Annotated in this window: 94 protein-coding genes and 4 tRNA genes (1 of these 98 running past the window's edge); 53 read left to right on the top strand and 45 right to left on the bottom strand. The window is 57.7% G+C overall.

Going from position 1 to position 115,343, the window contains the following annotated elements:
- Positions 1–507: the 3' portion of an arginyltransferase gene (locus J122_RS02610; protein ID WP_061330995.1), read on the top strand. 207 nt of this gene lie to the left of the window's left edge; 507 of the gene's 714 nt are visible here — the last part of the coding sequence; its start codon lies off the left edge, out of view; it ends in the stop codon at positions 505–507.
- Between the two features lie 81 nt (positions 508–588).
- The gene (gene infA, locus J122_RS02605; RefSeq protein ID WP_058089554.1) at positions 589–807 is read left to right on the top strand and encodes a translation initiation factor IF-1; all 219 of its coding nucleotides are present in this window, start codon (positions 589–591) and stop codon (positions 805–807) included.
- A 78-nt stretch (positions 808–885) separates the two neighbouring features.
- Here infA and J122_RS02600 read toward each other — a convergent pair whose 3' ends face one another.
- The 3 genes from J122_RS02600 to clpS form a co-directional block, all read right to left on the bottom strand.
- Positions 886–1,935: a putative solute-binding protein gene (locus J122_RS02600; RefSeq protein WP_227510066.1), complete on the bottom strand. Its 1,050-nt coding sequence runs from the start codon at positions 1,933–1,935 to the stop codon at positions 886–888.
- A 240-nt stretch (positions 1,936–2,175) separates the two neighbouring features.
- Positions 2,176–4,446, bottom strand: coding sequence for an ATP-dependent Clp protease ATP-binding subunit ClpA (gene clpA, locus J122_RS02595; protein WP_058089552.1), 2,271 nt, complete (start codon positions 4,444–4,446; stop codon positions 2,176–2,178).
- 18 nt (positions 4,447–4,464) lie between these two features.
- A complete protein-coding gene (gene clpS, locus J122_RS02590; RefSeq protein ID WP_061330994.1) occupies positions 4,465–4,824 on the bottom strand; it encodes an ATP-dependent Clp protease adapter ClpS in 360 nt (119 codons plus the stop codon).
- Positions 4,825–5,168: 344 nt separating this feature from the next.
- Between clpS and J122_RS25990 the strand changes: the two genes are divergently transcribed.
- From J122_RS25990 to J122_RS24920, 8 genes are all read left to right on the top strand, one after another.
- The gene (locus J122_RS25990) at positions 5,169–5,480 is read left to right on the top strand and encodes a cold shock domain-containing protein (protein ID WP_058089870.1); all 312 of its coding nucleotides are present in this window, start codon (positions 5,169–5,171) and stop codon (positions 5,478–5,480) included.
- 132 nt (positions 5,481–5,612) lie between these two features.
- Complete coding sequence (locus J122_RS02580) at positions 5,613–6,242, top strand: pseudouridine synthase (RefSeq protein WP_061330993.1); 630 nt, start codon at positions 5,613–5,615, stop codon at positions 6,240–6,242.
- A gap of 2 nt (positions 6,243–6,244) precedes the next feature.
- Positions 6,245–6,694, top strand: coding sequence for an NUDIX hydrolase (locus J122_RS02575; protein ID WP_061330992.1), 450 nt, complete (start codon positions 6,245–6,247; stop codon positions 6,692–6,694).
- 50 nt (positions 6,695–6,744) lie between these two features.
- Entirely contained in the window at positions 6,745–7,923 is a 1,179-nt protein-coding gene (mnmA, locus tag J122_RS02570) for a tRNA 2-thiouridine(34) synthase MnmA (RefSeq protein WP_061330991.1), read from the top strand.
- Complete coding sequence (gene hflD, locus J122_RS02565) at positions 7,920–8,540, top strand: high frequency lysogenization protein HflD (RefSeq protein ID WP_058089547.1); 621 nt, start codon at positions 7,920–7,922, stop codon at positions 8,538–8,540. The genes mnmA and hflD overlap by 4 nt, the downstream gene beginning before the upstream one ends.
- A gap of 81 nt (positions 8,541–8,621) precedes the next feature.
- Positions 8,622–9,989, top strand: coding sequence for an adenylosuccinate lyase (gene purB, locus J122_RS02560; RefSeq protein ID WP_061330990.1), 1,368 nt, complete (start codon positions 8,622–8,624; stop codon positions 9,987–9,989).
- Positions 9,990–10,003: 14 nt separating this feature from the next.
- Positions 10,004–11,155, top strand: coding sequence for a cupin domain-containing protein (locus J122_RS02555; protein ID WP_058089545.1), 1,152 nt, complete (start codon positions 10,004–10,006; stop codon positions 11,153–11,155).
- Positions 11,156–11,158: 3 nt separating this feature from the next.
- The gene (locus J122_RS24920) at positions 11,159–12,124 is read left to right on the top strand and encodes a GNAT family N-acetyltransferase (RefSeq protein WP_061330989.1); all 966 of its coding nucleotides are present in this window, start codon (positions 11,159–11,161) and stop codon (positions 12,122–12,124) included.
- Here J122_RS24920 and J122_RS02545 read toward each other — a convergent pair.
- Complete coding sequence (locus J122_RS02545; protein WP_058089869.1) at positions 12,113–13,123, bottom strand: LysR family transcriptional regulator; 1,011 nt, start codon at positions 13,121–13,123, stop codon at positions 12,113–12,115. The genes J122_RS24920 and J122_RS02545 overlap by 12 nt on opposite strands.
- Positions 13,124–13,367: 244 nt before the next feature.
- Here J122_RS02545 and J122_RS02540 point away from each other — a divergent pair, with 244 nt between their 5' ends.
- The gene (locus tag J122_RS02540; protein WP_061330988.1) at positions 13,368–14,138 is read left to right on the top strand and encodes a hypothetical protein; all 771 of its coding nucleotides are present in this window, start codon (positions 13,368–13,370) and stop codon (positions 14,136–14,138) included.
- 110 nt (positions 14,139–14,248) lie between these two features.
- Entirely contained in the window at positions 14,249–16,531 is a 2,283-nt protein-coding gene (locus J122_RS02535) for an ATP-binding protein (protein ID WP_082780501.1), read from the top strand.
- Here J122_RS02535 and J122_RS02530 read toward each other — a convergent pair.
- Both J122_RS02530 and J122_RS02525 read right to left on the bottom strand, forming a co-directional pair.
- Positions 16,485–16,949: a MarR family winged helix-turn-helix transcriptional regulator gene (locus J122_RS02530; RefSeq protein WP_061330986.1), complete on the bottom strand. Its 465-nt coding sequence runs from the start codon at positions 16,947–16,949 to the stop codon at positions 16,485–16,487. The two genes, J122_RS02535 and J122_RS02530, sit on opposite strands and share 47 nt — an antisense overlap.
- Before the next feature lies 1 nt (position 16,950).
- A complete protein-coding gene (locus J122_RS02525) occupies positions 16,951–17,436 on the bottom strand; it encodes a glutathione peroxidase (RefSeq protein WP_061330985.1) in 486 nt (161 codons plus the stop codon).
- A 250-nt stretch (positions 17,437–17,686) separates the two neighbouring features.
- On the opposite strand from J122_RS02525, the gene J122_RS02520 reads away from it, so the two are divergent.
- The 3 genes from J122_RS02520 (at position 17,687) to htpX (ending at position 20,361) form a co-directional block, all read left to right on the top strand.
- A complete protein-coding gene (locus J122_RS02520; protein WP_061330984.1) occupies positions 17,687–18,901 on the top strand; it encodes a pyridoxal phosphate-dependent aminotransferase in 1,215 nt (404 codons plus the stop codon).
- An 11-nt stretch (positions 18,902–18,912) separates the two neighbouring features.
- Positions 18,913–19,386 (top strand): hypothetical protein, encoded by a 474-nt coding sequence (locus J122_RS02515; protein ID WP_061330983.1) that lies wholly within the window; start codon positions 18,913–18,915, stop codon positions 19,384–19,386.
- Positions 19,387–19,479: 93 nt separating this feature from the next.
- Positions 19,480–20,361, top strand: a complete 882-nt coding sequence (gene htpX / locus J122_RS02510) for a protease HtpX (RefSeq protein WP_061330982.1) — start codon at positions 19,480–19,482, stop codon at positions 20,359–20,361.
- Positions 20,362–20,424: 63 nt separating this feature from the next.
- Here the strand turns inward: htpX and pdxB are convergent, their stop codons facing one another.
- The 3 genes from pdxB to J122_RS02495 are packed head-to-tail and all read right to left on the bottom strand — an operon-like array spanning position 20,425 to position 23,628.
- Positions 20,425–21,579, bottom strand: coding sequence for a 4-phosphoerythronate dehydrogenase PdxB (pdxB, locus tag J122_RS02505; RefSeq protein WP_061330981.1), 1,155 nt, complete (start codon positions 21,577–21,579; stop codon positions 20,425–20,427).
- Between the two features lie 43 nt (positions 21,580–21,622).
- Positions 21,623–22,906 carry an ATP-dependent RNA helicase RhlB gene (gene rhlB, locus J122_RS02500; protein WP_061330980.1) on the bottom strand — a complete coding sequence of 428 codons (1,284 nt, stop codon included), beginning with the start codon at positions 22,904–22,906 and terminating at the stop codon, positions 21,623–21,625.
- Positions 22,903–23,628, bottom strand: coding sequence for an elongation factor P hydroxylase (locus J122_RS02495; RefSeq protein ID WP_374787047.1), 726 nt, complete (start codon positions 23,626–23,628; stop codon positions 22,903–22,905). The genes rhlB and J122_RS02495 overlap by 4 nt, the downstream gene beginning before the upstream one ends.
- Between J122_RS02495 and dsbD the strand changes: the two genes are divergently transcribed.
- Positions 23,627–25,522: a protein-disulfide reductase DsbD gene (gene dsbD / locus J122_RS02490; RefSeq protein ID WP_058089534.1), complete on the top strand. Its 1,896-nt coding sequence runs from the start codon at positions 23,627–23,629 to the stop codon at positions 25,520–25,522. The two genes, J122_RS02495 and dsbD, sit on opposite strands and share 2 nt — an antisense overlap.
- Positions 25,523–25,531: 9 nt before the next feature.
- Here dsbD and tusA read toward each other — a convergent pair whose 3' ends face one another.
- Positions 25,532–25,774 (bottom strand): sulfurtransferase TusA, encoded by a 243-nt coding sequence (gene tusA, locus J122_RS02485; protein ID WP_058089533.1) that lies wholly within the window; start codon positions 25,772–25,774, stop codon positions 25,532–25,534.
- An 82-nt stretch (positions 25,775–25,856) separates the two neighbouring features.
- Between tusA and J122_RS02480 the strand changes: the two genes are divergently transcribed.
- A complete protein-coding gene (locus J122_RS02480; RefSeq protein ID WP_058089532.1) occupies positions 25,857–26,150 on the top strand; it encodes an antibiotic biosynthesis monooxygenase family protein in 294 nt (97 codons plus the stop codon).
- Positions 26,151–26,161: 11 nt separating this feature from the next.
- Here J122_RS02480 and rlmM read toward each other — a convergent pair whose 3' ends face one another.
- Positions 26,162–27,238: a 23S rRNA (cytidine(2498)-2'-O)-methyltransferase RlmM gene (gene rlmM, locus J122_RS02475; RefSeq protein ID WP_058089531.1), complete on the bottom strand. Its 1,077-nt coding sequence runs from the start codon at positions 27,236–27,238 to the stop codon at positions 26,162–26,164.
- A gap of 129 nt (positions 27,239–27,367) precedes the next feature.
- Here rlmM and J122_RS02470 point away from each other — a divergent pair, with 129 nt between their 5' ends.
- Positions 27,368–29,245, top strand: a complete 1,878-nt coding sequence (locus J122_RS02470) for a diguanylate cyclase (protein WP_138436421.1) — start codon at positions 27,368–27,370, stop codon at positions 29,243–29,245.
- Here the strand turns inward: J122_RS02470 and J122_RS02465 are convergent.
- On the bottom strand, positions 29,212–29,874 hold the full coding sequence (locus J122_RS02465; RefSeq protein WP_227510065.1) for an alpha/beta family hydrolase: 663 nt from the start codon (positions 29,872–29,874) through the stop codon (positions 29,212–29,214). The genes J122_RS02470 and J122_RS02465 overlap by 34 nt on opposite strands.
- Before the next feature lie 221 nt (positions 29,875–30,095).
- Between J122_RS02465 and ccoN the strand changes: the two genes are divergently transcribed.
- The 9 genes from ccoN to J122_RS02420 all read left to right on the top strand — a co-directional run bounded on the left by ccoN (position 30,096) and on the right by J122_RS02420 (position 38,763).
- On the top strand, positions 30,096–31,526 hold the full coding sequence (gene ccoN, locus J122_RS02460; protein ID WP_058089530.1) for a cytochrome-c oxidase, cbb3-type subunit I: 1,431 nt from the start codon (positions 30,096–30,098) through the stop codon (positions 31,524–31,526).
- A 13-nt stretch (positions 31,527–31,539) separates the two neighbouring features.
- The gene (gene ccoO, locus J122_RS02455; RefSeq protein ID WP_058089529.1) at positions 31,540–32,148 is read left to right on the top strand and encodes a cytochrome-c oxidase, cbb3-type subunit II; all 609 of its coding nucleotides are present in this window, start codon (positions 31,540–31,542) and stop codon (positions 32,146–32,148) included.
- 4 nt (positions 32,149–32,152) lie between these two features.
- Positions 32,153–32,344, top strand: coding sequence for a CcoQ/FixQ family Cbb3-type cytochrome c oxidase assembly chaperone (locus tag J122_RS02450; protein ID WP_058089528.1), 192 nt, complete (start codon positions 32,153–32,155; stop codon positions 32,342–32,344).
- A complete protein-coding gene (gene ccoP, locus J122_RS02445; RefSeq protein WP_058089527.1) occupies positions 32,341–33,231 on the top strand; it encodes a cytochrome-c oxidase, cbb3-type subunit III in 891 nt (296 codons plus the stop codon). Before J122_RS02450 ends, ccoP begins: the two co-directional genes overlap by 4 nt.
- Positions 33,232–33,358: 127 nt before the next feature.
- On the top strand, positions 33,359–34,792 hold the full coding sequence (ccoG, locus tag J122_RS02440; protein ID WP_058089526.1) for a cytochrome c oxidase accessory protein CcoG: 1,434 nt from the start codon (positions 33,359–33,361) through the stop codon (positions 34,790–34,792).
- Positions 34,793–34,840: 48 nt separating this feature from the next.
- Positions 34,841–35,356: a FixH family protein gene (locus J122_RS02435; RefSeq protein ID WP_058089525.1), complete on the top strand. Its 516-nt coding sequence runs from the start codon at positions 34,841–34,843 to the stop codon at positions 35,354–35,356.
- Positions 35,353–37,800, top strand: coding sequence for a heavy metal translocating P-type ATPase (locus tag J122_RS02430; protein WP_058089524.1), 2,448 nt, complete (start codon positions 35,353–35,355; stop codon positions 37,798–37,800). Before J122_RS02435 ends, J122_RS02430 begins: the two co-directional genes overlap by 4 nt.
- 48 nt (positions 37,801–37,848) lie before the next feature.
- Positions 37,849–38,076 (top strand): cbb3-type cytochrome oxidase assembly protein CcoS, encoded by a 228-nt coding sequence (ccoS, locus tag J122_RS02425; protein ID WP_227510076.1) that lies wholly within the window; start codon positions 37,849–37,851, stop codon positions 38,074–38,076.
- Entirely contained in the window at positions 38,077–38,763 is a 687-nt protein-coding gene (locus tag J122_RS02420) for a sulfite exporter TauE/SafE family protein (RefSeq protein WP_058089522.1), read from the top strand. It abuts the gene before it with no gap.
- A gap of 8 nt (positions 38,764–38,771) precedes the next feature.
- Here J122_RS02420 and ttcA read toward each other — a convergent pair whose 3' ends face one another.
- A complete protein-coding gene (ttcA, locus tag J122_RS02415; RefSeq protein WP_058089521.1) occupies positions 38,772–39,680 on the bottom strand; it encodes a tRNA 2-thiocytidine(32) synthetase TtcA in 909 nt (302 codons plus the stop codon).
- A 73-nt stretch (positions 39,681–39,753) separates the two neighbouring features.
- Between ttcA and J122_RS02410 the strand changes: the two genes are divergently transcribed.
- The 3 genes from J122_RS02410 to J122_RS02400 are packed head-to-tail and all read left to right on the top strand — an operon-like array spanning position 39,754 to position 42,154.
- A complete protein-coding gene (locus J122_RS02410; protein WP_058089520.1) occupies positions 39,754–40,407 on the top strand; it encodes a TetR/AcrR family transcriptional regulator in 654 nt (217 codons plus the stop codon).
- 21 nt (positions 40,408–40,428) lie between these two features.
- The gene (locus J122_RS02405) at positions 40,429–41,091 is read left to right on the top strand and encodes a DNA-J related domain-containing protein (RefSeq protein WP_058089519.1); all 663 of its coding nucleotides are present in this window, start codon (positions 40,429–40,431) and stop codon (positions 41,089–41,091) included.
- 34 nt (positions 41,092–41,125) lie between these two features.
- On the top strand, positions 41,126–42,154 hold the full coding sequence (locus J122_RS02400) for a polysaccharide deacetylase family protein (protein ID WP_058089518.1): 1,029 nt from the start codon (positions 41,126–41,128) through the stop codon (positions 42,152–42,154).
- A gap of 4 nt (positions 42,155–42,158) precedes the next feature.
- Here the strand turns inward: J122_RS02400 and J122_RS02395 are convergent, their stop codons facing one another.
- From J122_RS02395 to J122_RS02370, 6 genes are all read right to left on the bottom strand, one after another.
- Entirely contained in the window at positions 42,159–43,178 is a 1,020-nt protein-coding gene (locus tag J122_RS02395; RefSeq protein ID WP_058089517.1) for a MalM family protein, read from the bottom strand.
- Positions 43,179–43,200: 22 nt separating this feature from the next.
- On the bottom strand, positions 43,201–44,826 hold the full coding sequence (locus J122_RS02390; protein WP_058089516.1) for an OmpP1/FadL family transporter: 1,626 nt from the start codon (positions 44,824–44,826) through the stop codon (positions 43,201–43,203).
- Between the two features lie 38 nt (positions 44,827–44,864).
- On the bottom strand, positions 44,865–45,875 hold the full coding sequence (locus tag J122_RS02385; RefSeq protein WP_058089515.1) for a hypothetical protein: 1,011 nt from the start codon (positions 45,873–45,875) through the stop codon (positions 44,865–44,867).
- A 56-nt stretch (positions 45,876–45,931) separates the two neighbouring features.
- Positions 45,932–46,732, bottom strand: coding sequence for a C39 family peptidase (locus J122_RS02380; protein WP_058089514.1), 801 nt, complete (start codon positions 46,730–46,732; stop codon positions 45,932–45,934).
- Positions 46,733–46,974: 242 nt separating this feature from the next.
- Positions 46,975–48,438, bottom strand: a complete 1,464-nt coding sequence (locus J122_RS02375) for an SLC13 family permease (protein ID WP_061330979.1) — start codon at positions 48,436–48,438, stop codon at positions 46,975–46,977.
- A 38-nt stretch (positions 48,439–48,476) separates the two neighbouring features.
- On the bottom strand, positions 48,477–48,797 hold the full coding sequence (locus J122_RS02370; RefSeq protein ID WP_061330978.1) for a TraR/DksA family transcriptional regulator: 321 nt from the start codon (positions 48,795–48,797) through the stop codon (positions 48,477–48,479).
- Positions 48,798–48,937: 140 nt separating this feature from the next.
- On the opposite strand from J122_RS02370, the gene J122_RS02365 reads away from it, so the two are divergent.
- Both J122_RS02365 and J122_RS02360 read left to right on the top strand, forming a co-directional pair.
- Positions 48,938–49,111 (top strand): phasin family protein, encoded by a 174-nt coding sequence (locus J122_RS02365; RefSeq protein ID WP_082780492.1) that lies wholly within the window; start codon positions 48,938–48,940, stop codon positions 49,109–49,111.
- 132 nt (positions 49,112–49,243) lie between these two features.
- A complete protein-coding gene (locus J122_RS02360) occupies positions 49,244–50,968 on the top strand; it encodes a diguanylate cyclase domain-containing protein (RefSeq protein WP_058089511.1) in 1,725 nt (574 codons plus the stop codon).
- Positions 50,969–50,991: 23 nt separating this feature from the next.
- On the opposite strand, the gene J122_RS02355 is transcribed toward J122_RS02360, so the two are convergent.
- Complete coding sequence (locus J122_RS02355; RefSeq protein WP_058089510.1) at positions 50,992–53,139, bottom strand: methyl-accepting chemotaxis protein; 2,148 nt, start codon at positions 53,137–53,139, stop codon at positions 50,992–50,994.
- A 362-nt stretch (positions 53,140–53,501) separates the two neighbouring features.
- Here J122_RS02355 and J122_RS02350 point away from each other — a divergent pair, with 362 nt between their 5' ends.
- From J122_RS02350 to malK, 5 genes are all read left to right on the top strand, one after another.
- Positions 53,502–54,752 carry an ABC transporter substrate-binding protein gene (locus tag J122_RS02350; RefSeq protein WP_058089509.1) on the top strand — a complete coding sequence of 417 codons (1,251 nt, stop codon included), beginning with the start codon at positions 53,502–53,504 and terminating at the stop codon, positions 54,750–54,752.
- Positions 54,753–54,901: 149 nt separating this feature from the next.
- Positions 54,902–56,434, top strand: a complete 1,533-nt coding sequence (gene glpD, locus J122_RS02345) for a glycerol-3-phosphate dehydrogenase (RefSeq protein WP_058089508.1) — start codon at positions 54,902–54,904, stop codon at positions 56,432–56,434.
- A gap of 55 nt (positions 56,435–56,489) precedes the next feature.
- Positions 56,490–59,264: an HTH-type transcriptional regulator MalT gene (gene malT / locus J122_RS02340; protein WP_227510064.1), complete on the top strand. Its 2,775-nt coding sequence runs from the start codon at positions 56,490–56,492 to the stop codon at positions 59,262–59,264.
- A 211-nt stretch (positions 59,265–59,475) separates the two neighbouring features.
- Positions 59,476–61,089 (top strand): alpha-glucosidase family protein, encoded by a 1,614-nt coding sequence (locus J122_RS02335; RefSeq protein ID WP_058089507.1) that lies wholly within the window; start codon positions 59,476–59,478, stop codon positions 61,087–61,089.
- 31 nt (positions 61,090–61,120) lie between these two features.
- On the top strand, positions 61,121–62,236 hold the full coding sequence (gene malK / locus J122_RS02330) for a maltose/maltodextrin ABC transporter ATP-binding protein MalK (RefSeq protein WP_058089506.1): 1,116 nt from the start codon (positions 61,121–61,123) through the stop codon (positions 62,234–62,236).
- A 428-nt stretch (positions 62,237–62,664) separates the two neighbouring features.
- Here malK and malG read toward each other — a convergent pair whose 3' ends face one another.
- The 3 genes from malG to malE form a co-directional block, all read right to left on the bottom strand.
- Positions 62,665–63,555: a maltose ABC transporter permease MalG gene (gene malG / locus J122_RS02325; RefSeq protein WP_058089505.1), complete on the bottom strand. Its 891-nt coding sequence runs from the start codon at positions 63,553–63,555 to the stop codon at positions 62,665–62,667.
- Between the two features lie 10 nt (positions 63,556–63,565).
- Positions 63,566–65,107, bottom strand: a complete 1,542-nt coding sequence (malF, locus tag J122_RS02320; RefSeq protein ID WP_058089504.1) for a maltose ABC transporter permease MalF — start codon at positions 65,105–65,107, stop codon at positions 63,566–63,568.
- Positions 65,108–65,216: 109 nt separating this feature from the next.
- Positions 65,217–66,416, bottom strand: coding sequence for a maltose/maltodextrin ABC transporter substrate-binding protein MalE (malE, locus tag J122_RS02315; protein ID WP_061330977.1), 1,200 nt, complete (start codon positions 66,414–66,416; stop codon positions 65,217–65,219).
- 263 nt (positions 66,417–66,679) lie between these two features.
- On the opposite strand from malE, the gene J122_RS02310 reads away from it, so the two are divergent.
- Together J122_RS02310 and J122_RS02305 are read left to right on the top strand one after the other, a co-directional pair.
- Positions 66,680–68,509, top strand: coding sequence for an alpha-amylase (locus J122_RS02310; protein WP_082780491.1), 1,830 nt, complete (start codon positions 66,680–66,682; stop codon positions 68,507–68,509).
- Complete coding sequence (locus J122_RS02305; protein ID WP_058089502.1) at positions 68,509–69,393, top strand: aldo/keto reductase; 885 nt, start codon at positions 68,509–68,511, stop codon at positions 69,391–69,393. The genes J122_RS02310 and J122_RS02305 overlap by 1 nt, the downstream gene beginning before the upstream one ends.
- A 2-nt stretch (positions 69,394–69,395) precedes the next feature.
- Here the strand turns inward: J122_RS02305 and J122_RS02300 are convergent, their stop codons facing one another.
- Genes J122_RS02300 through edd form a run of 3 tightly spaced genes read right to left on the bottom strand, consistent with a single transcriptional unit; the run spans position 69,396 to position 72,823 of the window.
- Positions 69,396–69,998, bottom strand: a complete 603-nt coding sequence (locus tag J122_RS02300) for a uracil-DNA glycosylase family protein (protein WP_058089501.1) — start codon at positions 69,996–69,998, stop codon at positions 69,396–69,398.
- Between the two features lie 42 nt (positions 69,999–70,040).
- Complete coding sequence (locus J122_RS02295) at positions 70,041–71,006, bottom strand: glucokinase (protein ID WP_061330976.1); 966 nt, start codon at positions 71,004–71,006, stop codon at positions 70,041–70,043.
- On the bottom strand, positions 71,003–72,823 hold the full coding sequence (gene edd / locus J122_RS02290) for a phosphogluconate dehydratase (RefSeq protein ID WP_061330975.1): 1,821 nt from the start codon (positions 72,821–72,823) through the stop codon (positions 71,003–71,005). The genes J122_RS02295 and edd overlap by 4 nt, the downstream gene beginning before the upstream one ends.
- A gap of 163 nt (positions 72,824–72,986) precedes the next feature.
- Here edd and gap point away from each other — a divergent pair, with 163 nt between their 5' ends.
- Both gap and pyk read left to right on the top strand, forming a co-directional pair.
- Entirely contained in the window at positions 72,987–73,991 is a 1,005-nt protein-coding gene (gap, locus tag J122_RS02285) for a type I glyceraldehyde-3-phosphate dehydrogenase (RefSeq protein WP_061330974.1), read from the top strand.
- A gap of 22 nt (positions 73,992–74,013) precedes the next feature.
- Positions 74,014–75,462, top strand: coding sequence for a pyruvate kinase (gene pyk / locus J122_RS02280; protein ID WP_061330973.1), 1,449 nt, complete (start codon positions 74,014–74,016; stop codon positions 75,460–75,462).
- Between the two features lie 81 nt (positions 75,463–75,543).
- Here the strand turns inward: pyk and J122_RS02275 are convergent, their stop codons facing one another.
- The 3 genes from J122_RS02275 to zwf are packed head-to-tail and all read right to left on the bottom strand — an operon-like array spanning position 75,544 to position 78,428.
- A complete protein-coding gene (locus J122_RS02275; RefSeq protein ID WP_061330972.1) occupies positions 75,544–76,194 on the bottom strand; it encodes a bifunctional 4-hydroxy-2-oxoglutarate aldolase/2-dehydro-3-deoxy-phosphogluconate aldolase in 651 nt (216 codons plus the stop codon).
- Between the two features lie 52 nt (positions 76,195–76,246).
- The gene (gene pgl, locus J122_RS02270; RefSeq protein ID WP_082780500.1) at positions 76,247–76,960 is read right to left on the bottom strand and encodes a 6-phosphogluconolactonase; all 714 of its coding nucleotides are present in this window, start codon (positions 76,958–76,960) and stop codon (positions 76,247–76,249) included.
- Positions 76,953–78,428, bottom strand: coding sequence for a glucose-6-phosphate dehydrogenase (gene zwf, locus J122_RS02265; RefSeq protein WP_061330970.1), 1,476 nt, complete (start codon positions 78,426–78,428; stop codon positions 76,953–76,955). Before zwf ends, pgl begins: the two co-directional genes overlap by 8 nt.
- 204 nt (positions 78,429–78,632) lie before the next feature.
- Here zwf and J122_RS02260 point away from each other — a divergent pair, with 204 nt between their 5' ends.
- The 4 genes from J122_RS02260 (at position 78,633) to J122_RS02245 (ending at position 84,973) form a co-directional block, all read left to right on the top strand.
- A complete protein-coding gene (locus tag J122_RS02260; protein ID WP_061330969.1) occupies positions 78,633–79,505 on the top strand; it encodes a MurR/RpiR family transcriptional regulator in 873 nt (290 codons plus the stop codon).
- 269 nt (positions 79,506–79,774) lie between these two features.
- The gene (gene lamB, locus J122_RS02255; RefSeq protein WP_061330968.1) at positions 79,775–81,100 is read left to right on the top strand and encodes a maltoporin LamB; all 1,326 of its coding nucleotides are present in this window, start codon (positions 79,775–79,777) and stop codon (positions 81,098–81,100) included.
- 224 nt (positions 81,101–81,324) lie between these two features.
- Positions 81,325–84,483 (top strand): pullulanase-type alpha-1,6-glucosidase, encoded by a 3,159-nt coding sequence (gene pulA / locus J122_RS02250; RefSeq protein ID WP_082780490.1) that lies wholly within the window; start codon positions 81,325–81,327, stop codon positions 84,481–84,483.
- Between the two features lie 61 nt (positions 84,484–84,544).
- Complete coding sequence (locus tag J122_RS02245; RefSeq protein ID WP_061331164.1) at positions 84,545–84,973, top strand: hypothetical protein; 429 nt, start codon at positions 84,545–84,547, stop codon at positions 84,971–84,973.
- Between the two features lie 71 nt (positions 84,974–85,044).
- Here the strand turns inward: J122_RS02245 and J122_RS02240 are convergent, their stop codons facing one another.
- From J122_RS02240 to J122_RS02195, 10 genes are all read right to left on the bottom strand, one after another.
- Entirely contained in the window at positions 85,045–86,898 is a 1,854-nt protein-coding gene (locus tag J122_RS02240) for a SurA N-terminal domain-containing protein (RefSeq protein ID WP_061330966.1), read from the bottom strand.
- A gap of 145 nt (positions 86,899–87,043) precedes the next feature.
- Positions 87,044–87,316 carry an HU family DNA-binding protein gene (locus J122_RS02235; RefSeq protein ID WP_008174603.1) on the bottom strand — a complete coding sequence of 91 codons (273 nt, stop codon included), beginning with the start codon at positions 87,314–87,316 and terminating at the stop codon, positions 87,044–87,046.
- A gap of 237 nt (positions 87,317–87,553) precedes the next feature.
- A complete protein-coding gene (gene lon, locus J122_RS02230) occupies positions 87,554–89,971 on the bottom strand; it encodes an endopeptidase La (RefSeq protein WP_061330965.1) in 2,418 nt (805 codons plus the stop codon).
- A gap of 172 nt (positions 89,972–90,143) precedes the next feature.
- Positions 90,144–91,427 (bottom strand): ATP-dependent Clp protease ATP-binding subunit ClpX, encoded by a 1,284-nt coding sequence (gene clpX / locus J122_RS02225; protein WP_058090436.1) that lies wholly within the window; start codon positions 91,425–91,427, stop codon positions 90,144–90,146.
- A 76-nt stretch (positions 91,428–91,503) separates the two neighbouring features.
- Positions 91,504–92,139 carry an ATP-dependent Clp endopeptidase proteolytic subunit ClpP gene (gene clpP / locus J122_RS02220; protein WP_058090435.1) on the bottom strand — a complete coding sequence of 212 codons (636 nt, stop codon included), beginning with the start codon at positions 92,137–92,139 and terminating at the stop codon, positions 91,504–91,506.
- A 164-nt stretch (positions 92,140–92,303) separates the two neighbouring features.
- Positions 92,304–93,608 carry a trigger factor gene (gene tig / locus J122_RS02215; protein ID WP_061330964.1) on the bottom strand — a complete coding sequence of 435 codons (1,305 nt, stop codon included), beginning with the start codon at positions 93,606–93,608 and terminating at the stop codon, positions 92,304–92,306.
- Between the two features lie 216 nt (positions 93,609–93,824).
- A tRNA-Leu gene (locus J122_RS02210) sits at positions 93,825–93,909 on the bottom strand.
- Positions 93,910–93,977: 68 nt separating this feature from the next.
- Positions 93,978–94,053: transfer RNA gene (locus J122_RS02205), tRNA-His, on the bottom strand.
- Positions 94,054–94,137: 84 nt separating this feature from the next.
- Positions 94,138–94,214 (bottom strand) — tRNA-Arg (locus J122_RS02200).
- A gap of 32 nt (positions 94,215–94,246) precedes the next feature.
- Positions 94,247–94,323, bottom strand: a tRNA-Pro gene (locus J122_RS02195).
- Positions 94,324–94,570: 247 nt separating this feature from the next.
- On the opposite strand from J122_RS02195, the gene folD reads away from it, so the two are divergent.
- Positions 94,571–95,446: a bifunctional methylenetetrahydrofolate dehydrogenase/methenyltetrahydrofolate cyclohydrolase FolD gene (gene folD, locus J122_RS02190; RefSeq protein ID WP_061330963.1), complete on the top strand. Its 876-nt coding sequence runs from the start codon at positions 94,571–94,573 to the stop codon at positions 95,444–95,446.
- Positions 95,447–95,730: 284 nt separating this feature from the next.
- Here the strand turns inward: folD and J122_RS02185 are convergent, their stop codons facing one another.
- The 3 genes from J122_RS02185 to J122_RS02175 form a co-directional block, all read right to left on the bottom strand.
- Positions 95,731–97,911, bottom strand: coding sequence for a malate synthase G (locus J122_RS02185; RefSeq protein WP_061330962.1), 2,181 nt, complete (start codon positions 97,909–97,911; stop codon positions 95,731–95,733).
- Positions 97,912–98,062: 151 nt separating this feature from the next.
- The gene (gene cysS / locus J122_RS02180; RefSeq protein WP_061330961.1) at positions 98,063–99,448 is read right to left on the bottom strand and encodes a cysteine--tRNA ligase; all 1,386 of its coding nucleotides are present in this window, start codon (positions 99,446–99,448) and stop codon (positions 98,063–98,065) included.
- On the bottom strand, positions 99,448–101,127 hold the full coding sequence (locus J122_RS02175; protein WP_061330960.1) for a glutamine--tRNA ligase/YqeY domain fusion protein: 1,680 nt from the start codon (positions 101,125–101,127) through the stop codon (positions 99,448–99,450). The genes cysS and J122_RS02175 overlap by 1 nt, the downstream gene beginning before the upstream one ends.
- A 160-nt stretch (positions 101,128–101,287) precedes the next feature.
- Between J122_RS02175 and J122_RS02170 the strand changes: the two genes are divergently transcribed.
- Positions 101,288–101,788, top strand: coding sequence for a peptidylprolyl isomerase (locus J122_RS02170; protein ID WP_061330959.1), 501 nt, complete (start codon positions 101,288–101,290; stop codon positions 101,786–101,788).
- A complete protein-coding gene (lpxH, locus tag J122_RS02165) occupies positions 101,785–102,516 on the top strand; it encodes a UDP-2,3-diacylglucosamine diphosphatase (RefSeq protein WP_061330958.1) in 732 nt (243 codons plus the stop codon). The genes J122_RS02170 and lpxH overlap by 4 nt, the downstream gene beginning before the upstream one ends.
- Before the next feature lie 29 nt (positions 102,517–102,545).
- Here the strand turns inward: lpxH and J122_RS20085 are convergent, their stop codons facing one another.
- Positions 102,546–104,879: a PQQ-dependent sugar dehydrogenase gene (locus J122_RS20085; protein WP_082780489.1), complete on the bottom strand. Its 2,334-nt coding sequence runs from the start codon at positions 104,877–104,879 to the stop codon at positions 102,546–102,548.
- Positions 104,880–105,048: 169 nt separating this feature from the next.
- Between J122_RS20085 and J122_RS02155 the strand changes: the two genes are divergently transcribed.
- Together J122_RS02155 and J122_RS02150 are read left to right on the top strand one after the other, a co-directional pair.
- Complete coding sequence (locus tag J122_RS02155) at positions 105,049–106,908, top strand: LTA synthase family protein (RefSeq protein WP_061330957.1); 1,860 nt, start codon at positions 105,049–105,051, stop codon at positions 106,906–106,908.
- A gap of 1 nt (position 106,909) precedes the next feature.
- Positions 106,910–108,715, top strand: a complete 1,806-nt coding sequence (locus tag J122_RS02150) for a glycerophosphodiester phosphodiesterase family protein (RefSeq protein WP_082780488.1) — start codon at positions 106,910–106,912, stop codon at positions 108,713–108,715.
- Positions 108,716–108,738: 23 nt separating this feature from the next.
- Here J122_RS02150 and J122_RS02145 read toward each other — a convergent pair whose 3' ends face one another.
- Positions 108,739–109,509 carry a ferredoxin--NADP reductase gene (locus J122_RS02145; RefSeq protein WP_061330955.1) on the bottom strand — a complete coding sequence of 257 codons (771 nt, stop codon included), beginning with the start codon at positions 109,507–109,509 and terminating at the stop codon, positions 108,739–108,741.
- Positions 109,510–109,730: 221 nt separating this feature from the next.
- Between J122_RS02145 and J122_RS02140 the strand changes: the two genes are divergently transcribed.
- Together J122_RS02140 and J122_RS02135 are read left to right on the top strand one after the other, a co-directional pair.
- Positions 109,731–110,519: a universal stress protein gene (locus J122_RS02140; RefSeq protein ID WP_061330954.1), complete on the top strand. Its 789-nt coding sequence runs from the start codon at positions 109,731–109,733 to the stop codon at positions 110,517–110,519.
- 90 nt (positions 110,520–110,609) lie between these two features.
- Positions 110,610–111,488 (top strand): LysR family transcriptional regulator, encoded by an 879-nt coding sequence (locus J122_RS02135; protein ID WP_061330953.1) that lies wholly within the window; start codon positions 110,610–110,612, stop codon positions 111,486–111,488.
- A 52-nt stretch (positions 111,489–111,540) separates the two neighbouring features.
- Here the strand turns inward: J122_RS02135 and J122_RS02130 are convergent, their stop codons facing one another.
- Positions 111,541–112,149 (bottom strand): tRNA-(ms[2]io[6]A)-hydroxylase, encoded by a 609-nt coding sequence (locus J122_RS02130; RefSeq protein WP_061331163.1) that lies wholly within the window; start codon positions 112,147–112,149, stop codon positions 111,541–111,543.
- 260 nt (positions 112,150–112,409) lie between these two features.
- Between J122_RS02130 and J122_RS02125 the strand changes: the two genes are divergently transcribed.
- Positions 112,410–115,004: a bifunctional aconitate hydratase 2/2-methylisocitrate dehydratase gene (locus J122_RS02125; RefSeq protein ID WP_061331162.1), complete on the top strand. Its 2,595-nt coding sequence runs from the start codon at positions 112,410–112,412 to the stop codon at positions 115,002–115,004.
- The last annotated feature ends 339 nt before the right edge of the window (positions 115,005–115,343 follow it).

Raw genomic sequence — 115,343 nt, 5'->3', positions numbered from 1 at the left:
GTTCGCCTGAAAGTTGATGAGTTCAAGCCTGATCGCAATCAACGGCGGGTGCTGCGCAAAAACCAGGACCTCAGTTGCAGACTGGTGCCAGCCGCCTTCAGCGAGCGCTACTATCGCCTCTATGCCCACTATATAGAAGAACGCCATGAGGACGGAGACATGTACCCACCCTCCCGGGAGCAGTTCATGTCGTTTCTGGTAGAGGGGGCAACAGACTCCTGGTTCCTGGAGATTTCCCTGGACAGTGAACTGGTGGGGCTGGCCGCCGTGGATCTGCTGGACGATGGCCTGTCGGCCATCTACACCATATTCGCCCCGGAACTGGAACACCGAAGCCTGGGAACCTTTGCCGTGCTCTGGCAAATTGAAGAAGCCCGCCGGCGGGAATTGCCCCATCTTTATCTGGGGTACTGGATCAAAGAATGCCGGAAAATGAACTACAAAACCCGCTTTACCCCGATCGAAGCCCTGCGCGACGGCCACTGGCGAGAGATGCAATTGGACTGATTTTTGCCAAACGTTAAGAAATCAGGCAGAATTGCGCAATTTAAAATCACCGAAAGCATTCCCGAACGAGGTTTTTACTGAATGGCGAAATCAGATGTCATTGAAATGGAAGGGGTTATTATCGACACCCTTCCCAACACCATGTTCCGCGTTGAGCTGGCCAACGGTCACGTTGTAACCGCTCACATCTCAGGAAAAATGCGCAAGAACTACATCCGCATCCTGACAGGCGACAAGGTCAAGGTTGAGCTGACTCCCTATGACCTGAGCAAGGGCCGCATTGTGTACCGCGCCCGTTAATGCTCCAGTGACATCTGAAAAGCCCCGCTTCTGCGGGGCTTTTTTGTTAGATCTGGTAAGTCGGGCGTTCGCTGACCATCATTCGCGGTTCTGATCCGAGCATTCCATGGCACCCGGGTTTGTATAACAACGTATCTTGCGCAGAATCGTCATCATATCTTCGTGATAAACAGCGGCGGCCAACTGGGCCTCTTGCCCTTTATTCGACAGTAGATCTATGCGTACCTGCCTGAGCATTTCCTGATACTCCCGCATGTCCTCCGGACCAATATCCACCCACCGATCACTTGGTATACGGTCCTCGAATTGCCGAATAACCCTGATGGCATCCGGATAGAGCCGGGCCATCAGTTTCCGGGACTCCCGAACAAACTCGGGACTGAATGCACCTTCCCGCGCCACCAGCTGTATTGTCACCTGACCGACCGGGTAGCGAATGATGCCACCCCGATCGCCTGCCCCACGGAACATTTCAAGCACTTCCCAGGCCGCTGCCGGCGCATAGCTCATGTCAGCCTGACCTGAGTTGAAAACCCGGGCAAAGTTCGAGATCTTCGCCGGCACCGGCTCGGCACCCACAAACTCCACCATATGTCGGGCATCATGGTGGCCTTCAAAAACCGTGATGCGTTTACCCTTGAGCGCTTCAACGTGGTTAATGGCCCGGTCATTGACGAACAGGTAAGCCGCGCCCATGGGCGCGACACCAAGCACCTCATAGCCATCCTGGCTCAGGTGTCTCGCGATACGCGGGCTGGCAAGACCATGCAGCAAGACCCGCAAGTCTTCATAATAAGGTACGGCACCGATGGCGCTGATCGAACCGGTAAAATCGTTGAAATGCCGCACCCCCATATCGGTGAGTGCCACCAGGTCACACTGGCCCTCGCGAAAGTCCCTGATGGCCAGGTCTTCATCTGTGTAGGGCTGCATCACCAGAGACGTACCTGCGGAGACTGCGCCGCGCTGGTAATCACGAAGCAACTGATAGACAAAGCCGTTAGCGCCGGCCACATCAAACACGCAGAACTGCTTTCTTTCGGTAGCCGCCAGTGCCGGGCGAACCAGGAGCACCAACAGACCAAAAATCACTGCCAGGGTAAGGGGAAATTCACGGAACGTCCTCATTGGGCTGCTTCCTTATCGTTGTTATTGGCAAGCCGTGGCAAATCGCCACGCATTCTTTGCCTTAAACTGACAGAAGTTGCCCTGAAATGGATTGACAGCACGGCCAGGCGCTGGGGCCTGCTTCGGTCAACCGGTTAACAGCCAGCCCACCTGCACCAAGACAGCGCCCGTCAAGGCGCACCACAAAAAAACCGCTGCCGGGCATAGCCCGGCAGCGGCTTCCATTACCAACGATTGCGGTCAAACCGCTTCGGCTGGCTCGTCCTCATAGTCAAAGACCAGCTCATCATCCTTCAATTGAATGAACACGTCTCCGCCCTTCTCCGACAACCGGCCAAACAGGATCTGCTCAGCCAGCGGCCGCTTGATCTTGTCCTGAATCAGGCGAGCCATCGGTCTGGCACCCATGGTGACATCGTAGCCCTTCTCTGCCAGCCAGGATTTAGCCGCATGGTCCACGTGCAGCACCACGTGCTTCTCATCCAGCTGGGCCTGAAGTTCGGTCAGGAACTTGTCGACCACGTGGGTGATGGTTTCCTTCTGCAGGTCGGCAAACTGGATAATGCCGTCCAGGCGGTTACGGAACTCCGGCGTGAAGGTCTTGGTGATCACTTCCATGCCATCGGTGCTGTGGTCCTGCTCGCTGAAGCCAATGGAACGACGAGCCATACTCTCGGCACCGGCGTTGGTGGTCATCACAAGAATCACATGGCGGAAATCGGCCTTCCGACCGTTGTTGTCGGTCAGGGTACCGTGGTCCATCACCTGCAGCAGCAGGTTGAACACTTCCGGGTGCGCCTTTTCAATTTCATCCAGTAACAACACGCAGTGCGGGTGCTTGTTAACCGCCTCGGTCAGCAGGCCACCCTGGTCATAGCCGACATAACCGGGAGGCGCACCAATCAGCCGAGACACGGTATGCCGCTCCATGTACTCAGACATGTCGAACCGCACCAGCTCTATGCCAAGCACCTTCGCCAGCTGTTTGGTCACTTCTGTTTTACCAACCCCGGTTGGGCCCGCAAACAGGAAGGCGCCTTCCGGTTTCTCCGGCGCTTTCAAGCCGGCACGGGCCAGCTTGATCGCCGTGGCCAGAGATTCGATGGCCGGGTCTTGTCCGAATACCACCATTTTCAGATCGCGCTCAAGGTTACGCAGCAGATCCTTGTCGCTGGTGGACACGTTCTTCGGCGGAATCCGGGCGATGTTCGCGACCACGTCTTCGATGTCGGTAACATCAATGGTCTTCTTGCGCTTGTCTTCCGGCTGCAGGCGCTGCCTTGCGCCGGCTTCGTCGATCACATCGATGGCCTTGTCTGGCAGATGCCTGTCGGTGATGTAGCGGTCCGCCAGCTCAGCAGCCACCCGAAGCGCCTTGTCGGTGTACTTCAGGTCGTGGTGCTTCTCGAAGCTCGGCTTCAGCCCTTTGAGAATCTGGTAGGTATCCTCGACACTTGGCTCGTTCACATCGATCTTCTGGAAGCGACGTGCCAGAGCACTGTCTTTCTCAAAGATGCCGCGGAACTCCTGGAAGGTGGTGGAGCCGATGCAACGCAACTCCCCGGAGCTCAGCATGGGCTTGAGCAGGTTGGACGCATCCATCACCCCGCCCGAGGCCGAACCTGCCCCAATAATGGTGTGGATCTCGTCAATAAACAGAATGGCGTGATTCTGCTTCTTCAGATCACTCAGCAAGCCCTTCAGGCGCTTCTCAAAATCGCCCCGGTACTTGGTGCCCGCCAGCAGGGCGCCCATATCCAGGGAATACACCACCGCATCGGAAATGATCTCCGGTACCTGGCCATCCACAATTCGCTTGGCCAGTCCTTCGGCAATAGCGGTCTTGCCAACACCGGCCTCGCCCACCAACAACGGATTGTTCTTGCGACGACGCACCAGTATCTGGACCACACGCTCTACTTCGTGCTCGCGACCAATCAACGGGTCGATGCGGCCCTGACGGGCCTGCTCGTTCAGATTGGTGGCATAGCTTTCCAGCGGCCTGGACTGGGAGCCTTCCTCGCCGGCCTCTTCATGGGCAGCATGGTCCGCGCCTTCCTGGTCTTCCGCGCCCTGAACCCGGGAGATACCGTGGGAAACGAAATTGACCACATCAATCCGGGCGATGCTCTGCTTCTTCAGGACATATACCGCCTGGCTCTCCTGCTCGCTGAAGATAGCCACCAGTACATTGGCACCGGTCACCTCTTTTTTGCCAGAGGACTGGACGTGGAATACCGCTCGCTGCAGCACGCGCTGGAATCCCAGCGTTGGCTGGGTTTCACGCTCGCTGTCTGTGCTTGGAATTAATGGTGTAGTGGAGTCGACAAATTCGACCAGTTCATCTTCAAGGCGCTTGAGATCTGCACCACAGGCTTTGAGGACACCCACCGCCGATTCGTTATCGAGGAGAGCCAGCAACAAATGCTCGACCGTCATGAATTCATGGCGCTTATCACGGGCATTTTTGAAGGCCGTATTCAGCGTAATTTCCAGATCTTTGCTCAGCATGGGCCACCCCGCCGTCTATCAGTCCGCACGTTCAATCTCGCAAAGGAGCGGATGCTCGCATTCCGAAGAATACTGGTTCACCTGTGCCGCCTTTGTTTCCGCGATGTCACGGGTATATACCCCACATACGGCTTTTCCCTGCGTATGGACGAGCAGCATCACCTGCGTCGCCTTTTCTTCGTTCATTCCGAAGAACTTCATCAGTACATCCACCACGAAATCCATGGGTGTGTAGTCATCGTTCAGGAGCACAACCCGATACCGGGCCGGGCGCTTCAGAGCTGGCTTCTCGGGCGCAACACTAACACCTTCATGACGCCCGGGCTGTTCGTCCTCCCCCTGATTAAATACTAGTAGAGAATTCTCAATTGTCCGCATGGTTCTGTTTACCGGTTATTCGGTTTCCTGACTAAATGTGGTTGCCCGCAACCCGGTTTTCAAGCGAAAGCCCGGTTCAAGCGTGAGTTATTTATCAATACGGACATGATACCGCTTCCGGACCTTGTTGAACCACTCATTCGGCGACTACTGCCCCTTGACTCGAGCCCGGGTTTGGCCGACAGTTAAGGTGCATTGTAAAATAATGTAAACCTGTGCAACCGGCATGTAACAGCAAGCGACACCTGCCATGCCGAATCGCACCATTTATGACCCGGCCCGTCCGGGTCTCAGGCAGCAATTCCAATAATAAGAGTGACAGCAAAGGAACAGGGGAGTTCATCATGCCTAGAGGCAAGGTCAAATGGTTCAACAACGCCAAGGGATACGGCTTTATCATCGAAGACGGCTGCAGCGATGACCTGTTCGCCCACTTCTCTTCGGTGCAAATGGACGGCTACAAAACGCTGAAAGCTGGCCAGGCGGTCACCTTTGAGAAAAAGCCCAGTGACAAAGGGGTGCACGCCGTCAATATCGTTCCTGACGAAACTCAGGCGAAGCAGCCCTCTGAAATTGGGGGCAAACAGTCTGAGCCGTCCTCCCGGGACCAATCGTCAGGCCGGGACGGATATCCGCCCAGAGCCGTTAACGCCTGAGAAGGCGCCTTGGCCAATCACTCTCACCTGCCAGTTCAGCTGGCAGGTACGTTTTTTTATGCTTTTTTCACAGGGTTTTATCCTTTACGCTTGCCGCTTTCGAGCACCCGTTAGCGAGACAGGACCCCGTGCATGGCGGAGCTGATTCTTTTCAACAAGCCATTTCAGGTATTAAGTCAGTTCACCGACGAACGCCAGAACAACCCCCGCGCAACACTTGCCGACTGGATCAAGAAACCCGGCTTCTACCCCGCTGGCCGGTTGGACTACGACTCTGAAGGCTTGCTTCTGCTGACCAATCACGGCCCCCTGCAACATCGAATTGCCGCACCTGACAACAAAATGCCAAAAACCTACTGGGTTCAGGTGGATGGTGAGATTTCCCAGCAGGCCATTGAGCAGCTTTGTCAGGGTGTCAAGCTGAAAGATGGGTTAACCCGGCCCGCTACAGCCCGCCGAATGAACGAACCGACCGTCTGGCCCAGGGTTCCGCCAGTCCGGCACCGGGAAACCATTCCGACCAGCTGGCTTGAGCTCACCATCACCGAAGGCCGTAACCGCCAGGTACGGCGCATGACAGCAGCCGTTGGCTACCCTACCCTTAGACTTATTCGGTACCGGATTGGTGACTGGACACTCGACAATCTCGAGCCCGGGCAGTATCGGCTTGAGACCGTGCACCTGCCTGACAGCCCGGCAACCGGCAAACCGAAACCCGGCCGCCCGAAATCCCGGCCGGTCAGACACAGGAGACCTCGTTAACCATGACCTGGAAACCCCATGCCACCGTCGCCGTTGTGGTCGAAAACGAACAGGGTCAGTTCCTGCTGGTTGAGGAAATCAGCAACGGCAAAGTGGTGTTCAATCAACCAGCGGGCCACATTGAAGAAAACGAAGCCGTGCTGGATGCGGTGTGCCGTGAAACCCTGGAAGAGACCGGCTGGGAAGTGGAGCCTCAGTTCTTTTTGGGCGTATACACTTATAAAGCACCGGCCAACGGCGTTACCTATCACCGCTTTTGCTACGCCGCCCGCGCGACAAAGCAGGTCACCACGGAGCTGGACACCGGCATTATTCAGCCGCACTGGCTCAGCATTGAAGAAATTCGGGGACTCGGCGACAAGCTCCGCAGCCCTTTGGTGCTGCGCTGTATCGAGGATTACCGAAATGGCCGGCAATTCCCCCTCGATGTAGTGGTGGATGACCAGACGTAATCACCACAAGATGATAAAATCGCCGTTTTCAACCGGCTACCGAAAGGCTCATGATCCAGAATCCTGACTCCAGTACTCCCAAGAACACCCGCGTGATTGTCGGCATGTCCGGCGGCGTGGACTCCTCTGTTGCCGCCTGGCTGTTGAAAGACCAGGGCTACCAGGTGGAAGGCCTGTTCATGAAAAACTGGGATGAAGACGACGGTACTGAGTACTGCACCGCCATGACCGACCTCGCCGATGCCCAGGCAGTGGCGGATGCCATTGGTATCAAGCTGCACACCGCCAGTTTTGCGGCTGAATACTGGGACCGGGTGTTTGAGCACTTTCTGTCAGAATACAGCGCAGGGCGCACCCCCAACCCGGACATCCTGTGCAATAAGGAAGTGAAATTCCGGGCGTTTCTGGATTATGCCGTCACCCTGGGTGCCGACTACATCGCTACCGGCCACTACACCCGCCAGCGCCCTCTTAATGATGGCACTGGAAAGGCTCAACTGCTGAAGGGTCTGGACCCCAACAAGGATCAGAGCTACTTCCTGCACGCGGTGTCTGGTGACCGTATTGCGCGCACCCTGTTCCCGGTAGGAGAGCTGGAAAAACCGGAAGTTCGCCGTATTGCCGAGGAACAAGGCTTTGTTACCCACGACAAAAAAGATTCTACCGGTATCTGCTTCATCGGCGAGCGCAAGTTCACCGACTTCCTGAAACAGTACCTGCCGGCCCAGCCCGGCGACATCGAAACACCGGATGGCAAAGTGATCGGCAAACATCAGGGCCTGATGTATCACACCATCGGCCAGCGCCAGGGGCTGGGTATCGGCGGCCTCGCGGAATTTGGTGACGAGCCCTGGTATGTGGCTGAAAAAAACCTGTCCCGCAATGTACTGATTGCCGTTCAGGGCAAGAACCACCCACTGTTGTTTTCCCGCGGCCTTGTGTCTGGCGCCATTGACTGGGTGGCCGGTGAGCCGCCCGCCCAGAGCTTCCGCTGCAAAGCAAAAACCCGCTATCGCCAGCCAGATCAGGACTGCGAAGTGACCGTTATCGAAGGCGGCGTCAAAGTGGTCTTTGACGATGCCCAGCGGGCCGTCACCCCCGGCCAGTCAGTGGTGTTCTATCAGGGCGATGTCTGCCTGGGCGGCGGCGTGATCGAACAAACCTGGCGGGATGGCGAAGCGCTGCCATCACGGCTGGAGCTAACTGTCGATGCAGGGGCCCGCGCATGAGCAAATCCCTGCACGACCAGACCCTGGCGTTGGCTGGCCTGTTCCAGGCAGCAGCACTGGTGCGGCAGATTGCCCATAATGGCAGCTGTAGCGACGAGTCCCTGGAAACCTGCATACGCTCTCTGTTCGCCACCGATCCCGCGTCCACCCTGGATGTTTACGGGGGCGAATTGTCCGACATCCGTGAAGGCCTGGAGGCCCTGTCTACCTCACTGGCGCAACAGAGCCGCCCACAGGACGTCGAGATATTGCGATACGTGCTGAACCTCGTTCATCTCGAGTCCAAACTCAAACGCGACGGCGACATGCTCGATGTGATTGGCAGCCGGATTGAACAGGCACGGCATACCGCCAGCCACTTCGGATACACCCACAGCAACCTGATCGGCAATCTGGCGTCCATTTACACAGACACCATCAGCACGTTCCGCCTACGCATTCAGGTCAGCGGCAACCCCCAGGTGCTGCAACGGGAAGAAAATGCAGCGAAGGTCCGCGCCCTGTTGCTGGCTGGTATCCGCTCGGCAGTGCTCTGGCGTCAGAGCGGCGGCCACCGCTGGCAGCTGATCTTCAAACGCAAAAAGGTCATCATGCACGCCCGGGAGTTGCTGCGCTGATTCGCGGCGCCCTCTGGTGTATCATTAGCGCCTTCATATATTTCCGATCCGATTTTTCTTTGATGAACTGAGAGGTTTTCGATGGAACTCACCGCCCTGACCGCCATTTCCCCGGTCGATGGTCGCTACGGCAGTAAAGTCAGCGTATTTCGCAGCATCTTCAGTGAATACGGCCTGATCCGTAACCGGGTAACTGTCGAAATCCGCTGGTTGCAGAAACTGGCCGCTCACCCGGCCATTACCGAAGTGCCGGCATTCTCCGACGAAGCCAACGCCTTCCTGGACAAAATGGTCAGCGAATTCAGCCTGGCTGACGCCGAGCGCATCAAGGACATCGAACGCACCACCAACCACGATGTCAAAGCGGTCGAGTACCTGATCAAAGAAAAGATCGCCGATGTGCCCGAGCTGCACGCGGTGACCGAATTCGTCCACTTTGCCTGCACTTCCGAAGACATCAACAACCTGTCTCACGGGCTGATGCTGCGCGAAGGCCTGGACCACGGCCTGTTGCCGGCCATGGACAAAGTCGTCGACAAACTGGCCGAACTGGCCAAGGAACATGCCGAACAGCCCATGCTGTCCCGCACCCACGGACAAACCGCGTCTCCCACCACCGTCGGCAAGGAACTGGCCAACGTGGTGTATCGCCTGCGCCGCCAGTTGATGCAAATCCGCGAAGTGGAAATCATGGGCAAGATCAACGGTGCGGTCGGCAACTACAACGCCCATCTGTCCGCCTATCCGGATGTGGACTGGGCAGCCAACGCCGAAGAGTTCATTGAGAGCCTGGGCCTGGACTGGAACCCGTACACCACTCAGATCGAGCCCCACGACTACATCGCCGAACTGTATGACGCCATTGCCCGCTTCAATACCATCCTGATCGATCTGGACCGGGACATCTGGGGTTACATCTCCCTGGGCTACTTCAAACAGAAGACAGTGGCCGGCGAGATTGGCTCCTCCACCATGCCCCACAAGGTAAACCCCATCGACTTCGAGAACTCCGAGGGCAACCTGGGCATCGCCAACGCGCTCTTCAGCCACCTGTCTGCCAAGCTGCCAATCTCCCGCTGGCAGCGTGACCTGACCGACTCCACAGTGCTGCGTAATCTGGGCGTGGGCTTTGCTCACAGCCTGATTGCCTATGAGGCTACCCTGAAGGGCCTGAGCAAACTGGAAATCAACCCGGCCCGCCTCAACGAAGACCTGAACAACGCCTGGGAAGTGCTGGCCGAGCCGATCCAGACCGTGATGCGCCGTTACAACATCGAAAAACCCTACGAAAAGCTCAAAGACTTGACCCGTGGCAAAGCCATGAGCCCGGAAGTCATCAAGAATTTCGTCGAAACACTGGATATTCCGGAGCACGCCAAGGCCGAACTGCGCGCCCTGACACCGGATACCTACATTGGTAATGCCGTCGAACAGGCCGGCAATATTTAACCTGGAGCAACACCATGGACATGCTTGGCGGACTGACAGCTTCTGAATTTCTGCGGGACTACTGGCAGAAGAAGCCGCTGGTTATCCGTCAGGCATTTCCCGGCTTCCGGTGTCCGGTCAGTCCGGACGAACTGGCCGGGCTAGCCTGTGAGGAAGCAGTGGAATCTCGCATCGTGATCGAGAACGATGCCGGTAAACCCTGGCAACTGCACAACGGTCCTTTCAACCCGGACCGCTTCAGTGACTTGCCGGAACAGGACTGGACCTTACTGGTTCAGGGCCTGGACCACTGGGTACCGGAGATTGCCGACCTGCTCGACAACTTCCGCTTCATTCCCAACTGGCGTCTGGATGACATCATGGCCAGCTACGCCCCGAAAGGTGGCAGCGTTGGCCCTCACTACGACATGTATGATGTTTTCCTGCTGCAGGCCCAGGGCCACCGGCGCTGGACGTTCGGCGGCCACTGTGACCATACCTCGCCGAGAGTAGAAGGCACCCCACTGCGCATCCTGAGCAGCTGGGATGGCGAGGAAACCGTCACCCTGGCCCCGGGCGACATGCTGTACCTGCCCCCGGGTATAGGCCACCACGGCGTGGCTGAAGACGACTGTATTACTCTGTCCGTGGGTTTTCGTGCCCCGACCATCGATGACTTGCTCACCAGTTTTACCGATTTTCTCAGTCAGAAAGAAAAAGCCGCCGAGCATCTGGATGACCCGGACCTTCGAGTACAGGACAACCCCGGTACCATCGGCCCGGAGGTCATCAACCGCCTGGACACCATCATCCGTGAACAACTGGGTGATCGCCGCAACCTGGCCCTGTGGTTTGGCCAGTTCGCCACCGCTCCCAAGAGCCTGGAAATTGTGGTGCCGGCGGATGAACCTGCAGAAGCAGAAGATCTGGCTGAAGCCATCCGCGCCGGCGAGCAACTGCGCTGGAACGAGGGTTCCCGCTTCGCCTATCATGAACTGGACAGTGAAACTGCCCTGTTTGTGGATGGCGAACAATACCTTCTGAAAGGCGATGCCCGGCCACTGGCGCCACTACTCTGCGCCAGCGCCAGGATGAATATGGCCGCGCTGGCAGAGTTTGCCGGCGACGAGGCCTTGCTTGGCCTGCTAACCAATCTGTACAACCAGGGCTCGGTGTATTTCGAGTAAGCCATGAACCTGAGATTCCGAAAATACAGCTGGCAACTGGCGCCATCATCCATCAGGGACATCCGCCAACGGGTGTTCGTTGAGGAACAGCAGGTGCCACCGGAGCTGGAGTGGGACGACACCGACGAGATTGCTGACCATTACCTGGCGGTGGATGACAGCAACACACCGGTGGCTACCGCTCGCCTTTTCTCCACAATGGAGGAAACCGGTTACATCGGTCGTATGGCGGTGTTACCGGAGTATCGTGGCCTGGGGGCTGGTGATGCCCTGCTCAGACACCTGCTGGCCGAATCCGCTGGTCGCTTCCAGGAACTGAAACTCTCCGCCCAGCAGCACGCCACCGGGTTCTACCAACGCTTCGGCTTTCACATCTGCTCGGATATCTATGATGACGCTGGCATTCCCCATCTGGATATGCGCTGCCTGGCTCCCACACTGGCCAGTCATCCAGGTGATCAACGCGCGAAGCCACTGATTCTTGGCGAGGATTCCGAAAGCTGGCTGTTCGGCGATGAAAGCACCATGCTGGAATTGATGGACTCATTGGTCGCCCAAGCCGGCCAACGCATATGGCTGTATGACGACGTGCTTGATCACGGCCTCTACGACCGCTACCCGTTACGGGAACTGATCTCTGCGGTGGCTCGCCGGCACCGGCTTAGCGAAGTGCGCATCCTGATTCACGATGACAAGCCGTTGGTTAAACGCCGGCACCAACTGGTAGAGCTGATGCGCCGGCTCACCAGCCGGATTGAGCTGCGGTTGGTCAACACCGATTATCCGATGGAAAACCAGCCGTTCCTGCTGGCAGACCGTGAGGGTGTACTGTACCGCCACGATTTCAATAAGCCGGAAGGCTTCGCCAATTTTGCCAACCCGGGCCGGGTCAAGCTCATGGAGGAAGCCTTCCAGCGCATGTGGGATGCTGGCCGGGGCTCGCTGGAACTTCGGGAACTACCGCTCTGAATGCAGCCCCGGGGTAGCTTGTGGCGACTCAAATCTGGCACCGAAGGGTGCAAACTCCTCGTCCACTTCTTCCGCCACCTCGGCAATCAGCTTACGCAACCATTGATGATCGCTGTTGTGCTGCAGTAATGGACTCCAGGCCATTTTCAGCTCGAACGGCGGAATCTCGAACGGTGGCACCTTCACCACCAGGTTCGGGTTGTCTTTCTGCAACCAGGCCGCGCGAGATGGCAGAGTGGCAATCAGGTCATGCTGCTCCGCCAGCAACATGGCCACCTGATAATGCCGGGTGAAAACCGAGATCTGCCGCTTGCGGCCCATTCGCCCCAAGGCTTCGTCTACCCACCCCAGCCGCTGGACATCCTTGGGGTTCACCCCCACGCCCACACCAAAACCGGTTTTACTGACCCAGATATGGCTGGCATCCAGGTAGGTATCCAGGGTAAACGGCTCTTTAAGAATGGGATTACGGGCATTCATCAGGCAGGCAAAATACTCGATCCACAAGGTTTTCTGGTGGAACGATTGAGGAATCTTGTCGAAACGGTTGATGGCCATATCCAGCCGGCCCTGCTCCACATCCAGAAAGCTCACGTCGCTGGGGGTCAGCACGTCCAGGGTAACGTGGGGCGCCTCCTGGCGAATCCGCCGCAACACCCTGGGCATCAGACAGGATTCCGCGTAGTCACTGGCCATGATACGGAATACCCGCTGGCTCTCCTGGGCAGCAAAGGGGGTTTTCTCCTGCACCGCCTGTTCAATGTCCGACAGAATGCCACGGACCAACGGCTGCAGTTCCCGGGCCCGCTCCGTGGCTGTCATGCCTTCACTGGTACGCACCAGCAACGGGTCGCCAAACAGATCCCGTAACCGGCGCAAACCGTTGCTCATAGCAGGCTGGGTGATGCCCAGATGATTGGCGGCCTTGGTGACATTGCGTTCACGCAGCAGCACGTCAAGGTATACAAGCAGATTGAGATCTACCCGGGAAATGTCCATGCAAAAAATCCTGGAAAGCAGAGTGGCGGCACCGGTCTGGCCCGCCCACACATTCACCAGACCAATATACAGGAAACCCACAATTCATTAAATGAATGAAGTATTTCCTGTACTTACAACCGGAAACGGACGATTGCCCAGATTTCTGCTAGGCTTTCAGGGCGTTACCCAATAATATCTGACAATTAGAGGCGCGCCCGCAAAGGCGGTCCGTTCACTGTAATCCGGAGCCATTACCGACACCATGGATACCACCACCATTGTGCTGCTGCTCGCGGCGATCGTCACCGTCTCACTGGTCATTATCGTTATCAGTCAGATGCGTGAAAAGGCGCGGATTGAGCGGGTTCGCAAGATGACCGCCCGGGAAGACGAATACAATCGCGCCTACCGCCTGTTCTCGGAGATTCCGGCCCAGTACCTGTCTCCCGACCTCAAGCTGCTGCTGCTCAAGCGCATGGAGGAATCCTGTCACGATCTGGTCGCGCTTAAGTCCGAGCAACCGGTCAGCGAATGGCTCGACACCATCAAACAGACCAGGAAACAGGTACTGGAGAACAATGATAACCGGGCATCGGTCAGAATCGACTCCCCCGAGAAAGCAACCTACGTCAAAGAACTGCTTCAAAGCCTGTTCAAAATGATTGAGGCCATGCACAAAGCCGGCCGGCTCGACACCGCCAGCGCCAAAAAGCACCTGAAGCATGTGCTGTTTCTGGTGCACAAGACCCACGCCGACCTGCACGTTTTCCAGGCCCGGGACCATATCCGGCAGAACCAGATCCGCAAGGCCATACACGCCTACCACCTGGCCAGCACGGAAATGGGTAAATCCAAAGATAATCCGCTGGCCATGAAAGCCGTCAAGAGCTTCAGAACGCGCATCAAAGAGCTTGAAGCCAGTATGGCCGACGGCACCACACAAACCGAAAGCCACTCAAAGCTAGACCGGGAATGGGATAACTTCTTGCAGGACGATGGCACCTGGAAGAAAAAGGCTGACTACGACGACTGAGGAACACGCTTTACCCAATTGACCAGCCACAGGGACGACCATTCACCGTGTTAAAGAGCTTCCGGCACAGACTTTCCTACCGCCTTACCCGCGACACCGTACTGGTGGCCATGGCTCTTGGCCTGATTCTGAACCTGATTCAGATCACCCTCGACTATTTCTCGGCGAAAGACGCCATGGAACAGGACATACGGGCACTGATCGAGATCAGTAACAGTCCGGCGTCCCAGATTGCCTACAATATCGACGTGAGGCTGGCCGAGGAACTGCTGGATGGCCTGTTACGCCACCCGGCGACCATAGATGCGCGGATTGTGGACAGTGATGGCCAGACCATGTCGGCCGCCAGCCAAAGTAGCCCGATCTCCCGATACCGCTGGATCAGCGACCTGCTGTTCGGTTCCAGCAGTGTCTTCAGCACAGAACTCCAGGTACCCCAGTTACAGGACCTGCCATTGGGCCATCTGGTTGTCACCATCGATACCTGGCACTACGGCTGGCAGTTCCTCCAGCGGGCAGTCAACACATTCGTCATTGGACTGTTCAAGAGCCTGGTGCTGTCGGTTGCGCTGCTTGGCATTTTCTATTTCGTGCTGACCCGCCCCATGCTCAACGTGATTGAAGCATTGAGCCGGGTCAGGGCCAGCACCCCGGAAAAGGTCCGGCTGCCGGTGCCTGCCAACCATCGTTTTGACGAAATCGGCACCATGGTTGGCATCATCAACCAGCACCTTGAACACATGGAAGGCAGCGTGGCCCAGTTGAGGGCAGCCGAAAGCGCCATGAAAAATTACTCCAGCCAGCTGGAGCAGGAAGTTGAAGATCGAACACGGGAGATTTCGGAAAAGAATCAGGCCTTGCAACGGGGTAATCGGGCATTGGTTCGTGCCAAGGAAGACGCGGTGCGACGGGCCCGGGCACGAGCCAACTTCCTGGCCAGCATGAGCCATGAGATCCGCACCCCCCTGAACGGGGTGCTGGGAATGCTCGGGCTGGCGCTGGAAAGTGAACAGGACGCTGGCCAGAGAAACCGCCTGGAGATTGCCCTGAACGCCGGTGAGAGCCTGCTGGGCCTGCTCAACGACATTCTTGACATCTCCAAGGTCGAAGCCGGAAAACTCAATCTCGAGAACATTCCGTTCAGCGTTCGCGACCTGGTGGAGGAATGCTCAACTCTTCACGCCCAACAAGCTCGACGCAAACACATCAACCTGGTCAATGAAACCGACCCGATGCTACCCGAGCAGTTTCTGGGCGACCCGACGCGCACTCGCCAGATCCTCAATAATCTTCTCAGTAACGCGGTCAAGTTTACCGACGATGGCCATGTCAGGGTGCGCACCACCTATTCCGGTGGAAGCCTTCGCATGGAGGTTATCGATAGCGGCATAGGCATGTCCAAGGAAGGCTTGCACCGGATCTTCTCACCGTTTTCGCAGGCCGACACCGACACCACCCGGCTGTATGGCGGCACCGGTCTTGGCCTGACACTGTGCCGCCAACTGGTGGAACGTATGCACGGGCAGATACTGGTGGATTCCAGCGAGGGCGCCGGTACTCATTTCACCGTCACCCTGCCCCTGCCGGTGCATGAACCCGCACACCCGACTCTGCCAGAAGCCGCTGCAACCCGGCTGTGCGAAACAGGTGTCGCCATGGCCATACCACAGGATCACCCGCACCGGCTGGCAATTGAATCACAACTGCGGGCCTGGGCTATCCCGGTCAGAAGCGCCAGCCGTCATCCCAAGGGCATCTTGCTGGTGGCCGCAGAGCCTGGCGACGAAGAGTGCAAGGCCTTTGCCGATGACTGGCAGGGAATGGGCGTTATCATGGCAGACAGCACTGGCTCAATCAGTTCCGGCCGTCCCGGTCAGTTTATCCTGCCGCTGCCGCTCAGACGCACCGAACTCTACCACTGCCTCTGCGCCGCCGCAGGATTGCCGGACAGCGGCAGTTCACAACCGCTGGATCAATCAACCAGGGCCGCGAGAACCGAGAACCAACTCACCCTGCTGCTGGTCGAGGATAACCAGGTCAATCAGCTGGTCGCCAGCAGCCTGCTGAAGAAGCTGGGCCATCGGGTAGACCATGCAGAGAACGGCCAGAGGGCATTGGAGGCGTTGCAAAAGCGCCGTTACGACCTGGTTCTTATGGATTGCCAGATGCCCGTTATGGATGGTTACGAGGCAACCCGGGCCATCAGGCGCAACCCGGAATGGCAAAACTTGCCGATTATTGCGGTGACCGCCAATGTTATGCAGGGTGATCGGGAGGATTGCCTGGAAGCCGGAATGAATGATTACATCACCAAACCCTACAAGCGTGAGGAGCTCAGGGCCATTATCAATCGCTGGGCCCCGAACGCTCCAGAACCTCAAGCAGACTTCTGAGCTCCTGCCGAAGGGCGACCAACCGTTCCGGCGCCACATCCAGGCCGCACATCAATTGCCCTGGCACCCCGCGAGCCTGTTCCCGTAACCGCCAGCCGTCGCCTGTCAGGCTAAGGCGAACAACCCGCTCGTCACTTGCCTGCCGGCGCCGGATGAGCAGACCGCGCTCCTCCAGCCGCTTCAAAAGCGGCGTGAGAGTGCCGCTGTCCAGGCGCAACCGGGCGCCTATATCCGATACCCGGGCGGCCTCGCCAACCGGGCCATGCTCCCAGAGAGCCAGCATCACCAGATACTGCGGATAGGTCAGTCCCAGTTCCGCCAGCACGGGACGATACCGCGCTGTGACGGCCCGATTGAGGGCATAGAGGGCAAAGCAGATCTGGTTATCGAGCGCCAGCATCTGATCATCACCGTTCATGTCAGAGCAGCTTCTCGATATCAGCACGAATGTCAGCGGGTTTCGCTGTGGGTGCGTAACGGCGGATAACCTGTCCGTCGCGGTTGACCAGAAACTTGGTAAAGTTCCACTTCACCTTCTCCGACCCCATCAGGCCCCTGGCTTCCCTCTTCAAAAACTGGAACAGCGGATGTGCGCCATCCCCGTTCACGTCAACCTTGGCAAACATCGGAAAGCTGACACCATAGTTCAGGGAGCAGAACTGACTGATGGCATCCTCGTTTGCCGGATCCTGATTCATGAACTGGTTACAGGGAAAGCCCAATACCTCGAATCCGCGGTCACCGAGTTCCTCATGCAGCGCTTGCAAGCCCTCAAATTGAGGTGTGAAGCCACACTTTGACGCGGTGTTTACAATCAGCAAGACCTTTCCCTTGTAATCCGCCATGGAGGCTTCATTGCCCTTAATGTCACGAACACTGAAATCGTAAATGGATACGCCAGACATACGTTTACTCCTGTCGAGGATTTTCGTGAAATTACATTGTGCACAATATAATTTGGCAAAGCCACACTCTGAAAAGGCTTAACGGGCCAGTAATCCAGAGTTCACTTTCAAAAACCGCCGCAAACTATCCGTATTTGGCCACAATTCAACACATTTGCCCCTGTTGCCCCGGGGCTCCCCTCCGCTAGAATAGGATGCTTCCGTTTACCGGAACCTCTTTCAGACTGTTTGTTAAGGACGCCAGCGACCCATGCAGAACTATTTCAAATCCGCCAAGCTCGACAATGTGTGCTATGAAATTCGTGGCGTGGTTCTGCGTGAGGCGCGTCGCCTTGAAGAAGAGGGCCATCGGGTTCTCAAGCTGAACATTGGCAACCCGGCGGCGTTCGAGCTGGATGTACCGGAAGAGATCCAGCAAGACGTTATCTACAACATGCACCAGGCCCAGGGATACGTGGAGTCCAAGGGTCTGTTCTCTGCCCGAAAAGCCGTGATGCATTACTGCCAGCAACGGGGTATCGCCAAGGTCGACATCGACGACATTTTCCTGGGCAACGGCGTCAGTGAGCTGATCGTCATGTCCATGCAGGCACTGCTGAATACGGGCGATGAAGTGCTGATTCCAGCGCCGGATTACCCGCTCTGGACCGCCGCCGTGACCCTCTCCAGCGGCAAGCCGGTGCACTACCGGTGCGATGAGCAACAGGGCTGGTTCCCGGACATCGATGACATCAAGAAAAAGATCACCCGCCGTACCCGGGCCATTGTGCTGATCAACCCCAACAACCCCACCGGTGCGGTGTATTCGGAAGAGTTGTTGCAGCAGGTCATCGAACTGGCCAGGCAGCACAACCTGATCATCCTGTCAGACGAGATCTACGACAAGATCCTGTATGACGGCACCCAGCACACCTCCGTTGCCTCCCTGGCCGACGACGTGCTGTTCTTCACCTACAACGGGCTGTCGAAGAACTACCGGGCCGCCGGCTACCGCTCTGGCTGGATGATTATCAGTGGTGCCAAACATCGCGCCCGAGACCTGATCGAAGGCATCGAGATGCTTTCCAACATGCGCCTGTGTGCCAACGTTCCGGCACAGCTGGCCATCCAGACGTCTCTGGGTGGCTATCAGTCCATCAACGACCTGGTGGCACCCGGCGGCCGGCTTTATGAACAGAGGGAAACCGCCTGGCGCATGCTCAACGACATTCCCGGCGTCAGCTGTGTCAAACCCCAGGGTGCCCTGTACCTGTTCCCGAGACTGGACCCGAAGCACTTCCCGGTGGTCAACGATGAAAAGCTGGTGCTCGACTTGCTGCTGCAGGAGAAAATCCTGCTGGTTCAGGGCTCCGCCTTCAACATTGATGACAAACAGCATCTGCGCGTCGTTTTCCTGCCCCGGGAAGATACCCTGGCAGACGCCATGGGCCGCCTGGGCAATTTCCTGGAGCATTACCGCCAGTAACCGGAGCTGATATGGCCGACATACATGTCGAGGAGTTCTACAAGGACGTCGCTATTGCGCTGATCCAGCTTTATGCTGCGTTCCCGAGAAGGATCAACCTGTTCGTGGAAGACATCGCCGGGCCAGACGAGCCGGATGAATTCGGGCTGCACAGTAAACGGCACATGGCCTGCTTTGGAGCGCTCCTGTGGCTTTCAGAGGAAGGCCTGTTGCGCTACGTCGACACCATTCGGCAGGAAGCCCTGGACCAGGCCGTTCTGACCCGCGAGGCGTTTGTGCGCCTCAGTGCCCCGGCGCCCCAGGCGTTGATACGGGAGCTTAATGCCTCCAGCACTGAAGCGGAACTGCCTCCCTCCGTACAAAAGGATCTATCAACCTATATCCACCTGCTGAGATCGGCCCTCAAGAGTGGCAGTTCCAGCCGAATCAGCCTGGCCGTTCAGTCGTCCTTCTTCATTGATACCGGCGCGGGGAGCGTGCATTAAATCCAGGTAAGGCTCTTGAAGGAGTGAACCCGGACCACATATATCGGTCAGACAGGCAACCAGTTTCAGGGATCGTTAACACGGGAATAGACTATGCGGATTTTGTTGTTTCTGGCCACCAACCTGGCGGTCATCCTGGTCGCAAGTTTTACCTTGCGCCTGCTGGGCGTTGACAGCTACCTGGCCCAACAGGGCATCAATTACGGCTCGCTCCTGGCGTTTGCTGCCGTATTCGGCTTTGCGGGTGCCATCGTCTCACTGCTGATCTCCAAACCCATGGCCAAGTGGAGTACCAAGGCCCGGGTTATCGACTCGCCCAGAACCCCGGCCGAGCGCTGGCTGGTGGACACCGTGGCAGAGCTGTCAAAGAAAGCGGGCATTGGCATGCCCGAGGTGGCTGTTTTCCCCGCCTCCCAGTCCAATGCTTTTGCCACCGGCTGGAACAAGAATGACTCGCTGGTAGCCGTCAGCGAAGGGCTGCTGCACCGCTTCAACAAGGATGAAATCCGGGCCGTACTGGGCCATGAAATTGGTCATGTGGCCAATGGTGATATGGTCACGCTTGCGCTGATTCAGGGTGTGGTGAACACCTTTGTGATTTTCGCGTCCCGGGTCATCGGCTCCTTCGTTGACCGGGTGGTGTTCAAGAACGAGAATGGCCATGGCATTGGCTTTTTCGTGGTCAGCATCGCGGCCGAGATTGTCCTTGGCATACTGGCCAGCACCATTGTGTTCTGGTTCTCCCGCCGCCGGGAGTTCCGGGCCGATATTGCAGGGGCTCAGCTTGCCGGTACCGGAGCGATGATCAGCGCTCTGGCTCGCCTGAAGCAGGAAAGTGAAGTGCCGGATCAAATGCCCGATACCCTCCAGGCCTTCGGCATTAATCGCGGCGCCCGGGCCGGCCTCGCAGCCTTGTTCATGACCCACCCACCACTGGAAGATCGCATCGCAGCTCTGCAGAACGCCAGGGTTTGACAGAAAACAAAAGGGGGGGCGCTATCGGCGCCCCCCTTTGCCTGTGCAATCAGGTAATGTTGATCAGATCTTGAGTTTGCAGCCCAGCGCACGGAAACCATCCTGGAGCGATTTACTGGTCCCTTTGAGCTGAATCTTCAGGCTGGAGCACTCCCGGCGCACCGGATAGTCCCGGCGCAGGCGGTCAAACGCCACAGCCCGTTGCTCCGGATTTCCCCGCATGGCCAGTCTCAGCCTGGCGTCATCCCGCCTTGGGTCATAACAGACCCGCAGTGCCGTACGAATGGCCTCATCTTCCTCGGCGGAACTGGTAAACGAGACTTTGCTGACCGCTGGTTCAGGTAAAAACTGGCCTGCTTTCTTGCGTATGGGCAGGCCCAGGAACTGACACAGCGCCCGATAAACCATTTCCGTGCCCTGCATCTTGCCTTCCAGGCTGTACCCGGCAATATGGGGCGTCGCGAGCCATACCTTGTCCACAAGATCGGGACGTATCCCAGGCTCATGCTCCCAGACATCCAGGGCCACCAGCGGTGCATCAGCCTGTTCCAGTCTGCGCATCAAGGCCTCGGAATCAACAACTTCTCCCCTACCACCGTTGATCAGCAGTTGATCGGCGCCGATCAACGCCAGCTCCGGGTCAGACACCATGTGCCAGGTGGCGTGGGGCTGATGGCGGGTTAATGGCGTATGCAGGGTAACCACGTCACACTCCAGCGCCTCAGCCAGACTGACAAAGGGCAGCTCAGCACCGGGTTCCCGTTCCTGCCTCGGCGGGTCACACAGGCGCACCTCAAAACCAAGGCGCTCCAGGCATTGAGCCAGCTGACCACCGACATTACCAACGCCAACGATACCAACCGTCAGGGATGTCCAATCGTCCAGCCCCCGTCGCTCAGCAAACAGCGATACCACCGACAACACGTATTCGGCCACACTGGTGGCGTTGCATCCGGGGGCGGCGGCAAAGCCGATACCCCTCGCCTGCAACCACTCCAGGTCAATATGGTCTGTGCCAATGGTCGCAGTACCCACAAAACGAACCCGGCTGCCTTCAAGCAACTCCCGGTTAACACGGGTCACCGAACGAACCAGCAGGATATCCGCATCCTGCACCTGCTCACGACTCAGTGTTCGCCCTGTAACCCGGCGTATTTCTCCAATATCACCGAAGAACGCGTCCAGTAAAGGAATGTTCTCGTCCGCAACGATCAGCATAACCTGGTCTCCATCACCCTAAATCGCCCTGTACCAACGCGACTCAGTTGCGCCGGGGCCGCGAACCGCCACGCCCTGCCGGCCCGCGGCCGCTCTGGGGGCGGCGACCACCGCGCTTGCGCGTGATCGGCGGGTTATCCATGGTGGCCATCAAGTCTTCGTCTGGCACCGCGGTTTTCAGCTTCTGGCTGATGTACTTCTCGATCTCCGGTAAGGCAAAAGAGTCGTCTTCCCCGGCAAAGCTGACGGAAACACCGGTCTTGCCTGCGCGCCCGGTACGACCAATCCGGTGTACGTAATCCTCGGCGTTCTCAGGCAGGTTGTAGTTGAACACGTGGGTAACGCCATTCACGTGAATGCCCCGGCCTGCCACATCGGTAGCCACCAGCACCTGGATCTGCCCCTTTTTGAACTGGTCCAGGGTTTTCAACCGTTTGTTCTGGGCGATCTCACCAGACATCAGGGACACCTTCACGCCCTGATTCTTCAGATCCTCCTCAAGATCCCGGCACTGGTCACGACGATTGGCAAACACAATGGCCTTCTCAACTTCCGGACGTTTGAGGTAGTTCACCAGCACCGGCAGTTTGTCGTCGTCAGACACCAGATACACGGTCTGCTCTACCCGTTCGGCGGTTTTCTGCTCCGGCTCGATCTCAACAAACTCTGCGTTTTGGGTCCACATGGACGCCAGGTTCAGAACGTCCTGGTTGAAGGTGGCGCTGAACAGCAGGGTTTGGCGATCTTCTTTGCTGGTGCACTTGCGGATAATTCGTTTGACGTCAGGGATGAAGCCCATATCCAGCATGCGGTCTGCTTCATCCAGGATCAGGATGTCGATCTGGTCCAGAAACACGTCCTGGGAGCCCAAAAAGTCGATCAACCGGCCCGGGGTTGCCACCAGAATGTCGACAATCTCGTTCTGCAACTGCTCGCGTTGCTTGTCGTAGTTCATACCGCCCACCACGGTAACCACATTGTGGCCGGTGTACTGGCACAGCTGCTCTGCGTCCTTGGCAATCTGCATCGCCAATTCACGGGTTGGAGCCAGGGCAAGCACTCTGGGCTCAGAGGCAAACCGGTCTTTTTCATCCACCGGTGTTTCCAGCAGAGTCTGTATCGCCGTAATCAGGAAGGCTGCCGTTTTACCGGTACCGGTCTGGGCCTGGCCGATCAGGTCTTCGCAAGCCAGGGTCCAGGGCAGGGTTTCGGCCTGAATGGGCGTGCAGTATTCAAATCCGATTTTACTGATGGCATCCAGCAGACGCTTGTCCAGGTTAAGATCGCTGAAGCGTAAATCGCCGGTAGGTTTTAGGTCAGCTGTCATAGAGGTTCTGTTATCCTTGATTGGTCGTGTTCGGTTGCCATGGGCGCCAAACGGCGCCTGTCCTGGTTCCAGTGATGCTGGACCCTGTCGGCAGTCCCGTAGAAAGACTTGAGTGTATCGAAAAATTGCTGAGCCCTTGATGGCAGGCCATGAGCCAGATATTGGGAGGCCTGCAGGCGCACATTCTGGCGGAAGCCTTGCTCATTGGCCGCGCCGCTGCCGGCAAGGTTATCAACGCTGATATGAAAGCGAGAGCCGGCCGCCAGGGAAAACAGCCATTCAACGGCCTGAGGCTTGACCTCCACCTGCTCAAACGCCTGCTGTTGTTCCAGGCTGCGACCATCCGGACAATACCAATATCCGTAATCGTGCAATGTGCGCCGATGCTCACCGGCTATACACCAATGGGCAATCTCGTGGAGGGCACTGGCAAAAAAACCGTGGGCAAACACTACCCGGGCAAGTCCGTCTGGCTCGCTGGCAGGCAGGTACTCCGGTTCGTCACTGCCCCTGACCAGAATGGTCCGGAAGGATTCCCGGAACAGGTCGTTGAACAGCATGATAAGATCGTCTGGATTGTGATTCATCGGTTGGCTATTGTGCGACTTTAATACAAGCAATACCAGAGGGAACTTTGCCATGGCAATGATGTCACTGGCAGCAAGGCGACGAGCCGCAATACCGCCCCCCATTGGAAACACCCAGGATAACGAAGAATTCATGACAGCTATTCCAGACTCCCATCAACGATTGCGCCGCCCGGTCTCCCAGCTCGGGGCCTTGCTGGCACTGCTGTTTACCCTGCTTCCGGCCTCCGCCCTGGCCTTTGGCAACTCAGGAAGCTCCCTGTTTGGTGGCGGCAACAACGGCTTCCTGCCCGTAGACGAGGCGCTGCCCTTCAACCACAGCACGGAAGGCGACAGCGTTGTCCTGTCCTGGAATATTGCCCCGGAACACTATCTCTACAAAAGCCGTATACAGATTACTCCGGTCACTGAAGGCGTCAGCATTGGCGAGCCCGAGTTCTCCCTGCCCGGCACCCTGACCGAAGACGAATACTTCGGCGAGATGATGGTGTTCTTCGATCCGGTCGAGGCCCGGGTGCCGGTCATCCTTCCCGAGGGTATACAGGAAGCGGAACTGCAAGTGACCTACCAGGGCTGCGCAAAGGCGGGTCTGTGTTATCCGCCGCAGACGCGGGACGTTCTGTACTATCCGGGTAAAGGTGATAGCCAGGGCAGTCGTTCCTCACCCGCTTCAGGCAGCGTCTCCAGCAGCGGAGCATTCAACACGACAGATAACACTTCTTCGGCAACCGGCCTGGCCGGATTCCTGTCCAGCCAGTCGATCTGGATGATCGCTGGGGTATTCTTCCTGCTGGGGCTGGGGCTGACCTTCACCCCGTGCGTGTTGCCCATGGTGCCGATTATTTCCACTATGGTCTCAGGCCACAACACCCGCACGACAGGCCATGCTCTCCTTCTTTCCGGCAGCTACGTGCTGGGCATGGCGCTTACCTACGCCGCCGCTGGGGTGATTACCGGCCTGCTGGGCGCCAGTTTCAACCTGCAGGCACAGCTCCAGTCGCCCCTCGTACTCGGTGTTTTTGCGGCACTGTTTGTGGTGTTTGCCCTGGCGATGTTTGACCTGTTTGAGATTCAGCTACCCAGGTTTATCCGCGAGCCGCTGAACGATGCCAGCCAGAAGCTGACCGGCACCCGGGTGATCAGTATCTTCGGCATTGGTTCATTGTCGGCACTGATTGTCTCGCCCTGTGTCTCTGCGCCTCTGGCCGGTAGCCTGCTTTACATTTCAACCACACAGGACGCCGTCATAGGCGGCGTTGCCCTGCTTGCACTTGGGCTTGGCATGGGTGTGCCACTGATTCTTGTGGCCGTCGGCGGACGCAAGCTGCTGCCTACCTCAGGCCACTGGATGACGACCGTCAAACATTTTTACGGCGTGATGCTGCTTGCCGTTGCCATCTGGCTTATCGAGCGGATGGTACCAGCCTGGGCAGGCCTGACCATGTGGGGGCTACTGGTGGCCATCACAGGCGTTCAGTTGGGTGCTTTTGATGCGGCCAGGGCTGGCTGGGAACGCACACGCAAGGGCCTGGGCCTGGTAATGTTCGCCTATGGCCTGGCGCTCCTGGCAGGGGCGTTCAGCGGCGCCAATGATCCGCTGCGGCCGCTGGCACCGTTTACCGCATCTGCCGGCCAGGTTCAGGGCGGCGGCGCCAGCCATGCAGACTTCCAGCGGGTCGAAGATCCGCAACAGATTCGCGCAATGCTGGCCGATGCCCGCGCCAACCAGCAACCTGTTGTGCTCGACTTCTACGCGGATTGGTGCGTGTCGTGCAAAATCATGGAGCGGAACGTGTTCAGCGACCAGGACGTGATCCAGGCGTTAGCACCCTACACCCTGTTGCAAATCGACATGACCGACAACACCCGTGACCAACAGGCCCTGCTGAATGAACTCGGGCTATTTGGTCCGCCGGCCATTCTGTTCTATCGAACCAACGGCGAAGAGCTACAGGAAGCACGGGTGCTCGGGGAAATGAACCGTAGGCAGTTCCTTGACCATCTTGGCAAGGTGGCCCGGGAGAGCTGAGCGGTGTGCTCAGCTCTCACAACGGCGAATCAGGAAATGGAATTCCCCTTCCAGTTCCTGTTGGCTCAGCAGCTCATGGCTCAGGAACTGGCAAAAACGGGGTATATCCCGGGTTGTTGAAGGATCGGTCGCTACAACGCGCAACACTTCCCCCACGCCAACATCGTTGATCCGGGTGTGCAGCATCATTACCGGTTCCGGGCACAACAGCCCTCGAGCGTCCAGCTCGGCTTGAAACTCCAGGGTTGTCACAACAGCCACCTCCAGTTCTCGTGATTTTCAGAATCCGGTGCTAAATTATTGTTTACAGCAACGAAAATAAAGGACCAATTGCATGATTCGGGTTTTGATTGAACGACACATCGCAGAGTCTCTGGAAACCGCCTACGAGGAGCGTTCACGTTTGGTACTGCAGCAGGCCGTTAGTACACCCGGTTTTATTTCAGGTGAGACGCTGGTCGACAGCCATGACCCGAACCACCGTATCACCCTTGCCAACTGGCGCTCTGAAGCTGACTGGGATCGCTGGTACCACTCCCGGGAGCGGCGCGAGCTGATGGCAGAACTGGTGCCCATGATGGACCGCGATGAAATCATCACAGTTCTTGAGCAAAGCCCTATGCCCTGAGCCACTCCGGCTTAGTCCAGGCGCTCGATAAAACAGGTGATTTCCTCTCGATCATGATAAAGGTGGCGGGCCCGTACACGGCAAGTCAGGCCCGCCTCCTCAAGACCACGCACCAGGATGTCCTGGCATACCAGCCATTCGTCGTAGCGCTTCTTCATCGGTAACTTCAGGTTGAATACCGTGTAACGGCAAAGCCTGTCTGCCAGCCAGTCCACTGCCATCCGGGCGGTGCGGCGCGGCTTATCGACTATGTCGCAAACCATCCAGTCGACCGCCCGCTTCGGGCGCCAGGCATAACCATCCGCCTCAATGTGCTCAACATGCCCACTGGCCATCAAATCCGGATTCATCGGGCCATTATCAACAGCCGTCACCATCATACCCTGGTTCACCAGTTGCCAGGTCCAACCGCCGGGCGCGGCTCCCAGATCGACGGCTTTCCTGCCACCACCCAGGTAGTCGAGCCAGCGATCCTCCGGCAGAAATACTTTCCAGGCTTCCTCGAGTTTGAGCGCGGAGCGGCTGGGGGCCGAGGCGGGTAATCTGAGCCGCGGCACGCCCCCAGGGAACGGCGACCGGTTACCAGCGAGGCTGTACCCAATCACAGCCATACCAAAGTCTGCCAGCAGTATTTCCAGCCGTTTTCTAGTCTTTGCATCCGCCGTTTCCTGAAGCAATCCCGCGCCCCGCAGGCCCTTGGATAACGGCGCCACCCATTTTCGGGAAAAGTTACCCAGGTCCCGGTCCTCGTTGTTCTCCGGTAAACGCACCTCTACCCGGGCACAGCCACTCCCCTTCCAATCCTGATCTCGCAGAAAACCGACCACGGCCCCAACCCGATCCTGTACTGGCAACGCACAATCGCCCAGGATAACGAACCAGTCCCGAACAAATACCAGTTCGTCCAACGGCAGGCGGCCCATCAGTTCCTCCGGGCTTTCCTCACTGCCAATGGTAAACCGGACCAACCCGCTGTTCCTGACCGGCTGAAAATAACCAAACACGCCTTTAAGGGCTGCCTGATCCGTCACTTCCTGGCCCGCCTCGGCTTCGAATCCCGGGCGGCACACCAGCATAACCTGTTGCATCTATCACCTTTTCATTCAAAATTGTCAGGAATCTGACACCCCGACAAACAAGAAACTTGAACCTGTTTAACAGCAGGATTTGTTTACGCTGGCTACACTTCCGCCTTCATTCGACACGGGATTTCGTTGATGACGCCTCGATTCTGCGCCCTGCTGATGCTTGGCCTGCTGGCCTTTGCCGGCATTATGCCCGGTTACAGCATGGCGGCGGAACCATGCCCGACCCTACAGGCAACCAACCCCGAAGCCCGGAGCGCAATTAATCATCACTTGTGTTTCCATTCCGCCCGCCCCGGCGAGCCAGCCCACGCCGCTCAGAGCGCATCAGAACTGCCGGTGGATATGCCCTGGACACCCGCCAATGGCCACGACCTGGTGTTCAGCCATACAGACGCCGTCTACTGGATACAACTGACCGTCCACAACCCGGGCGCCAACCGGGCGCTCTGGTATCTGAAACTTAATTACCCGCTGCTGGACGAAATCACCTTCTGGCAATACCGCCACCAGCCGGGCAGCCCGGATGTCGTCACCGAGGCGGCGCCGCCACTGACCACAGGTGATTCCCTGCCGTTTGCCACCCGGGGCATAGATTACCGTTATTACCTGTTACCGGTCACGCTGGATCCGTCCGAACGGCGCACCATTACCATCCGGGTTCACAGCAGCGGGGCGCTGAATGTGCCCCTGGCCCTGATGACACCGGAAGAGGTCATTGCAGAAAGCAATCACCTGACCTTGATCCACGGCCTGTTTTACGGGGCGCTGCTGATTCTGGCCGCCTTTAACCTGCTGCTATTCTTCAGCTCCGGCACCCGGTACTACTTCTATAACGCTTTCTATATCAGCTCCATGGCGATGTTTCTGTTTGCCATGGGCGGCTTCGCGAATCAGTATTTCTGGCCCGAGAGTGCACAGCTGGCGAACCTGTCGATCCCGCTCACCCTGGTCATCTGCTCAGCCGCCATGGCACTGTTTGGCTGGTCATTTCTTGATGTCAGCGCCGGCACGATTTCAGAATCCGTGCTCCGGGGGTTGGTCTGGTCTGCTGTGGGCTTCCTGGCCCTGACCTTCCTGCTACCCTACTCCAAAGCCATCCTGCTCAACACAGCCCATGCGCTGATGGTGATTGCCGCGTTGTCGGTCATTGCGACTATCCGCTGGCGCCAGGGTTACCTGCCCGCCTTCTGGTACATCGCTGCCTGGATGATCATGGTGGTCGGTGCCCTGGCCTATGCCCTGGCGGCCTTCGGCTACCTGGGCGACTACCTGGCCCGCGAGGTCATGATGCAAGCGGCTGTCGGGGGGCAGGTTATCCTGCTGAACTATGCCATGGTGCAACGCTGGCGCCTGCTGAATCAGAAGTTGCTGGATATTGAGCACCAAGCACGCACAGAGCTGGAGTTCAAGGTTCACGAGCGCACCGCACAACTGCGCAATACCATGCGGGAACTTGAGCAGGCGAACCGGAAACTGGCGTCCCTCAGCCTGAACGATGCCCTGACCGGACTACACAACCGCCGGCATATGGATAACCTGTTACCGGAACTCTGCCGTGAAGCCCGTCGAACCGGCCAGCCATTGTCGCTGGCGCTGGTTGATGCCGATCATTTCAAGCGGATTAACGACAGCTGGGGCCACGATTTCGGTGACCAATGCCTCAGGCACATCGCGACCTGCCTGAAGAACCAGATCAAGCGACCACGGGATGTCGCGGTCCGTTTTGGTGGTGAGGAATTTGCCCTGCTGCTACCCGGTACAGACGCCACCGGCGCTTCCAAGTTGTGCCAGGATATTCTTGAGGCGGTGCGGGACTCTCGCATTACCGCTCCCGATGGTACAGCCGTCAGCCTCACCGTTAGCGCAGGCATCGCGGAACTGGGCGTCGAAGAGCAGCCAGACAGCCTGTTCCGACGCGCCGATGAAGCCCTCTATGCCTCCAAAGCCGCCGGCCGGGACGCAATTACCCTTGCTCAACACAGCTCCGAGCCCGCCAGCAACTCCTGAACAAATCGGCCGGTTTCGCCAGCCGCCTGCTCGATAAGGGTTGCCTGGCTGCCGGGATGCTTTGCCGGTGTCTGAAAGTCATGGTTTCCGCCATCCAACCAGCACAGCCGGGAAAGCCCCGGCATCTCACCCTGGGCCGCTACCTCCTCCAGCTTGCCGAAAGGGTCCCGGGTTCCTTGTACAATCATCATCGGGCAGCCAACGGTCGAAAAATGATCAATACGCCACCGATCTGGCTTGCCCGGGGGATGGAAAGGGTAGCCATAGCAGATAACCCCGGCAATACCCGGAGCATGTTCACTGGCCAACATTGAGGCCACCCGACCACCCATCGACTTGCCTCCAACCAGCATCAGGCAGTCCTCACTCACCTCATCTCGCACCCGTGCCACTTCGGCCCGGAATGAATCCAGCAACACAGGCATTCGGTCCGGTGGCCGCTTGCGGCCGTCTTCCCGCCGCCGAACCATATACGGAAACTCAAACCTGACCGTTGCAATCCCCTGCCGATCCAAAGCGTCAGATAGTTGCTCCATGAAAGGAGAGTCCATGGGCGCGCCGGCCCCATGGGCCAGCAACATGACACTTTTGGCCCCTTTACCGTAACCTTTGGTCTTAATCCGGTTCACAACATTCAACTCCTCGCTGTCAGCGGGTATCATTAGCGACCGAGCGGAAACCTTCAAGGCGCTTTTGTAACGCGGTTCAAGCCTTGCAAACTGTTGGCCAAACTGCTGATTCCAGCGGATTTGACGAATGTCAGGAGTTGACCTGAATCATTGCAAAGGCCTAATGGTTTCTCCATACTTGCGCCCGCATATTTCCCCATCCTAAACCCATTGGTAAGGCTATGAGCACAGTAAATGCAAACCTGACATACAACTACAAGGTGGTGAGACAATTCGCCATCATGACAGTGGTATGGGGTATTGTAGGCATGGCTCTGGGTGTGCTGATTGCAGCACAGCTGGTTTGGCCATCCCTCAACCTCGATCTGCCCTGGACTCACTTCGGTCGCCTGCGGCCGCTGCACACCAACGCCGTCATCTTCGGCTTTGGTGGAAGTGCCCTGTTTGCTACCTCTTACTACGTAGTACAGCGGACCTGTCAGGCCCGCCTGTTCTCCGATGGTATGGCAGCGTTCACATTCTGGGGCTGGCAGGCGATCATTGTATCGGCCGCCATTACCTTGCCACTGGGCATCACGTCTTCCAAGGAATACGCAGAGCTGGAATGGCCGATTGATATCGCCATTGCCATCGTGTGGGTAACCTACGCTCTGGTGTTCTTCGGCACCGTGATGAAGCGCAGCACACCGCACATCTATGTGGCCAACTGGTTCTACGGCGCATTCATCATTACCGTGGCAGTTCTGCACATCGGTAACAACATGGCCCTGCCAGCTACCGCCTGGAAATCCTACTCGGCGTACGCGGGTGTCACTGACGCCATGATGCAATGGTGGTACGGCCACAACGCCGTTGGCTTCTTCCTGACCGCCGGCTTCCTGGGCATGATGTACTATTTCGTACCCAAGCAGGCGAACCGTCCGGTTTATTCCTACCGCTTGTCGATCGTGCACTTCTGGGCGCTGATCACCACCTATGTGTGGGCCGGCGGCCACCACCTGCACTACTCTGCCCTGCCTGACTGGGCACAGACTGCGGGCATGGTGATGTCCCTGATCCTGCTGGCTCCGTCCTGGGGCGGCATGATCAATGGCATGATGACCCTGTCTGGCGCCTGGCACAAACTGCGCACCGATCCAATCCTGCGGTTCCTGGTGGTCTCCCTGTCCTTCTATGGCATGTCCACCTTCGAAGGCCCGATGATGTCCATCAAGACCGTTAACGCACTGTCCCACAACACTGACTGGACCATCGGCCACGTGCACTCCGGTGCCCTCGGCTGGGTAGCCATGATCAGTATCGGCGCCGTCTATCACCTGGTTCCGAAACTCTGGGGCGTGCAAGCCATGTACAGCACCGCACTGATCAACGTTCACTTCTGGCTGGCTACTGTTGGTACCGTCCTGTACATCGTTGCCATGTGGGTTAACGGCATCATGCAGGGCCTGATGTGGCGCGCAGTTAACGAAGACGGCACTCTGACCTACAGCTTCGTTGAATCTCTGGAAGCGTCCTACCCCGGCTATTTCGTCCGGTTTATTGGTGGCGCCATCTTCCTGGCCGGCATGCTGATCATGGCTTACAACGTGTACATGACCGTACGCCAGAAAGAAGCCGCAGCACAGGACAACGCTGCCGTTCAAGCGGCGTAAGGGGAGAGACCAGATGAGACACGAAATAGTAGAAAAGAACCTTGGCCTGATGATCGTCCTGATTGTGGTGGTCATCAGCGGCGGCTTTCTGGCCGAAGTAGTGCCCCTGTTCTTCCAGAAGGATGTGAACCAGCCAGTAGATGGTCTGGAACCGCTGTCCGCATTGGAACTGGAAGGCCGGGACATCTATATCCGCGAAGGCTGCCACGTGTGCCATACCCAGCAGATTCGCCCGTTCCGGGCTGAAACCGAGCGTTATGGCCACTACTCCGTGGCGGGCGAGTTTGTTTATGACCGCCCGTTCCTGTGGGGTTCCAAGCGCACTGGTCCTGACCTTGCCCGCGTGGGTGGCCGTTACTCCGATGCCTGGCAGCGCCAGCATCTGTACGATCCGCGCAGCGTGGTGCCTGAGTCCAACATGCCGGCTTTCCCCTGGCTGTTTGATAACCGTGTGAAGCACACCACCATCGAAGCTCGAATGAGAACACTGCAGACCCTCGGCGTGCCTTATACCGACGAGCAGGTAGCAAGTGCTGCCTCAGACATCGAAGGCAAGTTCGAAATCGAAGCACTGGTCGCATACCTGCAACAGCTGGGTACTGTGATTTCAGACAAACGGTGATCCCATGGATATTAATGAGTTACGCGGCATACACTCGCTGGTAATCATGGCGATTTTTCTCGGCATCATTTGGTGGGCGTTCAGCGCCCACCGAAAGAAGGCAAATGAAGAAGCCTCAAAGCTGCCCTTCTCCGATGATGACGATGAAGTAGCCAAGCGTACGCTCGAACAGGAAAAAACGGAGAAGAAACAATGAGTACCTTCTGGAGCATCTGGATCAGCGTGATCGTGCTCGGTACCATCTTCGGCTGCTGGTGGCTGCTTTGGGCCACCCGCAAAAGCCAGACGACCGATACCGAAACCGACCGCACAATGGGCCATTCCTTCGATGGCATCGAGGAATACGACAACCCGCTGCCAAAGTGGTGGTTTTACCTGTTCATCGCAACCTGTGTGTTTGCACTGGGATACCTGGCTCTCTATCCGGGCCTGGGTAACTTCAAGGGCATTCTGGGTTGGACCTCTGCCAACCAGTGGGAGGCGGAAGTAGCCAAAGCCGATGCCAGGTACGGTGAAATCTACGCCCAGTTTGGCGACACCCCGATCCCGGAGCTGGCGCAGAACGAAGATGCCATGAAAATTGGCCAGCGTTTGTATGCCAACAACTGTTCGGTGTGCCACGGTACTGCCGCTCGCGGCCAGGTGGGCTTCCCCAACCTGACCGACGACGACTGGCTGTGGGGCGGTGAGCCTGACCAGATCTGGCACAGCATTGCCAAAGGTCGTCAGGGCAACATGCCGGCCAAGGGTGTCATGCCCAACATGACCAGCCAGCAGGTTGATCAGGTGGTTAATTTTGTACTCAGCTACAGTGGTCGTGAGCGGGATGCCGAGGCTGCAAAAGCGGGTGAAGCTGTTTACCAGCAAGCCTGTGCGGCTTGTCACGGCGCCGATGGAACCGGCATGACCGCCATGGGGGCACCTAACCTGACCGACAACATCTGGCTGTACGGCTCTACCTACGAGTGGATCCGGGAGACCGTCGAACACGGTCGCCAGAACGAGATGCCAGCTCAGGAAGGCCGTCTGACCGACGATCAGATCCAGATCCTGGCAGCCTACGTTTACAGCCTGTCAAACTGAGCCAGACCGGCCGGGCATTCCCCGGCCCGGTCTTCTCAACCCTGCACCTGCCTCGCGGGTGCAGGCTTGAGAAGATCAGCTGACCCTCGAGGCCCGCTCCCAGCACGACACCTTTCGGGAGATACCCATGAGCAATGAAATTCCGGTCACCCAGGTAGACCCTTCCTCCGAGCCTCCCAATAAAAACAACAAGCCGGAAACCGTCGATCTCTACGCCAGCCGTAAGAAGATTTACGTCAAGGAAGTGAAAGGCACGTTCCAGAAGATCCGCAACGTCAGCCTGACGCTGCTCATGGGCATGTACTTTCTATTTGTGTGGCTAACCCTCAATGGCCAGCCGCTGATTCACTTCGATCTGCCGGCACGGGAATTCCACCTGTATGGCGTAACCTTCTTCCCCAAAGACTTTTTCCTGCTCTCGGGCATGCTGATTATCTGTGCCTTTGGCCTGTTCTTCATTACCACCCTGTTTGGCCGGGTCTGGTGCGGCTATACCTGCCCCCAGACCGTCTGGACCTTCATCTTCATGTGGATCGAGGAGAAAGTTGAGGGTAGCCGCAACAAGCGCATGAAGCTCGACAAAGCCCCCAACTCAACGGAAAAGGTCACCAAGAAAACCATCAAACACAGCTTGTGGCTGTTTGTCGCTCTGGCAACGGGCCTTACCTTTGTAGGTTATTTCTACCCGATCCGGGAACTGATCGTTGATCTGTTCACCCTTCAGGCCAATGGCTGGGCCTATTTCTGGGTAGCCTTCTTCACTGTCGCCACCTACCTGAACGCAGGCTGGATGCGCGAGCAGGTGTGCCTGTACATGTGCCCCTATGCCCGTTTCCAGTCTGTCATGTTCGACCCGAACACCCGGATTGTCTCCTATGACCCAAACCGGGGTGAGCCCCGCGGTGGCCGCAAGAAAAGCGTCAATCCCGCAGACGTCGGCCTGGGTGACTGCATTGACTGCGGCCAGTGCGTGCAGGTATGCCCCACAGGTATCGATATCCGCGATGGCTTGCAGTATGAATGCATTGGCTGCGCGCTGTGTATTGACGCCTGCGATGAAGTGATGGAAAAAATGGATTACCCCAAAGGGCTTATCCGATACACCACCGAGAACGAGCTGGAAGGCAAAACCTCCAAGCTTCTTCGGCCAAGGACCTTTGGCTACGGTGCGGTTCTGACCCTGATGATCGGAGCGATCATTTTCACTCTGGTCACGCGGGTACCGGCCAAAATGGACGTACTGCGTGACCGTGGCGCGCTTTTCAGCTTCAACGGCGAAGGTCACGTTGAGAACTCGTACACGATAAAAATCCAGAACATGTCGGAGGTTCCCCAGACCTTCAACCTGTCGGTTGAGGGGCTTGAGGGCATCCGGATTCTGACAACAACCAACGTCACAGTTGCCAGCGCTGAAATCCGCTCGCTGCCGACTGTCGTGGATGTTCCGCCAGAATCTATCCCGGACACCAATAACACCATCCGTTTCTATGCGGAGTCCGAAACAGATCCATCACTTATTCTGGAAACTGAAAGCCGTTTTGTTGGTCCAAGGCCGCGATAGAATATCGCAAGCCGCAGACCCGATACACTGACAAGAGTTGATAGCGTAATGACTGACAACACCCCCGTGGCACCCTGGTATCGCCAACCCTGGTTCTGGTTTTTGACGATATTTCCGATCGCTGCAATTATTTCCGGTATCACCATACTGACGGTGGGTAGCATTCTTTCTCCTTCCATGGTGACAGATGACTACTCCCGTGAAGGGCGCGGCATCAATATGGCCATCGCACGGGACCAGAAAGCCCTGGATCTGGGTCTGAAAGGCGGACTGACCGTTGACGAACGCTCTGCACGCCTGACGCTGGAAACCAAAGAAGGCGCAGCAGACTACCCGTATCTGGTTCTCAACCTTTACCACCCGACCATGTCGGAGCGAGATCGCACCATCCAGTTTCGTCGAATGGCCGCCGGAGAGTACACCGGTAACTTGATCGAAGATATGGACGGCCGCTGGTACTACGACCTGCAGGGCCCAGACAACGACTGGCGTGTAAAAGGCGAATTCTGGCTGCCAGCGTCCGACAAAATCGCCCTGAAAGCGACCAGTCCTACCCAGGGGTGAGTGCCCTGAAGTGCTTCCATTGCGGTGAGCCAGCGGACGGCCACCCGCCGATAACCCTGGAACTTGACGGCGAAACCCGACCCTTCTGTTGCCAGGGTTGCAAGGCTGTGTGCGAAACCATTCATAACGAAGGGCTCACAGGCTTCTATCAGTTTCGAACAGAACCCGCCGTCACCCCGCGGGAGCTGACCCGTTCAGAAACCGATCGCCTGAAGGAGCTGGACCATCCGCTGGTCCAGAAATCCTTCGTTGTCCCGGTAAAAGGCGGGCAGGAAGCGAACCTGCTGATCAGCGGCATCACCTGCGCGGCCTGTATCTGGTTGCTGGAGAACCACCTCAAACAACACCCCGGCGTTCAGGCTTTCTCGATTAATCACAGTACCCAGAGAGCGCGCCTGGTGTGGGCACAGGATCACACTCGCCTCAGCGATCTGCTGATTGCCATCCACCAGCTTGGCTATACCGCTCGCCCCTACCAGGCCGACGAAGCCGAGCAGACCCTGAAAGCCGAGCACCGCACCATGCTCATCCGGCTGTTAGTTGCCGGCGCCGGTTCGTTCCAGACCATGATGCTGGCGTTCCCGCTCTATTTTGAGCTGATCAGTGAGTTATCTCCGGAATACGTCAGCTTCTTTCGGTGGTTCAGCCTGATCGTGGCAACGCCAGTGTTGCTGTACAGTGCGCGACCGTTTTTCGAGAACGCCTGGCGCGACCTGACCACCCGCCATCTGACCATGGATGTGCCCGTGGCCATTGCTATCGGCCTCGCCTATGTGGCCAGTGCCTGGGTCACTGTGTTCGGTGGCGAAGAGGTGTATTTCGAATCCGTATGCATGTTTACCTTTTTCCTTCTGCTGGGGCGCTACGTGGAAGTCCAGGCCCGCTACCGCGCGGGCCTGACAGGCGGTGCCCTGGCGGGATTTCAGCCAACCGTCGCCGCCATGGTACGGGATGGCGAGACAGATCTGGTGCCGGCCCACGAAGTCAAAGCTGGTGATATTATCCGTGTACGCCCGGGCGAGACACTGCCGGTGGACGGAGAGATTGTGTCTGGTGAATCTACCCTCAACGAAGCCGCCCTGACCGGCGAATACCTGCCTGAATCCCGGGGGCCCGGCGATACCGTTCATGCCGGTAGCATCAACGGCGAGAATCCGCTGGATATCCGGGTGGTCAAAGCCGGTGCGGAAACCCGGCTTTCCGGAATCCTGCGGATACTGGACCGGGTTCAGTCGGAGAAGCCTCCGGTGGCGCGCCTGGCAGATCGCATCGCTGGCAAGTTTATTCGCCAGGTACTGATACTGACGCCCCTTGTCTGGGGCGGCTGGGTTCTCGCCGGCGCCGGCAACGCCTTCGACATCGCCTTGTCCGTGCTGGTGGTTACCTGCCCCTGCGCCCTCTCTCTCGCAACACCAACGGCACTCACCTCAGCCACCATGCGTTTGCGAAAACTCGGCTTCCTGCCGACCAAAGGCCACACACTGGAATCCCTGTACAGCATCGACACCGTGGTGTTCGATAAAACCGGCACCTTGACTCGTGGCGAGCTGACCCTGACTGGTAGCCAGACCTTCGGTGACATGGACCAAGCCAGCTGTCAGAAACTGGCAGCCGGCCTGGAAAAACACTCCGAACATCCGATCGCCAGAGTTTTTCACGAATGTGCATCGGTGGCCGTGGAGAATGTGAACAACCATCTGGGCGGAGGTTTGTCTGGTACTTTTAATGGCAAGCCCGTGTTTATCGGTCACAAGGCGTTCGTTGAGCAACACACTTCCGCTCCGCCCCCCCATGCGGACATTGCTTCTGGCATGGAAATCTGGCTCGCTACCGCCGATCAATGGCTTGCCAGCTTCCAACTGGATGATCAAATCCGCGAAGATGCCGGGCAAGCCATCAAGGCACTCAATCAAGCCGGAATACGGTCCCTGCTCCTCAGTGGTGATCGATCGGCCCATGTCCAGCAGGTTGCTGAGACACTGGGTATAAAAACGGCGATTGGCGAAGCCTCACCGGAACAGAAGTTGGCGGTGCTCGATCAGCTTCGCGATGAAGGTCACAAGGTAATGATGGTGGGCGATGGCCTGAACGACCTCCCCTCCATGGCCGGTGCGGGTATCTCGGTCGCCATGGGCACCGCCGCCGACCTGACCCAGCTAAAAGCCGATGCGGTGCTGATGAATGGTCAGCTGATGCAACTGCTCCAGGCCATCAAGGCAAGCCAGCAGACCCGCAGGATCATTCGGCAGAACATGCTCTGGGCGCTTGCCTACAACGTCGCCGCCCTGCCCCTCGCAGCAGCAGGCCTGGTCACCCCATGGATGGCGGCCATCGGTATGTCGGCCAGCTCTCTTTTGGTCGTGCTTAATGCCTTGCGGCTTGGCACATCCTCAAAGAGGTCCGGCCAGGAACCTGATACAGTTGGCTCTCATGCTACGGCTTGATACCGTAATCATCTACTTATCGTTTAGGAGCGCATCGTGCAGATAGTCATGTTCCTGGTCCCCCTGATGCTGGTTCTGGTGGCACTGGGGGTCGTGCTGTTTTCCTGGGCGGTGAAGAACGGCCAATACGATGATCTGGAAGGCCCTGCGCACCGGATTCTCTATGACGACGACAAAGACATGATTCCTGACGAAGCTCGTCAGGATAAAGTCCGCCCAGACGAAAACGACCCCGAGCCTTCTTCGAAACAGAGCGACCCGGAAGACAAAGCCTGAATGCATCCTGAACTCTACCTAAGTTACTCCAGTGCGTTTCTGATCGGGCTGCTGGGGAGCACCCATTGTCTGGGGATGTGCGGTGGGATCAGTGCCTCGCTGTCGATGACCCTGCCGGTGGGCAAAGGGTTCAGGCTGCGCCAGACCATGATGTTGCTGGCCTTCAATCTGGGCCGGGTTGGAAGCTACGCGCTGATTGCCGCCTTGATTGCCATTTTCAGTACCAGCGCCGCGGGCCAGTGGCGCTGGGCAGCCCTGTTGTTGATGACCCTGGCAGGGCTGCTACTGATCTTTATGGGGCTGTCGATGGGCCAGTGGTGGCAGGGAATCCGCTTTGTTGAGAAAGTAGGGGCCCCGGTGTGGAAACGCTTGGCCCCGCTGACCCGCCGCTTTATTCCCGTCAACAATCCCGGCCAGGCCTTGGCCCTGGGTGCGCTTTGGGGCTGGTTACCCTGTGGTCTTGTTTATAGCACCCTGGGCTGGGCAGCCCTGCAACCCACGATTGGCGCTGCCGCTCTGACCATGCTGTTCTTCGGTCTTGGCACCCTGCCATCTATGCTGGCCACCGGTTACGCCGCCAACTGGATTCGCAACCTTCAGGGCAACCGGGGGTTCCGCAGAATCAGTGGAGCGCTGCTCATCCTGTTCGGATTATGGACGCTTCCGTTCCAGGCCTTGATGCACTGAGCCGACCCTCAGAGATTCAGCACATCCAGGCGGCCGTAGTCCGGCTCAGGGCTGGCTGGCTGCACCGCCTGGCGCTTGCCCCCCAACCGTTTGCCTTCCTTGAAATCGTATAGATTCGGATCAGCCAGGTGTGAAGGCTCCACATTGCACAAAGCCCGAAACATGGTTTCCAGGCGGCCCGGATGCTGCTTGTCCCAGGTCTGGAACATGTCCTTGATCACCTGGCGCTGAAGGTTCTCCTGGGAGCCGCACAGGTTACACGGAATAATGGGGTATTCTCGCAGTGAGGCGTATCGGGCAATGTCTTTCTCGCGGGCATAGGCCAGCGGACGAATCACGGTATTGCGGCCGTCATCACTGTGCAAGACCGGCGGCATGGACTTGAGTTTGCCCCCGTAAAACATGTTCAGGAACAGGGTTTCGAGCATATCGTCCCGGTGATGGCCCAACGCAATCTTGGTGACACCGTGCTCTTCCGCAAAATTATAGAGAATTCCCCGGCGCAAGCGTGAACACAGTCCGCAAGTGGTCTTCCCTTCAGGAACTTTTTCCTTAACAATACTGTAGGTATCTTTTTCGATGATGTGATACTCGATACCAAGCGACTTCAGGTATTCCGGGAGCACATGCTCGGGAAAACCCGGTTGTTTCTGGTCAAGGTTCACAGCAATCAGTTCGAAGTCGACCGGCGCGCTTTTCTGAAGGTTCAGCAGGATATCCAGCATGGCGTAGGAATCCTTGCCACCTGACAGGCAGCACATGACCTTGTCGCCGGCTTCGATCATCGAAAAATCGGCAATGGCCTGCCCGACTTCCCGGCGCAGGCGTTTCTGCAGTTTGTTCAGTTCCAGTTTCTGGCGACGATCCTGCTCAGAAACAGCGGTCAGTTCGGGATTGGCGGTCATTGCTTGGGACATACTCTCGCACGTTCACAGGATAAGTGAGCGGGCAATTATACGCGTCACAAAGTATCAGGGACAGGATAGCAACATGGATATGTTGAAATTGAGCGACGACGTTGGCGGAAAACGGGCAATGAACCGGATCCGCAACCGCAATGCCATACTGGTCGCGGCCAGGGAATGCTTTCGCGAAAATGGCTACGATAACTCCACCATCCGTGACATGGTCCGCAGAACCGGCCTGGCGGCGGGTACCTTCTACAATTACTTCTCCAGCAAACAGGACATCTTTGCCGCACTTCTGACGGATTTCCTGAGTCACCTTAATGAAGATATGAGCCGCTACCGCCGGTCCGCCAGCTCAACCCGCGACTTTATCTACTACGCCTACCTGGCACTCTATTCCGCCACCGCCAGAGACCCGGCGATCTATGAACTGGCACACCAGAACCAACGCGCCTTGCGGGATCTTTTCGGCTCAGACATTCTTGGCCTGGCCATGTTATCACTGGAAGAAGACGTGCGTGACGCCATCACCAGGGGCCTGCTGCCGGATCTCGACCCGGAGTACCTGTGCGCAGCTTTCTTCGGTGTTGCCTATGACATCAGTACAGTGGTGGCCAGGCGCGCACATCAAGAGCCGGAGCTTGCTCAGCAGGAGGCCGAGAAGGCGGCCCGTTTCTCCACCGAGCTGTTCCTGGGCGGGCTACCCGCCATGGCCGAGCTTTCAAGCCAGGGCTGAGTCGCATACCATGGAGTCATGATGACTTCCCCAGACGTGACCGCAACAGAACCGGATACCACTGTCGCCAGCTCAGAACTGCGATGGCTGGAGCAACACACTGAGCACTTGCTGGTGGCGGTCGAGCATGAGCTACGCCAGGTGGGGCCAGGCGGATTAAGTGAGCTGGAGCTGATCAAGGCGCTTCAGGCAGAACCCTGGGCGCTGATTGGCAGCGTCAATTACCACGAACCGGATCAGCTCTACCCGGTGCATTTTCTGCTCTTTCACGTACTCTACCGACTGCGGGACCAACTGGCTCCCGGTGGGGAGTCGCTGCTGATTTCACCGTTGCGCCTGACCATTACCCAACAGCAAACCGTTGCTGGTGATGGATTGCCGGGGGAAGAAGACAAACTCAGGGCGTTCTATCTGGATCTGTCCCAGTATCATATGCCCGAAGCAACCATCCACCAGATGATGGATAACTTCTGGCGTGGGCAGTGCCGCACACGGCCAGACCTGCCGGCGGTATCAGAGGCCGCCGGAACACTCGGTTTTACCGAACTGCCTGAACACTTCTCCCCGATCAAACAGCGGTTTCGCAAGCTGGTGATGCAGGCTCACCCCGACCGGGGCGGCAATACCGAAGCAGTCCAGAAACTTAATGAGGCCTTTTCGGTCTTGAAAGCACACTACGCATAATCCATTTAACCGATATTCAGGACAGACGACGATCATGATCAAATGGTTTACGTTCCTTATGATGATCACCGCCCTCTCCATGGCGGGCGCCAGCGCAAAAGCGGATCTGGTGGTTCTGCAATACCATCACGTGGACGACAGTACGCCGGCATCAACCAGTACCTCCCGGTCACTGTTTGAAGCCCAGCTGCAGATGATCGCAGACCTGGAACTGGAGGTGGTGCCGCTTCTGGAAGGTACCCGGCAGGCATTGGCCGGCGATCTGGATAGCCGCCAGCAGATTGCCATCACGTTTGACGATGCCTATGAATCCGTCTATAGCGCAGCGGCTCCCCTTCTCGAACGTTTCGATATGCCCTATACGATTTTCGTGAATACTGATGCCATCGGCTCAAGGGGCTACATGACGTGGGACGAACTCAGGGAACTGGGTAGCCATGAAAGCGTAACCATTGCCAACCACAGCACAGACCATGGGCACCTGGCACGCAAGATCGATGAACCCGAAGCCGTGTGGATAGAACGGGTAACCCGCAGCCTGGATGTTGCCCAGAAGGTTCTCAAGGAAAGACTGAACGTTGAAGAGCCGATGTTTGCCTATCCTTACGGCGAGTATGACGAAGCCCTGGAAGCCAAACTAGCGGAGCGAGGCTGGTACGGCTACGGGCAGCAATCCGGTGCCATTGGCCGTTGGTCACACGAGACACGCCTGCCCAGGTTCCCCATGGCCAACCCATACGGCCAGCTTGGTAGCCTGAAAGACAAGCTATTGAGCAAAGGCTTCCCCGCCCCCGCCAAAGACCTGCCAGACGGTATTCTGGATAAAAACCCGCCCCTACTGACCTTCCCACTGGGCGACAAACTGGATGCCAACCGGCTCACCTGCTTTGCCACCGGCCAGGGCCGGATCGACTTCGACGTGGTTGACGGCGTCGTCCGGGTTCAGGCTCCCAAAGCCGGGCAAAGCCGGCGCTTCCGCTACAACTGCACCCACCCCGCCGGCCAGGGCAGCTTCTATTGGTTGTCACAACAATGGCTGGACCGGTCGAAACCCGAAGACTGAGCGGTTAATCTTCGAAGGTGGCGATACCGAACTCCCCAAACCGGACGTGCGGTATCGCCTTCGGACCCTGTCGGGTCTCAACAACGGTTTGAGCCTGCAAATCCTGCTCACGGGTATAAAGCAGCAGCCAACGCTCGCCCTGGCCCGGGAATACCGGCACCCAGGCTTCCAGATATCCTCGTTTGCGCCAGGTCTCAGGTGAGTAATCCATGACCAGATCGGTCACCAACCGGATTGGGCGCAAATCCTCGTCAAGAAACGCCAGGCTTGGAATAACAAGACCGTTGTGGTGATAACTACGTATTCGGGCGACAAAGGCCTCTACAGAGGACCGCGCTGGCAGGGCGATCAACTGGAACGGAGATCGGCCGGTGTCAAAATCATGCTCCGGTGACGACGCTTCAAGCCGGACAGCAAACTCACGCCCGCCCTGCCAGGTCTGGCTGGAGCGGGATGTCAAGCTGTCACAACACTGGCGACTGAATGCATCAAACTCACTTTCAGGCTCCTGCTCGATGCCCAGTATGGCAAAGGCATCGGGATCGTAACCCTCCACCGGTTCGGCATAGCGGCCTTCACTCGGGTGATAAACGCTGGCCGGGCTCAGTTCCACTGGGGCGGCAATCAGGCCCTTCTCAACGTCGCTACGGGTGTCGGGCGTAAAATAGCTGACACGCACATTGCCGTCGGCATCCCGCCAGGTGAAATAGGGTTGTCGCTGACCCGGCCGAAGATTGCCGGCTTTGTTGAGTTCATCGCCATCGGGATAGCTGTCGAGGGTGTATTCTTCATCCGGCTCAAGCGCTGGTTCCTCCCGCTCGGCGGGGCGCCGGGCGCCCTCCGCCTGCGAAGATGTCGGCCTGGCTTCTGCGTCCGGAATGCGGGTGTACTGAACACGCCCCTGCTCATCCACCCATGAGAAATAGCCCTCCCGCTCCCCTGCGGGTGTTCCAGACGATTGGCACCCCATCATCACCATCGCTGCCATGAATGCCGTCAGGCATCTCAATTGAGCCGTTGTCATACCCGTTTCCCGCCAGCAACAATCAGAACTTGGTCCGGAAGCTCAGCCCCGCCATGACCACCCGCAACGAGGTTTTGATATCCAGCCCGGCATAGGGGTTATAGATGATATTGGTGATGTTGTCACAGTTCACGTTGCAGCTGGTATTGGCCGGAATGGTTTCAATGGACTGCAGGTAGGACAGGTTCATATCGATCTCGGTGTTTTTGTCCCACTTGTACCCCATCCCGATGCTGTAGAGATTGGCGCCACCGAACGGTGCCATGATCGATCGCTGGTCATCGGGAATGACTGAGTCTCGAATCTCGACACCGGCCCGTAGATCCAGTCGTGATGACGCATGGAACTCAGCACCAAACGCCCAGTTCCACTGACTCTTGAAGCCCAGCGGCAGTCGGAGAGTGTTTGGCGTTGCATTGTCGGGCGACAGAATCCGCGCCGCGTTCAGGAATTCCAGATTTCGGTCAAAGCGGAACACGAAGGCATCCCACTGGGCGTAGTCTGTCCAACCCACATCAGCATTCAACGTCAGTTTGGGGTGAACATCGACACTGATACCGGTCTGGAAATGCTGTGGGTAGACCAGATCCATGCTGACATTACCCGCTTCCCGGGGTGCCCCAGACGGCAGGCTCAGGATGGCAGAGGTAATAGCCCCCAATACCGAACCGTTAACACTCTGCCAGAAACCGGACCAGTCGTCGGTGTACTGGATCTCGAACGTCCCTTTGAGGTTCATGTCCGCTTCAGAGGTATAGCTTGCCCCCCAGCGAAACCAGTCGTTCGGCTCCCAGAGCACCCCCAGGGTGTAGGTTGGCGATATGGTTTCCTGAACATTGATGCTCAAAGCACCAATATCATCCCAGGGGCCCACGTTACCGCCACACAGGGCCAGCCAGGGCTGCAGGGGCTCATCGCCACTCTCACAGTTGAACGCATCCTGAAGCACTTCCGCAACACCCAACAACATGTTGGGCGCCCGCATATACTGATCGGCGGCAATACCCATGTGTGACAGGTGAATACCCGCACCCACCGACCACTGGTCATTGATTTCATAACCAACGCTTGGCGACAGATAGGTGGTGCGCTGCAAAGCCGTGGCCTGGGGTTGGTAACGGCCCGGATCATCCTTGTCCCGATAGAAACCTGCAGCCAGCGGCAGGTAGAAAGCGTTGGCAAAGGTCAGTTTTGACCCCGGAGGATTGATGCTGATGCCAGCTGACGGCGCAACCGCAGGGCCCGGTGGCGCTTTCAGAATCCCGAACCCCGGAACGTAGAGTGCAACATTGTTGGTATGACTGTGGGTATTGGCCACGGGATCCCGCTGTTTTCCCGTGTTCGGGTCGATTTCAAGTCCGTCGATACCGAAGATTTCATAACCATCCGGAGCAATAAAGTCGGCATCGATGTCCAGGTAAACACTCAGGAGGTTTACCTCAAGTTGCCGGTCTTTCAGTTTGGTCAGGCCCGCCGGATTATAATGGATGGCCATGACACCGGGTGGATCCGCTGTCACGGCATTGCCCAGCGCCAACGCCTTGGGATGGATGGTGAGATTCTGGGCAAGCTGCGCCTGTGCTCCACATGAGAGTGTCGCGGCGATGACGGCCCCCAGAAGCTGCTTTGTTTGGCTGAAATGTGCCATGAAATTCGTCCCTTCCCTTAAATCGTCTGCAGCTCCAATCACTCTTTGAGGCCGGAGAAATTAATGGGCAGGGATATACCCAGGGAGAAATCCGGAGCATCTTCGGTCAGCCCAATGCCCAGGCTGGTGTTGACGATGGTGGTGTCACTCACCCGGGTACCCAGAGACATGCTCAGAAAGCCGGTCATCTGGTCTTGTGCAACGGCTTGATCGCCATTGCGGAACGTGAGCACAGTTTCATCGCTGTAACTGAGCTGGGCGGAAATGCTCAGGGAAATATCGTAAGACAGCGAGTAGGCAAAACCGGCAGAACCGGACAACCCGAAGCCGGGCTCAACCTTGGTCAGCAGGCGAGCGCCCCGGACCTGCTCCAGACCATCCTCTTCAATGTTGTAGGTAGCACTGACCGAGCCGAAGACCACCACCGGGTCCAACACCTTCGACATACTGAGGCCGCCGCCGATGGAGTAATATCCGCTGCCCGTGGACAGCTGCTCCTTGATGTCAATTTCATAGGGGCTGACACCGGTTTTCGAGGTCAGCGTTCCAAAGAAGGTGGTCGATACCTTGCCCGGCACGTAAGCGAACGGCTGCCAGCGGCCGGTAAAAGAGATGTCGCCGAAGTCATACACGGACAATTCGTCCTCGGTGTCGTATTTCACCACCAGGGGAATACGCGTGCCGATGGTCAGGTTATCCAGCAGGCCGTAGTCGTATGAGAAAGCGTTGGTGAAGTTGTGCGTGGCTGTGGGCACAACATCAAGATTCCTGACCGAACCATTGGTAATGGCTAGATCGAGACGCTGGTCACCGGTGTAGGAGTAGTCAAAGGAATAGTTCAGGGAGTGAGTGCCCTTTTTCTGCAGCGAATAGTTCTTTTCCGCCGCCTGGAACACTTCCTCCAACTGCCTTGTGGCATCCTCATCGCCTTCCTGACGGGCCAGCGCTTCCCGCGCCTGATCAACATTGCCATCCTGCGCCACTGACATGGCCGGAAGCAGACCCGAGGCGGAAACAAGGATAAAGCCTCGCACTAACCAACGATTCATCCTGACTCCCTACTTTTATTGGTTTTATTCCTGTTCCGGGCTTACCACCCGAAAAATTAGTTGCGGCGGTAGTACAGCTGTTTTCGAGTATTCTCTACGCTGCCGTCCGGGTTGTTTTTCTGACGTTCGAGCACATTCTGGATACGTCTTTCGGTAGATTCATGGAATACAGGCATTTGCTGTAACGCCAGCAGGGTCATTGTCTGGTCATCCACAAATCGCAGATCTTCTTCTTTGAGTTCAAGGTTATCCAGCGGCTTGTCGCTACCCGGAAAAACGATAAACAGAACGTTGTCGTCCCATTTTTCTTCGAACTGATCGAGCGTGAAGGAGATGTTGCCAACGGCAGGATCCGCCAGGTATACCCGCCCGTCACGAATGGTCCTGAGCACCACAAAATGCTTGAAACCGGCGTGATCGATGGGAACGATGGCGGGGTGGTCCAGCTCCATGAGGTCATCAATCTTGGCCCGGAAGCCACCGGAGGGATAACCCAGGGCAGTGACCAGTCGTTTCATGTCCAACATTGAAAACGCCCGGCGCTGAACAATGCGCTCACTTTCACCGTAGTGGAGCAATCCTTCCATCACCTGACGTTCAGACAGATTTCTGCCCAGATAGAAATTCAGGACGGTTGTCAGTGCCGCACTGCCGCAGCTGTAGTCGTATGCCTGACGCACGATATTACGGAATTTCTGTTCAACCAGAGGCTCAACCCGAACATCAGAACGTAGCAGCGCCGGGCTGGTGTCCACGTTCTGCTGGATAACAATCGTGCCCCGATCAAACGGCTCAACCTCGGTGGCTTCCTGCACCATAGTGAACGTGAGAATGGATCCGGCCAGCACCAGCAGCATCTTGGAAAGTCCCTGTTTTTATTAGACGTGCAACTTATCGGGTTACATGTTGTTACGGTACGATACCGAAATCGCGACTGGCTTAAAGATAACTGTGCCTCAAATCTGTCGCTGCAGAAGGGGCCTGACATGGATGGACTGAGAACTGGTTCAAGGCTCAAGGTAGCCGGCAACACCCGCCTGTTCCCGAAGGTATCGGAAACAGGCAGGTGGGAAGGAAAACCGATGGGCAAGGTACCCCATCAGAGGGTAAAGACAATCCCGAGTAGCAGGTAGCTGAGCAGGGTAACAACGATGATGCCGATAATGTTCAGGGCAAAGCCGGCACGAATCATATCGGCAATTCGCATATGGCCACTGGAAAACACAATCGCGTTGGGCGGAGTCGCTACCGGCATCATAAAGGCACAACTGGCCGCGATGGCCGCAGGCACCGTCAGCAACAACGGCGACACACCCTGCGACATGGCCAGGGCACCCAACAGGGGCAGGAACGCTGCGGCGGTGGCGGTATTGCTGGTCACTTCCGTCAGAAAAATAATGACGGTAGCCACCAGAACAATCATAACCAGTGTCGGCAACGCCCCGGCAACACCAAGGCTTTGGGCAATCCACTCCGCCAGCCCTGAGCTACTGATAACACCCGCCATGGCCAGACCACCACCGAATAGCAGGAGCACACCCCAGGGCAGCTTGTTGGCCGAATCCCAGTCCAGCACAAACACCCGCTCGGCGGTGTTAACAGGAATAACAAACATGGCAATGGCAGCCGCAATCGCGATACCGGTATCGCTGAGCCACGGCATCAGGTTGGCGGACAACAAAGGCCGGAAAATCCAGGCGGCCGCCGTGACCAGAAACACCAGGGCAACCAGCTTCTCACCCCGGCTCATTGAGCCCAGTTTCGCTAGCTCATTCTGAATCATCTCCCCGCTATCTGCCGAGCCACCAATGCCAAAATCCTTCCGGGTCAGCCACCACCAGGCTAGCACCAGCATGACCACCGACACCGGTACGCCAAGCAACATCCATTGGGCAAAACCCACCGAAATGCCCTGATTTTCGCTCAGGTACGCCGCCAACAAGGCATTGGGCGGTGTCCCAATCAGGGTGGCAATTCCGCCAATACTCGCCGAATAGGCAATGGCTAACAGCAAGGCGGTTGCATAGCGCCGAACACCCTCAGGGTTGGAGCTATCCATCATCGCCACCACAGACAAACCTATGGGCAACATCATGATGGCCGTGGCCGTATTGCTGACCCACATGCTGAGAAATGCGGTGGCCAACATGAACCCGGCCACCTGGCGCTTGGGCTGGTCACCCACGGCCCTGAGCGTGAGCAGAGCTATTCGACGATGCAGGTTCCATCGCTGCATGGCCAGCCCCAGGGTAAAACCACCCAGGAACAGAAAAATGATCGGATTGGCGTAAGGTGACGTCGCCTGACCAATGGATCCCAGCCCCAGGGCCGGGATCAGTACAATCGGCAGTAATGCGGTTGCAGGAATCGGGATGGCTTCGGTTGACCACCAGGTTGCCATCAGCAACATCAGCCCCAATGCCGCCCAAGCTTCCGGACTCATAGTCGCCGGCGCCGGCACCATAAGGGTTATAAGAAGAAACAGGACACCCAGCAAGAAACCGATAACCTGGCTTTTGGGTAACCCCCTGGGTTTGCTCTCAGAAGAGTGCGTTGCTGTCATGTAGTACCACCCTGGTTTGGGACGATGGATTGGCCTGCTCAGTCAGCGGCGCAATTTACACAAACTGTGGTGTAAGGCAACACCTGCAAACGTCTGGGGTCAATCTCCTCACCACACTTCTCGCACTCGTCCCCAAGACCGTTGTTGATACGATCAAGGGCATGGGCAATCTGAACAAGCTCTGCCCGGGTTTCCGCTTCCAGTGAATCCACCACCTCGTCGTTTTGGGTCTGGCTTGCCTGTTCTTCAAAATCCTTGTCAAGCGCTCCGGTCTCCCGACGCTGGTGAGCCTGATAACGCACCAGCCTGGCTTCAAGATCGGCTTTCAGGGTTTCAAGTTCAGATTTGCGATTGCTCATGGCCATCTCCCGGCGGGTTGTTATTGGTCTATACCCTAGAGAATATGCTGAATCCGGGTTTGACGCCTGTCAAAATCGTGTCATTCCCCATACGGTAGACTAGCTGCTCAGTCATCCCATATACAAAGGAGTTGTATTAAATGAGCACAGACCTTTTCGAAAAAGCCAACCGTCTGAACCAAACCCTGTTCGCCCAGTTCAGTAAAGCTACCGAAATGCAGATGGAAGCCTTTCGTCGCTATGCCGACGTTGCCATGGATCAGGCCCGCAAGGTATCCGAAGTACGCGACCTGGATGGCCTGAAGCAGGTGTAGAAAGTGTTCGAGACCGAAGCCACTGAACCAGCTAAAGTGAAAGCCCTGCAGCTACGTGAAAGTTAAGGCAGCGGAGGCCGGTCGTTGCTAAACTGGAGCGGTGATAAAACGCTGATAAAAACAGGATTATCGATGGCGCAGCCGCTCCCCATTTCCCGCATTATGTACAGCGGGCTTTTACTGCAATGTAGTCCTCAAACCAGTATTGCCGACGCAGCGGCGCGAATGTCGGAAAACTCCGTTAGCTCGATCCTGATCGCGGACCAGGATCAGGTGATCGGCATCTGGACAGAACATGATGCCCTGGCACTGGATTTCAGTGACCCCGACCGGTTCAACCAGCCGGTCAGCACGGTGATGAGCTCTCCGGTTCTGACCTTACCCAGCACCATGGACGCCGGCCAGGCAGCCATCAGATTGAGAGACAGCGGCAAGCGACACTTCCTGGTCGTCGATGAAAATGAAGCACCCGTTGGCATCTTGTCCCAGACTGACCTGGCGCTCAATCAGGGGCTGGAACCCTACCTGAAACTCCGGGAAGTCCGGGCCGTGGTTGCCCGGCCACCCTTGTTGGCCAATGGAACCCAATCACTCGCTGAAGTAGCCAGCCAGATGCACCATCACCACGCAGATGCGGTGGTGGTGACTTGTGGCGACGGTGAACTGGGCATCCTGACCGAAAGGGATATGGTGCGTTTTATCGCCCGCCACACCAGCAACACTCCGGTACATGAGCTGGCGACGCGCCCCCTGCTCACCGTCAACGAAGAAGACCCGTTGATCCACGCCCGGGATTTGCTGATTGATCACCGGATACGGCACTTGGCGGTGGTCAACCTGAGTGGTGAAGTGACCGGTCTGATCGGCTACCAGGATATGCTCGCTGGCGCCGAACAGATGTACCTGGATGACCTGCGGGAAGCGCTCGAACAGCGGGACCAGGCGCTGGCAAAGTCCCGCCGTACTCTGCAGCTGGCCGAGAGGGTTATCGAATCCTCGTTCGAAGGCATTATGGTGACCGACAAGGATGTCAGGATCGAATTCGTGAACCCGGCCTTTACCCAACTGACCGGATACAGTCCGGACGAGGTCATCGGGCGCACACCAGAGGTACTATCCTCCGGCCGGCACGATGCGGAGTTCTACAAGCGCATGTGGCAGTCCCTGACAACCCATGGCTACTGGCGCGGTGAGATCTGGAACCGGCGCAAAACCGGCGAGCTTTACCTGGAACTCCTGACCATCACCGCCATCACTGATGATCACGGGCAGACCACGCACTACGCCGGCCTGTTCACCGACATTACCCAGAATCGCAAGAACGAAGAGCAGATCCGCCAGCTCGCCTACTACGACGCACTTACCGGCGTTCCCAACCGGCGACTGCTGGAAGATCGTCTGGAACATGCCATACGCCACGCACACCGAAAAGACATGTTGCTGGCGGTGATGTTTATCGACCTGGACCAGTTCAAAGAGGTAAACGACACCCTTGGCCATGCGGTCGGTGACGAGCTTCTGCTGCAATTTACCACCCGGGTGCGCGATTACCTGCGTGAGGACGACACCCTCGCGCGGCTCGGCGGCGATGAGTTCATTGTGCTGCTGCCGGAACTCGACAAGCTTTCGGACGTCATCCAGGTGGCGGAGCGGCTGATCGAGCTGAACCGAAATCCCTACAGGATCAATAACGACAATATCCAGATCGGCTCCAGCATCGGCATCAGCCTGTATCCGGAAGACGGAACCACGGTGCAAGAGCTACTGCACGGAGCCGACATCGCTATGTATCGGTCCAAGCGGGACGGCCGAAACCAGTACCATCTGTTTAATCCGGACGTCGCAGAGACGGCCTGAGGTCGCCGGGCTGCGACTATCCGTCAGGCAACCTCGGCAGAGACCTGAAACTGTCCCGTCAGCCTCTGCAACTTTGCCGCTGCGGCCTGCGTTCGCTCTGAGCTCGCAGATAGCTGTTCTACCACGCCACGCATGGCCGCCGCACTTTCCGAGACGCCGTGGGTCTGCTGACTTTGCTCGCGATTCGTTTGCTCAATGCTGGCAATGGCCCGAAACAGCTTGCCAACCATATGATGCAAGTCCGAGCTGTCGTCGGCGGCAGCTTCCGCTTTGGCAAGCCGGTTCTCCATTTCCGAAATCCCCTCCTCCATAACGGCCACGGCCCTTTGTGTCTCGTCTTGCACGCCTTGCAGACGCTGGCCAATCTCTTCCGTTGCCTTTGCTGTGCGGCTGGCCAGCTGGCGCACTTCATCCGCGACTACCGCAAATCCGCGGCCTGACTCCCCAGCCCGGGCGGCTTCAATCGCCGCATTCAGGGCAAGCAGGTTGGTCTGGGCTGCAATATCGTTGATGACCAGGGCAGTTTTGCTGATTTCCTCAGTCCGATCGTTGGCAGCCCGGATTCCATCGGCTGAACGAGTGATCACCGTCCGGATACTCCGTGCTTCCTCACTGACCCGGGCAAATTGCGCCTGGGCACGGCTGACCACCGCGTCCATGCCTTCCCGCATTTCCTCAGCGGTCGTTGACGCGTTATTGATTTCTTTTTCCTGAACACCGGCACCGTGCACCATATCGTCGATATGAGCCAACACAGACTGAACCCGCTCATAGGCGCTGCGATTGTGGGTCACCATCTGGTCACTGGCTTGCCGGGAGTCTGCGGCCAGTGTCAACACCTGGCCCACCATGCCATCCAGGCTGTCAATAAAGCTGTTGGTCCAGCGGGCCAGATCCCCGCTCTCATCCCGGCGCGTCCGGCTCAGGTCAATCCTTTGCCGCAAGTTGCCTCCGCCCTCGGCAATGTCACGGATGATATCCCCCATGGCGGACAACTGCTCCGACACCGGTTTGACGGAAGTGGACCGGAAGATCATCACCATGGCGAAAATCGCCAGGGCATTGATCCCGCTTTCGAGCCATACCGACACCCCCAACGTGGACAACGCAACATTCACCAGCCACAGCGCCGCGGCCAGCAAGCCCAAACGACTGGATAACCGCCAGCTGATGGAGCGCCGTCGGTATACCTCTTCCAGATCGCCTTCACACATCATGCCCCAGGTATCAGGCGAACCAGGCATCTGAAAGGTGATGCCCTTGCCAATCACCGGGATGTGTCGATAGTCGGAATAGCCCGGGTACAGCACGTACAGGTTCTCACCATTGGCAATGGTCTCCCTGACACCGGGGTGCAAGCGGCCGGTTGCCGGATCGGTAAACCGGATCTCGAATTCAGTGTGCTCCCGAATACGCACCACGCCAAAGCCGGTTTCTATGCCGTCTTTGAGATTATCGCCGTGGCTGAAGGTGGCATCTTCGAAGCGGGATCGGGACAGCGCCGTTCCCGGCGAGATGGACTTGTCAAAACGACTGTCGATCATGAACAGGTAGTTGTCGCCGGACTCCTCAAAAACGTGTCCGGCCTCACGCTGAATCAGATCGCTCATCACATCATTGGGAATTCGCGCACACACAGCTGCCCGCTGCCCCCCGGCCAACTCGATCGGCTGATAGAACATCAGAGTCACCGCATCGTGAAACCGACTGGTGGTTTTGCCCAACGACGCCGTTACCGGGTCCCGGTAAGGACCATGCAGGAAACGCTCACCCGTTCCCCTCCGGACTGCCTCCGGAGCCAGGTCACGCTTGCCGTTGCGGACAGGCACGCTGGACGCAACAACCTGGCCATCCTCGGCCACCACAAACAGCTCGGATATCTCCCTTAGCCGGGTGGAGGTCTGGGCAATAGTCTCCCCCAGAGCTTCGGGGTTCTTGCCATACAGGCGGCCAGCAACGGATTCCAGAAACGACCACTTGTGGTCTGCCCACCCAATCAGGGCATCACGCCTGGTTCTGGCCAGGTTCTCGAATATCTGTTCATTGGTCTCGTACATGTTTCGGTTCAGGAAACTGGACCAGCGCATGGCCAGCTTTCCGTTACGCCCAAAGACAGGCAACCAGGAACGCTCACCGGCAGACAGGTTCATTTTGTAGCTTTTCAGAGTCATTTCAGGATTCTCCAGACCGGACATCGGAGCAGAACAGAGTTATTCGCCCCCTCGGAACCCTGAGACCTCAGCAAAGATCGGGCCTGCCAGCGCCCCAACGCCCAAACGTGAGCCAATTCACACCAATCCCCCTGCAACACACAGATTACCGGGCACCAGTTTGGTGCACACACAAAACCTGACACCAGATTACGCACTATTTTCGCACAACCTGATGTATATCAAGACCCTACAAATTGTTACGCCAAATTCCACTTTAGTCCCATTGTTGGTCCACTAACGAGGGCAGACACTAATCCTGTTTGATCCGAACAACAAAAATAACCCGCATTCGGGGTCCAAACCGTTGGAGGCCAACCACAATGACTTTCAGAAACTTCCTGCTCACGGCATGTCTACTGCTGCTGGGCAGCTCGGTAGTGTATGCAGAAGCACTCAAGATAGGACTCAACTACCCACAGACTGGCCGGTACAAAGACCAGGGGCTTCAACAACGACTGGGGGCTTTCCTGGCGGTTGATGAGATCAATCGAGCCGGCGGCGTGATGGGGCAACCCCTGGAACTGGTTATCCGCAATTCCCGCGGTGAACCCGACCAGGGCGCGCAGAACACTGCCGAGCTTATCGACCGTGAGGGTGCACAGATGGTCTTTGGCGGAGTATCCAGTGCCGTTGCCATTTCATCAGGCAAGGCAGCCAGGGATCGCAATCGACTCTATTTCGGCACCCTTACCTATTCCAATGCCACCACCGGCAGTGAAGGCCACAGCCATATGTTCCGGGAACCCTACAATGCCTGGATGACCGCCAAGGCCTTGAGCCAATACCTCAATCGCCACCACGCAGACCAGAACTACTTCTACATCACTGCTGACTACACCTGGGGCTGGTCAGTGGAAGAGTCTGTGCGCAAGTTTTCCAACACCGAAGACACAGAACAGCATAAAGGCGTGAAAACGCCCTTCCCCCGGGCGCTGATTACTGACTTCCGGGTGGCCCTGGAGCAAGCAGCCGAGAGTGACGCCGAAGTACTGATGCTGGTGCTGTTTGGCGACGACATGGTCAGAGCCCTTAACGCCGCCTATGAAATGGGCCTGACCAAACGAATGCAGGTTGTGGTGCCAAACCTCACTCTGGGTATGGCACGCCAGGTCGGACCAACCATCATGGAAGGGGTGGTAGGCGCCGCCCCCTGGGTATGGAACCTGCCCTATGAAAACAACTATCAGCGCGGCAAAGATTTTGTTGAGGCCTTTTCCAGCCGCTATGAAATGCGCCCATCTTCGTCTGCCGCGTCGGCCTACAGCATTGTTTACCAGTACAAAGCCGCCGTCGAACGGGCCGGCACCACCAATACCCGAGCGGTCATCCGGGAACTTGAGGGGCATCGCTATAGCTTCCTGAAAGACGAGCAGTACTGGCGGGCGTTTGACCACCAGAACGTGCAGACCGTCTATGTGGTGAAGGTAAAACCCCGTGAGAAGATCATGGCGGACCAGTTCAGCTCGGACTACTTCGACATCATCGATTCCATGCCCGGCGACGAGGCCGCCCAGACCAGGGAAGAGTGGGAAGCTCGCCGCCGTGAAGCCGGCAAACCGGTTTCACTCTGACCCGGCCGGCCCCGGGGCATCCTGCCCACGGGGCGGCCATTCAGTGACGCCGTCGCTTTACCCCCTGCGTTCATTCTCTGATAATCAGCATTCACTCAAAGGATGATCAGGGGCAAGCAGGCGTGTTAACAGGGCAAAGCAGTCAACGAATGGAAGCAAATGAACCGTCAGGCGTTCCTGACCAGTGCGATCTGCTGGTTATCGGCGGCGGTGTTAACGGTACCGGTATTGCCATGGACGCTGCCGGGCGTGGCCTGAACGTCATACTGTGCGAGATGAACGATCTGGCATCCGCCACCTCATCAAGCAGCAGCAAGCTGATCCACGGCGGGCTTCGGTACCTGGAGCATTATGAATTCCGGTTGGTCCGGGAGGCCCTGGCCGAGCGAGAGGCGCTGTTACGCAATGCGCCACACATCATGTGGCCCATGCGCTTTCGACTGCCTCACCAGCCCCACTTGCGCCCTGCATGGATGATTCGTACCGGGCTGTTTCTGTACGACCACCTGGCAAAGCGGGAAATGCTACCTGGCTCACGGGCCATCAGCTTTGACCAGAACTCTCCCCTGAAACCCGACATTACCAAAGGTTTCGAGTATTCAGACGGCTGGGTGGACGATGCCCGGCTGGTGGTGCTGTCCGCCCGCAAGGCGCAACAGAAAGGCGCCACCATACTGACACAAACCCGGTGTATTCAGGCCAGCCGCCAGGGCCCGCGCTGGAGAGCAGTACTGGAAGACACCCGCAGGGATCGCCAACACACGGTCCACGCCAAGGTTATTGTCAATGCCACCGGCCCCTGGGTCAGCCAGTTGTTCGGTGACAGTTTCGGCATGCAGGCCCCGAAACAGATACGGATGGTGAAAGGCAGCCACATTGTGGTGCCCCGCCTGAACGCCGACACCGAGGCCTACATCCTGCAGAATCAGGACGAGCGCATCGTCTTCGTCATCCCTTACGAAGAACACTTCTCCCTCATTGGCACCACCGATGTGGATTACGAAGGCAACCCGTCCGAGGCCCGGATATCACCGGAAGAAACTGATTACCTGCTGACCATCGTCAACCAGTACTTCCGTCGACAGCTTGGGCCGGAAGATGTGGTGTGGAGCTACTCCGGTGTCCGGCCACTGATGGATGATGAACAGGGGACCGCCCAGACTGCCTCCAGGGACTACTCCTTTGAGGTAGACGAAGAGGACGGCCAGCCGCCCCTGATCTCCGTTTTCGGCGGCAAGATCACCACCTTCCGGAAGCTGGCCGAGGCGGTGACCGACAAAGTATGCGAGTACTTCCCTGGCGCCGGAAAATCCTGGACCAGGCAGGCCATTCTGCCGGGTGGTGACTTTGGTAACCAGCAACAACTGGCGGCGGAGCTTGAGATTAACTACCCGTGGCTGAACACCGACAGTATCCGAAGATTCGTGCGCTGTTATGGTACCGACAGCCATCAGATCCTGGCCGGCTGCAAATCCAGGGACGACCTCGGGCACTGGTTTACCGACACTCTCAGCCAACGGGAGGTCGATTACCTGGTGACGAGGGAATGGGCTGTTACTCCGGAAGACGTCCTTTGGCGAAGAACAAAACAGGGGCTCTACATCAACGAGGCGGAACTCCAGAAGCTAAAAGACTACCTGCAGTCCCAATTCAGCCCGGAAATGCTAGAGTGTTCTTCCTGATCACAATGATTGACTAATACGTTTAACCCTGGCTCGGCCAGAGGACAATAATAAGATGTCTGAGAAACCGCTCATGCCAACCACACCGGCGCCATCAAATCTGACCTTTATTGCCGCTAAAACCAGCGCCCCTTTGCCGCCGGCCGGATTGTTAGCCCGGGAAAAATTTAACGACCTGCTGCAGACTCGGGAGCCGGTCTCCCTGTTGCTGGTTCATGCCCCGGCAGGCTATGGCAAAACCACCACCCTGGCCGAACGCCTGGACGATCTGGAGGCAAAGGCCGCATGGTACCGCCTGGAAAATACCGACAACGACCCCGTCCGGTTTGCCGGGTACCTGGCCCATGCCGTTGGTCAGATTGTCGATACGCCGGATATGCCTGCAATTGATCCGACAGGGGACCAACAGGGTCACGGTCTCGAATCATTTCTCACAGAACTCCTCGCCGGACTGCCACCTTCTGAGGAGCCCAGTTACCTGGTTCTTGATGACTACCAGATCATCACCAACCCGGAGATTCATCAAGGGATCAGGTTCCTGCTGCGGCATCTGCCGCCCTACCTCACTCTTGTTGTCATCTCCAGAACACTCCCGCCCCTGGGTGTTGCCCAGCTCAGGATGAAGGGGCAAATGATTGAAATTACCAGCAGGGATCTCGCCTTTGATGCCGATGAGGCGCAAAGCTACTTCGAGCAACGGCTGCCATTTGAGGTTTCCCGGGAAAACATTGAGCGTGCGGTTCGAAGGGTAGAAGGCTGGGTCTCGGCGCTGCAACTGTTGTCTGCCTCCGCCCGCACCAGCATCGAGTTCAGTCATTTTGTCGACCAGCTTGACCAGGGTAACCAGCACATTTTTGACTACTTTGACGAACTGGTCGGGCAGGACCTGAGTGAACAACAACGCTCCTTCCTCTTGCGCACCAGCATCCTTGACCGTTTCAACGCGGGCATGGTCATGCGGGTAATGAACGATTCCGATGGCCAGGCTCTGCTCGGCAGCCTGCTGGCCATGGGGTTGTTCATCACGCCCGTTGATAACAGCGCGCTCTGGTTTCGTTACCACCAGCTGTTCTCTGTCTACCTGCGGCACCTGCTTGCCAGTACCACACAGGAAAATCAGAAAGCCCTGCACCAGCGCGCCACCGATGCCTGGCTGGAGCTGGACCACGCAGAGGAAGCCGCCCGGCATGCAGTCGCCGCAGAAGACCCGGAGCGCATTACCCGGGTCCTGAACCAGCATGGCCGAAAGTTCTTTACCGAAGGCCAGTTTACGCTGCTGCAACGATGCCTGGACGCCCTGCCCCAGAAAATCATTGCAGAAGATCCAACACTGACGTTGCTTCGGGCCTGGGTAGCCCAGGGACAATACAAGTTCGACGAGGTGGAAAACTGGCTATCCGCCGCTGAGACCCAACTGAAAGCGGTCATGAGCGAGGAGTCCCAGCGGACGGTCCATGGCGAATTCAGTGCCATACGGGCACAGGTGGCCATGAACTATGGCGACAGCGACCGCGCCCTGGCATTGGCACGGGAAGCGGTAGCGCAAGAAGCCGCCTACCTGCCCACCTCACGGGTTGCAGCTGCTTCGGTTCTGGGTGAAGCCCTGTTTGTCCGGGGCGAGCTGCAGGAAGCCTTGACCCGGATGCAGGAAACCGAACATATGGCCCGGGCCCATCAGGCGCACCAGAATGTGATCTGGGCCCTGTGCCAGCAAAGCGAGATCAGCGTGGCCATGGGGCTTTTGCAAAAGGCCTACAACATTCAGGAGCGGGCATTTCAATATGCCGAAGAAAACCAGCTGAACCACCTGCCCATTCTCGAGTTCCTGTTCCGCATTCGCAGTCAGGTGATGTGGGAATGGCATCACCTGGAGAGCGCGGAACGTTGCGCACTCCAGGGCATAGAGATTCTGGAAGCCCAGGGCGAACGCTGGTATGTCCAGAGCTACACCACTCTGGCCAAGGTTGCACAGGCCCGCGGCCGCCAGAGCCTGTGTGCAGACTACATAGCCAAGGTCCAGAAGATGCTCGCCGCTGGCGACTACCATCTGGACTGGGTTGCCAACGCCCATGCCACCATGCTGACGTACTGGGACGCCGTGCGGGACCAGAACGCCATTGAGCGTTGGCTGACCATTGCACCACCGTGTAAACCGGAGGAGGCAACCAACCATTTCTATCAGTGCAACGGTCGAAACCGGGCCCGTGCCCTGATGAGTCTGGGCCAATATCAGGGCGCCCGGCCAATCCTGGAGGCACTGACCAGCGTTGCCGGCCAGATTGGCCTGAAAACCGACCTTAACCGCAACCATATCGCGCTGGCCTATCTGTTCTGGCAGATCGAAAACCGCGAAAAGGCTCTGGAACACATGCGCCTGGCCCTGGAACTTGCCAGCACCACCGGCGCAGTGGGAAGTTTTCTGCGCCTGGGCAAGGTTCTGATTGTCATTCTCAAAGCGCTGATCAACGACGGCCTGATTGAGGGCATGGAACAACAGCGGGCCGAACGCCTGATTCAGCTTGCCCAACAGCAGCGGGATTTCAGCCGGGCGATCCGGATTTCCCTGGACGAAGCCATCATCCAGGACATCATCGACCGGCCCGATGTGCCGGAGCTGATTCGCACCTCACCCCTGACCCGACGAGAGTGGCAGATACTGAGCCTGATTCATGCCGGCCTGTCCAACGACCAGATTGCCGAGCATCTTAAAGTGGCTTCTACCACGGTAAAAACCCACATCCGCAGCCTGTACCAGAAGCAGAACATCAGCCACCGCTCCGAAGCGATTGAACTGGCCAAGGACCTGCTGAGCAAGATCCAGGGGGAGTGAGCCGGCATCGGCTCCTCCACCCCTCACGCCCACTACTACCCTATACGCCCCGCTACGCCCCCCTCCTCCCCCCGGCTACGCCGACAAAAACACGGGCAGGAGGATGAACCACCCAAGGCAACATCGCACCATGGCAGGTGTATTGATCGGTGGGGACTCGCCTCCATCGCACAACAAGAACTTTTCACCACCAGGGTGTAAGTGAGGCAAGATGAGCAGAAATCCGGACTGGTGGCGTGGCGCCGTTATCTATCAAGTGTATCCACGCAGCTTCTATGACTCCAACGGCGACGGAGTGGGCGACCTGCCCGGGGTGACCGCGAAGCTGGACTACATCGCCAGCCTGAATGTGGATGCCATCTGGCTGTCCCCGTTTTTCACCTCTCCGATGAAAGACTTTGGATACGACGTCTCTGACTACCGCAATGTCGACCCGATATTCGGAACCCTGAAAGATTTCGATGAACTGATCGCCGAAGCCCACAAGCGCGGCCTGAAGATCATGATCGACCAGGTGCTGAGCCACTCTTCCGACCAACACCCCTGGTTTGTGGAAAGTCGCCAGTCCCGTGACAATCCAAAAGCCGACTGGTATGTGTGGGCCGACCCCAAGCCAGACGGCACGCCGCCCAACAACTGGCTGTCAGTGTTTGGCGGCTCCTCCTGGGCCTGGGACAGTCGCCGCAAGCAGTACTACCTGCACAACTTCCTGGCCAGTCAGCCAGACCTGAACTTCCACAACCCGGAGGTTCAGGAACAGGTGCTGTCCGATGTGAAGTTCTGGCTGGACCGGGGAGTTGACGGGTTCCGCCTGGACGCCATCAACTTCTGCTTCCATGACCGCAAGCTGCGGGACAACCCACCAAGCAAGGCATTGCAGGAGGGCTCCATCGGTGTTCGCAAAGAAAACCCCTACGCCTACCAGCATCACAAGCACGACAAAACCCAGCCGGAGAACCTGACGTTCCTGAAGCGGTTACGCGTGCTGCTGGATCAGTACCCGGGCACCACGACCGTGGGCGAGATCGGCGATGATGATTCGTTGCAGACCATGGCAGACTACACCAGCGGCGGTGACAAGCTGCACATGGCCTACTCGTTTGACCTGCTGACCGAGCAACATGGTGCCGACTTTTTCCGCAAAACCGTGGACACCATTGAACAGAAACTGACCGATGGCTGGCCGTGCTGGGCTATTGGCAACCACGATGTGGCACGGGTGGCCACGCGCTGGCAGGCCCGCTCGGAACAACAACTTAAAGCCTACATGGCCATGCTGCTGACACTGCGGGGCAGCGTGTGTATCTACCAGGGCGAAGAACTTGGCCTGACCGAAGCCGAGCTCCAGTACGAAGACCTGGTGGACCCCTACGGAATCAACTTCTGGCCAGAGTACAAAGGCCGGGACGGCTGCAGGACTCCAATGGTCTGGCATCACGAAGAAACCCACGGCGGCTTTTCCAGCACCAGCCCCTGGCTGCCCGTGTATGATGATCATTACAACGCCGCCGTTGCCCTGCAGCATGCCGAAGATAATTCCGTGCTCACCGCCTACCGGAGTTTTCTGGGCTGGCGCCGGGAGCAGGCTGTACTGCTGGAAGGAGATATCGAATTCCTCAAGAGCCCGAAAGACACACTGGTATTCGTCAGAAGTCTTGGTGAGGAACGCTTGATCATCGCTCTGAACCTGAGCGAGACCGGAAGTACCGTGACCCTGCCGGCGCAAGGCTCTCCCATTACCGGAACCCCCGATTTCATCGGCGGTCAATGGCACGGAAAACAACTGAAACTGGGGCCCTGGGGTATTGAAATCGCCAGGCTCTGACGGGTGACCATCGAACAAGAAGATAAACGCTATGGCCAGTGTAACCCTGAGAAATATCTGTAAAAGCTATGACGACGCCCAGGTAACCAAGAACGTTAACCTGGACATCGATGACGGCGAGTTTGTGGTGTTCGTCGGCCCCTCCGGCTGCGGAAAGTCGACCCTGCTGCGGATGATTGCCGGGCTGGAGGACATAACCACCGGCGACTTGTACATCGGCAATGACCGGGTGAATGACCTGCCCCCCAAGGAACGGGAAGTGGGCATGGTCTTCCAGTCTTACGCCCTCTACCCCCACATGGATGTGGCGGAGAACATGGCCTTCGGCCTGAAGCTCGCGAAAACCCACAAGGACGAAATCAACCGGAGGGTTCAGGATGCCGCCACCCTGCTGCAACTGGACAAGCTCCTGGAGCGCAAGCCCAAAGACCTGTCTGGCGGCCAACGCCAGCGGGTCGCCATCGGCCGCACCATCGTTCGCGAGCCGGCGGTGTTCCTGTTTGACGAGCCGCTGTCCAACCTGGATGCCTCGCTGCGCGTTCAGATGCGGATCGAAATATCACGCCTGCACAAACGCCTGGGCGCTACCATGATTTATGTCACCCACGATCAGGTAGAAGCCATGACCATGGCCGACAAAATCGTGGCGCTGGATAACGGCTGCATTGCCCAGGTGGGCAAGCCCATGGAACTCTACCACTATCCGGCCACCCGCTTTGTGGCAGGCTTTATCGGCTCACCGAAGATGAACTTCATTGACTGCCAGGTGGCTTCTGCCAGTAACCAGTCGGTCACCGTGACCCTGCCGGGTGACCATCAGCTGGAGTTGCCGGTGAACGGTCATAACCTGCTTGAGGGCGAAAACGTCACTCTGGGTATACGTCCGGAACACCTGACCGAAGACCAGGAGGCCGACATGTACCTGCAAGGTGAGGTTCACGTTGTTGAGCGTCTGGGTTATCAGACCCTGGTGCACCTCGACGTTAACAACGTTGAGGGCGTGCTGACCATGCGCACCGATGGCGGTAACCCCGTTCAGGAAGGCGCACCCATGACATTGGGGCTGAATGCCAACAAATGCCACCTGTTCCGGGAAGACGGCACCGCCTGCCCCCGCCTCTATCGGGAACCGTGCATCGACTTCTAGGGCCCTGCCCGCTTCTGATTTGATCTGCAGTACACTCTCCTTGGCCGGTATTTTTTACCGGCTTTTTTGTGCCCACTATCTTGACCTCACTGGTGACAGCCGGCCGCACGCCCATGTGGGAGGCCCTTTCCAAAACACGCTGTGAATACATCCCTGTACGCTCGGCTCCGCCATCCCTGGCTCCGCACGGTTTTGGAAAGGGCCTCCCACATGGGCGCGCTACATCAGGCGATAGGCAACCGGAATCAAGGGGCTGTGCACCATCCTGTTAAGTCCACAAAAAAAAGCCCGGTCAGCAGGGGGGATAACTCTGACCGGGTCGCGAAAGATAACGCGGGAAGACGCAGGTCGCGTAAGGAAGCCGTGCGGGATCTTCCGCTACGGCCTGGGAGAGCGGGCCCTCGCGGGCCCTGAGAGCAACAACAAAGCTAGCCTTTAACACCACCGGCGGTCAGCCCGCCGACAATCCACTTCTGGCAATACAGGAAAATCACGGTGATCGGCAGACCAGACAACACCGCCGCCGCGGCAAAGTCGCCCCACAGGTAGTTCTGCTCGTACAGGTACTGCTGAGCACCCACCGCCAGGGTCAGCTTGTTGGTATCCACCAGCAGCACCGAGGCCATCGGGTATTCCATGATGGTCATGATGAACGCCAGGATGAACACCACCACCAGAATGGGCACCGACAACGGCAGCAGGATGTAGCGGAATGCCTGCCAGGTGGTGGCACCGTCAACGATGGCGGCTTCCTCCAGTGACCGGTCGATGGAATCGAAGTAGCCTTTAATTGTCCAGATGTGCAGCGCCATGCCGCCCAGAGAGGCCACGATGACGGCACCATGGGTATTCAAACCCAGCCAGCTGACATGATTGCCGATCTGGTCGAACAACGCATACAGCGCCACCAGGGACAGCACCGGCGGGAACATCTGAAAGATCAGCATGGATTTGAGTACTGCGCCTTTGCCCGCAAACCGCATGCGGGCGAAGGCATAGGCACTGGTGGTAGACAATGCCAGAATCAGAATGGACGAAACCACCGCCACCTTGATTGAATTCCAGAGCCAGAGCAGCACAGGAAACGGCGGTTGGGTAGTAATGCCGGCGTCGTCTGTGTAGGGAATACCCAGCGCCAGATACCAGTGTTCCAGCGAGGGATTCTCCGGCAACAGGCTACCGGAGGCAAAGTTACCGCTGCGGAAGGAGATGGAGATCACCATCAGCAGCGGGAACAGAATCACCGCGATAAATGCCAGCATGCCCAGATGGGATGCCAGCACACGGTATTTAGTGGAGCGCGGTTGAACCATCGCCATGGGAAGCTCCTTATACCTTGACCTTGGACAGTTTCAGGTTGATCAACGACAGCGCGCCAACCACCAGGAAGATCGCTGTGGCGATGGCAGCCGCCAGCCCGAAATTCTGCCCGGAATCCTGGAATGCAATGCGATAGGTGTAACTCACCAGCAAATCGGTTGTGCCAGCGGGCGTGCTGGCTCCGATAATATCCGGTGCGCCACCGGTCAACAGGGCAATCAGAACAAAGTTGTTGAAGTTGAACGCAAAACTGGCAATCAGCAACGGCGTTAGCGGTTTGATAATCAGCGGCAGAGTGATGTTGAACAGATTGCTGATGGGCCCGGCTCCATCCATTGCCGAAGCCTCATAGAGATCCCGGGGGATAGCCTGCAACAGGCCCATGCACAACAGCATCATGTAGGGATAACCCAGCCAGGTGTTGACGATAAGAATCATCGAACGGGCCAGGGCCGGATCACTGAACCAGTCCGGGCGAACACCGAACAAACCTTCCAGAACCAGGTTGATCTCCCCGAAGTTCTGGTTGAACAGACCTTTGAATACCAGAATCGAGATGAAGGCGGGCACCGCATAAGGCAATATCAGCATGGTGCGGTAAAAGCCCTTGCCTCGAATCTGGTCCCACTGCAGCAGATTGGCCAGTACCAGCCCAAGCGCCAGGGTAAACACCACCGTTGCCAGGGCGAACGACAGCGTCCAGACAAAAATCTGCAAAAAGGGCCCGCGAATACTGGGGTCGCTCACCACTTTCAGATAATTGTCCCAGCCAATATTGACTGTCCAGCCCGGAGAAATGGCATTGCCATCGGCGTCACGGTAGAACCCCGTCTCGTGGTCTGGAAAGTAGGTCACGCCGGTTTCGTTATTGGTCAGGGTTTCGTTATCGTGCAGCGTAAACCGGCTGTGTATCGCCGCGAAGGAGCGCAGGCTCGCCAGGCTCAGCTCCCGGCCATCTTCGGTGACCAGCTTCAGCTTCGACAGGTCGCTCCGCAGCTGGATGATGTCGCGGATGGCCAGAGGCTCGCCCTCCGGGAGGTCCGCCGATGGCAATACCGGAAAACGGGACTCTTCCGTTCCCAGTTCAATGGGGGGCGACACCAGGTCCTGATGGACGCCGTCCAGGTACAGGACATAGCCTTGATCCGTCTGAAACAGCTGGTAGTCATAGCGAACCGACTCGGATTGATAGGTCCGGCCAAGCAGATTTTCTTTCACCTGGTCAAAGCTCAGAAGATTGCTGGCGCTGTAATTGGTGAAACCGATGCCCACTGTGTACATCAGCGGGAAGATCACAAAGACGCCCATACCGGCGACCGCCGGAAATATGTAACGATGCGCATAGAGTTTCCGGCTGACAAACACTGCCACGGCAGAGGCGGTCAGCACCAGAAACAACATGGCGAACACAAATTCGCGCTGGGCGTACAACGCCAGGATCAGGTAGAGCGCCGCTATCAGCAATGCCGCCAGCGTGCCCCACTTCAGGAATACTCGTGTCATGGAGTGTCTGCTATCAGTCGCGGAGGGAGACAGGGTTTCCGTTATCATTGTAGTCAGCCTGTAGGTTGCCGTCGCCTCGGGGCAACGGCTTCATCACTCAGGGTCCGGCATGACAGGCCGGGCAGGCGTTACCCTGCCACGGCACAATCACAGGCGATCAGCGGGTAATGCGCTGGGCCGCGGAGTTGAGGGCGTCTTCCACGGACTGGCGTCCAGAGGTAATGTTCTGAAGTGCCGGCCCCATGGAAGACCAGAACGCACCCATGGCCGGTACGTTAGGCATGGGCTCACCCAAGCGGGCGTTCTCGAAGGTAGCCTTGATGTTGTCATCGGAGGACAGTTCCTCCATGAATTCCCTGTTGGCCACAGCACCCAGGGGAACATCGTCGTTCACCATCTTCAGGCCTTTCACCGACAGCGCGTAGTTCTCAAGGAACTCAACGGCCAGGTCCTTATTGGGGCTTGCAGAATTCAGAGTGGCGGCCATTACACCAACCATGGGCTTGCCAGGTTTGCCGTCAATCGCCGGAATGGTAGCCACCCCAAAATTGATACCGCTCTTGCGGAGGTTGGCCCAGGCCCAGGGGCCATTGATCATCATCGCCGTCTCGCCTTTGTTAAACGAGGATTCCATGGCACTGTAATCTGCCCCACGGGGCATGACGCCCTCCTCGATCAGCATCGCCAGGGCCTTGGCACCTTTCATGGCACCGTCGTTGTTCACGCCGGTATCCTTCACATTAACGCTACCGTCGCCATTCTCGCCAAAGATATAACCGCCAGCGGCGGCCAGCATCGGCCAGGTGAAGTAGGTGTTGTTGTAATCCCACAGGATGGCTCGCTTGCCATCCTCTGCCAGTTTCTTGTGAATCGCGGGGATGTCTTCAAACGAGGCGGGCGGCTCCGGCAGCAAATCCCGGTTGTAGATCAGGCCGATGGACTCAACGGCCATCGGGTAGCCGTACATCTTGCCGTCGACGGTGACGGCTTCCCAGGTAAAGTCGTAGTTGGCATCAATGACATTCTGGGAGGGCTGGATTTCAGAAATAATGCCGCTCTGCGCCCATTCGCCGAAACGGTCGTGGGCCCAGATGAAAATGTCCGGGCCGTTTCCGGTCGCGGCCGATTGCTGGAACTTGTCGGTGGCGCTGTCCGGATGAGCCACCTCCACCGGAATGCCGGTCTCTTCGGTGAACCAGTCGCCCACCTCCTGCAGGCCGTTGTAGCCTTTGTCACCGTTAATCCAGATCAGCAGTTTGCCTTCTTCAATACCCGCGAATGCGGGTGATCCGGCGCCCAGGGTGGCGGCCATTACCGAAGCGGCGAGCGTGCTGCGAATAAAAGTTCGACGATTCATCAGGTCTTTCCTCTGTGTGTTCCTGCCTTTTTGTTCTTGTCCGGCCTGCCAAGAGGTCGCCTGGCCGGGCTTGCCGCAAAACCTTCTTTTGCGAGTGTTCAAACTGTGTTGCAAATCCGGGGAATAAGCATCACCCCTTATATCATTCCCCGAGGCGTAGAACGGGGGAGTAGTAGGGAGTAGAAAATTCCTTCTACCCGTTACCCCAGGACTCTGGTTTGATGTGCCCAACAACAACGACAATCCGACCTGGAGTCATTGCCATGGTTCACATTACTTCGCCGCTCAAACGCCCGCTTCTGCTGTCTGCCTTTCTTGGGCTTGCTGGTTGTGCCACCACTGTCGACGGGCCAGCTCAGGCCATTCCCGGCCCTCCGGCGCTCAATGATAGCAACGTTTTCTGCGAGGCTTCCCGGACTGAGTTGGTAATTCCGGTCGGCGGGGCCTTTGCCGAGGGCTCTCTGGTGAAGGATTTTTACACCGGCAACACCGCCCGCGTTCGCGATGGCCAGGTCAGGATGACTCCAGACGATAACGCCGAGGGTCTTCTATTGCTGGAGCCGGTAGACGAGACGGTACACGCCTTTACCTGGGCTGGCGCCACCGTCTACTTCGCGGTGACCGACAGGTTTGCCAACGGCCGCACCGATAACGACATCAACTATGGCCGGCAGAAAGACGGAAAAGACGAGATTGGCACCTTCCATGGCGGCGATTTCGCCGGCCTGACCCAGAAACTGGATTACCTGGCTGATCTGGGCGTCAACGCCCTGTGGATTACCCCACCCTTCGAGCAGATGCACGGATGGGTTGGCGGCGGTGATCGGGGCGACTTTCGGCACTACGGCTACCATGGCTACTACGCCCTGGACTTCACGGTACCAGATGCGAATTTTGGCACCCGGGAGGAATTCCGGACGCTGGTGCAACAGGCCCATCAACGGGGTATCCGGGTGGTCATGGATGTGGTGATGAACCACCCCGGCTACAGCTCGCTTCAGGATATGCAGACCTTTAACTTTGGCGCCCTGCACTCGGGTTTCGAAAAACACCTGCCGGAGCACTGGGGTGACTGGCGCCCGGAATCCTGGGAAAACCATCATGCCTATCACGCCTTGATCGATTACGATCACGCGGACTGGCGTAACTGGTGGGGTAAGGACTGGGTGCGGGCTGGTATCGCCGATTACGACACGCCACCCAGCGCATCCGTCGACCCGGTACGTGGGTCCCTCGCCTTTCTGCCGGACTTCAAGACCGAATCGACCAACCCCGTGGAGCTGCCCGTCTTCCTGCGCAATAAAGAGAGCAGCCGGGCGGAACACCTGGACAACGCTACTGTTCGCGAGTACCTGATTACCTGGCTCACGGATTGGGTAAGGGAGTTCGGTGTTGACGGTTTTCGCGTAGACACGGCCAAGCATGTAGAACCCGACGCCTGGCGTGAACTGAAAGCGCGGGCGCAGGAGGCCCTGGACGATTACCGCGAGAGACACCCGGACACTGCCCTGCCCTCCGAAGAATTCTGGATGGTCGCCGAAGTGTTTCCGCACTCGGTTCGCAAGACCGGCTACTTTGACGCAGGCTTTGATGCTGTCATCAACTTCGATCTGCAGGCAGAGGCCAAAGCAGGCGCCCGATGCCTGCAGGCCATGGAGCCAGTCTACCGCGAATACGCCGATAAGCTGCACGGCGATGACCCGTTCAACGTGCTGAGTTACATTTCGTCCCACGACACCAAACTGTTCGCCCAGATTGCCGGTGATGACAATACGCTGAAAAAACGCGCGGCCGCTGCCCTGTTGTTCACGCCAGGGGCAGTCCAGCTGTTCTACGGTGACGAGTCCGGCCGTGCCTTTGGCCCCACCGGCTCTGACCCTCATCAGGGCACCCGCTCTGCCATGAACTGGCAGGCCATAGAGGCTGGTGAGGTTTCCGACATCCTGAACCACTGGCGCACCCTGGGTCAGTTCCGCCAACGCCACCCCGCCATCGGTGCCGGGGAGCATAAGCTGATCAGCCAGCAACCTTATGTGTTCTCACGACAGCATGGGGATGACACGGTGGTCATCGCGTTCGGGAGCGGGAATTGATGCAAACAGCCGGGCCCGAATATCTCAAACAAACGCCTCTGGTTGTCGGATTGATGCGCCTTCTGGAACATCGGGAGCTGCACTCCCCTGGGGCTCTGGCCGACTGGATTACACAGTGCCTGGACGATGGCCTTGAGGTGTTTGACCATGCCGATATCTACGGTGACGGTGAATGCGAACTCCTGTTTGGCCGGGCCCTGCGGGCAACTCCCCACCTGAAGCACAAGGTAAAACTCATCAGCAAGGCCGGTATCGTGCTGAAACATCAGGACACAAGCCCCTGGCGGAGCAAGCACTACCGGGCGGAGGCAGGTTATATCAGCGCCGCCATTGACGCGTCGCTTCAACGATTGCAGGTAGACCAGCTACACACCTTCCTGATCCATCGGCCCGACCCGTTGCTGGAAGCGCCGGCCCTGGCCAGGGTGCTTGAGCAAGCCGTCGAGTCCGGCAAGGTCGGGCATATCGGTGTGTCCAACTTTTTGCCGGAGCAATGGCGATGGTTACAACAAAACACCCATCTGCCACTGGTCTGCAACCAGTCCGAACTGTCTCTTGGTCACCCTCAACCACTCTTCGATGGTGGCCTGGAAGCCATGCTGTCTGACAGGCTACGCTGGCTTGCCTGGTCACCGCTGGCCGGCGGCAAGTTGCCGGAACGCATTCCAGGGCAACTGCTTACCGACGCCCAACGGGAAACCGGGCTCTGTGAGACGGGGCTGGCCATCGCGTGGATTCGGCAACTGCCCGGCGCGCCGATTCCGGTGATTGGCTCGCTTCGATCAGATCGGCTTCAAGCCGCTTCGCGGGGCGCCCAGGCTGATCTGCCCCGGGGGCTCTGGTATGCCTTGCTCGAAGCGGTGCAGGGAAACCCGGCCCCCTGAGCTCAGGCAGTCGCAAGCAACCTTCTGACACGTCCCTGAAGCGCCGGAATCACGTCCTTTTCAAACCAGGGGTTACGGCGCAGCCAAAGATTGTTGCGGGGACTGGGGTGCGGCATGGGTAGCTGCTGAGGCCAGTAATGACGCCACTGTTCTACATTAGCGGTCACCTTTTTGCTGCCGTCGGGCAGATGCCAGGCCTGGGCGTACTGACCGATCAACAGGGTCAATTCGATGTTGGGAAGACGAGCCAGAAGGGCCTCCCGCCAGGTATCCGCGCACTCCGGGCGCGGAGGCAGGTCACCGGATTTGCCGGTGCCCGGGTAGCAGAACCCCATCGGAAGAATGGCCAGCTCCTTCTCGTTATAGAAGGTGTCCCGGTCGATGCCCATCCAGCCCCGGAGCCGATCACCACTGGGATCATTGAAAGGCAGGCCCGTTTGGTGAACCTTGCGCCCGGGGGCCTGGCCGACCACCAGGATGCGAGCCGATTCACTTAATTGCACCACAGGGCGCGGCCCCTCCGGCAGTACCTCGGCACATAGCGTGCAGGCACGCACACGGGCAACCAGTTCGGGAAAGGAAAGATGGTCCAGATTGCCTGGCATACTGTGGCTCTCCGTTTGCCTGCCCGACGCCATTTCTGGCCTTTAAACCTCCGGATTCGACAGGGCCTCGGCGGCGCCAAGCAGTCCGGTATAAGGCTCCGTCACGACGTATACGGGCGTGGACTCCAGAAGGGGCCGCATTCTGCCCTTGTCCTCGAACCCGTTCCGGAACGGGCTTTCCAGAAAGAACTCGAGGATACGTGGGAGAATGCCCCCGCACAGGTAAACACCACCCAGACTACCCAGCGTCAGCACACCATTGCCAGCCACCCGGCCAAGAATTTCACAGAAATGACGAAGGCTTTCCCTGGCCAGAGCATCTTCGTTGGCCACTGCTGCCGCGGTGATTCTCTCCGGGGAATCCAGAGCTGCGGGTACACCCCGGATTTCCGCATGGGCCTGATACAGATTCAGCAAACCCTGACCGCATAGAATACGCTCCACCGACACCCGGCCGAACCGGGCCCGGAGAATCCGCAACACGTCCATTTCCAGGTCATCCGTCGGTGCGTAGTCCACGTGTCCGCCTTCGGTCATCAAGGGCACCCAGCCATTGTTGATGGGCACCAACCCCGACACGCCTAAACCCGTGCCCGGCCCCATCACCAACCGGGGCCGGCTGGGGTCACCCGGGCCACCACAAACGTGTACCAGATTGGCTTCCGGCACATGGGGCACGCCCAGGGCCATGGCGGTAAAGTCGTTGATGACCTTGAACGCCGACCAGGAAAACTGCCGGCGAACCTCTTCGGTATCAAAGCGCCAGTGGTTGTTGGTCATTCGAACCTGAGTACCACGGACCGGAGATGCAACCGCCAGGCACGCCTGACCAACTTCCTCGACCCCGACGCGCTGAAGGTAATCCACCACGGCACAGTCCAGGTTTTCGTAGTCACGGCAGGCAAGCACCTCGATTTCCCGGGGCCGCACGTCGCCCTGTGCCACCAGAGCAAAGCGCGCGTTGGTACCGCCAATATCACCGACCAGTGAATACAGCTTGTTTGTCATGACTCGTGATTCCAGAAAAAGCTCGCCCCCTGTTCCGGATTGCTGGCCGACCGACGCAACCAACCGAACAGTTCCCGGCCAAACCCGTGATGATAGCTGCTAATGTCCGCTTTTTCAGGCTCACGGGCGGCAAGCTCCTGATCACTGAGTTCAATACTCAAGGTGCCTTTGACGGCATCCAGGCGGATGAGATCACCGTTGCGCACCCGCGCCAGCGGGCCGTCGTCCAGAGCCTCAGGGTACACATGAATCGCCGCCGGCACTTTACCGGAAGCCCCTGACATCCGCCCGTCAGTCACCAGGGCCACTTTGAAGCCGCGATCCTGGAGCACTCCGAGGTAAGGCGTCAGCTTGTGCAATTCCGGCATGCCATTGGCTTTCGGACCCTGGAAGCGAACCACAACCACACAGTCTTTATCCAGATCACCGGCCTCAAACGCAGCCTTCAGTTCGTTCTGCTCATTAAACACGACGGCGGGTGCCTCAATCACATGATGCTCCGGGGCAACCGCAGACACTTTGATCACCCCGCGGCCAAGGTTACCGTCCAACACTTTCAGGCCACCATCAGGGGCGAAGGGCTCATCCGCGCTACTCAGCACATCCGGAGCCAGGCTTTTCTCAACCGCAGGTTTCCACACCAGGCGCTCACCTTCCATCTCAGGCATCTGAGTGTAGCGCTCCAGGCCCTGCCCCACGACGGTATGCACATCGTTATGCAGATAGCCTCCCTCGAGCAGTTCCCGAATCAGGAACGGCGTGCCGCCGGCTTCATGGAAGGCGTTGATATCTTCCTGCCCATTCGGATAGATGCGGGTCATGGACGGCACCACCGACGACAGCTCCGAGTAGTCGTTCCAGTCAATGATAATGCCGGCGGCGCGGGCAATCGCAATCCAGTGAATGGTGTGATTGGTGGAGCCACCGGTCACCAGCAAGGCCACCAGCGCGTTGACGATGGCTTTCTCATCCACCATGTCGGCCAGCCCCAGATCTCCACCGTGGGGCCTGGACAGCTTGATCACCTGTTCGGTGGCGGCGCGGGTCAGCGAATCCCTCAGCGGCGTGCCCGGGTTGACGAATGCCGAACCCGGCAGATGCAGCCCCATCACCTCCACCAATAATTGATTACTGTTCGCCGTGCCATAGAAGGTACAGGTACCCGGGCTGTGGTAGGACTTGCTTTCCGCTTCGAGAAGCTCATCCCGGCCAATTTTACCCTCTGCATACAGCTGGCGGATGCGCTGCTTCTCTTTATTCGGCAGCCCGGACGGCATGGGGCCGGCGGGAACCAGAATGGTGGGCAGGTGACCAAAGCTCAGGGAGCCAATCAACAGCCCCGGCACGATCTTGTCACAGATCCCCAGTAACAGGGTGGCATCAAACATATTGTGGCTCAGCGCCACCGCCGTGCTCATGGCAATGGTGTCGCGTGAAAACAGGCTCAGCTCCATGCCCGGCTGGCCCTGGGTAACGCCGTCGCACATGGCGGGCGTGCCGCCGGCGAACTGGGCCACCGAGCCCATACCGCGAGCCGCCTCACGGATAACGTCCGGGAATGTCTGATAGGGCTGGTGGGCAGAAAGCATATCGTTATAGGCCGAAACGATCGCCACATTCGCCTTGTTCATAAACTTCAAGGTGTCTTTGTCCTGCTGACTACAAGCCGCAAAGCCGTGAGCCAGATTGCCGCAGGACAAGGTACTGCGATGCGGAGATTGCTCCTTCAACGTGGTCATTCGAGCCAAATAGTCCTGCCGGGTAGGCCGGCTGCGTTCGATGATCCTGTTCGTGACCTTGGTAATGATGGGGTGCATGGCAGACTCCGTGATTTCACTTATGCTTTACTATATGACGTAAGTTTACTTACTTTTTTTCATCATTACAGCCAATCGGCGTTCATTTATGAAATTTTTGTTGTTATATTTACTACATCAATCCTGAAGACTAAACAAAAAACCGACAACAAGGAGTCTGGTCATGACTATCCGCATCGCCATCAACGGATTTGGGCGTATTGGCCGCAACATCCTCAGGGCCGTTTACGAAAATAACTACCGAAATCAACTACAGGTAGTCGCCATCAACGATCTTGGCGACGCCGAAACCAACGCTCACCTATTCAAATACGACAGTGTACATGGCCGATTTGCCGGCGTAGTCAGTCACGACGCAGAATCGCTGACCGTCAACGGCGATCGAATCGCCATTACCGCCATCCGCAACCCGGAAGACCTGCCCTGGAAAGACTACCACGTGGATGTGGTGTTCGAGTGTACCGGGCTGTTTACCAACCGGGACAAAGCCGCCGCACACCTCAACGCCGGCGCCCGGAAGGTGATTATCTCCGCCCCATCTGGAGACGCAGATGCCACCGTTGTCTATGGCGTCAATCATCAGGAACTGACTGCCAGGCACCAGATCATTTCCAACGCCTCCTGCACCACCAACTGCCTGGCACCGGTGGTCGCCGCCCTGCACGAGACCGTGGGCATTGAGAGCGGCCTGATGACCACCATCCACTCCTACACCAACGACCAGAAACTGAGTGATGTTTACCACTCTGACCTGTACCGGGCCCGGTCTGCCACCCAATCAATGATCCCCACCAAGACCGGTGCTGCCGCTGCCATCGGCAAAGTGATCCCGGACCTGGACGGAAAACTCGACGGCCTGGCCGTCCGGGTTCCAACCATCAATGTGTCGCTGGTGGATTTTGGATTTATTGCCAACCGTAACACCAGCGTAGCGGAGATCAACGAAGCCGTCCGTGACGCCGCGCAGCGAAGCCCGATACTCGGCTACAATACCGAAAAGCTGGTCAGCATCGACTTCAATCACAACGCCCTGTCCAGCGTGTTTGACGCAAATCATACCCGGGTCATTGGCCGTCATGTAAAAGTCATGGCCTGGTACGACAATGAATGGGGCTTTTCAAACCGCATGCTCGACAACGCCATCGAGCTTATGAAAGCCGCTCAGTAACACCCAATAAAGGATCCGCATCATGCTCAGGCGCACCAAAATAGTCGCCACACTCGGCCCCGCTACCGATACCCCGGAAGCCCTGGCCGCCATTATTTCAGCCGGTGTAGACGCCGCCCGGCTTAACTTTTCTCATGGCAGTGCTGATGAGCATATTACCCGGGCCCGGCGGGTAAGAGAGACAGCTGCAGCCCAGGGGCGCTTTGTTGCCTTGCTGGCCGACTTGCAGGGCCCGAAACTGCGAATAGCAAGATTTGCTGAGAACAAAGTTATTCTGGTGGCCGGCCAGACCTTCGTTCTGGACGCCGCCATGGACAAAGAGGCCGGCACCAATGAACGGGTCGGCATTGATTACGAGCAACTGATCGAAGATGTAGAACCGGGGGACATTCTGGTCCTGGATGATGGTCGCATCGAAATGGAAGTCCAGAGCGTGGATGGCCAAAGCATCACATCCCGGGTTCTGATTGGCGGCCCGCTTTCCAACAACAAGGGCCTGAACAAACGGGGAGGCGGCCTGTCTGCCGAAGCCCTCACCGACAAGGACAAACAGGATATTGTCACCGCGGCCCGCCTGGGCGCAGACTATGTAGCGGTATCTTTCGTTCGAACGGCCGATGACATGCACATCGCCCGGAAACTGCTGCAAGACGCCGGCTCAGATGCCGGGCTGGTCGCCAAGATCGAGCGGGCCGAGCTGGCCCATGACGAAGCGGCACTGGACGCCGTTATTCTGGCGTCCGACGCTGTCATGGTTGCCCGAGGTGATCTGGCGGTGGAAATCGGCGATGCGGAACTGGTTGGCGTTCAGAAACACATCATCTCCCGGGCGCGGGTATTGAACCGGGCGGTGATCACCGCCACCCAGATGATGGAATCAATGATCACCAACCCCATGCCAACCCGGGCAGAAGTGTCGGATGTGGCAAACGCCGTGATGGACTACACCGATGCAGTGATGCTGTCGGCGGAAACGGCCGTGGGCGACTACCCCACGGAGGCCGTTGAAGCCATGGTGCGCATCTGCCTTGGGGCGGAACGCCACCCTTCCATGCATCAGTCCAAGCACCGAATCCACGAAAGCATGGAGCGGGTTGATGAGGCCATCGCCCTCTCGGCCATGTATGCCGCCAACCACCTGGAGGGCGTTCGCGCTATCATCTGCATGACCGAAACTGGCGCCACTCCCAGACTGATGTCCCGCATAAAGTCCAGCCTGCCGATATTTGCTTTCTCGCGGCACCACTCCACGCAACACCGCGTTGCACTGTTCCGCGGGGTGCAAACCGTGCCTTTTGATTCCGCCAAGATTGCCAATGAGCAAACCAACGCCAATGCCGTTGCCGAACTCAAACGCATGGGCGTAGTGAAGGAAGACGACCTGGTGGTGATTACCAAGGGTGATTACGTCAATGCCCAGGGAGGCACCAACACCATGAAGATTGTCCGTGTTGGAGCCGACATACGCTAACGTCGGACCTGAGCAACGCAACCTGATAGCAAAAAGCCCACTCCTGGAAGTGGGCTTTTTCATGCCGGCGGGCAAGCAACGTCACCTGAGCTGATCAAGACTGGCCCGCGCCACCTCGGTGATCACCTTCCACTCCCGGCGCTGGATAGCCTCTGCCGGCGTCAACCAGGAACCACCCACGGCAGCCACATTAGGCAATGCCAGGTAGTCCCGCGCGGTATCCTGGTTAATCCCACCAGTCGGGCAGAAGGTCACGTCCGGGAAAGGGCCCCGAAATGCCTTCAGCGCCGGCATACCGCCTGACACTTCAGCCGGAAAGAACTTGAATTCACGGTAACCCAACGAGTACCCCAACATCAGCTCGGAGACCGTGGCTACACCTGGCAATAATGGTGCCTCAGAGGTTAGCGCAAACTCCAGAATCGCCTCGGTAACGCCCGGTGTAATCACGAACTGGGCGCCCGCAGCCTCCACCTGCCGGTACTGGGCGATACTGGTTACTGTACCCGCACCAACCCATGCCTCGGGAATGGCTTTTCTAACCTGTTCAATGGCCCGCACCCCATGTTCGGTTCTAAGAGTAATTTCCAGCACCTTGATACCACCATCCACCAGCGCACGACACAAGGGAATGGCGTCCTCCGGTTCATTGATGGCAATAACCGGCACCAGTGGCGAGGCACTGAGTACAGCCTGAATACGGTCTCTGTGGTAATCGGAAAGTTGTGTCATCTATGTCTCCTGAATGCAGTTACTGACCGCATTGATTCGTACTGCCTCGTCATCACGGGCTCCAGAACACTTTCAGTCCGGGCTTGAGAAAGGCCCTGACCGGCATAGCCATAATGGCCTCGGGCCTTGCCATCGCTGCGGCCAGGGTATCCAGCTTGTCATTCCCCTTCAGGTGCAGGGCGGTATACCTGGCACCGGCCAGCACCGGACGCGTCAAGGTAATGCGCTGCTGCGCCTGGGACGGCGGATTCATCGCCAGCACCAGATCCCTGGATTCCAGGTCCATGGCGTCTGGCAACTCCGGCGCATCCGGGAACAGAGACGCGGTATGACCATCATTCCCCATACCCAGGATCAACACATCCAGCGGCAGTTTCAGCCCGGCAAGTGCAGAGCGAACCCGTGGCAGGCCCTCCTCAGGCGTTGCACCAACCTGCTTCAGAGAGAGAAAGTTGGCATCAGCAGCCTTGTTCTGCAGCAGATTCTCACGCACCAGGGTGGTATTGCTGGCCGGATCTCCCTCGGGTACCCAGCGCTCATCGGCCAGGAGCACATCCACCCGCGACCAATCCAGATCCACCTGCGAAAGCGCCCGAAAAAACGGCAACGGCGTGGACCCACCGGAAACCACCAGACTTGCCCTGTCAGCTCTCTCCAGACGCTGCACCAGAAAACGGGCGACATCAGCGGCGAGGGCTTCGGCCACCTCCTGCGGGTCTTCCCCCGACTCCAGAGTCACACCATCCGGCAGGGGCATATCAGGCATCTTCATACCAGCTCCTCCCGTCCCGGGTAATCATGGCGATGGATGCCACCGGCCCCCAGGTTCCTGCGGCATAGCGCTTTGGCGGTTCGCCACTGTCTCTCCAGTTGGCGATGATCTCGTCGACCCAGCGCCAGGCGTATTCCACCTCATCCCGGCGAACAAACAGGTATTGATTACCTTTCATCACCTCCCAAAGCAGACGCTCATAGGCATCCGGAATGCGTTCCGTTTCAAAGGTTTCAGAGAAGGTCAGCTCCAGCGGCCCCTGCCGCAGTCGCATCCCCTTATCCAGCCCCTGATCCTTGGTCAGAATTTTCAGGGCCATACCCTCGTCCGGCTGTAATCGAATAATCAGTTTGTTGTTGGCCAGATGCTTCTGGTCCGGATCAAAAATGTAGTGAGGCGCCGGCTTGAAATGGATAATAATCTGGGACAACTTTTCCGGAAGCCGCTTGCCGGTACGGATATAGAACGGCACGCCAGACCAGCGCCAGTTATCGATCTCGGCCTTCAGGGCCACAAAAGTTTCGGTGGCACTGCCCTTGTTGGCACCTTCCTCCTCCAGATAGCCCGGCACAGGCTTGCCATTGCTGGTGCCCGCGGTGTATTGACCACGCACAACATACCGATCCATCATGTCCGGGGTAATTCGCTTCAGCGCCTTAAGCACCTTAACCTTCTCGTCCCGAATGCTGTCCGCCGACAGGTCTGCGGGCGGATCCATCGCAATCAGGCACAGCAACTGCAGCAAGTGATTCTGAATCATGTCGCGGATCTGACCGGCCTGGTCGAAATAGCCCCAGCGCCCTTCTATACCCACGCTTTCCGCAACGGTGATTTCAACGTGGGAGATATGATTCTGATCCCACTGGGAGGCGAACAGGTTGTTGGCAAAGCGCAGCGCAATCAGGTTCTGCACGGTCTCCTTGCCCAGGTAGTGATCAATCCGGAACAACTGGTTTTCGTTGTAGACCTCGCCCAGCTCATCGTTGATGACCCGGGACGACTCAAGATCGTGACCGATGGGCTTTTCAACCACAACCCTCGTCCGCTCATTGCAGCAACGGGTTGCCTCGAGATTGCGGGCAATCACACCGTACATTGATGGCGGAGTTGCCATGTAGACAATCAACTGGTTATCCGGCTCGTCCCGCCAGTCCCGGAGCGCCTGGTAGCCCTCCGGGTCATTGAAGTCGAGACGCTGATATTCCACTCGCTGGAGAAAAGCCTGCGCGATATCCGGGTCAAACTCTTCGGACTTCACGTGTTTTCTCAGTTTCTCCAACAGCTGTTCTTTCACCTTGTCCGTGCCGGCCTCAGTTCGTGCAATGGCAAGAATGCGACTGCCGGGCGCCAGCAGGCCCGCCCGTTCAAGTTGATACAGGGCCGGGAAGAGTTTGCGCTGGGCAAGATCCCCCAGCGCCCCGAATAGCATTAGGTCACAACGGGTAGCGGTACGGTTAACCATCGGTTCCTTCTCTCAGTTTAAAGCGACACCAGCCGCCTGAAAGGCATTATGTAGTAATTTTATAAAAATAATGACAGCTTGTCCGGCATTTTCCAAGGGTATTTTTCATTAATTGATATTTTTACTACACCAAAAAGTTCATAAACACGGTATAATCACTACATTTTCCGACAACAATGGCACACCCCGAGGGAGTACCCAAACATGGCCGCAAACCATGCGCACCGTGACGACAACCTGCTGGAAGACATTCAGTCCCGGCTCGACAGCCTGAACAAATCTGAACGCAAGGTCGCGGAAGCCATCCTTCGTGACCCCAGCGCAGCCACTCGTTACAGCATAGCTGCCCTCGCCCGCGCTGCCGATGTCAGTGAACCCACGGTGAATCGTTTTTGCCGGGGATTCTCGGCCACCGGGTTCCCCGACTTCAAAATCCGCCTCGCTCAGAGCATCGCCACCGGCACCCCCTACGTGGGCCAGAATGTCGAGCCAGACGACACCGTGGCGGAGTTCGCAGACAAGATCATGCTCAGCACCATCGCCAGCCTGGACAAAGCCCGCCAGTCCCTGGACGCCAAAGCACTGGGCACCGTCATTGACCACCTGATTCAAGCCAAACAGATCAGCTTCTTCGGCATGGGTGGTTCGGCGTCCGTTGCCCTGGATGCGCAACACAAGTTCTTTCGCTTCAACATCCCGGTCACCTCTTACGACGACGCCCTGATGCAACGCATGGTTGCCGCCGGTGCCCAGGTAGGTGATGTCATAGTATTGATCTCCTACACCGGCAGAACCAAAGAGGCCGTTGAGATTGCCAAGGTGGCGCGCGCCAATGGAGCCACCGTGATTGGCATCACAAATCCGGAATCTCCACTGGCCGAATGCTGCACGGCGGTGCTTGGCGTAACCGCTCCGGAAGACACCGAAGTCTATATGCCCATGTCGTCACGCATTATTCACCTGACCGTGATCGACATCCTGGCAACCGGTGTGACCCTCAAGCGCGGAAAGGATTTCCTGAGCCATCTCAAAAAGATAAAGGAAAGCCTCAAGGCTACCCGCTATCCACTGGAGTAATCCCCCATAGTACTCGCCTGTACCACGCAGACATCCTCCGGCAGGGGGCGCAGCCATCTACGCCCCTCCTCCCCCTTGAAACTCACCCCCCAAATTCCCTGACTCGGAGGATGTACAAAGACACGCCTTGAGGAACCATGAAATCCGGTTTCCCAATGTCTGATTGGCAGAAGCTGCACTCAAGGGAACCGGAAGCCTGACCGGGACCTAGGAACCGGAAATTCCGCTTCCCTGACATGCAAGAATGACAAAAACACAGGACTCAAACGATGCACAATAAAAAGCCTCTCTTCGCTAGCAAGCTCCCACTGGCAGCTGCCATCACCGCAGCGGTCATGGCAACACCGGCCATCGCGCTGGACTTCCACGGCTACGCCCGGGCAGGAGCCTCCACCAATATCGGCAGCGGCGGCGAACAAACCTGTTTCGGCAGTGGCGCCAGCGGTCACTATGTAGGCCGCCTGGCTGACGAATGCGACACCTATGCCGAGCTGTCACTGGGCGACGAGCTGTTCAGCCAGGACGGCAAAACCTTCCGCATTGATTCCATGCTTGCCTACAGTGCTGAGCCCCAGGGCAACGATTACCAGGCACTGAATGGCGGCAACAACATCAGCGGTATCGACTTCGCCAACGAAGAAGTCACCCGCAACAACGCAGACCCGTTCGGCGGCGGTGAGATTGCCCTGAGACAGCTTTATGTGTCTGCCAAAAACGTCGTCGAGTCGCTGCCCGGCGCCACCCTCTGGGCCGGCAAACGCTTCTATCAGCGTAAAGACATCCACCAGATGGATCTCTACTACGTCAACAACTCCGGCTACGGCGCGGGTATCGAGAACATCAAGGCAGGTGCTGGCCACCTGTCCGTTGCCTATACCAATGCCGACACCAGCGACGGTGAAGGCCTGGTACAGAACAACAAAGTTGACGTTCGCTACGCCTTCCCCGTTGCCGGCGGCCACACCCTTGAACTGATCGGCATCTACGCCATGGCGGACCTGACCGACCAGCAGAAAGACGCCGGCATTGAAGACGAGAACGGCTATTTTCTCACCGCCGAGCTGTCATCAGGTGTTATGGGTGGCTTCAACAAATTCGCCGTGCAGTATGGCGCCGACTCCATGGGCTTCGCCAATGCCGAAGGCAGCAGTGGCGGGCGAGTGGATAACGGCAACGTTGCTGGCTACTTCGAGTCCAGCTGGCGCGTGCTCAACCACGGCGTGATCAAATTGGGCAATAACTGGGATCTGGGGCATTCCGTTGTCTATGAGAAAGCCAAACCCCATGATGCCGGCGCCCGTGATGGTGAGCGCCTGAGCATCATCGCCCGACCGATCTACAACTGGTCAACCGTTATGAGTACCGCGATTGAGATCGGCTACAGCGATACCGACCGCCCCTGGTTCACCGAATCCCAGGACCTCGGGAAAGTGGCTATCGCCCAGCAATGGCAGGCCGGCCCTGGCTACTGGGCGCGCCCCGTTATCCGCGCTTACGCTGCTACCTTCTTCGGAGATGAAGCCGAGGCCGCACGCGGTGGCGAAGGAATCGATGGCGACATCCAGATCGGCGCCCAGATCGAAGCCTGGTGGTAAGGCTCTAAACTCCACACGCTCTACTTGGACCTCCTTCAGGGCCGGCATTTGCCGGCCCTTTTTTTGCCCCTCACCCAATGACATCTACGCCCCGCTGCCACCTACGGCTACGCCCCGAAAATCCGGTCCCGGAGGGATGTTCTCGTGCATGCTTCGCGCAACCATGAGGAAGATCCGGAGCGGATCTTCCACCAACAAAAACAATTGGAAAGAGGATGTTGACAATGCCTGACCATAAACGGCTCACGGGTGGCATAGTGCTGACCCTTGCGCTGGCTCTCACCGGCTGCAACTCCGGCAGTAGCAGCGACTCACCGGCCAACGGCGGAAACACTGGCGCTGACGGCCTGCTCGAACCCGGGGCCAACGAGGCCCTGCTCTATTACAAGCGACCAGATGCCAGCTATGACGGCTGGGGCCTGCACCTGTGGAACGACGCCGGCGCTGGCTGTGATGGCCTGGCCGATGGTGTGCCCACCGACTGGGACACCCCAAGACGGGCGGACGGCATCAGCGACACCTACGGCGCCTATTATCGGATACCCATGCGCGAGGCCGGGGACTGCCTCAACTTCATTGTCCATAAGGGTGATGAGAAAGATCTTGGCGGCCAGGACCACCGCTGGCACTTTGGTGCGCTCGGCAACCGCATTTTCACCGTCAGCGGCAGCCAGCTGTTATCCAGTACACCGATCGAGACCGACGGTATTGCCATTGCCGGCGCCAGTGCCCATTGGGTTGATCGCAACACTCTGGTCTTCCGGGACACCGGAAATCTGCCACGGGTTGAACTTCGCTATGACCACAATGCCGGGATTGGCGTCAGCGACTCCGACACCCTGAGTGGTGGCAACGTACTGGAACTGACACCCACCACGTTACCTGAAGCCAGTGCAGACAAGTTCCCCCACCTGGCAGATTGGCCAGCCTACGAGATCATCGCTGACAGCGAAACCATCCAATCCGCGTTAAAGGGCCAACTGGTCGCCGCAGCCTATAACAGTAACGACGAGCTGGTAGCCGCCACCGGCGTGCAGATCGCGGGGGTACTGGATGACCTCTTTACCTTTAGCGGAGAGCTCGGCGCCATCATCGACGCAAGCTCCGTTACCTTTTCGGTCTGGGCACCAACCGCCCAGAGCCTGAAGCTTCATGTGTTCGATGAAGCCGGCGATCTCCTGCCCGGATATCCGGCCGAGATGATCGAATCCGAAGGCGTGTGGAGTCATTCCGGAAGCCGCAACGACCTGCTGGAGATGTACTATCAGTACGAAGTCTCCGTTTACCACCCCAGAACCGGTGCCATCGAAACCACCCTGGTATCCGACCCTTACGCCCTCAGCCTCTCGGCGAATGGCCAGTATGCCCAGGTGGTGGACCTTGGCGCAGACTACAAGCCATCCGGATGGGACAGCCTTACGATTCCAGCGAGGCCAGCGCCGGAGGATGTCGTGGTGTATGAGGTGCACGTTCGCGATTTCAGCGCCACAGACGAAACCGTTGAGCCGTCCCATCGTGGCAAGTACAAAGCCTTTACAGCCCCTTCTGATGGCAGTGTCGATAGCGTCGCACATCTGAGGGATCTGGCCGAGGCTGGCGTAACTCACCTGCACCTGTTGCCTGCCTTTGATATCGCCACCGTGAACGAGAACCCGAGCCAGGTGGTCGATATTCAGGACGATTTCAACCGGCTGTGTGAGCTTTCTGAAGCAGCCGCCAGCGAGTTCTCTGAATACTGCACAAGCGGGCAAACGATTCGCCAGGTTCTGGAAGGGTTTGACCCGCTCACCGGTGACGCCCAGGCGCTGTATAACACGTTCCGCGACCTGGACAGCTTCAACTGGGGCTATGACCCGGTTCACTTCACTGTGCCGGAAGGCAGCTATGCCACAGACGCCCAGGGCCCTCAGCGCATTACCGAGTTCCGGGAACTGGTGACGGCGGCTTCCGAATTGGGCCTGAACGTGGTTCTGGACGTGGTCTACAACCACACCAATTCGTCCGGTCTTGCCGACAACTCGGTTCTGGACAAGCTGGTACCCGGCTATTACCACCGCCTGAACCCGGAAACCGGCGCCGTCGAGCAGTCCACCTGCTGTGAGAATACCGCGTCTGAGCACGCCATGATGGAAAAGCTGATGGTCGACTCCCTGGTCACCTGGGCCCGGCATTACAAAGTATCCGGGTTCCGGTTTGATCTGATGGGCCACCACATGCTGAGCAATATGGAGAAGGCCCTGGCCGCGGTGCAGGCTGTCGATCCGGACACCTATTTCTATGGTGAAGCCTGGAACTTCGGCGAGGTGGCCAACAACGCCAGAGGCGTAAACGCCATCCAGACCAACATGGCCGGAACCGGTATTGGCTCGTTCAACGATCGCCTGCGGGATGCCGTACGTGGCGGCGGGCCCTTCGATGGAGGTGATGCCATTCGGGCCAACCAGGGATTTGCCAATGGCCTGTTCACCTACCCCAACGATCGAAACACGGGCAGCGAAGATGAAAGAAACCGGTTACTGCAGGTGAGTGACTGGATTCGTGTGGGCATCGCCGGCAGCCTGGCAGACTACCCGTTTGAGACCGCCACAGACGAGCTGAAAACCGCTGCCGAAATCGACTACAACGGACAGGCCGCCGGTTACACGGCAGATCCCCAGGAAATCATCAATTACGTTTCCAAGCACGACAACCAGACTCTCTGGGACAACAACCAGTACAAAGCCGACTACGCCGCCAGCACCCAGGAGCGGGCGCAAATGCAGGTTGTTGGCCTGGCCGTTCCGATTCTCAGCCAGGGCATCCCGTTCCTGCATATGGGCTCTGAACTGCTGCGTTCCAAATCCATGGAACGGGACAGCTACGATTCCGGGGACTGGTACAACGAGGTGGATTTCAGCTTCCAGGCTTCCGCCTGGAATCGAGGCCTGCCCCGCCAGGATAAGGATGGCTCTAACTGGGACCTGATCACCGAGGTCATCACCTCCGCTGGCAGTCACGCCAACCCCACTCCGGCGACGATCAGCTACACCAGGGATCAGGTGCTGGAGCTGCTCAGGGTGCGCAAGGAAAGCCCACTGTTCCGGCTTCAGACCGCCGAGGACATCAAGAACCGCCTCAGCTTCCTCAACACCGGCTCGCAGCAGATTCCGGGGCTGATCGCGTTCAGCCTGCTGGATGACGGTACCGCCGGTTTGCCGGAGCTGGATCCTGCCAATAACGAGATTGTGGTGGTGATCAACGCCAGCAACACCACCCAGACCCTGAACCACACCCTGGAAGGGGATTTCTCTGTCAGGGCCGATACCTCCCCGGCTCAGTCTGCGGCGGCCGATGCTGGCGAGTTCCTGGTGCCCGGGCTCTCGGTTTCGGTATTTGCCCGCTGACCGGCGGGCCTCAACACAGCCGGCCATGCCGGCTGTGACCATTGATAACAAGGAGAACAACATGAAAAAAGTACTTGGCAATCTGGCTCTGGTCTCTGTGCTTGCCATGACCGGCTGTGCCACCACCGGTGGTGAGCGTGACTACAGCCAGTCACTTTATCTGCGCGGGCAGTTTGCCTGGTGGGATGCCCTGCCCGAATACAAGGTCAAAAAGGTCGACACCGGCGTCTACCGAACGGAAATCGAATTAAAGGCGGACGGCCAACCCTATGAATTCAAGTTTGGCGATGCCAACTGGAGCAATGGGACCAACTGCGGTTACCTGTCCGAGAAAGACGACAAGGAGGTAACGCTCAACACGCCGGTTCGAGCGAACTGCTCTGCCGTGTTTGAGAACTTCCGTTTCACGCCGCCGGAATCGGCGGTGTACGGCTTCTATTTCGACGTAACCGGCGAGACTCCCACGGTGTATATCAAAAAAGCCAACTGATGCCCTGACATGCACAAAAAAGGGTGCCTGATCGGCACCCTTTTTTAATCGCTTTTCATCACACCCGGGAATCAATCCCTGTCGACCTCCGCGGTGTTTCTCAGGTATTGCTGATAAGCCATGTACTCACGCTGGCCCTCGAGCTGGGTCAGGAATTGACGCAACTGCTGGTATTCAGCGCCATCTGTATCCACCGCACCTTCGTTTACGGCATCAACCAGAATAATCGCCGCCTCACGCTGGCCAACGGCTTTGGCCATGGAAGGATTACCTTCGTCCGGGCGCGGCATGGCAAAGGCACGCTGCACCACAAATCGGCTCAGGTTAGCGCCGTCTCGCCCCTGGTTCTCGAAGCGCTGCCAGTCACCGGCATTCAGCGATTCGGGATCTTCTCCCGCTTCCAGGGCAGCCATCAGCTCATCCACTCTCGCCTCAAGCACCTGCCGGGTCTTGCGCGCTTCCAACATGGCGGCAATGTCGTCACGAACGTCGGCCAGCTCACGCTGACGAGGCTCCAAGTATTCGCGGACGCGAGCCACCACAGACGCGTTGTCACCAACATCGATCAACTCGGTGTTGAAACCGCCCTGCAGTACGTCATCAGAGAACAGCTGACGCACCAGCCCGGCGTGATCGAAAGGCGCGGCTCCACCCTCCCGGGTAACTCCGTCCACTTCCCGCACTTCCAGGCCAAGCTCTGCTGCCGGGCCCGCCAGATCGTCCGCAGCGTAGGCTGCATCGGCCAATTGGGCACGCACTTCAGCAAAGCGCTCGCTGGCGCGGCTGCGGGCCAGTTCATCACGCAACTCGCCCTGCAGCGACTCAAAAGACGGAACATCGGAACGACGCACGCCATCCAGTCGAATCAGGTGGATACCAAAGCTGGTTTCAACCGGGCCCGACACTTCACCTTCTTCCAGGGCAAAGAGCGCGTTCTCGAAGGCCTCATCGTAGACACCACGACCGGCATAACCCAGGTCACCACCGTCACGGGCGGAAACCGTATCAGCGGAGAATTCCTCGGCCAGGTCCGAGAACGATTCACCTGCCTCCAAACGCTCCTGAATCGACGCGATGGTAGCCTCAGCATCGCTACCGTCTTCAATCAGGATATGGGCAGCGCGCCGCTCCTCACGGGCGTATTCTTCGGCCCGCTCACCGTAGAAGGCCCGCAGGTCTTCCTCGGAGATTTCGATCACATCCGCCAGGGCGCCCAACGACAGCGTAATGTAAGCCGCGTTCACCTGCTCGGGCTCGCGGAACTGATCGGCGTTGTCGTCGTAAAACGACTGAATCTCTTCCTCGGTTACCGTAATCTGCTCAGACAGAGAGTCTGCGCTAACGGTCAGCACACGGAAATCGCGGGTCTGGTTCTGGATACGCAACAGTTGTGCGGCGTTTTCACTGGCCACAATACCGGTCTGCGCGATGGACGCACGAATCTGGTTGACCACGTAGTTCTTCCGCATGTTCTCGCGGAATTCACCCACGCCCATGCCAACATTGCGTACCGTTGCCACAAACCGATCACGGTTAAACTGGCCGTCTACCTGAAACTGGGGCATCTGGGTAATCAGCGCATCGATGTCGGCATCCGACAGCTCCAGTCCCTGGGCCTGGGCGTCGAGGGTCAGTACCCGCTCCTGGATCAGGGATTCCAGCACATCCCGGCGGATCTGATCTTCATCCAGCATGGAGGGATCCGGGCTGTCCATCTGCATGAGCCGCTGCTGTGTTTCCAGCTGCACGGTGCGCAAAAACTCACGCTCGGTGATGGAGTCTCCGTTAACAGTGGCCACTTCCGGCTCACCGGAAAAACCGCCAACAATGGCGTCCATCCCCCAGATTGACAGAGAAATGATCAGAAGGCCGATAATAACCTTTGCAATAGTACCCTGGGCGTTATCCCGAATATCTTGAAGCATGTTGTTCCTGAATCCCTGTTCAAGGTCGTGCTGGTGTTATTGGTGAGGCGGCTGCACTTTAACGTAAAAAGGCGCACCCTGTCCGGAATGCGCCTTGAATTCTTGCGGCAGCTTTCGCAAGCGAAAGCTGCCAAAGAAAGAGCCTTTACTTAACGGCGTCTTTCAGGGCCTTGCCTGCTTTGAATCCAGGCACTTTAGAGGCCGGAATCTTGATTTCAGCGCCAGTCTGCGGGTTGCGGCCGGTACGGGCGGCGCGCTCTTTCACAGAAAAGGTACCGAAGCCGATCAGGGTAACCTGATCGCCTTTCTTCAGTGCTCCAGTGATGGAGTTGGTCATGGCATCCAGCGCACGGCCAGCTGCAGCTTTGGAGATATCTGCGGACTCTGCAATTGCATCGATAAGTTCGGACTTGTTCACACTAAACCCCTTCGATTTCAGGTTGAAGATGTTATAGGTCGGTTTGTTTTTCGAGGACGTTCCCGACTATCGCATATGCGGTCGGAGAATTCCATTCTTCAGTTTTCTTATTCCTTTCGGTAGTACACCGGTGTTCGGAATAGGCACTTACTGCGCGGGAGCCCTTGGTATTGGCTGCTTCACGGCGAAACAGTTATACCAACGGGCTCTCAGGCATGTCAACAACTCATCGGGTGTTTAATGTGTATTTATGCGCTCGGCAGCATCGCCGGCATCGTCTCCGGCTTTCGACGAGGCTCCCTCTTTTGCCGAATCGGCGGTGCGTGGCTCTGGCTGGTAAGCCAGTGCAATGTCCAGAACCTCATCAATCCACTTCACCGGACGAATCTCAAGAGAGTCTTTTATATTATCCGGTATCTCTTTGAGATCCCTGACATTTTCATCCGGAATAATGACGGTCTTGATGCCACCCCGATGGGCTGCCAGCAGCTTCTCCTTGAGCCCGCCAATCGCCAGAACTTTACCCCGAAGGGTAATCTCACCGGTCATGGCCACCTCGGCCCGGACCGGAATTTTGGTCAGCGCAGACACCAGCGCTGTGCACATGCCAATACCAGCACTGGGACCATCTTTTGGCGTTGCACCCTCAGGTACGTGCACGTGGAGGTCGTGCTTTTCATGGAAGTCATCGGCAATGCCAAGGCCAGAAGCCCGGCTGCGAACCACCGTCAGGGCCGTCTGGATCGACTCCTGCATGACATCACCCAGTGAACCGGTCTTGACCACTCTACCTTTACCTGGGGTCAGGGCACACTCGATGGTCAACAGTTCACCGCCCACCTGGGTCCAGGCAAGTCCGGTCACCTGACCGATTTCGTTCTTCTCTTCCGCCAGACCATACTTGAATTTCTTGACGCCGGAGTAGTCCTCCAGCATCTCGGGCGAGAGGGTCACAGAGGCCTTGTCGTTGGCCTCTACGTGCTCCCTGACCACCTTCCGGCAGATCTTGGCGATTTCCCGCTCCAGGCCGCGCACACCCGCCTCACGGGTGTAGTAGCGGATCAGGTCACGGAGTGTCGCTTCGGGAATCTTCAGTTCGTCCTTGCGCAAGCCGTTTGCCTTGATCTGCTTGGGCAACAGGTAGCGCAGAGCAATATTGACCTTTTCTTCCTCGGTGTAGCCCGGAATCCGGATGATCTCCATCCGGTCCAGCAGGGCCGGCGGAATATCCATGGAGTTGGAGGTACACACGAACATCACGTCCGAGAGGTCGTAATCCACCTCCAGGTAATGATCGTTAAAGGTGTGATTCTGCTCAGGGTCCAGCACCTCAAGCAAGGCTGACGCCGGATCACCCCGGTGGTCCATACCCATCTTGTCGATTTCATCGAACAGGAACAGCGGGTTCTTTACTCCAACCTTGGACAGCTTCTGCAGCAGCTTACCCGGCAGAGCGCCAATATAGGTTTTCCGATGCCCGCGAATCTCTGCCTCATCCCGAACGCCGCCCAGAGCCATCCGGGTATACTTGCGGTTAGTCGCCTTAGCGATGGACTGCCCAAGAGACGTCTTGCCGACGCCGGGAGGCCCAACCAGGCAAAGCACAGGCCCCTTGACCTTCTTCACACGGCTTTGCACTGCCAGGTACTCAAGGATGCGCTTCTTCACCTCATCCAGGCCGTAGTGGTCCTTATCCAGGATCTCACGGGCCTTCTCCAGATCGTGCCGCACGCGGCTGCGTTTTTTCCAGGGCACCGCCAGCATCCAGTCGATGTAACCCCGCACAACGGTGGCTTCCGCTGACATGGGTGACATCATCTTCAATTTGTTGAGTTCTGTTTCGGTTTTCTTGCGCGCCTCTTCCGGCAGGCCGGCTTCCTCAAGCTTCTGCTCGAGTTCTTCGAAGTCGTTATTGCCCTCGCCCAGATTGCCCATCTCTTTCTGGATGGCCTTCATCTGCTCGTTCAGGTAATACTCGCGCTGGCTCCGCTCCATCTGTTTCTTGACGCGTCCGCGGATGCGCTTTTCCACCTCAATCAGGTCGATCTCGCCGTCCAGTTTGCCCAGCAGCAGGTCAACACGCTTGCGAACGTCCAGTGCCTCCAGCAATTCCTGCTTCTCGGGAATCCGCATTTCAAGATGGGCCGCCATGGTATCCACCAGGCGCTCAAGCTCCTGAATACCCGTCAAGGCATTGGAAACCTCTGACGGCACCTTCTTAGACAGCTTCACATACTTTTCGAATTCGTCCATCAGGGTCTTGGTGAGCACATCCTCCTCGCGCTCAGGCAACGACTCTTCTTCCATCAGAATGGCCTGTCCTGACAGGAAATCACCCTCGGAAATATCGGTAATGCTGGCCCTGGCATTGCCCTCAACCAGCACCTTGACGGTACCATCCGGCAGACGAAGCATCTGCAGTACGGTGGCCAAAGTACCCATGGAGAATACATCCACGGCACCAGGCTCATCGGTTGAGGCGTCTTTCTGGGCGACCAGAAGGATTTCCTTGCTGCCCTCCATCGCGGCTTCCAGTGCCTGGATGGACTTCTCCCGGCCCACAAACAACGGGACCACCATGTGCGGAAACACCACTACGTCCCGCAGCGGGAGTAACGGGTAGTCTTGCACGGTTTCTTCAGATATACGGGTCATAGGGAATCCTCTGACAGCATTTTATTCAGCATATCACCCATCATTGGGGCGGCGGCGAAAATTGCAATCTTTTTACGAAAGGAACCGATGGGCAGGAACAGCATTCAGCGTCATGAAAAAGGGGCGATAGTCGCCCCTTTTCAATGCACTGCCAAATGACCTCAGAACTCAGTCAGTCCTCGGGTACCGCTTTGGCATGGTCGCTGCTTGCGTAGATCTTGAACGGCTCAGAGTCACCACTGATGACGCTGGCATCAATCACCACCTTGGAAACATCATGTTCAGATGGAATCTGGTACATGGTATCCAGCAGTGTGGCTTCCATGATTGAACGGAGGCCCCGGGCACCGGTTTTGCGCTCCATCGCCTTGCGCGCTACAGCTCGCAGCGCGTCTTCCCGGAAGTCCAGCTCCACGCCTTCCATATCAAACAGCTTCTGATACTGCTTGGTCAGCGCGTTCTTGGGCTCGGTGAGGATTTGCACCAGGGCTTGTTCATCCAGCTCTGTCAGCGTAGCAACCACCGGCAAACGGCCAACAAACTCCGGAATCAGACCAAATTTCACAAGATCCTCGGTTTCGACATCACGGATGATGTCACCGGTATTCTTGCTGTCGTCCTGGCTCTTCACCGTTGCGGAGAAGCCTATGGAACTGCGCTCCGAACGCTCCTGGATCACTTTCTCCAGGCCGGCAAAAGCGCCACCGCAAATAAACAGCATGTTGGTGGTGTCTACCTGCAGAAACTCCTGCTGCGGATGCTTGCGACCACCCTGGGGCGGAACCGACGCGACCGTACCCTCGATCAGTTTCAGGAGCGCTTGCTGCACACCTTCACCGGATACATCTCGGGTGATCGACGGGTTGTCGGATTTGCGGGAAATCTTGTCGATTTCGTCGATATAGACGATGCCGCGCTGCGCTTTTTCGACATCGTAATCACACTTCTGCAGCAGCTTCTGGATGATGTTCTCGACATCTTCACCCACATAGCCGGCTTCGGTGAGCGTGGTGGCGTCGGCAATGGTGAACGGCACGTTCAGCATCCGGGCCAGTGTCTCGGCCAGCAGGGTCTTGCCACTCCCGGTCGGACCGATCAGCAGGATGTTACTCTTACCCAGTTCAACGTCGCTTTTGCCTTCGCCATAGCGCAGGCGCTTGTAGTGGTTGTAAACCGCGACAGACAGCACAACTTTGGCGCGGTCCTGGCCAATCACATATTCGTTCAGGGTCTCGCGGATTTCCGCCGGTGTGGGAAGACGATCACTGGCCTCTTCCTGGGCGTTTTCCTGAATCTCTTCGCGAATAATGTCGTTGCACAGGTCAACGCACTCGTCGCAGATGAACACCGAGGGCCCTGCAATGAGCTTACGGACTTCATGCTGGCTCTTTCCACAAAACGAGCAGTACAGCAACTTGCCGTTATCGTCGCCTCTGCCGTTTCTTTCATCTGCCATTGAAATACCTCTGTTCTTCGTTGGTCGGCGCAATCAAACAATACGCCGACCAGGGATGATGCGATGACTTTCAGTATTATTTATTCGGTACGCGCTTATCAAGTATTGTATCGATCAACCCGTACTCTTTCGCCTGCTGCGGATCCATGAAATTGTCGCGGTCAGTGTCGCGCGCGATGGTCTCGAGATCCTGGCCGGTGTGCTCCGCCAGCAAGGTGTTGAGGGTATGGCGAATCTTCAGGATTTCGCGAGTATGAATCTCGATATCCGTCGCCTGCCCCTGGTAACCACCCAGCGGCTGATGAATCATCACCCGGGAATTCGGCAGGCACGCCCGTTTACCCTTGGTACCCCCTGACAGCAGGAAGGCGCCCATGCTGGCCGCCTGGCCGATACACAAGGTGGCAACATCCGGCTTTACAAACTGCATGGTGTCGTAGATGGACATACCAGCAGTCACAGAGCCGCCTGGGCTGTTGATATAAAGGTGGATGTCCTTGTCCGGATTTTCGGATTCCAGGAACAGCAGCTGAGCAACGACCAGGTTTGCCATGTGGTCTTCGACCGGGCCAACCAGAAAAATCACCCGTTCCTTGAGCAGCCGGGAATAGATATCAAAGGAACGCTCTCCGCGTGCCGTCTGTTCAATTACGATCGGCACCAGACCGGCGTTGGTTATCATTGTAGGGCCATCAAACGGTTTCTGCGTCATGTGCGCCTGAACTCCTTATGGACAATGGGCATGGACTCCTGTGGCAGGATATCCGGAAGTGATCGTCAGGATACCCTTATACTCTGCCACCAGTGAGCCCAGATGAAAACAGCCGGACACGCCGGCTGTTTCCAGAAAGCGACTCCGGGCCAGGCCCGGGGCCATCAGCGCTGGGGCTGACCGGCCTGAACCGCTTCTTCGTACTTCATTTTCTTCTCTTTCACTTTGGCCTGACCAAGCACATAGTCCACCACGGCATCTTCCAGAACAGATGACTCGATCTGAGCTTTCTGGTCCGGGTTGTTGGTGAAGTGCGCAACAACCTCTTCAGGCTGTTCATACGTAGATGCGATCTCCTGGATCTTTTCATCCACCTGGGCCGGCTCGGCCTTCAGGTCGTTCTTCTTGACCACTTCCTGGAACAACAAGCCAGTCTTCACCCGGCGCTTGGCCTGCTCTTCGAAGATTTCCTTGGGCAGCTGCTGGAAGTCAACCTGGCCACCAAAACGCTGAACGGCATCCTGACGCAGGCGATCAATTTCCTGATCCACCAGGGCAGCCGGAATCTCCAGCTCGGTGGTTTCCAGCAGTCCGTCAACAACGTCGTTCTTGACCTTGTTGGACACCGCCTGCTTGAGCTCGCGCTCCATGTTTTTCTTCACTTCTTCACGGAAGGTCGCTTCGTCTTCGGCTTCAATACCGAACTTCTTGAAGAACTCCTGGTCCAGTTCCGGCAGCTGCGGCTCTTCTACCTTGTGGATCTTGATATCGAACTTGGCTGGCTTACCAGCCAGGTCTTCGTTGTGGTAGTCCTCGGGGAACTCCACTTCGATTTCCAGATCTTCACCGGCCTTACCACCAACAATGGCCTTTTCGAAGCCCGGGATCATCTGACCAGAACCCAGAGTCAGACGATGGCCTTCAGCGGCGCCGCCTTCAAACTCTTCACCTTCGATGAAGCCTTTGAAGTCGATGGTCAGAACATCTTTGTTCTTGGACTTGCGCTTGACTTCTTTCATGGTGGCCTGCTGACGACGCAGGTTGTCAATCATGGTATCGATGTCTTTGTCGGTCACTTCGGCAACCGGCTTCTCTACCTCAACCTTGGACAGGTCGCCCAGCTCGATTTCAGGCAGCACTTCGAAGATGGCCACGAACTCGAGGTCTTTGCCCTCTTCCATGGTTTTCGGTTCAAACTTCGGCCAGCCAGCCGGGTTGATATCCTGCTCCTGCAGTGCCTTGATGTAATGGTCGCGCATGGCCTCGCCAACCACTTCCTGGCGAACGCTGTCACCGAAACGACGCTTGACCACGCTCATGGGCACCTTGCCAGGACGGAAACCGTTCAGGCGCACGGAACGGGCAGTTTCCTGCAGGCGTTTCTGAACCGCCTGATCGATTTCCTGGGCGGGCACACCAATCGTCATGCGACGCTCGATGTTAGAGGTCGTTTCAACAGACACTTGCATGGAAGTTCCTCAAATTACAGATTCTGTAGGTGAATGAAAATTAAGACAAAACCCTGTTCAAAGCGACAAGCCCGAAAGGGACGCAAAATTAAAAGCCGGTAGTTTATCACGGTTTACCCCACCGAGAGAATCACCCGGTAAGGCTGAATATCGCTTTGAGACCAGTGCCACAACCGACATAGACAAAAATGGGGGCATTACTGAAAAAAGAAAGGGTGGTGCGAGAGGAGAGACTCGAACTCTCACGGGTTGCCCCGCTGGAACCTAAATCCAGTGCGTCTACCAATTCCGCCACTCTCGCGTATCTGGCACTGTACCGAAACGACCAAACGCCGTACAGACAGGCAGAAAAACAAACAAGGGGAAAAGTGGGGTGGACGAAGGGGTTCGAACCCTCGACCGCAGGAGTCACAATCCTGAGCTCTACCAACTGAGCTACGTCCACCACATCAGGGAGGTGCCTTTGGCACTCACTACTGCTTGCTTCAACTTTGCTGGTTTGGCGATCCGGTCCGGACTCACGACTTGATGGCGCGCCCGGCAGGACTCGAACCTGCGACCATCCGCTTAGAAGGCGGATGCTCTATCCAGCTGAGCTACGGGCGCTTGACCGTTCGCCCACCTGAATATCCAGAAAATGGTCGGGGTAGAGAGATTCGAACTCCCGACATCCTGCTCCCAAAGCAGGCGCGCTACCAGACTGCGCTATACCCCGTTTCGACTGAACAACAAGTGCCTCAGCAAAGTTGGCGCGCATATTACCGGCGGCTGAGGCATCCGTCAACAACGATTTCAAAAATCATAGAGATAACGTTGCCTAAGAAGACCCGGGCAGGCACAAAAAGTTCCCCACGGAGCTTTGCCTGAGTCCCGGTTCAGCGCATTGGCGTAAATGCCGAAGCATGAGACAATGCCCGGCCTTCACTTCTTCACTATTCATGCCCAACCGACAAGACGGAAACATGAGCGCCAAACTGATTAACGGAAAAGAGATCGCCGTCCGGGTTCGACAACAGGTGGCTGCGGGCGTACAGGCCCGGAAAGCCAAAGGCCTGAGAGCACCCGGCCTGGCAGTGGTTCTGGTGGGCAACGACCCCGCCTCCCACGTGTACGTGGGTAATAAACGCAAAGCCTGCGATGAAGCGGGCATTCTGTCGCTGTCCTATGACCTGCCCGAAGACACCTCTCAGGCGGCCCTGGAAGCACTGATTGATGAGTTGAACGAAAACCCCGCCGTAGATGGCATCCTGGTTCAGCTCCCCCTGCCCTCACACCTCGACGCCGACCCGATCCTGGTAAAGATTCGCCCGGATAAAGACGTGGACGGCTTTCACCCCTACAATATCGGCCGCCTGATGCAGCGCAAGCCCTGTCTGCGCCCTTGTACACCGGCCGGCGTGATCACCCTGCTCGACTCCATAGGCACACCCTACAAAGGTCAGCACGCGGTCATTGTCGGCGCCTCAAACATCGTGGGTCGGCCCATGAGCATGGAACTGTTGCTGAAAGGCGCCACCACCACCGTATGCCACCGGTTCACCGGCAACCTGGAGAAGTTTGTGGGTGAGGCGGACATCCTGATTGCCGCCGTCGGTAAGCCCGGCATCATCAAAGGCGAGTGGGTAAAACCCGGCGCCACCGTGATTGACGTGGGCATCAACCGCATGGACGACGGCAAGCTCTGCGGCGACGTAGACTTCGCCGCAGCCGCCGAACGCGCCTCCTACATCACCCCGGTCCCCGGCGGCGTAGGCCCCATGACCATCGCCACCCTGCTGGAGAACACCCTTTACGCGGCGGATGTGCTTCACAAGGGTCTGTCCCCGAACGGGGACTGACCCACCTTTGCCCGCCCCTGCCCCGAAGCTCGAGCCCATGGGTCCAAAATGGGTCAGTCCCCATTCGGGGACAGACCCCAATGCCAAAGCTCGAGCCCATGGGTCCAAAATGGGTCAGACTCCCAAGGGTCTGTCCCCAAAGGGGACTGACCCCCATTTGCCCGCCCCCGCCCCACAGCTAGAGCCCATGGGTCCAAAATGGGTCAGTCCCCATGCGGGGACAGACCCCAGGGGCCAGACCCCAAAAAAACCCGCCGAAGCGGGTTTTTTGAACACGGAGCAGATTACTGCCCGTACTTGGCCTTGGCCTTCTGGCGGTAGGCGTGCAGCAGTGGCTCGGTGTAGCCGGCCGGCTGCTCGCGGCCTTTCAGAACCAGATCCACAGCTGCCTGGAAGGCGATGCTGTCATCGAAGTTCGGGGCCATGTTGCGGTACGCGGCATCACCGGCGTTCTGCTTGTCTACTACGGCAGCCATGCGCTTCATGGTTTCCATGATCTGCTCTTCGGAGCAGATACCGTGGTACAGCCAGTTGCACAGCAGCTGTGAAGAGATACGCAGGGTCGCGCGGTCTTCCATCAGGCCTACATCGTTGATGTCCGGCACCTTGGAACAGCCCACGCCCTGGTCGATCCAGCGTACAACGTAGCCAAGGATACCCTGGGCATTGTTGTCCAACTCCTGCTGGATGTCTTCCGCGCTCAGTGAAGACGGATCGTCCATCACCGGAACCGTCAGGATGTCGTCCAGAGACGCCCGCTGACGGTTAGCCAGCTCTTTCTGCACATCAAACACGTTCACCTGGTGGTAGTGGGTGGCGTGCAAGGTAGCGGCCGTCGGCGACGGAACCCAGGCGGTGTTGGCGCCAGACTTCGGGTGGCCAATCTTGGCTTCCAGCATGCCGGCCATCAGGTCAGGCATGGCCCACATACCCTTACCAATCTGCGCTACACCAGACAGACCCGCTTCCAGGCCGATATCTACGTTCCACTGCTCGTAGGCGTTGATCCAGGTAGCCAGCTTCATCGGGCCCTTACGGATGAACGGACCCAGCTCCATGGAGGTGTGAATCTCGTCGCCGGTGCGGTCCAGGAAGCCGGTGTTAATGAACACGGTGCGATCTTTGGCCGCGTGGATACAGGCTTTCAGGTTCACCGTGGTACGGCGCTCTTCATCCATGATGCCCACTTTCAGGGTAAAGCGCGGCAGGCCAAGCGCATCTTCAACACGACCGAAGAATTCGTTGGTGAACGCCACCTCTTCCGGACCGTGCTGCTTGGGCTTAACAATGTAAACAGAGCCCTTGGTGCTGTTCTGGAACTTGCCATCAGCCTTCAGGTCGTGAATGGCGATCAGTGAAGTGACCAGGCCATCCATCAGGCCTTCCGGAATCTCGTTACCGTCTTTCAGCAGGATGGCCGGGTTGGTCATCAGGTGGCCAACGTTACGAACGAACAGCAGGCTGCGGCCCTTCAGGGTCAGTTCGCTGCCATCAGCACCGGTGTAGGTGCGGTCGCCGTTCATACGGCGAGTCATCATCTGGCCGCCCTTCTCGAAGGACTCTTCCAGGTCACCTTTCATCAGGCCGAGCCAGTTCTTGTAGGCTACTACCTTGTCGTCTGCGTCTACCGCCGCAACGGAGTCTTCGCAGTCCATGATGGTAGTCAGGGCAGATTCCATCAGCACGTCTTTGACGTTGGCACCATCGTCTTTGCCGATCGGATGGCTGGCATCGATCTGGATTTCAAAGTGCATGCCATTCTTCACCAGCAGAACGCCAGTGGGGGCATCGGCGGCACCGGTGTAGCCAACAAAGCCGGACTCGTCTTTCAGGCCGGTGACTTCACCATTCTGCAGTTTCACCGCCAGTTTTCCGCCGTCGATGTAGTATTTGGCAGCATCTTTATGGCTACCGGAAGCCAGGGGCGCAGAGCCGTCCAGCAGGTTGCGGGCCCACTCGATGACCTTGGCACCGCGAACCGGGTTATAGCCGCGACCTTTATCAGCGCCATCTTCCTCGGAAATAGCATCGGTGCCGTAGAGGGCATCGTACAGGCTACCCCAGCGCGCATTGGCGGCGTTCAAGGCGAAACGGGCGTTCATCACCGGAACAACCAATTGCGGGCCGGCCATGGTAGCGATTTCCGGATCTACGTTGGCAGTAGAGATTTTGAAATCGGCGGGCTCATCGACCAGGTAACCGATCTCTTTCAGGAACGCCTTGTACTCGGCCATGTCCAGCTTCTGGCCCTTGTGGTCACGGTTCCAGGCATCCATCTTTTCCTGGAGGGCATCACGCTTGGCCAGCAATTCGCGGTTGCGCGGAGCCAGTTCGTTCACAATTTTGTCGAACTCGGCCCAGAATTTGTCAGCGTCAACACCGGTGCCCGGGATCGCTTCGTTATTTACGAAATCGTACAGATTCTTGGCGATCTGGATGCCGCCAACTTGAACGCGTTCTGTCATCGTTGCTTGCCTCAATGGGTTTGTAGTTCCCGACTCCCCTTCTAGCGCCACGGGCGCGGGGCATTCTGATTTGAGCGCCGCATTGTACGTGAAATTCCCTACAAGGTCATTCCCATGCAGCACAATGCGGCTTTAGGTGTAATGGTACGAGTCAGGCCCGGCGCCAGGTGGTGCCTTCGCGACTGTCGTCCAGAATAATACCCTTTTCGAGCAGCTCATCCCGGATACGATCGGCCCCAGCAAAATCTTTCGCTTTGCGGGCATCGGCGCGGTCCTGAATCATGGCCTCAATATCTTCAGCAGTCAGCTCACTACCGGTATCGGCCTGGAAGAAAGCTTCCGGGTTTTGCTGAAGCAGCCCCAGCACGCCACCCAGACGAACCAGAATGGCTGCGCTGCGCTTGGCCTGCTCGTCATCGCCTTCACGGCGGTGATGATTGATGTCGTTGGCCACGGCATGCAATACGGCGATGGCACCGGCGGTATTGAAATCGTCGTCCATCACTTCGGCGAACCGGTGATCGTGGTCGGTCTCCGGCACGTCACTGTCCTTGGCCGGGGTAATACCCCGCAGGGCATGATACAGCTTGGTCAACGTCCGCCCTGCCTCAGCAAGACTTTCCTCGGAATAGTCCACCTGGCTGCGATAATGGCTGGAGACCAGAAAGTAGCGCACCACTTCCGCCGGATACTTTTCCAGGATTTCCCGGATGGTAAAGAAGTTGCCCAAAGACTTGGACATCTTCTCTTTGTTCACCCGAATGGCGCCGGCGTGCATCCATGTATGTACAAACTTGTGGCCGGTGGCACATTCCGACTGGGCAATTTCGTTCTCGTGGTGCGGGAACAGCAGATCCGGCCCGCCACCGTGAATGTCGAAGGTGTCGCCCAGGCACTTGGTGGACATAGCCGAGCACTCGATATGCCAGCCCGGTCGGCCATCGCCCCAGGGAGACTGCCAGCTAACTTCGCCAGGCTTGGCGGCTTTCCACAAGGCAAAATCCGCAGGGCTGCGCTTGGCTTCCTGCACATCCACCCGGGCACCGGCCACCAGGTCTTCGAGTTTTTTCTTGCTCAGTTTGCCGTAGTCCGGGAAGGAATCCACCGCGAAATACACGTCACCGTTATCAGCCGCGTAGGCATGGTTGCCCGCAATCAGCGTCTGGATCATGGCGATGATATCGTCGATGTAGGCGGTAGCCCGCGGCTCATCGCTGGGAGCCAGCACACCCAGGCGAGCTTCGTCTTCATGCATGGCGTGAATCATGCGGTCGGTCAGGTCGGTGTAGACCTCACCATTTTCATCGGCCCGGCGCAGGATCTTGTCGTCGATGTCGGTGATGTTACGCACGTAAGTCACATCATAGCCACGGTGGCGCAGGTAACGGGTAACCACATCGAAGGCCACCAACACCCGGGCGTGGCCCAGGTGGCAGTAGTCGTAGACCGTCATGCCACACACGTACATGCGTACCTTACCTGGCTCGATGGTCTTGAACGCTTCCTTCTGCTGCGTCAGCGTATTGTAGATACGCATTACTTGCCTCCCTTGCCCCAGGAATCCCGAAGTGTGACTGTCCGGTTGAACACCGGCTTGCCGGCCTTGGCTGTCAGCTCCTGATCACAGAAGAAATAGCCCTCACGCTCGAACTGATACGGTAAATCGGTCCTTGGCTCGGCCAGACTTTTCTCAACCCGCGCGCCCTTCAGCACCACCAGGGACTCCGGGTTCAGGTGATCCAGGAAGTCACCTTCCTTGTCGCTGTCCGGGCTCTCGTGGTTAAACAGTCGGTCATACAGGTTGATATCGGTTTCGATGCTGTCATTGGCCGATACCCAGTGAATCACGCCGTTAGGCTTGTAACCTTCCGGGTTCACACCCAACGTGTTCGGATCGTACTCGCATTTGAGTTCAACGATCTCACCGCTGTCATCGCGCACCACCTCTTTACAGGTCATCACGTAACCTCCGCGCAGACGCACCGCCTGCTCCGGCGCCAGACGTTTCCACTTACGCGGCGGCTCCACCTCGAAGTCTTCCCGGTCGATGTACAGAGTCTGGCTCCAGGTGACGTCCCGCTCCCCCATCTCCGGCTTCTGCGGGTGCACCGGCAAGGTCAGGGTTTCGGTCTGATCAGCCGGGTAGTTGGTGAGAGTCACTTTTAGCGGGCGCATGACGCACATGGCGCGGGGCGCCCGGTCGTTCAGGTCTTCCCGGATGGCATACTCCAACATACCTACATCAACGGTACCACCAGCTTTGTTAACACCGATCATGTCGCAGAAGCTGCGTATGGATTCCGGGGTGTAACCACGGCGGCGCATGCCGGAAATAGTCGGCATACGCGGATCGTTCCATCCCTCTACCACATGTTCGTCCACCAGGCGCTTCAGCTTGCGTTTGCTGGTGATGGTATAATTCAGGTTCAGCCGCGCAAACTCAATCTGGCGCGGATGGCACGGAACGGTGATGTTATCCAGCACCCAGTCGTACAGGGGGCGGTGGTCTTCGAATTCGAGCGTACACAGGGAGTGAGTAATCCCCTCCAAGGCATCAGAAATCGGGTGGGTGAAGTCGTACATCGGGTAGATGCACCACTTGCTTCCGGTCTGGTGATGGTCGGCGTAGCGAATGCGGTAAAGAATCGGGTCCCGCAGGTTGATGTTCGGGGAGGCCATATCGATCTTGGCCCGCAACACCAACTCGCCGTTCTCGAACTTACCGTCGCGCATGTCCCGGAACAACTGCAGGCTTTCTTCCACCGGGCGGTCCCGGTATGGGCTGTTCTTGCCGGGCTCCTTCAGGGAACCACGGTATTCAGCCATCTGCTCAGCATTCAGTGCACACACATAGGCCTTGCCTTTTTCGATCAACTCCTCGGCAAAGGCGTACAGCTGGTCAAAGTAATCTGAGGCGTAACGTACGTCGTCCGCCCACTCGTAGCCCAGCCACTCGACGTCCTGCTTGATGGCATCGATGTATTCCTGACTTTCCTTTTCCGGGTTGGTGTCGTCAAAGCGAAGGTTACACTCGCCACCGAAGGTTTGCGCAATACCAAAGTTCAAGCAGATCGACTTGGCGTGACCAACGTGCAGGTAGCCGTTGGGCTCCGGCGGAAAACGGGTAACGACCTTGCCAGCGTGCTCACCCTTGGCGATGGCGTCTTCGATCAGGCTCTGAATAAAATTGTGGGCTTTCTTCGACTCGGCGCTCATACAATCTCTGTCAACAGGGAATGGATCCGGGGAGCACGGTGCAGGCTCCCTTAAACCGCCTATTATACTCACAAATCGTTGCCGGACTCATGCACAGGACGAAACTCTTGAGTACAATGCAACCTTCAGACCCACAACCCCTATTTAACAGGACGACCTGATGATTCTGCTGCAGACCAACCACGGTGATATCAAACTGGAACTGGACTACGAAAAAGCCCCGGAAACCGCAAAGAACTTTGAGCAGTATGTTCGCGACGGCTTTTACGACGGTCTGATCTTTCACCGTGTCATCAGCAACTTCATGGTTCAGGGCGGCGGCTTTGAGCCGGGCATGACCCCACGCAAAACCCGCGACCCCATCCAGAACGAAGCCGACAACGGCCTTAGCAACATGGTCGGCACCATTGCCATGGCCCGCACCATGGACCCGCACTCAGCTACGGCCCAGTTCTTCATCAACGTGGAGAACAACGGATTCCTCGACCACACCGCCAAGAATGCCGAGGGCTGGGGCTACTGTGTGTTCGGCAAAGTGGTTGACGGCATGGAGACCGTAAACAACATCCGCGCCGTTCGCACCACCATGCGTGCCGGCCACCAGGACGTGCCATTTGAAGACGTCATCATTGAAAAGGCCGAGGTTCTGGAGGACGCGTGACCACGCTGTTTATCTCGGATCTGCACCTTGAGGAGTCGCGCCCGGATATTACGGACGCGTTCCTGACGTTCCTGCGAGAGAAGGCAGCAGGGGTTGAGCAGCTCTACATTCTGGGCGATTTTTTTGAGGCCTGGATTGGTGACGACGAGCGCACACCACTTCAGGAGCAGGTTGCTGGCGCCCTGAAGCACCTCAGCGACAGCGGCACCCATATCTTCCTGATGCATGGCAACCGGGACTTCCTGATCGGAGAAGATTTCTGCCACCGGTCCGGCGCCACCCTGCTGGACGACCCGACGGTGATCGATCTGTATGGAACGCCTACTCTGCTGCTGCACGGCGACAGCCTGTGCACTGCCGATGTGGAATACCAGAAATTCCGCGCCAACATGCGCAACCCGCAGATGCAGAAGATGATGCTGGCCCGCCCCCTGGAAGACCGCCAGCAAATGGCAAAGCAATTACGGGCGCTGTCGATGGCCAAGAACCAGGGCAAGGCGGAAGACATCATGGATGTGACGCCAGAGGAAGTAGTCAAGGAGCTCGAAGCCCACGGCGTTCAGTTGATGATTCATGGCCACACCCATCGTCCGGCCGTGCACCACCTCGAAGCCAATAACAAACCAGCGCGCCGGATTGTGCTCGGTGACTGGCACAGCCACCTTTGGTGGCTGGAAGTACAGCCCGGCAAGGAAGCTGAGTTGAAAAAGCAGCCCCTGCAGCCTTGATGCCGCAGGGGTCGCCCCTTCCTCAGGCCTTACCCGTCGGTGGGCTCCCGATAGGTTTCCAGACGGCGCAGCCAACCCGGCAACCAGCGTTCCCGCTCTATGGCCTGCTCTGCCAGCTCGGCGCGCCGGGTAAGCACCCGGCCCGCGGCCTCCCGAAAGCGATCCAGCGGGCGAAGCCCCGGGCTCTTATCCATAGCCTGCAAGACCTGCAACAACCCCCAACCTTCGCCCTCATAGCGCTCCGTTTCTGAAAGCCCTTCGCCCTTGAAGTTGACGTAGTCCATCAACGCGTAGACACCACCGGGCGTTTGCCCAAGCTGCCACAAGCGTTCCCGAATAACCGGCCGCTGCGCTTCGGGCGCGGCATTAACCACCGTTTCCAGGGAGCGGGCGGCGCGTTCCTGGATAAAGCGCACCTGATAACCGCGGGTTTCATACAGGAGTGCCCGCAGCGCCTTTACCTCATCGGTCGCACTCGAACTACTGAGAAAACCGGCACGGTCTGGCCAGGGCGCGCCTTGGGTGCGGGCGTCTTCCAGCCAGCCGGGAAGCTGCACACCGCGATCAACCATAAAGTCCAGAAGCGCCGGGAAACTCTCGGTAAAACGTCCGCTTTCGCCCTCCGGATACCAGATAAAGTGGCCAATCCCCAACGAAGGAAACGCTTCGCCCTCATTCCAGTGCACCAGGCATTCATGCCGCCCGGCACATTCGTTTCGGAAAATTCGTTCTCCAACCCAGGCCAGCTCTTCGGCCGTCAACGTCATGGTCTGTGCCTGCTCCAGCACCTGGCCCGACACTCGCAGCAACCGCCCATCGGCTGAGTCGGTCAAGAGATACAGGGCGCCGTCGGGCCCTTGCCGCACATCGCGGATACGCTCACCAAGCTCAGAAAACAGGCGCTCGCTTTCCACAACCCGGCCCTCGCTGAGAACAACCCGATGCACACTCTTATTGGCCAGGGCGCCGACAAACAGGTCGCCCTGCCAGTGCGGGAATTGGTGGCCGCTGTACAACGCCAGGCCCGATGGTGCGATGGACGGCGTCCATGACCACAGGGGTTGCTCGGTACCCTCGTATCGTTTGAATGGCGTTACCATGGCACCGGTATAGTCACGGCCATCGGTGGCCAACGGCCAGCCGTAATTGCGCCCGGCCTGGATCAGGTTGATCTCGTCACCGCCACGGGGGCCGTGTTCGTGAGCGATGACCCGGTCATTACCGGCATCGTAGACCAGCCCCTGAACATTTCGATGCCCCAGGCTGAAGATCTCCGGCAGAGCGCCATCCACCTGTACGAACGGATTATCCGCCGGAATGGAACCGTCCGGATTCAGTCGCACGATGGTGCCCAGATGGCTGGACAGTTTCTGTGCTTCCTCCCGAAAATCGAAGCCATCCCCCAGGGTTACCAGCAAGGTGCCGTCGGCCAGCCAGGCCATGCGCCCACCGTAATGGGCATCACCATATTTACCCGGCCTGGCCCTGAAGATTTCCCGCACTTGCATCAGTTCGCTTCCGACAAGCTGGCCACGGGCGACGCACAGATGATTTTCCCGAACCGTGCCACAGGCATAGGCGAGGAACACACCACGACGTCGATCATCCCCCGCCCTGCCATCAAAGCCGGGCTCGAGTAGCACATCAAACAATCCGGCCTGGCCGGAGACGAATACGTCCGGGACACCCGACACCTGCACCTGATGCCCATCCGGCGATACTTTTTTCAGTTCTCCAGCGCGCTCGGTCACCAGAAAATCACCCCCTGGCATGAATGCCAACGACCACGGGTGATCAAGCCCTTCAGCGACCACGTCTATCCGATAATCGGCCGCTTCCTGGGCCAATGTCGGCTCCGGAGCGCCCACGCCGGCCAATACCAAGAAAGGTGCTATCAGACCATGACGGGCCACGGTCATGGTCATCTTGCCCGTCAGTTGCGCAAACACCCATCCCGCTACTGCTGCGGTCCCCAGCATCGCCAACAGCCCGGGCAGGGTTCGGGTTGCTGCGATCAGTGTCGGCATGGGCGCCAACACATCAACCAGGGCCAGCGTTGCCCACAACGCAAGAGCTCCACCAAGGGCATACCAGAAATCCCGGTAGGGCCAGCCCAACAACCGGAGCAATCCCGCAGTTACCAGGAAGCCCGGAACCAATGCAGCGGCCAGCAGCACCCCATAGACAGGCGCGAACCCAACCAGGTCCTGCCCCATGACAACGAGGCGATCCACCAGGCTGAACGAGGCCCCAAGGGCCGACAACGCCGACAGGTTGAACTGAGTCTGCACCAGACTGCCGAGAAACGCGCCGCACACCACCGCGATGGCTCCCGCAATTACGATTTGGACACTTTTTTTCATTCCCCTGCGCTTCCCGTAGTGATGATTTTCTGACAAAGGCTCTGATAACGAAGGAATTTTCAGAAACTTCCCGGCCATCTGATCCGTTACCTTAGCAAGCTCCAGCGGTTGAAGCACAAGCCTCTTGCCTCATACTGTTCATATAACGCAACTGACACGAGTGAACCCTATGACAGGGAACCGGGCTTCTCTTGCAGCCTGTTTCATACGCACCTTCTTCCTTGCCTGGATCTGGCTGGCAGTGATTCGCGGCCTGCTGATCATTCAAAGCGGGGTACTCCCGAGCCTGCCCGGTACCCTGGGCGGCGACGTTGCCGGGGCTTTTTTGCTGGCCGTATTCCTGCATCTATCGGTTGGCGTTGTCCGCGCCCTGTTGATCACCGCCCTGGGCGTCGCACTCTATGTGGCCGGCATGCACCTGACAGCCCATGGCACGCTTTTCCAACTGGCCTTCGCCGGCAAGGGTATGGACAGTACGTTCATTACCGGCAGCCTGCTCAACATCTATCTGATAACCCTCCCGGGCTACCTCGTGCTGGCCTGGCTGTTGCACTGGCTGCATCGAAAATGGGTGCCCACTTCAGAGCGTGCGCCAGTCCTGCTTATCAGTTCCGCCGTTCTGGTCACCGGCCTCTACACTCTGTCGTTTCCGAGCCTGACGACACCCGCCAATAATGTGGTGGCCAGCACTGTCGCCCAGGTTCCAGGTGCGTTGCTCAATCCGGTTGGCACTGCTATCGGTGACGAAACCACTGAACTCAGTGAGCAACTGGACAGACGAACAAACTTTTTCCACCAACAAACCAGCAACTTTCAGAATCCCGAGCCACCCAATGTTCTGTTGATCATGATCGAGGGGCTGTCCGGAGGCTACCTGCCGAAAATCAGCCAATATCACAACCTTCAGCCCATCGTCTCTCTCGACACTCTGGAGGCGACGTTCGACGCCTTCGGTTTCCGGGTCTACAACAACGTGCTGAGCATGGAACGGCAGACGGATCGCGGCACCTTTGCCCTGGTGTGTGGGCGCTACCCCGACTTGCGCCGGCCATCGGAGAAGATGTTGGCCGTCGCGGAAGACAAAGCCAATCCCGACTGCCTTCCGGGGAAGCTGAAAGATCAGGGCTACACCACCGCTTACTGGCAAGCTGCGCCAATCGAATACATGAAAAAAGATCAGTTCATGCCCCGGGCGGGCTATGAGAACGTCACCGGCGCAGAGGCATTTGGTCACGCGCAGGAACAGGATGGCTGGGGACCGCCAGACCCGACGTTCTTCCCGGACATTGCTGAACGCCTGAGTGAACTGGATAGCCAACGCGGCCCCTGGTTTGTCACAACCCTGAATGTCGGCACCCACCATCCGTTCAACATCGGACCAGAAGCCGAACAGGAACTGGAAGCCGAGCAGGCCAACCAATCTCCTTCTGAAGAAACAACGGGGCTCCCTGCCACCCAGATGGCTCGCAAAAAGGCCATGGTGGTCATGGCCAACTCCCTAGAACGCTTTCTGACACAGCTTGAGCAGGAAGGACTGCTGGACAACACTCTGGTGATTGTCACATCCGATGAATCCGGCGGCTTTGTTCGCGACGACCATGAGACCTTGCCGCTGAACAGCAACCTCGGCGTGCTGGCCATACGCTCGCCGGGCCGGCCAGACCTCAGTGAATTCGCACCGGAAAACCGGATTGTTGCCCAGTTCGACATCCCGATGACCATTCTGGATGCTACGGGCAACGGCCACCTGGCCGGGGACATGCTTGGCCGAAGCCTGCTGTCTGAGCCGACGGAGCCTGCTCGCGACCTGATGCTGGCCGACACCTACACCGGCATGAAGTACTTTCTCCGGGAATCCGGCACCCTGCTCGCCTGTACCGAATTGACTACCCGCTGCAGCAACTGGGCGTTCGATCCAGACAGACTGTTCGGAAGCCTGCAACAAACCGAAGACGAACCCTTCCTGTCCTTCGATGAGCGCCTGGCACTGCTGGAGAAAGCCACACTGCTGACCCAGGAAGGCGAATAACGTGCTACCCCTGCTAAGACAAGGCTTGGCCCTGTTCCGCCACCATCATCGGTCATTGCTTGCGCTCTACCTGACCTTCACCGGTTTATCCATCGCGGTATTTACACCGCTGATTACTGCCGCGGTGTCTCTGCTCAGGCCACTCACCGGTGACGCGGCCATCACAACCGGTGGCCTGCTGGACTTTCTGGCATCGCCGGGCGGCGTGCTCTGGCTGCTGGTAACCCTGTTACTTGCAGCGGTACTGATCGTCCTCCAACTGGCCGGGGTTACTTTGATCGCCGCCCAGACTGGCAATCACACCTCGAGGGCAGCCATCCGTGCCTTGGTGGGGATTGGTCGGCGCTTGCCGCAACTGGCTCTACTGGCCATCATTCAAACCCTGGCGCATTTGTTGATTGCCTTGCCATTTCTGGCGGCCATGGGCTTCGCCGCACATCTGTTGCTCAACAACTTCGACCCTTACCTGCTAAACCTTGAGCGCCCACCGATTCTCTGGTGGTTCCTTGGCTTCTGTCTGGTCATGCTGGGTGCCATTGTGGTGGCCAACGGCACCCTGTTTCTCCGCTGGATTCTTTCCATCCCGGCCCTGATGCTGGACCAACAAACACCGATGGCGGCCCTTCAACAGAGTGCCCGCGACACCCGCGGCGCTCATCGCGAAACGGTCGGTCTCCTGTCGCTTGGTATTGTCGCGGTGCTGGCCATGCCGGCCGTGGTAACGCTGGTGTTTGATTTGCTGGCGGCCAGTGTGTTCAGGGTTGTGCCAGCGAAAGCCAGTATCCTCTTGCCCGTGGTTATCCTGTTGGTGGGGAGCTACCTTCTCGTCAGTCTTGCCCTTACCTTCCTGGCCAGCTCGGCACTGGGCACCCTCATCGTCGCCCGCTACAAAGCAATACCCGGGCGCAAGCTGCAATGGCAGCAGCCGTCTCCGGACCGACAGGATGCAAAAACCGGGCGCCGGCTTTGGCTGCTCGAGGTCGTGATCATCGCGCTGGTACTGACCCAAAGCGTTCAAGTGGTCAACTCGCTGAACCAGCAAGACAAAGCGACCATAACGGCCCACCGTGGCAGCGCCTTCAAAGCTCCGGAAAATACTCTCAGCGCCATACACCAAGCTGTAGAGGACGGTGCCGACTACGTTGAAATTGATGTCCAACTGACCGCAGACGGCGTACCAGTGCTCTGGCACGACCAGGATATGGCGAGGATATTCGGAAAGCCGGAACGGATTGGCGATGTCCGGTATGACGACATCCATCATCTGGATGCCGGCTCATGGTTTGGTGATCACTTTGCCCATGAGCGTATCGCAACGCTGGAGCAAGCGGTCAAGGCCACCCGTGGCCAGGCCCGACTGTTTGTTGACCTGAAACCGAACCGCAACGAGCGGGCACTGGTAACCGCCGTTGTCCAGACCCTGCAAGAAAATAATGCCGTGGAAGGCACTATCATTGCAGCAGCTGACTGGCCCAGCCTGGAACTGGCAAAGCAAATGGAACCGGGCCTGAAAACCGCGTTGCTGGCACAGTTCGTGGTAGGCCCCTTGTGGCAGGATCGTTACGACATTCTGGCGCTGCGCCTGAACCGGGCCACCCCGGCAGCGGTCGCCAGGGCGCACAAGGCGGGCAATGAGCTGCATGTGTGGACTGTCAATCAACCGTCCGACATGGCACGCTTTCTGGATATGGGCGTTGATAATATCATTACCGACCGCCCGGATGTGCTGGCTGAGCTGATGGCAGAGCGCGCGGCGCTCAGCGATGGTGAGCGCCTGGCAATGCAGATCCGCAACTGGCTGAGGTAGACCGCAGCAGGCCCAAAGGCGGTTTACTGCTCCACAAACGCCCGTTCAATAACGTAGTGGCCCATGTCGCCGCCGCGAGCCTCACGGAAGCCCATGTTATTGAGAATGCTGCAGGTGTCCTTGAGCATGCTCGGGCTGCCGCAAATCATGAAGCGATCCTGCTCCACATCAAAATCGGGCAAACCGAGATCACGGGTGATCTTGCCAGTCTCCATGGCATCGGTCAGGCGACCCTGGTTGCGGAAGGGCTCACGGGTGACCGTCGGGTAGTACAGCAATTTGCCGTGCACCATCTCACCGAAAAACTCGTTTTCCGGCAGGTCCTGGATATCCTGCTGGTAAGCCAGCTCAGACACATACCGTACCCCGTGGGTCAGGATGACCTTGTCGTAGGCTTCATACACCTCAGGGTCTTTGATAATACTCATGAACGGCGCAAGCCCGGTGCCGGTGCTGATCAGCCAGAGGTTGCGTCCCGGCAACAGGTTATCCAACACCAGGGTGCCGGTGGGCTTACGACTGACCAGAATTTCATCCCCCACCTGAATCTTCTGCAGTCGTGACGTCAGTGGGCCGTCCGGAACCTTGATCGAGAAAAACTCAAGCTCTTCCTCATAGTTGGCGCTGGCGATACTGTAGGCCCGCATAAGCGGCTTGCCGTCTGTTTCCAGACCAATCATGACAAAGTGCCCGTTCTTGAAACGGAACCCCGGGTCCCGGCTGGTCTTGAAACTGAACAGAGTATCGTTCCAGTGGTGAACGCTGGTGACCGTTTCTTTCATCAGATTACTCATGGCAGCCTCGTTGTTGCGACTTCATACAGGTTATATGGGAATTCAATGGGTAAAGTTTAACCCGACAGGTTAAATCGACAAAACAGGCAATACTCATATATGTGTTCGATTTTATAGATATACATCGATAACAAACTGACCGGGGTCATGGTCTTCAGGTTACTCCTGAACTAGCCTGAAAGAAATTGGTCCCAGAACAAACAACCACCAGGGAGAACACCATGCTCGATCACCTGATTCTGACCGTGGACTACACCAAGGAATGGGAACAGGCTATGGAACAGCTGCCAGCTTTGCTCAAACTCCTGGGCACCCGGAAGATTACGCTCACCTATGTCCTGCAGACCCATAAACGACTGCATCCGGACGACACCGAAGGCTCGGCTACAGAACGGTTACGGAGGATCGGGGAACACCTCAAGAACAGCCTGGGCATAGAAACCGCCACCCACGTTTCCAAGGGCTTTGTTGCCCAGGAAGTCCAGGCTCTGGCCAAGAAACTCAACGCCGACGGCGTCGTAGCGTGCAACCGCAGCCATCGGGCAGCCAAGGAACTGTTCTTCGGAAACACCGCCCTGAACCTCGCCCGAATGACCAAAGTTCCGCTCTTGATCATTCCGGTCCAGGACGAGCCACCGGCGGCCGAAGAGGAGATTTTGCTTGCCACCGATGGATCAAAGGCGTCATTCAATGCCCAGGCAGTCTTTGAAAAGCTCATGGCCAACCAGCGCACCGGGCGCGTGGTATGGGCACATTCCGAGGAGCCGGAACAATCTGATGAAGCCACGGAACAGAGGATCAATGAACTGGCAGAGCGTCACCCAAACGTACACCGGAATATCCTGACCGGCCGGCCGGTGGACCAGATCCTGAAAACCATCAATGACACCCGCCCCCTGTTGACCATTATGGGGAAACGGGGCTCAACACCCATTCAGGAGATCATGATCGGCAGTACCACGGAACATGTGGCGGCCGGCAGCCCCTACCCGGTACTGATGATCCCCTGAACCGGCCATCACGGTTGTGTTGGCGGCAGTGACCGGCTAACGTATCGATCAGACAGGACATTTTCTTTCATCTATCCGGCCTGATCGATTATGAAGTACAGCTTCCGCCAACTCGAGGTCTTCCTCGCCGCCGCCCATTTCCAGAACATCACCCGGGCGGCGGAATCCCTTGCCATGTCGCAATCCGCGGCCAGCAGTGCCCTCAAGGAGCTGGAATCCCAGTTCGATATCCAGCTGTTTGACCGGGTGGGCAAGCGGCTGCAACTGAACGAGCTGGGCCGACTGTATCGGCCGAAAGCCGAAGCCCTGCTGGCTCAGGCGAGGGAGCTGGAACAGGCCTTCAGCAAACACTCCGAGGTCGGCGCTCTGAAAGTGGGTGCCACACTCACTATCGGCAATTACCTGGCGGTAGGCGTGATGGCCGAGTACATGAGCTCGCCAAACCACCCGAAAGTTTCTCTGGAAGTTGCCAACACCAGCACCATTGCAAGACGGGTTCGGGACTTTGAACTCGACATCGGTTTGATCGAGGGCGAACTGCAGGCGTCGGAGCTGGAAGTGATTCCCTGGCGAGAAGACCGGCTGGTGGCCTTCTGCTCCCCTGACCACCCGCTGGCCGGCAAGGGCGAACTGACCGACGACGATCTGCGCGCCGCCACCTGGATTCTCCGGGAACAGGGCTCCGGCACCCGCCAGAGCTTCGAACGGGGCATGCACGGGCTACTGCCAGACCTGAACGTGCTACTGGAACTGGAACACACCGAGGCCATCAAGCGGGCAGTAGAAGCCAACCTGGGCATCGGCTGCCTGTCAGAGGTGGTCCTGGCCGACGCCTTCAAACGCGGCAGCCTGGTGCCCCTGGCCATCCCTCACCGCCAGTTCGACCGGCACTTCTACTTCATCCTGCACAAGCAGAAATACCGAAGTGCGGGGATTGCCCGGTGGATGACGCTGTGTGAGGAGCTTTAGAGATTTTTTTCTCTTTTGTCCGTGAGCGTCTGTGAATGTCCGTGGCGAAGGGTCAGTAAGCGAGAGGCCCACTGTGAAACCGGAACTCCGTATCCGGCTCTTCAATCAGCTTCTGCTCGATGGCCATAAACTCCGCCACCCGATCTTGCACCGGGCCACCGTTGGCCCGCTGTGCCAGTACCAGATAATCCTGGTAATGCCGCGCTTCAGATTTCAGCAAACTGTTGTAGAACTCCGCCAGCTTGTCATCAAGGTGCGGCGCCAGGGCGGCAAAGCGTTCACAGGATCTCGCCTCGATGATGGCGCCTACAATCAACACATCCACCAAGCGGCCAGGGTCATCCTTGCGAACGGCTTCACGCAGGCCTGCAGCGTAACGGGCCGGCGAAAGATGTGAATAAATCACCCCCCGCTTCTTCATGATCGCCAGCACCTGCTCAAAATGCCGCAACTCCTCCCGGGCCAGGCGGGACATCTTGTTGAGCAGATCGGTGTTGTCCACATAGCGGTATATCAGGCTCAGCGCCGTGGAGGCCGCTTTCTTCTCACAGTGGGCGTGGTCAATCAGCATCACATCCTGGTTGGCCAGCGCATTCTCAATCCACTGTACCGGCGTGCGGCAGGGCAAAAATTCGTGTATCTCTTTCAGGGCGTCGTTCATGGCTTCAGCAGCAGTCTGATTCATCAAGCGCGGCAGTATAGCGCAGCTAGCAGATCTCTCCGACCTCTGTCCAACTTAACTTTATAAGGGGTTTCCTATAGAATGCAGCGCCAGATCAAGGAGTCTCTGAATAAATCCTGAAACCCCATCGGTGATTTGAGGCGTTATTCAGAGGCTCCTGCGGCCTTTTCGCCAAAAAACCTCCCGCCAGGCAAGCTTGCCTCCGGCGCGGGACATTCCAACTGATGAGGGTCCATATCGTGTTAGAAGCCTACCGTGAACACGTTGCCGAACGTGAAGCCCTGGGTATCCCACCCAAGCCCCTGAACCCCGAGCAGACTGCTGGTCTGATCGAGCTGCTGAAAAACCCGCCGGCCGGCGAAGAAGCCACCCTGGTTGACCTGTTGGAAAACCGCGTACCACCGGGCGTGGACGAAGCAGCTTACGTTAAAGCTGCGTTCCTGACCGCGATTGTTAAGGGTGAAGCAACGTCTCCTCTGATCGACAAAAAGAAAGCTGTGCAGCTGCTGGGCATGATGCAGGGCGGCTACAACATCGCGACTCTGGTTGACCTTCTGGACGACAGCGAACTGGCCGAGCTGGCCGGTGAAGAACTCAAGCACACCCTGCTGATGTTCGACGCGTTCAACGACGTTAAAGAAAAGATGGACGCTGGCAACGCCGTGGCCAAGTCTGTGGTTGAGTCCTGGGCCAACGCCGAGTGGTTCACCAAGAAGAACAAGGTTCCCGAAAGCACCAAGATGGTGGTGTTCAAGGTGACTGGCGAAACCAACACCGACGACCTGTCTCCGGCTCCGGATGCCTGGTCCCGTCCGGACATCCCGCTGCACGCCCGCGCCGCTTACAAGATGGAGCGCGACGGCCTGAAGCCCGAAGAGCCCGGCGTAACCGGCCCGATGAGCCAGATCGACGAAATCAAATCCCGCGGCCTGCCGGTTGCTTTCGTCGGTGACGTAGTCGGTACCGGCTCTTCCCGTAAGTCTGCCACCAACTCCGTTCTGTGGTTCTTCGGTGACGACATCCCGGGCGTGCCGAACAAGCGTGCCGGCGGTGTGTGTATCGGTAACAAGGTTGCCCCGATCTTCTTCAACACCATGGAAGACGCTGGCGCCCTGGTATTCGAAGCACCGGTCGACAACATGAACATGGGCGATGTGATTGAAATCCGCCCGTACGAAGGCAAGATCCTGAACGAAGCCGGTGACACCATCTCCGAGTTCAAGTTCAAGTCTGACGTGATCCTGGACGAAGTTCAGGCTGGCGGCCGTATCCCGCTGATCATCGGCCGTGGCCTGACCGCCAAGGCCCGTACCGCACTGGGCATGGGCGCAACTGATCTGTTCCGTCTGCCAAAAGATCCGGAAGCCGGCACCAAGGGCTTCACCCTGGGCCAGAAGATGGTCGGCAAGGCCTGCGGTCTGGATGAAGGCCAGGGCGTGCGCCCGGGCACCTACTGTGAGCCGCACATGACCACCGTAGGCTCCCAGGACACCACCGGCCCGATGACCCGTGACGAGCTGAAAGACCTGGCGTGTCTGGGCTTCCAGGCTGACCTGGTGATGCAGTCGTTCTGTCACACCGCCGCTTATCCGAAGCCGGTAGACGTAGAAATGCAGCACACCATGCCGGACTTCATCCGCACCCGTGGCGGTGTTTCCCTGCGTCCGGGCGACGGTATCATCCACTCCTGGCTGAACCGCATGCTGCTGCCGGACACCGTAGGTACCGGTGGTGACTCCCACACCCGTTTCCCGATGGGCATTTCCTTCCCGGCCGGTTCTGGTCTGGTTGCGTTTGCTGCTGCCACCGGCGTTATGCCGCTGGATATGCCGGAATCGGTTCTGGTTCGCTTCAAAGGCGAAATGCAGCCGGGCATCACCCTGCGTGACCTGGTACACGCCATTCCGCTGTACGGCATCAAGCAAGGCATGCTGACTGTTGAGAAGAAGGGCAAGATCAACGAATTCTCCGGCCGTATCCTGGAAATCGAAGGTCTCGAGCACCTGACCGTTGAGCAGGCGTTCGAGCTGTCTGACGCTTCCGCTGAGCGCTCTGCAGCCGGTTGTACCATCAACCTGTCTGAAGAGTCTGTTGCCGAGTACCTGCGCTCCAACATCACCATGCTGCGCTGGATGATTGCCGAAGGTTACGGCGATCCGCGCACCCTGGAGCGTCGTGCCCAGCAGATGGAAGAATGGCTGGCCAATCCGAAGCTGATGCGTGCTGACAAAGACGCCGAATACGCTCACGTGGTTGAGATCGACCTGGCCGACATTAAAGAGCCGATCGTTTGCTGCCCGAACGACCCGGACGATGCCAAGTTCCTGTCCGAAGTGGCTGGCGACAAGGTGGACGAAGTGTTCATCGGCTCCTGCATGACCAACATCGGTCACTTCCGTGCCGCCGGCAAACTGCTTGAGCAGCACAAAGGCCCCCTGAGCACCCGTCTGTGGATGTCTCCGCCCACCAAGATGGACCAGGCCCAGCTGATGGAAGAAGGCTACTTCAACACCTACGGCACCGCCGGTGTTCGCACCGAGATGCCGGGCTGTTCCCTGTGCATGGGTAACCAGGCACGTGTAGCGCCGAAGTCGACTGTTCTGTCTACCTCTACCCGTAACTTCCCGAACCGTCTGGGTGATGGTGCCAACGTGTACCTGACCTCTGCGGAACTGGCAGCTGTGGGCGCGGTACTGGGCAAACTCCCGACTCCGGCAGAGTACATGGAGTACGCCAAGGACCTGAACAGCATGTCCAAAGAGATCTATAAGTATCTCAACTTCGACCAGATGGACGAGTACACCAAGAAGGCGTCTGAGGCTTCCGTAGCCTGAGCCCCTCCGAGGTAACTTACCTCTGATCTGAAAACGCCAGCCTTCGGGCTGGCGTTTTTTTATGTCTCTCGTTTGGAATTGGCTGCCTCTGGGGTTCAGGTTTCGGAGTGAGCTGGCCCCGAGGTGGGGGAGTCTTTTCTTCCGGGAAAAACAACTCGCTTCGCTCAGACATCTTTTTCCCTGCAGAAAAGACTCCCCCACCCCGCCGCCAGCGCTGAACCATGCGCAGTTTTCAGGTAATCGAGTAGGAGGGGGAGTTGCCTCCCCCGTCCTCTCACACCACCGGGCATACGGTTCCGTACCACGGCGGTTCACGGTTGGCTCTGAAGCCGAACCATC

It is taken from the genome of Marinobacter excellens LAMA 842, from assembly GCF_001574445.1.
In the GTDB taxonomy this organism is placed as follows: Bacteria; Pseudomonadota; Gammaproteobacteria; order Pseudomonadales; family Oleiphilaceae; genus Marinobacter; species Marinobacter shengliensis.
The sequence above is the reverse complement of the archived record's forward strand: the minus strand, read 5'-3'. Positions and strand labels throughout refer to the sequence as shown.

Bases quoted from the DNA above. Each gene is read 5' to 3' on its own strand.
- malK (WP_058089506.1), top strand. From the start codon at position 61,121: ATGGCCAGTGTAACCCTGAGAAATATCTGTAAAAGCTATGACGACGCC.
- clpA (WP_058089552.1), bottom strand. From the start codon at position 4,446: ATGCTGAGCAAAGATCTGGAAATTACGCTGAATACGGCCTTCAAAAAT.
- tig (WP_061330964.1), bottom strand. From the start codon at position 93,608: ATGCAAGTGTCTGTTGAAACGACCTCTAACATCGAGCGTCGCATGACG.
- J122_RS02175 (WP_061330960.1), bottom strand. From the start codon at position 101,127: ATGAGCGCCGAGTCGAAGAAAGCCCACAATTTTATTCAGAGCCTGATC.
- J122_RS02495 (WP_374787047.1), bottom strand. From the start codon at position 23,628: ATGAATTCTTCGTTATCCTGGGTGTTTCCAATGGGGGGCGGTATTGCG.
- J122_RS02540 (WP_061330988.1), top strand. From the start codon at position 13,368: ATGGATACCACCACCATTGTGCTGCTGCTCGCGGCGATCGTCACCGTC.
- J122_RS02530 (WP_061330986.1), bottom strand. From the start codon at position 16,949: ATGAACGGTGATGATCAGATGCTGGCGCTCGATAACCAGATCTGCTTT.
- lon (WP_061330965.1), bottom strand. From the start codon at position 89,971: ATGACCCGTATATCTGAAGAAACCGTGCAAGACTACCCGTTACTCCCG.
- clpX (WP_058090436.1), bottom strand. From the start codon at position 91,427: ATGGCAGATGAAAGAAACGGCAGAGGCGACGATAACGGCAAGTTGCTG.
- J122_RS02360 (WP_058089511.1), top strand. From the start codon at position 49,244: ATGGCGCAGCCGCTCCCCATTTCCCGCATTATGTACAGCGGGCTTTTA.
- J122_RS20085 (WP_082780489.1), bottom strand. From the start codon at position 104,879: ATGAAAAAAAGTGTCCAAATCGTAATTGCGGGAGCCATCGCGGTGGTG.
- dsbD (WP_058089534.1), top strand. From the start codon at position 23,627: ATGACAGCTATTCCAGACTCCCATCAACGATTGCGCCGCCCGGTCTCC.
- zwf (WP_061330970.1), bottom strand. From the start codon at position 78,428: ATGGTTAACCGTACCGCTACCCGTTGTGACCTAATGCTATTCGGGGCG.
- J122_RS02295 (WP_061330976.1), bottom strand. From the start codon at position 71,006: ATGACAAACAAGCTGTATTCACTGGTCGGTGATATTGGCGGTACCAAC.
- J122_RS02300 (WP_058089501.1), bottom strand. From the start codon at position 69,998: ATGCCAGGCAATCTGGACCATCTTTCCTTTCCCGAACTGGTTGCCCGT.
- clpP (WP_058090435.1), bottom strand. From the start codon at position 92,139: ATGACGCAGAAACCGTTTGATGGCCCTACAATGATAACCAACGCCGGT.
- J122_RS02555 (WP_058089545.1), top strand. From the start codon at position 10,004: ATGGACATGCTTGGCGGACTGACAGCTTCTGAATTTCTGCGGGACTAC.
- J122_RS02525 (WP_061330985.1), bottom strand. From the start codon at position 17,436: ATGTCTGGCGTATCCATTTACGATTTCAGTGTTCGTGACATTAAGGGC.
- J122_RS02185 (WP_061330962.1), bottom strand. From the start codon at position 97,911: ATGACAGAACGCGTTCAAGTTGGCGGCATCCAGATCGCCAAGAATCTG.
- J122_RS02365 (WP_082780492.1), top strand. From the start codon at position 48,938: ATGAGCACAGACCTTTTCGAAAAAGCCAACCGTCTGAACCAAACCCTG.
- purB (WP_061330990.1), top strand. From the start codon at position 8,622: ATGGAACTCACCGCCCTGACCGCCATTTCCCCGGTCGATGGTCGCTAC.
- J122_RS02520 (WP_061330984.1), top strand. From the start codon at position 17,687: ATGCAGAACTATTTCAAATCCGCCAAGCTCGACAATGTGTGCTATGAA.
- hflD (WP_058089547.1), top strand. From the start codon at position 7,920: ATGAGCAAATCCCTGCACGACCAGACCCTGGCGTTGGCTGGCCTGTTC.
- malG (WP_058089505.1), bottom strand. From the start codon at position 63,555: ATGGCGATGGTTCAACCGCGCTCCACTAAATACCGTGTGCTGGCATCC.
- J122_RS02375 (WP_061330979.1), bottom strand. From the start codon at position 48,438: ATGACAGCAACGCACTCTTCTGAGAGCAAACCCAGGGGGTTACCCAAA.
- J122_RS02480 (WP_058089532.1), top strand. From the start codon at position 25,857: ATGATTCGGGTTTTGATTGAACGACACATCGCAGAGTCTCTGGAAACC.
- pgl (WP_082780500.1), bottom strand. From the start codon at position 76,960: ATGCCTGATATGCCCCTGCCGGATGGTGTGACTCTGGAGTCGGGGGAA.
- gap (WP_061330974.1), top strand. From the start codon at position 72,987: ATGACTATCCGCATCGCCATCAACGGATTTGGGCGTATTGGCCGCAAC.
- ccoG (WP_058089526.1), top strand. From the start codon at position 33,359: ATGAGCAATGAAATTCCGGTCACCCAGGTAGACCCTTCCTCCGAGCCT.
- J122_RS02380 (WP_058089514.1), bottom strand. From the start codon at position 46,732: ATGCTGCTGGTGCTGGCCGGATCCATTCTCACGTTCACTATGGTGCAG.
- J122_RS02140 (WP_061330954.1), top strand. From the start codon at position 109,731: ATGCTCGATCACCTGATTCTGACCGTGGACTACACCAAGGAATGGGAA.
- J122_RS02260 (WP_061330969.1), top strand. From the start codon at position 78,633: ATGGCCGCAAACCATGCGCACCGTGACGACAACCTGCTGGAAGACATT.
- J122_RS02390 (WP_058089516.1), bottom strand. From the start codon at position 44,826: ATGGCACATTTCAGCCAAACAAAGCAGCTTCTGGGGGCCGTCATCGCC.
- J122_RS02410 (WP_058089520.1), top strand. From the start codon at position 39,754: ATGGATATGTTGAAATTGAGCGACGACGTTGGCGGAAAACGGGCAATG.
- J122_RS02170 (WP_061330959.1), top strand. From the start codon at position 101,288: ATGATTCTGCTGCAGACCAACCACGGTGATATCAAACTGGAACTGGAC.
- glpD (WP_058089508.1), top strand. From the start codon at position 54,902: ATGGAAGCAAATGAACCGTCAGGCGTTCCTGACCAGTGCGATCTGCTG.
- ccoP (WP_058089527.1), top strand. From the start codon at position 32,341: ATGAGTACCTTCTGGAGCATCTGGATCAGCGTGATCGTGCTCGGTACC.
- J122_RS24920 (WP_061330989.1), top strand. From the start codon at position 11,159: ATGAACCTGAGATTCCGAAAATACAGCTGGCAACTGGCGCCATCATCC.
- J122_RS02435 (WP_058089525.1), top strand. From the start codon at position 34,841: ATGACTGACAACACCCCCGTGGCACCCTGGTATCGCCAACCCTGGTTC.
- clpS (WP_061330994.1), bottom strand. From the start codon at position 4,824: ATGCGGACAATTGAGAATTCTCTACTAGTATTTAATCAGGGGGAGGAC.
- ccoS (WP_227510076.1), top strand. From the start codon at position 37,849: ATGTTCCTGGTCCCCCTGATGCTGGTTCTGGTGGCACTGGGGGTCGTG.
- J122_RS02240 (WP_061330966.1), bottom strand. From the start codon at position 86,898: ATGCTTCAAGATATTCGGGATAACGCCCAGGGTACTATTGCAAAGGTT.
- J122_RS02545 (WP_058089869.1), bottom strand. From the start codon at position 13,123: ATGGACATTTCCCGGGTAGATCTCAATCTGCTTGTATACCTTGACGTG.
- J122_RS02350 (WP_058089509.1), top strand. From the start codon at position 53,502: ATGACTTTCAGAAACTTCCTGCTCACGGCATGTCTACTGCTGCTGGGC.
- J122_RS02600 (WP_227510066.1), bottom strand. From the start codon at position 1,935: ATGAGGACGTTCCGTGAATTTCCCCTTACCCTGGCAGTGATTTTTGGT.
- ccoN (WP_058089530.1), top strand. From the start codon at position 30,096: ATGAGCACAGTAAATGCAAACCTGACATACAACTACAAGGTGGTGAGA.
- J122_RS02395 (WP_058089517.1), bottom strand. From the start codon at position 43,178: ATGACAACGGCTCAATTGAGATGCCTGACGGCATTCATGGCAGCGATG.
- malF (WP_058089504.1), bottom strand. From the start codon at position 65,107: ATGATAACGGAAACCCTGTCTCCCTCCGCGACTGATAGCAGACACTCC.
- J122_RS02145 (WP_061330955.1), bottom strand. From the start codon at position 109,509: ATGAGTAATCTGATGAAAGAAACGGTCACCAGCGTTCACCACTGGAAC.
- malE (WP_061330977.1), bottom strand. From the start codon at position 66,416: ATGAATCGTCGAACTTTTATTCGCAGCACGCTCGCCGCTTCGGTAATG.
- J122_RS02370 (WP_061330978.1), bottom strand. From the start codon at position 48,797: ATGAGCAATCGCAAATCTGAACTTGAAACCCTGAAAGCCGATCTTGAA.
- J122_RS02155 (WP_061330957.1), top strand. From the start codon at position 105,049: ATGACAGGGAACCGGGCTTCTCTTGCAGCCTGTTTCATACGCACCTTC.
- J122_RS02130 (WP_061331163.1), bottom strand. From the start codon at position 112,149: ATGAACGACGCCCTGAAAGAGATACACGAATTTTTGCCCTGCCGCACG.
- J122_RS02310 (WP_082780491.1), top strand. From the start codon at position 66,680: ATGGTTCACATTACTTCGCCGCTCAAACGCCCGCTTCTGCTGTCTGCC.
- cysS (WP_061330961.1), bottom strand. From the start codon at position 99,448: ATGCGTATCTACAATACGCTGACGCAGCAGAAGGAAGCGTTCAAGACC.
- J122_RS02405 (WP_058089519.1), top strand. From the start codon at position 40,429: ATGACTTCCCCAGACGTGACCGCAACAGAACCGGATACCACTGTCGCC.
- J122_RS02470 (WP_138436421.1), top strand. From the start codon at position 27,368: ATGACGCCTCGATTCTGCGCCCTGCTGATGCTTGGCCTGCTGGCCTTT.
- J122_RS02580 (WP_061330993.1), top strand. From the start codon at position 5,613: ATGGCGGAGCTGATTCTTTTCAACAAGCCATTTCAGGTATTAAGTCAG.
- ccoO (WP_058089529.1), top strand. From the start codon at position 31,540: ATGAGACACGAAATAGTAGAAAAGAACCTTGGCCTGATGATCGTCCTG.
- pyk (WP_061330973.1), top strand. From the start codon at position 74,014: ATGCTCAGGCGCACCAAAATAGTCGCCACACTCGGCCCCGCTACCGAT.
- infA (WP_058089554.1), top strand. From the start codon at position 589: ATGGCGAAATCAGATGTCATTGAAATGGAAGGGGTTATTATCGACACC.
- J122_RS02575 (WP_061330992.1), top strand. From the start codon at position 6,245: ATGACCTGGAAACCCCATGCCACCGTCGCCGTTGTGGTCGAAAACGAA.
- J122_RS02420 (WP_058089522.1), top strand. From the start codon at position 38,077: ATGCATCCTGAACTCTACCTAAGTTACTCCAGTGCGTTTCTGATCGGG.
- J122_RS25990 (WP_058089870.1), top strand. From the start codon at position 5,169: ATGCCTAGAGGCAAGGTCAAATGGTTCAACAACGCCAAGGGATACGGC.
- pdxB (WP_061330981.1), bottom strand. From the start codon at position 21,579: ATGCTGATCGTTGCGGACGAGAACATTCCTTTACTGGACGCGTTCTTC.
- pulA (WP_082780490.1), top strand. From the start codon at position 81,325: ATGCCTGACCATAAACGGCTCACGGGTGGCATAGTGCTGACCCTTGCG.
- J122_RS02515 (WP_061330983.1), top strand. From the start codon at position 18,913: ATGGCCGACATACATGTCGAGGAGTTCTACAAGGACGTCGCTATTGCG.
- J122_RS02385 (WP_058089515.1), bottom strand. From the start codon at position 45,875: ATGAATCGTTGGTTAGTGCGAGGCTTTATCCTTGTTTCCGCCTCGGGT.
- J122_RS02450 (WP_058089528.1), top strand. From the start codon at position 32,153: ATGGATATTAATGAGTTACGCGGCATACACTCGCTGGTAATCATGGCG.
- folD (WP_061330963.1), top strand. From the start codon at position 94,571: ATGAGCGCCAAACTGATTAACGGAAAAGAGATCGCCGTCCGGGTTCGA.
- mnmA (WP_061330991.1), top strand. From the start codon at position 6,745: ATGATCCAGAATCCTGACTCCAGTACTCCCAAGAACACCCGCGTGATT.
- J122_RS02305 (WP_058089502.1), top strand. From the start codon at position 68,509: ATGCAAACAGCCGGGCCCGAATATCTCAAACAAACGCCTCTGGTTGTC.
- J122_RS02275 (WP_061330972.1), bottom strand. From the start codon at position 76,194: ATGACACAACTTTCCGATTACCACAGAGACCGTATTCAGGCTGTACTC.
- htpX (WP_061330982.1), top strand. From the start codon at position 19,480: ATGCGGATTTTGTTGTTTCTGGCCACCAACCTGGCGGTCATCCTGGTC.
- J122_RS02135 (WP_061330953.1), top strand. From the start codon at position 110,610: ATGAAGTACAGCTTCCGCCAACTCGAGGTCTTCCTCGCCGCCGCCCAT.
- ttcA (WP_058089521.1), bottom strand. From the start codon at position 39,680: ATGTCCCAAGCAATGACCGCCAATCCCGAACTGACCGCTGTTTCTGAG.
- J122_RS02245 (WP_061331164.1), top strand. From the start codon at position 84,545: ATGAAAAAAGTACTTGGCAATCTGGCTCTGGTCTCTGTGCTTGCCATG.
- rhlB (WP_061330980.1), bottom strand. From the start codon at position 22,906: ATGACAGCTGACCTAAAACCTACCGGCGATTTACGCTTCAGCGATCTT.
- malT (WP_227510064.1), top strand. From the start codon at position 56,490: ATGTCTGAGAAACCGCTCATGCCAACCACACCGGCGCCATCAAATCTG.
- rlmM (WP_058089531.1), bottom strand. From the start codon at position 27,238: ATGCAACAGGTTATGCTGGTGTGCCGCCCGGGATTCGAAGCCGAGGCG.
- edd (WP_061330975.1), bottom strand. From the start codon at position 72,823: ATGCACCCCATCATTACCAAGGTCACGAACAGGATCATCGAACGCAGC.
- J122_RS02335 (WP_058089507.1), top strand. From the start codon at position 59,476: ATGAGCAGAAATCCGGACTGGTGGCGTGGCGCCGTTATCTATCAAGTG.
- J122_RS02355 (WP_058089510.1), bottom strand. From the start codon at position 53,139: ATGACTCTGAAAAGCTACAAAATGAACCTGTCTGCCGGTGAGCGTTCC.
- J122_RS02400 (WP_058089518.1), top strand. From the start codon at position 41,126: ATGATCAAATGGTTTACGTTCCTTATGATGATCACCGCCCTCTCCATG.
- lamB (WP_061330968.1), top strand. From the start codon at position 79,775: ATGCACAATAAAAAGCCTCTCTTCGCTAGCAAGCTCCCACTGGCAGCT.
- J122_RS02535 (WP_082780501.1), top strand. From the start codon at position 14,249: ATGGCTCTTGGCCTGATTCTGAACCTGATTCAGATCACCCTCGACTAT.